Origin of the sequence: Paracoccus hibiscisoli (assembly GCF_005048265.1) — a bacterium.
Lineage (GTDB): Bacteria > Pseudomonadota > Alphaproteobacteria > Rhodobacterales > Rhodobacteraceae > Paracoccus > Paracoccus hibiscisoli.
The window spans coordinates 111,273-224,411 of sequence record NZ_SUNH01000004.1 but is presented as its reverse complement, the minus strand read 5'-3'; the positions used below and the strand labels follow the sequence as shown (position 1 = coordinate 224,411).

105 protein-coding genes (2 of these 105 running past the window's edge) are annotated in these 113,139 nt (G+C 68.7%); 47 read left to right on the top strand and 58 right to left on the bottom strand.

The annotated features are described in order from the left end of the window. The 3 genes in view from pgeF to lgt are tightly spaced (each overlapping or abutting the next) and all read right to left on the bottom strand, a layout consistent with a single transcriptional unit that may run on beyond the window. A protein-coding gene (gene pgeF, locus FA740_RS02695; RefSeq protein ID WP_136855235.1) for a peptidoglycan editing factor PgeF crosses the window boundary here: on the bottom strand, positions 1–686 show its 5' portion. The gene continues 79 nt to the left of window position 1, outside the view; 686 of the gene's 765 nt are visible here — the first part of the coding sequence; it begins with the start codon at positions 684–686; its stop codon lies off the left edge, out of view. Continuing rightward, positions 670–1,728: a class I SAM-dependent methyltransferase gene (locus tag FA740_RS02690; RefSeq protein WP_136855234.1), complete on the bottom strand. Its 1,059-nt coding sequence runs from the start codon at positions 1,726–1,728 to the stop codon at positions 670–672. The genes pgeF and FA740_RS02690 overlap by 17 nt, the downstream gene beginning before the upstream one ends. Further along, entirely contained in the window at positions 1,725–2,606 is an 882-nt protein-coding gene (gene lgt / locus FA740_RS02685; protein ID WP_136855233.1) for a prolipoprotein diacylglyceryl transferase, read from the bottom strand. Before lgt ends, FA740_RS02690 begins: the two co-directional genes overlap by 4 nt. A 118-nt stretch (positions 2,607–2,724) precedes the next feature. Between lgt and FA740_RS02680 the strand changes: the two genes are divergently transcribed. Next, on the top strand, positions 2,725–2,982 hold the full coding sequence (locus FA740_RS02680; RefSeq protein WP_136855232.1) for an accessory factor UbiK family protein: 258 nt from the start codon (positions 2,725–2,727) through the stop codon (positions 2,980–2,982). Here the strand turns inward: FA740_RS02680 and FA740_RS02675 are convergent. Then, positions 2,973–3,284 (bottom strand): DUF6476 family protein, encoded by a 312-nt coding sequence (locus FA740_RS02675; protein ID WP_136855231.1) that lies wholly within the window; start codon positions 3,282–3,284, stop codon positions 2,973–2,975. The genes FA740_RS02680 and FA740_RS02675 overlap by 10 nt on opposite strands. On the opposite strand from FA740_RS02675, the gene FA740_RS02670 reads away from it, so the two are divergent. From FA740_RS02670 to FA740_RS02660, 3 genes are all read left to right on the top strand, one after another. After that, the gene (locus FA740_RS02670; protein WP_136855230.1) at positions 3,283–4,305 is read left to right on the top strand and encodes an RluA family pseudouridine synthase; all 1,023 of its coding nucleotides are present in this window, start codon (positions 3,283–3,285) and stop codon (positions 4,303–4,305) included. The two genes, FA740_RS02675 and FA740_RS02670, sit on opposite strands and share 2 nt — an antisense overlap. Positions 4,306–4,415: 110 nt before the next feature. After that, positions 4,416–5,324 carry an RNA polymerase sigma factor RpoH gene (gene rpoH, locus FA740_RS02665; RefSeq protein ID WP_136855229.1) on the top strand — a complete coding sequence of 303 codons (909 nt, stop codon included), beginning with the start codon at positions 4,416–4,418 and terminating at the stop codon, positions 5,322–5,324. Between the two features lie 81 nt (positions 5,325–5,405). Continuing rightward, positions 5,406–6,428, top strand: a complete 1,023-nt coding sequence (locus tag FA740_RS02660; protein ID WP_136855228.1) for a hypothetical protein — start codon at positions 5,406–5,408, stop codon at positions 6,426–6,428. A 3-nt stretch (positions 6,429–6,431) separates the two neighbouring features. Here FA740_RS02660 and FA740_RS02655 read toward each other — a convergent pair whose 3' ends face one another. Then, positions 6,432–7,193: an NAD kinase gene (locus FA740_RS02655; RefSeq protein ID WP_136855227.1), complete on the bottom strand. Its 762-nt coding sequence runs from the start codon at positions 7,191–7,193 to the stop codon at positions 6,432–6,434. Between the two features lie 180 nt (positions 7,194–7,373). Between FA740_RS02655 and glyA the strand changes: the two genes are divergently transcribed. Next, positions 7,374–8,669 (top strand): serine hydroxymethyltransferase, encoded by a 1,296-nt coding sequence (gene glyA, locus FA740_RS02650; protein WP_136855226.1) that lies wholly within the window; start codon positions 7,374–7,376, stop codon positions 8,667–8,669. A 159-nt stretch (positions 8,670–8,828) separates the two neighbouring features. On the opposite strand, the gene FA740_RS02645 is transcribed toward glyA, so the two are convergent. From FA740_RS02645 to FA740_RS02620, 6 genes are read right to left on the bottom strand one after another with little or no spacing between them, the layout of a single operon-like run. Beyond that, a complete protein-coding gene (locus FA740_RS02645; RefSeq protein ID WP_136855225.1) occupies positions 8,829–9,617 on the bottom strand; it encodes a crotonase/enoyl-CoA hydratase family protein in 789 nt (262 codons plus the stop codon). Continuing rightward, positions 9,610–10,473 carry a hydroxymethylglutaryl-CoA lyase gene (locus FA740_RS02640; RefSeq protein WP_136855224.1) on the bottom strand — a complete coding sequence of 288 codons (864 nt, stop codon included), beginning with the start codon at positions 10,471–10,473 and terminating at the stop codon, positions 9,610–9,612. The genes FA740_RS02645 and FA740_RS02640 overlap by 8 nt, the downstream gene beginning before the upstream one ends. Next, complete coding sequence (locus tag FA740_RS02635; protein WP_136855223.1) at positions 10,466–12,391, bottom strand: acetyl/propionyl/methylcrotonyl-CoA carboxylase subunit alpha; 1,926 nt, start codon at positions 12,389–12,391, stop codon at positions 10,466–10,468. Before FA740_RS02635 ends, FA740_RS02640 begins: the two co-directional genes overlap by 8 nt. A 10-nt stretch (positions 12,392–12,401) precedes the next feature. Further along, on the bottom strand, positions 12,402–14,006 hold the full coding sequence (locus FA740_RS02630; RefSeq protein WP_136855222.1) for a carboxyl transferase domain-containing protein: 1,605 nt from the start codon (positions 14,004–14,006) through the stop codon (positions 12,402–12,404). A gap of 28 nt (positions 14,007–14,034) precedes the next feature. Then, positions 14,035–14,517 (bottom strand): lysozyme inhibitor LprI family protein, encoded by a 483-nt coding sequence (locus tag FA740_RS02625; protein WP_211243630.1) that lies wholly within the window; start codon positions 14,515–14,517, stop codon positions 14,035–14,037. Next, positions 14,517–15,677: an isovaleryl-CoA dehydrogenase gene (locus tag FA740_RS02620; protein WP_136855220.1), complete on the bottom strand. Its 1,161-nt coding sequence runs from the start codon at positions 15,675–15,677 to the stop codon at positions 14,517–14,519. The genes FA740_RS02625 and FA740_RS02620 overlap by 1 nt, the downstream gene beginning before the upstream one ends. Before the next feature lie 165 nt (positions 15,678–15,842). Between FA740_RS02620 and FA740_RS02615 the strand changes: the two genes are divergently transcribed. After that, positions 15,843–16,382 carry a histidine phosphatase family protein gene (locus tag FA740_RS02615; protein WP_136855219.1) on the top strand — a complete coding sequence of 180 codons (540 nt, stop codon included), beginning with the start codon at positions 15,843–15,845 and terminating at the stop codon, positions 16,380–16,382. Positions 16,383–16,386: 4 nt separating this feature from the next. Then, complete coding sequence (gene cbiB, locus FA740_RS02610; protein WP_136855218.1) at positions 16,387–17,298, top strand: adenosylcobinamide-phosphate synthase CbiB; 912 nt, start codon at positions 16,387–16,389, stop codon at positions 17,296–17,298. Here cbiB and FA740_RS02605 read toward each other — a convergent pair. The 5 genes from FA740_RS02605 to FA740_RS02585 all read right to left on the bottom strand — a co-directional run bounded on the left by FA740_RS02605 (position 17,295) and on the right by FA740_RS02585 (position 25,549). Beyond that, on the bottom strand, positions 17,295–18,071 hold the full coding sequence (locus FA740_RS02605) for a transglutaminase-like domain-containing protein (protein ID WP_136855217.1): 777 nt from the start codon (positions 18,069–18,071) through the stop codon (positions 17,295–17,297). The genes cbiB and FA740_RS02605 overlap by 4 nt on opposite strands. A 114-nt stretch (positions 18,072–18,185) precedes the next feature. Further along, on the bottom strand, positions 18,186–19,259 hold the full coding sequence (locus tag FA740_RS02600; protein WP_136855216.1) for a sensor histidine kinase: 1,074 nt from the start codon (positions 19,257–19,259) through the stop codon (positions 18,186–18,188). A gap of 118 nt (positions 19,260–19,377) precedes the next feature. Continuing rightward, positions 19,378–20,601, bottom strand: a complete 1,224-nt coding sequence (locus FA740_RS02595) for an AGE family epimerase/isomerase (RefSeq protein ID WP_136855215.1) — start codon at positions 20,599–20,601, stop codon at positions 19,378–19,380. Positions 20,602–20,610: 9 nt separating this feature from the next. After that, positions 20,611–22,902 (bottom strand): Tex family protein, encoded by a 2,292-nt coding sequence (locus tag FA740_RS02590; protein ID WP_136855214.1) that lies wholly within the window; start codon positions 22,900–22,902, stop codon positions 20,611–20,613. Between the two features lie 37 nt (positions 22,903–22,939). Continuing rightward, positions 22,940–25,549: a cation:proton antiporter gene (locus FA740_RS02585; RefSeq protein WP_136855213.1), complete on the bottom strand. Its 2,610-nt coding sequence runs from the start codon at positions 25,547–25,549 to the stop codon at positions 22,940–22,942. Between the two features lie 214 nt (positions 25,550–25,763). Between FA740_RS02585 and FA740_RS02580 the strand changes: the two genes are divergently transcribed. Further along, on the top strand, positions 25,764–26,831 hold the full coding sequence (locus tag FA740_RS02580) for an alkene reductase (protein WP_136855212.1): 1,068 nt from the start codon (positions 25,764–25,766) through the stop codon (positions 26,829–26,831). 39 nt (positions 26,832–26,870) lie between these two features. On the opposite strand, the gene FA740_RS02575 is transcribed toward FA740_RS02580, so the two are convergent. Genes FA740_RS02575 through FA740_RS02565 form a run of 3 tightly spaced genes read right to left on the bottom strand, consistent with a single transcriptional unit; the run spans position 26,871 to position 29,943 of the window. Beyond that, positions 26,871–27,908 (bottom strand): ABC transporter substrate-binding protein, encoded by a 1,038-nt coding sequence (locus tag FA740_RS02575; protein ID WP_136855211.1) that lies wholly within the window; start codon positions 27,906–27,908, stop codon positions 26,871–26,873. Next, the gene (locus FA740_RS02570) at positions 27,878–29,281 is read right to left on the bottom strand and encodes a sensor histidine kinase (RefSeq protein WP_136855210.1); all 1,404 of its coding nucleotides are present in this window, start codon (positions 29,279–29,281) and stop codon (positions 27,878–27,880) included. The genes FA740_RS02575 and FA740_RS02570 overlap by 31 nt, the downstream gene beginning before the upstream one ends. Further along, complete coding sequence (locus tag FA740_RS02565; RefSeq protein WP_136855209.1) at positions 29,278–29,943, bottom strand: response regulator transcription factor; 666 nt, start codon at positions 29,941–29,943, stop codon at positions 29,278–29,280. The genes FA740_RS02570 and FA740_RS02565 overlap by 4 nt, the downstream gene beginning before the upstream one ends. A 104-nt stretch (positions 29,944–30,047) precedes the next feature. Between FA740_RS02565 and FA740_RS02560 the strand changes: the two genes are divergently transcribed. From FA740_RS02560 to FA740_RS02535, 6 genes are read left to right on the top strand one after another with little or no spacing between them, the layout of a single operon-like run. Then, positions 30,048–31,007: a Bug family tripartite tricarboxylate transporter substrate binding protein gene (locus FA740_RS02560; RefSeq protein WP_136855208.1), complete on the top strand. Its 960-nt coding sequence runs from the start codon at positions 30,048–30,050 to the stop codon at positions 31,005–31,007. A gap of 29 nt (positions 31,008–31,036) precedes the next feature. Beyond that, positions 31,037–31,447, top strand: coding sequence for a tripartite tricarboxylate transporter TctB family protein (locus tag FA740_RS02555; RefSeq protein ID WP_211243629.1), 411 nt, complete (start codon positions 31,037–31,039; stop codon positions 31,445–31,447). A 4-nt stretch (positions 31,448–31,451) separates the two neighbouring features. Beyond that, on the top strand, positions 31,452–32,981 hold the full coding sequence (locus FA740_RS02550; RefSeq protein WP_136855206.1) for a tripartite tricarboxylate transporter permease: 1,530 nt from the start codon (positions 31,452–31,454) through the stop codon (positions 32,979–32,981). Position 32,982: 1 nt separating this feature from the next. Continuing rightward, the gene (locus tag FA740_RS02545) at positions 32,983–34,332 is read left to right on the top strand and encodes an acyclic terpene utilization AtuA family protein (RefSeq protein ID WP_136855205.1); all 1,350 of its coding nucleotides are present in this window, start codon (positions 32,983–32,985) and stop codon (positions 34,330–34,332) included. After that, complete coding sequence (locus FA740_RS02540; RefSeq protein ID WP_136855204.1) at positions 34,329–34,631, top strand: DUF4387 domain-containing protein; 303 nt, start codon at positions 34,329–34,331, stop codon at positions 34,629–34,631. The genes FA740_RS02545 and FA740_RS02540 overlap by 4 nt, the downstream gene beginning before the upstream one ends. Before the next feature lie 49 nt (positions 34,632–34,680). Then, entirely contained in the window at positions 34,681–35,643 is a 963-nt protein-coding gene (locus FA740_RS02535) for an AbrB family transcriptional regulator (RefSeq protein ID WP_136855272.1), read from the top strand. A 3-nt stretch (positions 35,644–35,646) separates the two neighbouring features. On the opposite strand, the gene FA740_RS02530 is transcribed toward FA740_RS02535, so the two are convergent. After that, the gene (locus FA740_RS02530) at positions 35,647–36,513 is read right to left on the bottom strand and encodes a LysR family transcriptional regulator (protein WP_136855203.1); all 867 of its coding nucleotides are present in this window, start codon (positions 36,511–36,513) and stop codon (positions 35,647–35,649) included. Positions 36,514–36,618: 105 nt separating this feature from the next. Between FA740_RS02530 and FA740_RS02525 the strand changes: the two genes are divergently transcribed. Both FA740_RS02525 and FA740_RS02520 read left to right on the top strand, forming a co-directional pair. Next, a complete protein-coding gene (locus FA740_RS02525) occupies positions 36,619–38,133 on the top strand; it encodes a proton-conducting transporter transmembrane domain-containing protein (protein WP_136855202.1) in 1,515 nt (504 codons plus the stop codon). Between the two features lie 24 nt (positions 38,134–38,157). Next, positions 38,158–40,506, top strand: a complete 2,349-nt coding sequence (locus FA740_RS02520) for a YbcC family protein (protein WP_136855201.1) — start codon at positions 38,158–38,160, stop codon at positions 40,504–40,506. A 4-nt stretch (positions 40,507–40,510) separates the two neighbouring features. Here FA740_RS02520 and FA740_RS02515 read toward each other — a convergent pair whose 3' ends face one another. The 6 genes from FA740_RS02515 to rsmI all read right to left on the bottom strand — a co-directional run bounded on the left by FA740_RS02515 (position 40,511) and on the right by rsmI (position 45,933). Then, positions 40,511–41,236, bottom strand: a complete 726-nt coding sequence (locus tag FA740_RS02515) for a COG3904 family protein (RefSeq protein WP_136855200.1) — start codon at positions 41,234–41,236, stop codon at positions 40,511–40,513. An 11-nt stretch (positions 41,237–41,247) separates the two neighbouring features. Continuing rightward, positions 41,248–42,534, bottom strand: coding sequence for a hypothetical protein (locus FA740_RS02510; protein ID WP_136855199.1), 1,287 nt, complete (start codon positions 42,532–42,534; stop codon positions 41,248–41,250). Between the two features lie 83 nt (positions 42,535–42,617). Further along, positions 42,618–43,415: a Crp/Fnr family transcriptional regulator gene (locus FA740_RS02505; RefSeq protein ID WP_136855198.1), complete on the bottom strand. Its 798-nt coding sequence runs from the start codon at positions 43,413–43,415 to the stop codon at positions 42,618–42,620. Positions 43,416–43,625: 210 nt separating this feature from the next. Continuing rightward, the gene (gene gshB / locus FA740_RS02500) at positions 43,626–44,576 is read right to left on the bottom strand and encodes a glutathione synthase (RefSeq protein WP_136855197.1); all 951 of its coding nucleotides are present in this window, start codon (positions 44,574–44,576) and stop codon (positions 43,626–43,628) included. A gap of 60 nt (positions 44,577–44,636) precedes the next feature. Continuing rightward, positions 44,637–44,999, bottom strand: a complete 363-nt coding sequence (locus FA740_RS02495; protein WP_136855196.1) for a YraN family protein — start codon at positions 44,997–44,999, stop codon at positions 44,637–44,639. A 10-nt stretch (positions 45,000–45,009) separates the two neighbouring features. Beyond that, positions 45,010–45,933 (bottom strand): 16S rRNA (cytidine(1402)-2'-O)-methyltransferase, encoded by a 924-nt coding sequence (rsmI, locus tag FA740_RS02490; protein ID WP_136855195.1) that lies wholly within the window; start codon positions 45,931–45,933, stop codon positions 45,010–45,012. A 180-nt stretch (positions 45,934–46,113) separates the two neighbouring features. Between rsmI and FA740_RS02485 the strand changes: the two genes are divergently transcribed. The 3 genes from FA740_RS02485 to murJ are packed head-to-tail and all read left to right on the top strand — an operon-like array spanning position 46,114 to position 51,588. Further along, complete coding sequence (locus FA740_RS02485; protein WP_246053421.1) at positions 46,114–47,253, top strand: penicillin-binding protein activator; 1,140 nt, start codon at positions 46,114–46,116, stop codon at positions 47,251–47,253. A 22-nt stretch (positions 47,254–47,275) separates the two neighbouring features. Beyond that, on the top strand, positions 47,276–50,059 hold the full coding sequence (locus FA740_RS02480; RefSeq protein ID WP_136855193.1) for a [protein-PII] uridylyltransferase: 2,784 nt from the start codon (positions 47,276–47,278) through the stop codon (positions 50,057–50,059). Beyond that, positions 50,056–51,588 carry a murein biosynthesis integral membrane protein MurJ gene (gene murJ, locus FA740_RS02475; protein ID WP_136855192.1) on the top strand — a complete coding sequence of 511 codons (1,533 nt, stop codon included), beginning with the start codon at positions 50,056–50,058 and terminating at the stop codon, positions 51,586–51,588. The genes FA740_RS02480 and murJ overlap by 4 nt, the downstream gene beginning before the upstream one ends. On the opposite strand, the gene FA740_RS02470 is transcribed toward murJ, so the two are convergent. Next, the gene (locus tag FA740_RS02470) at positions 51,585–52,286 is read right to left on the bottom strand and encodes a rhomboid family intramembrane serine protease (RefSeq protein WP_136855191.1); all 702 of its coding nucleotides are present in this window, start codon (positions 52,284–52,286) and stop codon (positions 51,585–51,587) included. The two genes, murJ and FA740_RS02470, sit on opposite strands and share 4 nt — an antisense overlap. A 90-nt stretch (positions 52,287–52,376) precedes the next feature. On the opposite strand from FA740_RS02470, the gene trpS reads away from it, so the two are divergent. The 6 genes from trpS to FA740_RS02440 all read left to right on the top strand — a co-directional run bounded on the left by trpS (position 52,377) and on the right by FA740_RS02440 (position 65,142). Next, positions 52,377–53,411 carry a tryptophan--tRNA ligase gene (trpS, locus tag FA740_RS02465; protein WP_136855190.1) on the top strand — a complete coding sequence of 345 codons (1,035 nt, stop codon included), beginning with the start codon at positions 52,377–52,379 and terminating at the stop codon, positions 53,409–53,411. Between the two features lie 390 nt (positions 53,412–53,801). Beyond that, on the top strand, positions 53,802–55,157 hold the full coding sequence (locus FA740_RS02460; protein ID WP_136855189.1) for a Hint domain-containing protein: 1,356 nt from the start codon (positions 53,802–53,804) through the stop codon (positions 55,155–55,157). Between the two features lie 65 nt (positions 55,158–55,222). Then, positions 55,223–55,735 carry a GNAT family N-acetyltransferase gene (locus tag FA740_RS02455; RefSeq protein ID WP_136855188.1) on the top strand — a complete coding sequence of 171 codons (513 nt, stop codon included), beginning with the start codon at positions 55,223–55,225 and terminating at the stop codon, positions 55,733–55,735. 49 nt (positions 55,736–55,784) lie between these two features. Next, positions 55,785–62,681 carry a type I polyketide synthase gene (locus FA740_RS02450; RefSeq protein ID WP_136855187.1) on the top strand — a complete coding sequence of 2,299 codons (6,897 nt, stop codon included), beginning with the start codon at positions 55,785–55,787 and terminating at the stop codon, positions 62,679–62,681. Further along, entirely contained in the window at positions 62,678–63,910 is a 1,233-nt protein-coding gene (locus FA740_RS02445) for a peptide deformylase (protein ID WP_136855186.1), read from the top strand. The genes FA740_RS02450 and FA740_RS02445 overlap by 4 nt, the downstream gene beginning before the upstream one ends. After that, entirely contained in the window at positions 63,907–65,142 is a 1,236-nt protein-coding gene (locus tag FA740_RS02440) for a glycosyltransferase family 4 protein (protein WP_136855185.1), read from the top strand. The genes FA740_RS02445 and FA740_RS02440 overlap by 4 nt, the downstream gene beginning before the upstream one ends. Positions 65,143–65,169: 27 nt before the next feature. On the opposite strand, the gene FA740_RS02435 is transcribed toward FA740_RS02440, so the two are convergent. The 3 genes from FA740_RS02435 to FA740_RS02425 form a co-directional block, all read right to left on the bottom strand. Beyond that, positions 65,170–66,156: a GGDEF domain-containing protein gene (locus tag FA740_RS02435; protein WP_136855184.1), complete on the bottom strand. Its 987-nt coding sequence runs from the start codon at positions 66,154–66,156 to the stop codon at positions 65,170–65,172. Continuing rightward, the gene (locus tag FA740_RS02430; RefSeq protein ID WP_136855183.1) at positions 66,153–66,722 is read right to left on the bottom strand and encodes a heme NO-binding domain-containing protein; all 570 of its coding nucleotides are present in this window, start codon (positions 66,720–66,722) and stop codon (positions 66,153–66,155) included. Before FA740_RS02430 ends, FA740_RS02435 begins: the two co-directional genes overlap by 4 nt. 68 nt (positions 66,723–66,790) lie before the next feature. Then, a complete protein-coding gene (locus FA740_RS02425) occupies positions 66,791–67,081 on the bottom strand; it encodes a DUF3572 family protein (RefSeq protein WP_169306197.1) in 291 nt (96 codons plus the stop codon). A 107-nt stretch (positions 67,082–67,188) separates the two neighbouring features. Here FA740_RS02425 and FA740_RS02420 point away from each other — a divergent pair, with 107 nt between their 5' ends. The 3 genes from FA740_RS02420 (at position 67,189) to FA740_RS02410 (ending at position 69,725) form a co-directional block, all read left to right on the top strand. Next, complete coding sequence (locus FA740_RS02420; protein WP_136855181.1) at positions 67,189–68,577, top strand: diguanylate cyclase; 1,389 nt, start codon at positions 67,189–67,191, stop codon at positions 68,575–68,577. A gap of 69 nt (positions 68,578–68,646) precedes the next feature. After that, positions 68,647–69,057 carry a DUF983 domain-containing protein gene (locus FA740_RS02415; protein WP_136855180.1) on the top strand — a complete coding sequence of 137 codons (411 nt, stop codon included), beginning with the start codon at positions 68,647–68,649 and terminating at the stop codon, positions 69,055–69,057. After that, on the top strand, positions 69,054–69,725 hold the full coding sequence (locus FA740_RS02410) for an NUDIX hydrolase (RefSeq protein ID WP_136855179.1): 672 nt from the start codon (positions 69,054–69,056) through the stop codon (positions 69,723–69,725). Before FA740_RS02415 ends, FA740_RS02410 begins: the two co-directional genes overlap by 4 nt. Positions 69,726–69,731: 6 nt before the next feature. Here the strand turns inward: FA740_RS02410 and FA740_RS02405 are convergent, their stop codons facing one another. From FA740_RS02405 to FA740_RS02370, 8 genes are all read right to left on the bottom strand, one after another. Continuing rightward, positions 69,732–70,502: an enoyl-CoA hydratase-related protein gene (locus FA740_RS02405; protein WP_136855178.1), complete on the bottom strand. Its 771-nt coding sequence runs from the start codon at positions 70,500–70,502 to the stop codon at positions 69,732–69,734. A 63-nt stretch (positions 70,503–70,565) separates the two neighbouring features. After that, the gene (locus tag FA740_RS02400; RefSeq protein ID WP_136855177.1) at positions 70,566–71,027 is read right to left on the bottom strand and encodes a cytochrome c-type biogenesis protein; all 462 of its coding nucleotides are present in this window, start codon (positions 71,025–71,027) and stop codon (positions 70,566–70,568) included. Continuing rightward, complete coding sequence (locus tag FA740_RS02395) at positions 71,024–72,988, bottom strand: heme lyase CcmF/NrfE family subunit (RefSeq protein WP_136855176.1); 1,965 nt, start codon at positions 72,986–72,988, stop codon at positions 71,024–71,026. The genes FA740_RS02400 and FA740_RS02395 overlap by 4 nt, the downstream gene beginning before the upstream one ends. Positions 72,989–73,088: 100 nt before the next feature. Continuing rightward, on the bottom strand, positions 73,089–73,628 hold the full coding sequence (locus tag FA740_RS02390; protein ID WP_136855175.1) for a holin family protein: 540 nt from the start codon (positions 73,626–73,628) through the stop codon (positions 73,089–73,091). Continuing rightward, positions 73,619–74,230, bottom strand: coding sequence for a holin-associated N-acetylmuramidase (locus tag FA740_RS02385; RefSeq protein ID WP_136855174.1), 612 nt, complete (start codon positions 74,228–74,230; stop codon positions 73,619–73,621). Before FA740_RS02385 ends, FA740_RS02390 begins: the two co-directional genes overlap by 10 nt. 95 nt (positions 74,231–74,325) lie before the next feature. Next, on the bottom strand, positions 74,326–74,775 hold the full coding sequence (gene ccmE / locus FA740_RS02380) for a cytochrome c maturation protein CcmE (RefSeq protein WP_136855271.1): 450 nt from the start codon (positions 74,773–74,775) through the stop codon (positions 74,326–74,328). Positions 74,776–74,796: 21 nt separating this feature from the next. Further along, complete coding sequence (locus tag FA740_RS02375) at positions 74,797–75,609, bottom strand: glutamate racemase (protein WP_136855173.1); 813 nt, start codon at positions 75,607–75,609, stop codon at positions 74,797–74,799. 67 nt (positions 75,610–75,676) lie between these two features. Then, positions 75,677–79,066, bottom strand: a complete 3,390-nt coding sequence (locus FA740_RS02370) for an indolepyruvate ferredoxin oxidoreductase family protein (protein ID WP_136855172.1) — start codon at positions 79,064–79,066, stop codon at positions 75,677–75,679. Between the two features lie 161 nt (positions 79,067–79,227). Between FA740_RS02370 and FA740_RS02365 the strand changes: the two genes are divergently transcribed. The 5 genes from FA740_RS02365 to FA740_RS02345 all read left to right on the top strand — a co-directional run bounded on the left by FA740_RS02365 (position 79,228) and on the right by FA740_RS02345 (position 84,728). Next, a complete protein-coding gene (locus tag FA740_RS02365; protein WP_136855171.1) occupies positions 79,228–80,133 on the top strand; it encodes a LysR family transcriptional regulator in 906 nt (301 codons plus the stop codon). 314 nt (positions 80,134–80,447) lie between these two features. After that, complete coding sequence (purL, locus tag FA740_RS02360; protein WP_136855170.1) at positions 80,448–82,628, top strand: phosphoribosylformylglycinamidine synthase subunit PurL; 2,181 nt, start codon at positions 80,448–80,450, stop codon at positions 82,626–82,628. Beyond that, complete coding sequence (locus tag FA740_RS02355) at positions 82,625–83,767, top strand: bifunctional 2-C-methyl-D-erythritol 4-phosphate cytidylyltransferase/2-C-methyl-D-erythritol 2,4-cyclodiphosphate synthase (protein ID WP_136855169.1); 1,143 nt, start codon at positions 82,625–82,627, stop codon at positions 83,765–83,767. Before purL ends, FA740_RS02355 begins: the two co-directional genes overlap by 4 nt. Then, positions 83,764–84,261, top strand: a complete 498-nt coding sequence (locus tag FA740_RS02350) for a phosphatidylglycerophosphatase A family protein (protein WP_136855168.1) — start codon at positions 83,764–83,766, stop codon at positions 84,259–84,261. The genes FA740_RS02355 and FA740_RS02350 overlap by 4 nt, the downstream gene beginning before the upstream one ends. Then, positions 84,258–84,728 carry a CinA family protein gene (locus FA740_RS02345; RefSeq protein WP_136855167.1) on the top strand — a complete coding sequence of 157 codons (471 nt, stop codon included), beginning with the start codon at positions 84,258–84,260 and terminating at the stop codon, positions 84,726–84,728. The genes FA740_RS02350 and FA740_RS02345 overlap by 4 nt, the downstream gene beginning before the upstream one ends. Here the strand turns inward: FA740_RS02345 and FA740_RS02340 are convergent. From FA740_RS02340 to FA740_RS02290, 11 genes are all read right to left on the bottom strand, one after another. Then, entirely contained in the window at positions 84,725–85,765 is a 1,041-nt protein-coding gene (locus FA740_RS02340) for a threonine aldolase family protein (RefSeq protein WP_136855166.1), read from the bottom strand. The two genes, FA740_RS02345 and FA740_RS02340, sit on opposite strands and share 4 nt — an antisense overlap. Further along, on the bottom strand, positions 85,762–86,202 hold the full coding sequence (locus FA740_RS02335) for a YcgN family cysteine cluster protein (RefSeq protein WP_136855165.1): 441 nt from the start codon (positions 86,200–86,202) through the stop codon (positions 85,762–85,764). Before FA740_RS02335 ends, FA740_RS02340 begins: the two co-directional genes overlap by 4 nt. Then, entirely contained in the window at positions 86,202–87,131 is a 930-nt protein-coding gene (locus FA740_RS02330) for a bifunctional riboflavin kinase/FAD synthetase (protein WP_136855164.1), read from the bottom strand. The genes FA740_RS02335 and FA740_RS02330 overlap by 1 nt, the downstream gene beginning before the upstream one ends. 32 nt (positions 87,132–87,163) lie before the next feature. Beyond that, positions 87,164–87,607, bottom strand: a complete 444-nt coding sequence (locus FA740_RS02325; protein ID WP_136855163.1) for a MaoC family dehydratase — start codon at positions 87,605–87,607, stop codon at positions 87,164–87,166. Between the two features lie 176 nt (positions 87,608–87,783). Continuing rightward, entirely contained in the window at positions 87,784–88,653 is an 870-nt protein-coding gene (locus tag FA740_RS02320; protein ID WP_136855162.1) for a TIGR01459 family HAD-type hydrolase, read from the bottom strand. Then, positions 88,653–89,570, bottom strand: coding sequence for a manganese-dependent inorganic pyrophosphatase (locus FA740_RS02315; RefSeq protein WP_136855161.1), 918 nt, complete (start codon positions 89,568–89,570; stop codon positions 88,653–88,655). The genes FA740_RS02320 and FA740_RS02315 overlap by 1 nt, the downstream gene beginning before the upstream one ends. A 136-nt stretch (positions 89,571–89,706) precedes the next feature. Then, positions 89,707–90,216 (bottom strand): CarD family transcriptional regulator, encoded by a 510-nt coding sequence (locus FA740_RS02310; RefSeq protein WP_136855160.1) that lies wholly within the window; start codon positions 90,214–90,216, stop codon positions 89,707–89,709. 291 nt (positions 90,217–90,507) lie between these two features. After that, a complete protein-coding gene (fdxA, locus tag FA740_RS02305; protein ID WP_136855159.1) occupies positions 90,508–90,846 on the bottom strand; it encodes a ferredoxin FdxA in 339 nt (112 codons plus the stop codon). Between the two features lie 31 nt (positions 90,847–90,877). Next, on the bottom strand, positions 90,878–91,180 hold the full coding sequence (locus tag FA740_RS02300) for an RNA-binding S4 domain-containing protein (RefSeq protein WP_136855158.1): 303 nt from the start codon (positions 91,178–91,180) through the stop codon (positions 90,878–90,880). Between the two features lies 1 nt (position 91,181). Continuing rightward, positions 91,182–94,142, bottom strand: a complete 2,961-nt coding sequence (locus FA740_RS02295) for a helicase-related protein (RefSeq protein WP_136855270.1) — start codon at positions 94,140–94,142, stop codon at positions 91,182–91,184. A gap of 9 nt (positions 94,143–94,151) precedes the next feature. Further along, positions 94,152–94,646: a tetratricopeptide repeat protein gene (locus tag FA740_RS02290; protein WP_246053417.1), complete on the bottom strand. Its 495-nt coding sequence runs from the start codon at positions 94,644–94,646 to the stop codon at positions 94,152–94,154. 148 nt (positions 94,647–94,794) lie between these two features. On the opposite strand from FA740_RS02290, the gene FA740_RS02285 reads away from it, so the two are divergent. Together FA740_RS02285 and FA740_RS02280 are read left to right on the top strand one after the other, a co-directional pair. Then, entirely contained in the window at positions 94,795–95,079 is a 285-nt protein-coding gene (locus tag FA740_RS02285) for an SCP2 sterol-binding domain-containing protein (protein WP_136855157.1), read from the top strand. Positions 95,080–95,084: 5 nt separating this feature from the next. Then, positions 95,085–96,023: an alpha/beta fold hydrolase gene (locus tag FA740_RS02280; RefSeq protein WP_136855156.1), complete on the top strand. Its 939-nt coding sequence runs from the start codon at positions 95,085–95,087 to the stop codon at positions 96,021–96,023. 3 nt (positions 96,024–96,026) lie between these two features. On the opposite strand, the gene FA740_RS02275 is transcribed toward FA740_RS02280, so the two are convergent. From FA740_RS02275 to alr, 6 genes are all read right to left on the bottom strand, one after another. Next, positions 96,027–96,956 (bottom strand): CBS domain-containing protein, encoded by a 930-nt coding sequence (locus FA740_RS02275; RefSeq protein ID WP_136855155.1) that lies wholly within the window; start codon positions 96,954–96,956, stop codon positions 96,027–96,029. Beyond that, on the bottom strand, positions 96,953–97,450 hold the full coding sequence (gene ybeY / locus FA740_RS02270) for an rRNA maturation RNase YbeY (protein ID WP_246053415.1): 498 nt from the start codon (positions 97,448–97,450) through the stop codon (positions 96,953–96,955). Before ybeY ends, FA740_RS02275 begins: the two co-directional genes overlap by 4 nt. Continuing rightward, on the bottom strand, positions 97,443–98,519 hold the full coding sequence (locus FA740_RS02265; RefSeq protein WP_136855154.1) for a PhoH family protein: 1,077 nt from the start codon (positions 98,517–98,519) through the stop codon (positions 97,443–97,445). Before FA740_RS02265 ends, ybeY begins: the two co-directional genes overlap by 8 nt. A gap of 132 nt (positions 98,520–98,651) precedes the next feature. Further along, positions 98,652–99,377: an ABC transporter ATP-binding protein gene (locus FA740_RS02260; RefSeq protein ID WP_136855153.1), complete on the bottom strand. Its 726-nt coding sequence runs from the start codon at positions 99,375–99,377 to the stop codon at positions 98,652–98,654. Then, positions 99,374–100,138, bottom strand: a complete 765-nt coding sequence (locus FA740_RS02255) for an MlaE family ABC transporter permease (protein ID WP_136855152.1) — start codon at positions 100,136–100,138, stop codon at positions 99,374–99,376. Before FA740_RS02255 ends, FA740_RS02260 begins: the two co-directional genes overlap by 4 nt. Next, complete coding sequence (alr, locus tag FA740_RS02250; RefSeq protein WP_136855151.1) at positions 100,135–101,151, bottom strand: alanine racemase; 1,017 nt, start codon at positions 101,149–101,151, stop codon at positions 100,135–100,137. The genes FA740_RS02255 and alr overlap by 4 nt, the downstream gene beginning before the upstream one ends. Before the next feature lie 173 nt (positions 101,152–101,324). Between alr and FA740_RS02245 the strand changes: the two genes are divergently transcribed. The 7 genes from FA740_RS02245 to FA740_RS02220 all read left to right on the top strand — a co-directional run bounded on the left by FA740_RS02245 (position 101,325) and on the right by FA740_RS02220 (position 106,881). Next, complete coding sequence (locus FA740_RS02245; RefSeq protein ID WP_136855150.1) at positions 101,325–102,857, top strand: acyl-CoA carboxylase subunit beta; 1,533 nt, start codon at positions 101,325–101,327, stop codon at positions 102,855–102,857. Positions 102,858–103,062: 205 nt separating this feature from the next. Continuing rightward, the gene (locus tag FA740_RS19580) at positions 103,063–103,215 is read left to right on the top strand and encodes a hypothetical protein (RefSeq protein ID WP_169306194.1); all 153 of its coding nucleotides are present in this window, start codon (positions 103,063–103,065) and stop codon (positions 103,213–103,215) included. A gap of 87 nt (positions 103,216–103,302) precedes the next feature. Further along, complete coding sequence (locus FA740_RS02240) at positions 103,303–103,716, top strand: hypothetical protein (RefSeq protein WP_136855149.1); 414 nt, start codon at positions 103,303–103,305, stop codon at positions 103,714–103,716. A 127-nt stretch (positions 103,717–103,843) separates the two neighbouring features. Continuing rightward, positions 103,844–104,086, top strand: coding sequence for a hypothetical protein (locus FA740_RS02235; RefSeq protein WP_136855148.1), 243 nt, complete (start codon positions 103,844–103,846; stop codon positions 104,084–104,086). Between the two features lie 78 nt (positions 104,087–104,164). Continuing rightward, positions 104,165–104,377: a hypothetical protein gene (locus FA740_RS02230; protein ID WP_136855147.1), complete on the top strand. Its 213-nt coding sequence runs from the start codon at positions 104,165–104,167 to the stop codon at positions 104,375–104,377. 99 nt (positions 104,378–104,476) lie between these two features. Continuing rightward, positions 104,477–106,522 carry an acetyl-CoA carboxylase biotin carboxylase subunit gene (locus FA740_RS02225; protein ID WP_136855146.1) on the top strand — a complete coding sequence of 682 codons (2,046 nt, stop codon included), beginning with the start codon at positions 104,477–104,479 and terminating at the stop codon, positions 106,520–106,522. Next, positions 106,519–106,881, top strand: a complete 363-nt coding sequence (locus tag FA740_RS02220) for a hypothetical protein (RefSeq protein WP_136855145.1) — start codon at positions 106,519–106,521, stop codon at positions 106,879–106,881. Before FA740_RS02225 ends, FA740_RS02220 begins: the two co-directional genes overlap by 4 nt. Positions 106,882–106,888: 7 nt before the next feature. On the opposite strand, the gene FA740_RS02215 is transcribed toward FA740_RS02220, so the two are convergent. Next, on the bottom strand, positions 106,889–107,290 hold the full coding sequence (locus tag FA740_RS02215) for a DUF4174 domain-containing protein (RefSeq protein ID WP_246053413.1): 402 nt from the start codon (positions 107,288–107,290) through the stop codon (positions 106,889–106,891). Positions 107,291–107,340: 50 nt separating this feature from the next. Between FA740_RS02215 and FA740_RS02210 the strand changes: the two genes are divergently transcribed. Then, positions 107,341–108,018, top strand: a complete 678-nt coding sequence (locus tag FA740_RS02210) for a hypothetical protein (RefSeq protein WP_136855144.1) — start codon at positions 107,341–107,343, stop codon at positions 108,016–108,018. Here the strand turns inward: FA740_RS02210 and FA740_RS02205 are convergent. Both FA740_RS02205 and FA740_RS02200 read right to left on the bottom strand, forming a co-directional pair. Further along, entirely contained in the window at positions 107,984–108,184 is a 201-nt protein-coding gene (locus FA740_RS02205) for a hypothetical protein (RefSeq protein WP_136855143.1), read from the bottom strand. The genes FA740_RS02210 and FA740_RS02205 overlap by 35 nt on opposite strands. 93 nt (positions 108,185–108,277) lie before the next feature. Next, positions 108,278–108,832, bottom strand: coding sequence for a DUF4174 domain-containing protein (locus FA740_RS02200; RefSeq protein ID WP_136855142.1), 555 nt, complete (start codon positions 108,830–108,832; stop codon positions 108,278–108,280). Between the two features lie 57 nt (positions 108,833–108,889). Between FA740_RS02200 and scpA the strand changes: the two genes are divergently transcribed. The 4 genes from scpA to FA740_RS02180 form a co-directional block, all read left to right on the top strand. Continuing rightward, on the top strand, positions 108,890–111,022 hold the full coding sequence (scpA, locus tag FA740_RS02195; RefSeq protein WP_136855141.1) for a methylmalonyl-CoA mutase: 2,133 nt from the start codon (positions 108,890–108,892) through the stop codon (positions 111,020–111,022). Positions 111,023–111,148: 126 nt separating this feature from the next. Then, the gene (locus FA740_RS02190; RefSeq protein ID WP_136855140.1) at positions 111,149–111,973 is read left to right on the top strand and encodes a glycosyl transferase; all 825 of its coding nucleotides are present in this window, start codon (positions 111,149–111,151) and stop codon (positions 111,971–111,973) included. 7 nt (positions 111,974–111,980) lie between these two features. Further along, positions 111,981–112,421, top strand: a complete 441-nt coding sequence (locus tag FA740_RS02185; protein WP_136855139.1) for a methyltransferase family protein — start codon at positions 111,981–111,983, stop codon at positions 112,419–112,421. Between the two features lie 74 nt (positions 112,422–112,495). Next, on the top strand, positions 112,496–113,139 hold the beginning of the coding sequence (locus tag FA740_RS02180) for a homoserine dehydrogenase (protein ID WP_136855138.1). Its footprint extends 646 nt past the window's final position; the window shows 644 of its 1,290 coding nt (coding positions 1–644); its start codon is at positions 112,496–112,498; its stop codon lies beyond the right edge, outside the window.

Genomic DNA, 113,139 nt, shown 5'->3' with positions numbered 1-113,139 from the left:
GCCGGGTCGGAATAGGTGCAATGGCGCGACCACTCGGCCTCGACGCCCGCGTCGCGCAGCCGCATCAACCCATAGCCCGGCAGATCGAACATCGGCCGCCCCGCCGGACCGCCGGCGAAAAACCGTTCGTTGTCAACGTCATCCGACAGGAACTCATCCATGAATTCGGGGCTGACCTCATAGGCGCGCTGGCTGATGCTGGGTCCGATCACGGCCCGGATCTGCCCCGCACCCAGGTCGCGCATGGCCGCGACCGTGGCCTCGATCACCCCGGCCAGCGCCCCGCGCCAGCCCGCGTGACAGGCGCCAACCACGCCTGCCTCGGGGTCGGCCAGCAGCACCGGCTGACAATCGGCGGTCAGCACCGCCACCGCCACGTCGCGCCGCGCGGTGACGATGCCGTCCGCCTTGATTTCCTTGACCTTTTCGATGTCATCCCCGGCCCGCAGCGTGACGACATCGGCGGAATGCACCTGCTTGACCGTCGCCAGCAGACCGGCGGTGACGCCCATCGCCCCGGCCACCCGGGCGCGGTTGACCAGCACCATCTCGCTCTGGTCGCTGGAGCGGCGGCCGCAGTTCAGCCCGGCGAACAGCCCGGACGAGGCTCCGCCCTTTCGCGTGAAAAATCCGTGCCTTACATCGGACAGCAGCGGGTGGTTCAGGATTTCAAGCGTGGTCTGCATGGGCCTCCAGCGGGACAAATCCGGGCACGGGCGGCGCGCCGCGGGGCCAGATGGCGATGGCCTTGAACAGGTGACCCATTTCCGCCGGGTCGGTCAAGCGCCGAAGCGCGGCCATCGCGCCCGCATCGCCCGCCTGCGCCAATCGCTGCGCCCGCGCCTCGATCCCAAGCGCGCAGAGCCAGTCGCCCTGCCGCACCGGCCGCGACACGACCGAGCCCCCACGCAAAGCCGCCGCCGCCAGCGCCGCGAAATCGACATGCGCCGTCAGATCGGCCAGTCCGGGCTGGGCAAAGGGGTCCTCGGGCGCGTGATTGCGCAGGGCCTGGAAGGTGTCACCATAGCCGTTCCAACCACCGTAATCGACGATGATCGCCGCCCCGCCCTGCACCGCGATCCTCCGCGCCAGCGCCTCGGCAAAGACCGCGCCTTCGGAGCACTCTTCGATGATGTCGCCGGGCTGGCCGGGGCGGTTCATGGGAACGACGGGGCCAAGACCGATCCGCAGCGCCTCCCCCTGCAGCCCGACCAGACGCTCGCGCCAGCCCTCAGGCGTCATCTGATACTGGCGGATCGGCAAGGCGTCGATGAACTCGTTTGCAATCAGGAACAGGGGGTTGTCCTGTAGATCCTCGATGGATTCGATATGCCGCACATGGCCTAGGCGGTCCCGCTGGACTTGGCGCAGATGGGGTGACGCCTCGATCAGCGCGACGCGGGCCGCATCGTGCAGGCCCGGCACGCGCGCCGCGGCGCGCAGCATGTCGGCCATCAGCGTGCCGCGCCCCGGCCCAGGCTCGACCAGGTGGAACGGGGTGGGCGCACCCTGGTCCAGCCAGGCCTGCGCCAAAGCCAGGCCGCAGATCTCTCCGAACATTTGATGGATCTCGGGCGCGGTGGTGAAATCGCCCGCCGCGCCAAAGGGATCGCGGGTGGCATAATAGCCGTGGCGGCTGTCCATCAGGCAGAGGCGCATGTATTCGGCCAGGCTGATCGGGCCGCCCGCGCGGATGCGCGCGGCGATCACACCGGCCAGCGGGGTCATGCCGACAGCGGCGCGCGTGCCCGCGCCCGCCAGATCAGCGCCAGCCCGATCAGCACCATCGGCAGCGACAGCGCTTGGCCCATGGTCAGCCCGATGACCGGGCCGCCCAGCACATGCCCAAGCGGGTTTTCGGGGGTGATGAACTGCGCATCGGCGACCCGGAACAATTCGACGAACATGCGGGCAAGGCCATATCCCGCAAGGAAAATCCCGAAGGCCAGCCCCGGACGTCGCAAGCCCCCTGCCCGGACCACCGCCCAGAGGATCAGGCCCAGGAGCAGCCCCTCCAGCCCGGCCTCATAGAGCTGGCTGGGGTGACGCGCGCAGGCGCCCACGACGCCCGGACAGTCCTGCGCGGCCTGGCCCGGAAAGATCACGCCCCAGGGCAGGTCGGTCGGGCGGCCCCACAGCTCGGCGTTGATGAAGTTGGCCAGCCGCCCGAACAGGATGCCGATGGGCGCCACGACCGCCATCGCGTCGGCCAGCCGCAGAACCGGCACGCCCTGCCGCCGCGCCCAGGCCCAGGTCGCCACGATGACGCCCGCGAAACCGCCGTGAAAGCTCATCCCGCCCTGCCAGACCTGCAGGATCTGCGCCGGATTCGCCAGGTAATAGGCGGGCTCGTAGAACAGCACGAAGCCCAAGCGTCCGCCCAGGATCACCCCCAGGATCACCCAGGTCAGCAGGTCATCCACCCGGTCGGGCGTGGTTGGCGGCGTGCCGCCCCACAGCGCGGGCCTGCGCATCATCGCCACGATCAGCCGCCATCCCAGGATCAGACCGGCCAGGTAGGCCAGCGCATACCAGCGCAGCGACAGGGAGAAACCGCCTAGGCTGATCGTGAAGATCTCGGGGGAAATGTCGGGAAAGGGGATCATGGGGCCTCGGGGCTGCGTTTTGTCGCGCACGCTAGTCGCCAAAGCCGCAGTGTCAACATTGAACCCGGACGCGCCCCGGACCATATAGGACGCAACGCAAGACAAGGAACGCCACCAGATGACCACGCAGAACCGTTTCTTCGACGACATGTCCAAGCTGATGACGAATGCCATGGGCGTGGCCCAGGGCGCCCGCACCGAGGCCGAGACCGCCATGAAGGGCTGGATCGACCGCTGGCTGGCCGATCGCGACTTCGTCACCCGCGAGGAATTCGAGGCCGTGCGCGAGATGGCGATCAAGGCCCGCACCGAGAATGCCGAGCTGAAGGCCCGGCTGGATGCGATGGATGCGGGGCGCGACCAGCCTCAGGGCTGAAGCGCCATCTGCCCCACCAGCGCCCCCGCGCGGTCATAGACCAGCACCCGGTCATCGGTCGTCAGCACGACGATGCGGTTCTGGGCAAAGGTCACCGCGCGGGACTGCACTCCCTGCGGCAGCGTGATCGCCGCGGGCAGTTCGGGCAGCACCGGCTGGTTCAGGCGCATCCACAGCATTGCCACCACCGCCACCATTCCCAGTCCCATGACCAGCGTCAGCCCGGTGACCAGCGTTTTCAGAAAGCGCAGCTCCGGTACGGCTTTCGCCGCCACCTTCCAGTCGGTATCATCCTGCGCCATGTCGATCCTTTCCGTGACCATCCCGGCCAATCCGCCTGACCGACTTGATAAGGCGCTTGCGATGGCGGTGCCAGTGGATGCGGCCCTGTCGCGGTCCCGCCTGGCGCGTCTGATCGCCGAAGGCGCCGTGACCGGCCCCGACGGCCCCGCCCGCGACGGCAAGGCCCGCGTGGCCGAGGGGCAGGAATACCACATCGCCCTGGCGCCCCCCGAACCGGTCGAGACGCGCCCCGAGGCGATCCCTCTGGTCATCGCGCATGAGGATGATGACCTGATCGTGATCGACAAGCCCGCGGGCATGGTCGTTCATCCGGCTCCGGGCAGCCCGTCGGGCACGCTGGTCAACGCGCTCTTGGCGCATTGCGGCGATTCGCTGTCGGGCATCGGCGGGGAAAAGCGCCCCGGCATCGTGCATCGCATCGACAAGGACACCTCGGGGCTGCTGGTCGTGGCGAAATCAGACCGCGCCCATCACGGTCTGGCCGCCCAGTTCGAGGCGCATACCGCCAACCGCCGCTATCTGGCGCTGGCGCATGGGGTGATCGACGCGGCCGACCCGCGCCTGCGCGGCACGCCGGGGGTCAGCTTTGAGGACGGGCTGGTCCTGCGTATCGCCACGCATCTGGCCCGCCACCCAAGCGACCGGCAGAAGCAGGCCGTCTATGCCGACAAGGGCCGTCATGCGGTCACCCGCGCCCGTCTGCTGGAACGGTTCGGCACGCCGCCCGCCGCCATGCTGGTCGAATGCCGGCTGGAAACGGGGCGCACCCATCAGATCCGCGTGCACATGGCGCATTGCGGGCTGGGGCTGATCGGCGATCAGACCTATGGCGGGTCGCGCCGCGCCTCGGCCCGCGCCTTGGGTGTCGTGGCCGAGGCCGTGCAGGCCTTTCCCCGCCAGGCGCTGCATGCGGCGCATCTGGGCTTTGTGCATCCGGTCACGGGCGTGGCCATGGGGTTCGACAGCCCGCTGCCCCCGGACATGCAGGCCCTGCTAGATGGGTTGCGCGCCGCCTCTTGACGCAAACGTGACGGGTTCCCACATAGCGAGGTTCCCCCGGATGCGGCATCCTGTCCCGGAACCACGCTGTCGGGGGCTGCGTTACCGGATCTCTGCGAAAGGCGAACATCATGGCGACTTATGGAAATCTTCCCGCCCCCAGCCCGGAACAGGGTCTGAACCGCTATCTGCAAGAGATCCGCAAGTTCCCGCTGCTGGAACCTGAAGAAGAATACATGCTGGCCAAGGCCTGGGTGGACCACGAGGACAGCGAGGCGGCCCACAAGATGGTCACCAGCCACCTGCGTCTGGCCGCCAAGATCGCGATGGGATATCGCGGCTACGGGCTGCCCCAGGCAGAGGTCATCAGCGAGGCCAATGTGGGTCTGATGCAGGCCGTCAAGCGGTTCGACCCGGAACGCGGCTTCCGTCTGGCGACCTATGCGATGTGGTGGATCCGCGCCTCGATCCAGGAATACATCCTGCGGTCGTGGTCCCTGGTCAAGATGGGCACCACCAGCGCCCAGAAAAAGTTGTTCTTCAATCTGCGCAAGGCCAAGTCCAAGATCGGCGCGCTGGAAGAGGGTGATCTGCGCCCAGAGAACGTCGCCCAGATCGCGACTGAGCTGAACGTGACCGAGAAAGAGGTCGTCGACATGAATCGCCGCCTGTCGGGGGGCGATGCGTCGCTGAACGCGCAGGTCGGATCGGGTGACGGCGAATCTTCGGCCCAGTGGCAGGATTGGCTGGAGGATACCGACGCCAATCAGGCCGAGGCCTATGCCGAATCCGAGGAGCTGCACACCCGCCGCCGCATGCTGGTCGATGCGATGGATGCGCTGAACGACCGCGAAAAGGACATCCTGATGGAGCGGCGGCTGCGCGACGATCCGATGACGCTGGAGGATCTGTCGGCTCGCTACAGCGTGTCGCGCGAACGCATCCGCCAGATCGAGGTCCGCGCCTTCGAAAAGCTGCAGGACCGGATGCGCGTCCTGGCCCGCGACAAGGGCATGCGGATCGCCGAAACCCTCGACTGACCGGCGCGCATCGCATTGACGCAATGCGGTGCGGCGCTATGGTCTGGCAGATTGCCGAAACGACCCCGGACCGCACCGCCCATGACAGCCCTGACCGAATTCCAGCGCCTCGAAGCGCAGGGCAGCTGGCGCGAGACGCCGGATGCGCGCCTGCGCGAGGTGATCGTGTCCGTGGGCGAGGCGACGCTGACGTTGATGGACCCGAAATCCGACCGGCCCCTGTCGCATTGGTCGCTGCCAGCAGTGGCGCGGCTGAACCCGGGGCGGCTGCCCGCGCTGTATACCCCCCATGCCGGTGCCGCCGACGAGACGGTCGAGATCGACGATCCCCTGATGATCGAGGCGATCGAGCGCGTCCAGCGCGCCATTGCCAGCCACCGTGCGGTGCCGGGGCGGTTGCGCGGCATGCTGATGGCGCTTGGCGTGCTGGCGATGCTGGGCGGGCTGGTTCTGTGGCTGCCCGATGCGCTGATCCGGCATGCGGCGCGCATCGCCCCCCCCGCGCAGGCCCGCACCATCGGTCTGGCCGTGCTGAGCGACCTGGAGCGCAGCGCGGGCATGGTCTGTCGCCGCACATCGGGGCAGCAGGTGCTGAACTGGATATCGCCGGGCCTGCTGGGTTCTGATGCCTTGGTGCAGGTGGTGCCCGGGCCGCTGAACGGGGCACGGCGGCTGCCGGGCGATCTGTATGTGCTGGGGGCGGACCTGCTGACGGCAACTCCGGGCCCCGAGGCTTCGGCCGGGCACCTGATTGCGGCGTCGATGGCCGAAACCGGCCGCGAGACCACGCTGAATGCACTGCGCCATGCCGGGCTGATGGCCTCGCTGCGGCTGATGACGCTTGGGACGCTGCCCCGTGCCGCGATGGAGGGCTATGGCGAGGCGCCGCTGACCGAGGAGGCGCCGCGCCCCGATCTGGCCGCCCTGCCCCCGGCCTTTGCCGAACGCGGCCTCTCCACCGAGCCCTATGCCCGCAGCCTGGACCCCACCGGCGCGACCGTGCTGCCGCTGATCGAGGCTGACCCGATCCGCGCGGGCGCGGCCCCCGCCCGCCTGCTGACGGACGAGCAATGGCTGGCCCTGCAGCAGATCTGCGCGGGCTGAGCGTCAGACGAACTGTTCGCGCAGCAGCCGTTCGTCCAGCCCGTGCCCCGGATCGAACAGCAGCCGGTGGCGGATGTCATCCGCGCTGCGGATATGAACCCGTGTCACATGGCGCACCGAGCGGCTGTCGGCATCGGCCATGACGGGGCGGCGTTCGGGGTTCAGCACCTCGACCAGGACCTCGGCCCCCTTGGGCAGCAGGGCGCCGCGCCAGCGACGGGGGCGGAAGGGCGCGATGGCGGTCAGGGCCAGCACCTCGGAATTGATCGGCAGAATCGGGCCATGCGCCGAATAGTTGTAGGCCGTGGACCCCGCGGGCGTAGCGACCAGCGCGCCGTCGCAGACCAGCTCCTCCATGCGCAGGCGGCCATCGACATGGATGCGCAGCTTGGCGGCCTGCGGGCCCTCGCGCAGCAGGCTGACCTCGTTGATGGCCAGGGCCTCGTGGCAGGTGCCGTCGGCGCAGGTGGCGCGCATGCGCAGCGGGTTGATGACCGTCAGTTCCGCCGCATCCAACCGCGCGGGCAGGTCATCGGCGCCATAGACGTTCATCAGGAACCCCACGGTGCCGCGATTCATGCCATAGACCGGCAGCCCCCGCCCCTGCGTCGCATGCAGCGTCTGCAGCATGAAGCCGTCGCCGCCCAGGGCCACGACCACCTCTGCACGCTCCAGCGGCGTCTGGCCGTATCGCGCGGTCAGCGCCGCCAGCGCCGCCTGCGCGGGTTCGGCATGGCTGGCGGTGAAATGCATGTTGGACGTCATCGGCCGTCTGTCCCCCTGATCGACCCGCACCTTCACGCGGCCCCGCGCCGATGACAAGCCCCGCCGTTTGGCAGGTCGCAACCGCATCGGGCCGGGTCGTTTTGTCACTTTCCGCAGGGCCGACGTTGCGTTAGAACCGGCCAACCTCAGCCGACCCAGCCACAAAAGGACGCGAGACCGATGAACGCACCCACCCGCGACAACGGCTTCTTCACCGAAACCCTGGCCAGCCGTGATCCCGAAATCGCCAAGGCCGTCACCCAGGAACTGGGTCGCCAGCGCGACGAGATCGAGCTGATCGCCTCCGAGAACATCGTCAGCCGCGCCGTGATGGAGGCGCAGGGCTCGGTCCTGACCAACAAATATGCCGAAGGCTATCCGGGCAAGCGCTATTACGGCGGCTGCCAGTATGTCGACATTGCCGAGACCCTGGCGATCGAGCGCGCCAAGGAGCTGTTCGGCTGCGAATATGCCAACGTCCAGGCCAACAGCGGCAGCCAGATGAACCAGGCCGTGTTCCTGGCGCTGCTGCAGCCGGGCGACACCTTCATGGGCCTGGACCTGAATTCGGGCGGCCATCTGACCCACGGATCGCCCGTCAACATGTCGGGCAAATGGTTCAACGTCGTCAGCTATGGCGTGGACGCCCAGACCCACCAGTTGGACATGGAGGCGATCGCCGCCAGCGCCCGCCAGCACAAGCCCAAGCTGATCATCGCGGGCGGCACCGCCTATAGCCGCAGCTGGGACTGGGCTGCCTTCCGCAAGATCGCCGATGAGGTCGGGGCCTGGCTGCTGGTCGACATGTCCCACATCTCGGGTCTGGTGGCGGGCGGTGCGCATGCCTCGCCCATTCCCCACGCCCATGTCGTGACCACCACCACGCACAAATCGCTGCGCGGCCCGCGCGGGGGCATGATCCTGACCAATGACGCGGATCTGGCGAAGAAGATGAACAGCGCGATCTTTCCCGGTCTGCAGGGCGGTCCGCTGATGCATGTGATCGCCGCCAAGGCCGTGGCCTTTGGCGAGGCGCTGCGCCCCGAGTTCAAGACCTATGCCCATCAGGTCGTCAAGAACGCCGCCGCCATGGCGGATGAGCTGATGAAGGGCGGCATCGACATAGTGTCGGGCGGCACCGACAACCACCTGTGTCTGGCCGACCTGCGCCCCAAGGGCGTGACCGGCAAGGCCACCGAGGCCGCCCTGGGTCGCGCCCACATCACCTGCAACAAGAACGGCGTGCCGTTCGACCCCGAGAAGCCCTTTGTCACCTCGGGCATCCGTCTGGGTGCGCCCGCCGGCACCACCCGCGGTTTCGGCGAGACCGAGTTCCGCCAGATCTCGCGCTGGATCGTCGAGGTCGTGGACGGGCTGGCGGCCCATGGCGAGGAGGGCAATGCCGAGGTCGAGGCCAAGATCCGCGCCGAGGTGGCCGAGCTGTGCGCCCGTTTCCCGCTGTATCAGGGCATGTGATCTGCCCTGTGTGATCTGAACCGGAGAGGAGGCCCGTCGCTGGTGCAGCGGCGGGCCTTTTTCATTCGGATGTTTGCCTTGGTGGCAAGGGCGGATGGGGGCCAGCCCCCGCCGCGCGTTCCGCGCGGCCCCCCGGGATATTTGCGTGAAGAAGAAGCCTCAGGCGTGGGATTGCCAGCGCGGTTTGCGCTTGTCGAAAAAGGCGGCGATGCCTTCGGGGGCCTCAGTGCCCTGCCAGACGGCGACCAGGCGGTCGATGCTGTCCTCGATCACGTCCTGATCGATGCGGGGGCCGAGGGCGCGGCATTGCGCCTTGGCGGCGGCGACGGCACCGGGGGCGGCCTGGAGGAAGGGGGCGACCTGAGCCTCGATTGCGGCATCCAGCGCGTCGGGCGCGACGGTGGCGGCGGCCAGGTTCAGGGCCACGGCCTCGGAGGCGTCGAAGAGGCGGGCCGAGAAGAAGACGCGCCGCGCCGCGGGTTCGCCCATCCGCGCCACCACATAGGGGCCGATGGTCGCGGGGATCAGGCCGAGGCGCACCTCGGTCAGGCCGAATGTCGCGGAGGATGCGGCGATGGCGATGTCGCTGACGGCCATCATCCCGACGCCGCCGCCAAAGGCGTTGCCCTGGACACGTGCGATCAGCGGCTTGGGCAGCAGGTTCAGCGCCGACAGCATCCCGGCCAGTGCGCGCGCGCCCTCGCGGCGGGTGGCATCATCCGCGGCCATCTGCTGGCGCATCCAGCCCAGATCGCCGCCCGCGCAGAAGCTGGACCCTTGGGCCGCCAGCACCACGACGCGCACCGCAGGGTCGGCGCCCAGATCGGCGGCGGCCTGGGTCAACTCGTCCATCATCTGGCGCGACAGGGCGTTATGCTTGTCCGGGCGGGCCAGCCACAGGGTGGCCACGCCGCGCGCGTCAGTGTCGATGCGGATCGTCTCAGGCATGGGGGGCCTCTCTCAGGGCGCGGGCCATGTCGGCGGCGCGGGTGATGATCGCCATGTCCAGGCCATGGGCCAAGCCGCGCGCTGTCAGATGGGCGGCCAGGGATTCCGTGGCGACATTGCCCGCCGCACCCGGCGCGTAGGGGCAACCGCCCAAGCCCCCGACGGCGGCGTCAAAGACCCGCAGCCCGCGCGCCAGGCTGGCATCGACATTGGCCAGCGCGCGCCCGGCGGTGTCGTGATAGTGCCCGGCCAGCCGGTCGGGGGGCAGTTCGTCAAGGACGGCGGTCAGCATGGCGTCGATGGTCTCGGGGCGGCCGTGGCCGATGGTGTCACCCAGGCTGATCTGGTCGCAGCCCATGTCGCGCAGGGCTGCGGACACGCGGGCCACGGCGGCCGGCGGCGTCGGCCCATCGAAGGGACAGTCGGTCACCACGCTGACATAACCGCGCAGCGCCACCCCGTCAGCCCGTGCCTGCGCCGCCACTGGCGCCAACCGCGCCAGCGCGTCGTCGACGGAGGCGTTGAGGTTCGCCCGGCTGAAGCCTTCCGAGGCGCTGGCGAACACCGCGACCATGTCCGCGCCCGCCGCCCGCGCCGCCTGATAGCCGCGCAGGTTCGGGGTCAGCACCGCATAGCGGGTGCCCGCGCGGCGGGTGATGCCCGCCATGACCTGCGCCGCATCGGCCATCTGCGGCACCCAGGCCGGGGGGACGAAGCTGGTCACCTCGATATGGGCGAACCCCGCCTGGCTGAGCAGGTCGACCAGCGCGATCTTGTCCGCTGTGGGGATCAGGCGTTTCTCGTTCTGCAGCCCGTCGCGGGGGCCCATCTCGAAGATCTCGACATGCTCAGTCATCGGTGGCCTCGAGGCGGATAAGGGGGGCGCCGGCCTCGACCTGGTCGCCGGGGCGGGCCAGGACCTCGGCCACGGTGCCGTCGCGCAGGGCGGTCAGGCTGTGCTCCATCTTCATCGCCTCCAGCACGGCCAGACGGTCGCCGGCCTTGACCTGCTGGCCCGCCTCCACATGGACCGAGCGCACCAGACCGGGCATCGGAGAGCGGGTCAGCCCATCGCTGCCCTCATCCGCGCCGCGGCGGGCCAGAGGGTCCAGCGGGGTCAGATGCACCGTGCCGCCGCCAAAGACGCTGACGCCTGCCGGGTGCGTCACGATGCGTTCGCGGCACAGATCGCCATCGACCCACCAGCGCCCGCCCTGCCAGCGGACCTGATGCGCACGCTCTAGCGTGACGCGGGCCGCGCCGGGGCCCTGGACCTCCAGCACCGCCTGCCCGCCGTCCCACGCGATGGTGCGGCGCAGCGGCTGCCACAGCGTCGCGCCGCCCTGCACCTCCGGATCAGCCAGCCCCGCCAGCCCGATCACGGCCAGCACGCGCGCCCGGTCCTGGGCGCCCGCATCGGCGACCAGCGCGTCCAGATCGCGCCCGATCAGGCCGGTATCGACATCGCCCCGGCGAAAGCCCGCATGGCGCGTCAGCGCGATCAGGAAATCGAGGTTGGTGACCGAGCCTGCGACCTCGGTATCGACCAGCGCCTGCTCCAGCGCCCGCAGCGCGATGGCGCGCGTCGCCCCATAGGTCACGACCTTGGCGATCATCGGGTCGTACCAAGGGCTGATCGTGTCGCCGGGGCGCACGCCGGTCTCGATCCGGGCATGGTCCGGGAAGCGCAGATGCGCCAGACGCCCGGTCGCGGGCAGGAACCCGGCGGGCACGTCCTCAGCGTAAAGCCGCGCCTCGAAGGCGTGGCCGGTGACCGTGATCTCGTCCTGCCGGGCGGGCAGCGATTCGCCGCTGGCCACGCGCAGTTGCCATTCTACCAGGTCGATGCCGGTGATCGCCTCGGTCACCGGATGTTCCACCTGCAGGCGGGTGTTCATCTCCATGAACCAGAACCCGTCGGGGCGCAGGCCACCGGCGCCGTCCACGATGAACTCGATGGTGCCCGCCCCGGCATAGCCGATGGCCTCGGCAGCGCGGACGGCGGCGTCGCCCATAGCGCGGCGGACCTCGGGCGTCATGCCGGGGGCCGGGGCCTCCTCGATCACCTTCTGATGGCGGCGCTGAAGGGAACAGTCACGCTCATACAAATGCACGGCGCGGGTGCCGTCGCCGAACACCTGAACCTCGATATGGCGGGGCTGCAGGATGTATTTCTCGATCAGCACGGCGGGGTTGCCGAAGGCGCCCTGCGCCTCGGACCGGGCGCTGTCCAGCGCGTCGCGGAACTGGGCCGGGTCGTCGACGCGCCGCATCCCCTTGCCGCCGCCGCCCGCCACGGCCTTGATCAGCACCGGATAGCCAATCTGCGCGGCCTGCGCGGCCAGATGATCGGGGTCCTGCTCCGCGCCGTGATAGCCGGGCACGACCGGCACGCCCGCCTGCTCCATCAGCGCCTTGGCCGCGTCCTTGAGGCCCATCGCCCGGATCGCCGCCGCCGACGGCCCGATGAAGACCAGCCCCGCCGCCACCACCGCATCCACGAAATCCGGGTTCTCGGACAGAAAGCCATAGCCGGGGTGGATCGCCTGCGCGCCGGTGGCCTGCGCCGCCGCGATGATCGCATCACCCCGCAGATAGCTGTCCGCGGGCGCGGGGCCGCCCAGATGCACGGCCTGATCGGCCATCTGCACGTGGCGCGCGGCCCGGTCGGCGTCGGAATAGACCGCCACCGTCGCCACGCCCAAGCGGCGGCAGGTGTCGATGACGCGGCAGGCGATTTCGCCCCGGTTGGCGATCAGGATCTTGTCGAACATGGCGTTCCCCTCACATCCGGAACAGGCCGAAACGCGTCGGCTCGATGGGCGCATTCAGGCTGGCGCGCAGCGACAGGGCCAGCACCTCGCGCGATTTGCGCGGGTCGATGATCCCGTCATCCCACAGCCGCGCCGAGGCATAGAGGGGGTGGGACTGCCGGTCGAACATCTCGACCGTGGGGCGCTTGAACGCGGCCTCGTCCTCTGCGGACCAGGTGCCGCCCTGCCGTTCGATCCCGTCGCGGCGCACGGTGGCCAGCACGCCCGCCGCCTGTTCGCCGCCCATGACGCTGATGCGGCTGTTGGGCCAGGTCCACAGGAAACGGGGCGAATAGGCGCGCCCCGCCATGCCGTAATTGCCTGCGCCAAAGCTGCCGCCGACCAGCATGGTGATCTTGGGCACGTTGGTGGTGGCGACGGCGGTCACCATCTTGGCGCCGTGCCGCGCGATGCCTTCGTTCTCGTATTTGCGGCCGACCATGAAGCCGGTAATGTTCTGCAGGAACACCAGCGGGATGTTGCGGGCGCTGCACAGCTCGATGAAATGGGCGCCCTTCTGCGCGGCCTCGCTGAACAGGACGCCATTGTTGGCGACGATGCCCACCGGGCAGCCCTCGACATGGGCGAAGCCCGTCACCAGCGTCTCGCCAAAGCGGGCCTTGAACTCGTCAAAGCGGCTGCCGTCGACGATGCGCGCGATGACCTCGCGGATGTCATAGGGGGTGCGCAGGTCGGCGGGCACCACGCCGAACAGCTCGTCCGGGTCATAGGCGGGGGGTTCGGGCGACTGCCAGACGACCGTGTCGGGGCGGCGGCGGTTCAGATGGCCGACCGCGCGGCGCGCCATGGCCAGCGCATGGGCGTCATCCTCGGCCAGATAGTCGGCCACACCCGACAGGCGGGTATGCACGTCGCCGCCGCCCAGATCCTCGGTGGTCACGACCTCTCCGGTGGCGGCCTTGACCAGCGGCGGGCCCGCCAGAAAGATCGTGCCCTGCCCGCGCACGATGATGGTCACGTCCGACATGGCCGGCACATAGGCACCGCCCGCCGTGCAGGAGCCCATCACCACGGCGATCTGCGGGATGCCCTTGGCGCTCATCCGCGCCTGGTTGAAGAAGATGCGCCCGAAATGGTCGCGGTCGGGGAACACCTCGTCCTGGTTGGGCAGGTTCGCGCCGCCGCTATCGACCAGATAGATGCAGGGCAGGCCGCATTCCTCGGCGATCTCCTGCGCGCGCAGGTGTTTCTTGACCGTCATCGGGTAATAGGTGCCGCCCTTGACCGTCGCGTCATTGGCCACGACCATCACGTCCTGACCCTCCACGCGCCCCACCCCGGCGATCACCCCGGCGCAGGGCGCTGCCCCGTCATAGAGGCCATGCGCCGCCACCGCGCCGATCTCCAGGAACGGGCTGCCGGGGTCCAGCAGGTTCGCCACGCGTTCGCGCGGGGGCATCTTGCCCCGGCTGACGTGACGCTCGACCGCCTTGGGGCCGCCCCCGGCGGCGGCCAGGTCGGCGGCATCGCGGACCGTCTGCAACAGCGCCAGATGGGCTGCGCGGTTGGCGCGGAACTGATCCGAGGTCGGCAGCGCGGCGGAGGTCAGTTTCATGCGGTCGTCTCCCGACAATGTCGTTCAGTCAGCGGCCTTCGCGCAGATAGCCGTCCAGATAAGTCGCCTGACGCGCGGTCAGGTTCAGCGCGCATTGCGCGGCGGCGGGCCCTGCCCCGGTGCCGCCACCCCACCGCGTCGCCTCATAGGTGCAGGCGGCGTCGCGATAGGCGATCCAGGCGCGCTGCATGTCGCGCAGCGCGGGCGCCTGCGGGGCGGCGGCGCTGCCCAGACCCTCCAGCTCGGCATCGGCCGCCTTGGCGCGGGTCATCACCTGCTGATAGCGGTCGTTCAGGCGCGCGTCCCACCAGTCGCGTTCCGCGCCCAGGCAGAACCCCATGCCGACGGTGCTGGACCCGTCCTCACCCTCCATGCAGGCATTGGCGGCCAGGCCCGCGCAGTCGTCACCGCCCCCCTCCACGCAAGCCAGCAGTGGGGCGGGGTCAAAAGCCGCGGGTTCCTGCGCGGCGACCGGGGCCGCAAGCAGGATCAAGGCCAGCGCGGCCCGCATCAGACCAGCCCCATCAGCTCTCGCCCGATCAGCATGCGGCGGATCTCGCTGGTGCCGGCGCCGATCTCCATCAGCTTGGCGTCGCGGAACAGGCGGCTGACGACGCTGTCGTTCAGGAACCCGGCCCCGCCCATCGCCTGCACGGCCTGATGCGCCTGCACCATCGCCTGTTCGCTGGCGTAAAGGACCGCGCCCGCCGCGTCCTGACGCGTGACGGTCCCCTTGTCGCAGGCCCGCGCGACCTCATAGACATAGGCGCGGGCGGTGTTCAGGGCCACATACATGTCGGCCATCTTGCCCTGCATCAGCTGGAACGAGCCCACCGGCTGGCCGAACTGCTTTCGTTCGGCCATGTAGGGCATGACCTGATCCAGGCAGGCCGCCATGATACCGGTGCCGATGCCGGACAGGACCACCCTCTCGTAATCCAGACCCGACATCAGCACCCGAACGCCCCGACCCTCCTCGCCCAGGACGTTCCCGAACGGGATCTCGACATTGTCAAAGATCAACTCGCCCGTATTTGATCCGCGCATCCCCAGCTTGTCGAAATGCGGGCTGGTCGAGAACCCCGCCATGCCGCGTTCGACGATGAAGGCCGTGATGCCCTTCGACCCGGCCTCCGGGTCGGTCTTGGCATAGACCACCAGAACCTGCGCGTCGGGCGCATTGGTGATCCAGTATTTGCTGCCGTTCAGCACATAGCGGTCGTTCTTCTTCTCGGCCCGCAGCTTCATGCTGACAACATCGCTGCCCGCGCTTTCCTCGGACATGGCCAGCGCGCCCACGGCCTTGCCGCTGCACAGGTCGGGCAGGTATTTCGCGCGCTGCGCATCCGTGCCGTTCAGCTTGATCTGGTTCACGCAGAGGTTCGAATGCGCACCATAGGACAGGCTGATCGAGGCGCTGGCCCGCGCGATCTCCTCGGTCGCGATGACATGCGCCAGATAGCCCATGCCCGCGCCGCCGAACTCCTCCGGGACGGTGATGCCCAGCAGGCCCAGCTCGCCCATCTCGGTCCAAAGCGCGTTGGGAAAGGCGTTGCTGCGGTCGGTCTCGGCGGCCAGGGGGGCCACGCGGTCCTGCGCCCACCGATGCACCATCTCGCGCAGCGCGTTCACATCCTCGCCCAGATCGAATTCCATGCCTCGTGTGAACATCGCGATCCCCCTCCCCGGTTTATTGAACGCTTGTTCATTTCCATAGCGCAGCCGACCGCGCTCCGTCAACCAGGCTGCGCGCGATGCGACGACGCGTCAAGCATCAGCGCTTGCCCCCCGCGCGCCATCGGGCCAAAGGAGGACCCGACCAGACGGAGCGGACCCATGCGCCTGACCATCCTGCGCCATGCACCCAGCCTTGCCGGCGGCCTGATGGCGGGCCGCCGCGACGTGCCCGCCGATTGCAGCGACGCCGCCGCCATCGCCCGCCAACGCGCCCGCCTGACGCCGGGGCAGGTGATCGCCAGCCCGGCGCTGCGCTGTCGTCAGACGGCGGCGGCCTTGGATCTGACGCCCGACCGGCTGGAGGCGGCGCTGTGGGAGCAGGACCTGGGCGCGTGGGAGGGGACGGACCCCGCCCTGCTGCCCGATCTGGGCCCCCTGCCCCCGCAGGCGCTGGCCCGCCACCGCCCGCCCGGCGGAGAGAGCTTTGACGACATGGCGGCCCGCGTCATTCCGGTGCTGAACACGCTGGACGGCGATACGGTGATCGTCGCCCATGCGGGCACGGTGCGTGCGGCGCTGTCGATGGTGGTGGGGGCGGCGGCGCTGTCCTTTTCGGTCGCGCCCCTGTCGATCACGGTGCTGCGGCGCGCGGGCGATGCCTGGGCCGTCGAGGCCGTCAACCTGCGCGCCGGGGACTGAGGCCATGGCGATGATCGCGGCCATCGCGCTGATCCTGGACGCGCTGATCGGCTGGCCCGATGCGGTTTATCGCCGGATCGGGCATCCGGTCACCTGGGCCGGGCGGCTGATCGCGGCGCTGGACCGGGGCCTGAACCGGGGCCGCGCGCGGCGGGCCAAAGGCGCGCTGACCGTGATCATCGTCGTGCTGGCCGCGATGATCCCGGCGGCGCTGATCCAGGCGTGGCTGGGGCCGTGGGTGGCGGCCGTGCTGGCCTGGCCGCTAGTCGCGGCGCGGTCGCTGGACCAGCATCTGCGCGCGGTGGCGGTGCCGCTGGCTGCGGGCGATCTGGCGGGCGCGCGGGCGGCGACGGCGATGATCGTGGGGCGCGACGTCACGCAGGCAGACACGCCCGCCCTGGCCCGCGCCAGCCTGGAGAGCCTGGCCGAGAACAGCAGCGACGGCGTCATCGCGCCGCTGTTCTGGGCGGCGGTCGGCGGGCTGCCGGGCATCGCGGCCTACAAGGCGATCAACACGATGGATTCGATGATCGGCCACCGCACCCCGCGCCACGAGGCCTTCGGCATGGTCGCCGCGCGGCTGGACGATGTGGCGAACCTGATCCCCGCGCGGCTGACGGCGGGGCTGATCGCGCTGGCCGCGGGGCGGCGCGGGATGGCGGCGCTGCGGGTGGCGTGGCGCGATGCCGGGTCGCACCGGTCCCCCAACGCGGGCTGGCCCGAGGGGGCGATGGCGGGCGCCCTGGGCATTCGCCTGTCCGGCCCCCGCACCTATGGCGACCGCGTCGCGGCCGAGCCCTGGCTGAACGGCACCGCCCCTGATCCGGGGGCCGCCGATCTGGCGCGGGGCATCGCGCTGATCCGGCGGGCCACGGTGCTGGCGGGGCTGCTGCTTATCCTGGGCGCGCTGGCCTAGAGGGCAGTGACCTCGACGCTCTGCGTGCGCAGATCCGCGACCGAAGTCGTGGTCAGGAACGCCACATCCGCCGCATCGCGCCCCACCGCGACCAGCGCCATCTGGTCGGCATGGGCCATGCCGGTCGGATCGACCAGGTACCACTCTCCGCCCAGATAGACCTGAACCACGGCGTGGAAATCCTGCGGCTGGACCTCGGGGGCATAGACGCTGGCGATGCGCGCGGGGATCTGCTGCGCGCGGCACAGCGCGATCAGCAGATGCGCGTAATCGCGGCAGACGCCGCGCCGGTCCAGGAACGTGTCGGCCGCAGTGGTGTTGGCGTCGCTGGCCCCCGAGACATAGTCCAGGTTGCGCTCGACCCAGTCCCGCATGGCGGCGACCAGCGATCCGCCGGTCAGCCCCTCGAACCGCGAGCCGGTGAAATGGCCGAACCGCTCGGCCTGGCAATAGCGCGACGGCAGCAGATAGCGCAGGGCGTCGCCGGGCATGTCCTCGACCGCGACGGCCTCCAGCGCGTCCAGGTTCGGGCGGGTGCGGGTCACGTGAACCTCGGCCGAATAACGGCAGGTCAGCCGTTCCTCCAGGAACATCACGATGCGCTCGCCGATGCCCTCCTCGGCGGGCACGCGGGCCATCTTTTGCGGCTGGCCCAGGTCGATCGTGGCGCGATTCAGGATCTGGCCGTGCACGCCGGCCGCCTCGATCAGCAGCAGCGCGGGTCCGGGCTGTTCCAGCGCATAGTCAAGCGTCACGTCGATCTTCATCCGCATCGGCGGCTCCTGTTCAGGGAAAGGGGGTGGGGGCAGGCACAGGCAAGGCGCGCAGCGGTGGACGCCCGCGTTCGGGATGTCAATCGTCGAAAGGGCCGGACGGTTCCCGCGCGGTCAGGATGCCGCAGCGGTATCCAGCCGCAGGGTGACGCGAAACTCGGCACCGCCCTGTTCGGCGGGGCCGTGATGCAGCGCGCCGCCCATCTGCTGGGCATAGACGCGACAGATCTGCATGCCCAGGCCGCGCGACCGTTCGGGGTCGAAATCGGGGGGCAGGCCCGGCCCGTCATCGGCCAGCGCCATGGACAGCATGCCGCCCAGCTGCGTCAGGCCCAGCCACAGGCCCGGACGCCCCGGCGGGCGCGCATGCTTGACCGCGTTGCCGATCAGTTCGGCCAGGATCTGGCCGATGGCGGCGGCCTGGGCGGGCATCACGCGCAGATCGGGCGGCAGGCGGTCGTCCAGCGCGATGGGCGCGTTCAGCGCCTGCGCCAGATCGGTGGCCAGCGCGGCGATATAGTCGCGCAGGCTGACATCGCCGCTGGCCGGGTCCAGGTGCAGCTGGTCATGCACCCGCGCCAGGGTCGAGATGCGGTTGGCGGCATCGGTCAGCTGCGCCTCGGCCGGGCCGCCGGCATGCAGGCGCGACTGCATGCGCAGCAGGCCGATCACGGCGGCAAAGCTGTTCTTGACCCGGTGGTCGATCTCTCCCATCAGGATGGTCTGGCGGGCGATGGCCTCATCCTTGCGGGCGACCTCTCGCTCCAGCTGCAGGCGGCTCTCGACCATCTCGGTCACGTCGCGCGACGAGGCCAGAATGCGCCGCACCGCGCCGCCGTCATCCGCGACCGGGGACACCGTGACCTGCCACCAGCGCGGGGTGCCCTTGGCGGTCGGGCAGAACGCCTCGAACCGCGACACGCGCCCCGCGCGGGCGGCCTGCATCGCGTCGATCAGCCGGGCCTCGGCCTCGGCAGGCCACAGCGCTGGCCAGGGGCTGCGTTCGACCGCGATGAAATCGTCGATCTCCATGGCGCAGAGGCCGTTGCCGTTCATGAAGATCACCCGTCCCTCAAGATCCAGCAGCTTGATGCAATCCGGCGAGGCATCCAGAATCGACAGGGCAAATCCCCCTTCCGCCCCGGCAAGAAGGTCAAGCGCGCGCAGATTGGGATCGATTGAGGACATCGTGGACTGTGAACCTTGAACTGAACAGACCTGTCAAATCAGGCATTTCGACCGAGGCACTCCGGATGTCCCGCCCGGCCCCGCCTCGTCAAGCGCGTTCGCGCCTCGTAAACAAAGGTTAATCAGCCGTGCCATTCCTTTTCAAGGGTTTCGTGGCGGCCAGGGCCTGCGCCGCCCGCGACAATCCCGGGACCAGCGGCAGCAGATCGGCCTGGATCGCGTGATAGATGTCGGGCTTGCCCACGAACTGCCGGGCATCGGGCGTGCCGTCAGGGGCCAGTTCGGGGAACCAGCCGCCGTGCCTATGGTCGATCAGCGCGCTTTGGGCAAAGTCCCACAGGCGGCGATACCACAGGGCGTCCTGCGGCTGCGGGTCCAGCTTGATCAGGGCGGCCAGCGCGCCGATCGCCTCGGTCACCGGCCACCAGTAGCGGGCGGCGTTGTCCACGCGACCCTCGCGCAGGGTATAGGCCAGCCCGCCACCCGGCAGCCAGGCATCGGCCAGCGCCGTCTCGACCAGCGCGCGGGCATGCGCGGGGGCGTCCGCGCCGGGCCGACCGGCCAGGTCCCACCATTGCAGCAGCAGGCGCGCCATCTCGAAGCTGTGGCCGGGCGTGGTGCCCGCGGGGCGGAACATCGGGTTGCCCGCATAGGCGTGGTCGGGCTGCCAGCGGTCGTCGTAATGTTCCGGGATGCGCCAGCCGTGGCGCGCGGCCTGCCCCGCAATGAAGAACTCCAGGATGCGGCCCGCGCGGTCCAGCGGGCGGGCGTCGCCCGTCGCCTCGTGCTGGGCCAGCAGCGCCTCGACCCCGTGCATGTTGGCGTTCATGCCGCGATAGGTCGAGAACACCCGCCAGTCGCGGGTGAATTCGTCGCGGAACAGGCCCGCGTCGTCGTCCCAGTAATGACGGTCCAGCACCTGCGTGATGTCGGCCAGCAGGCGATCCGCATCCGGGTGCCCGGCCATCTTGGCGCTGGAGGCCGCCAGCAGCACGAAGACATGCCCATAGGCCAGCTTGGGTCCCTCCACCGGCGCGGTGCCGTCCAGCGCCCAGAGATAGCCGCCGTGATCCGGGTCGCGATGCGCGCGCCACAGCCAGTCCATGCCCTGATCCACGATCCCCGCGCGGTCCGGCCGCCCGGCCATCTGAGCCAGCGCATAGGAATGGACCAGCCGCGTGGTCGTGTGCAGCTCCTGCACCGTGCCCGGCAGGGGTGTGCCGTCCAGGTCCAGCACATGAAACCCGCCCGCCGCCCGGATGCTGGCGTCAAAGAAATCCAGCGCGTGATGCGCGTCGCGGATCAGAAGGGCGCGGTGATCGGGGTCGTCCAGCGGGGTCATTACGCGCTCCTATCGCTTGCGCAGCGCATCGGCCAGGGCCGAGCCAAAGGCGCCCGCCCCCTTGGGCGCGGCCTGGGCGGCACGGGGCGCGGGCTTTGCCGGTTCGCGCGCGGGGCGGTCGGTGGGGGCGTTGTCCTTGCGCATGGTCAGGCCGATGCGCTTGCGGGGGGCGTCGACCTCGGTCACGCGGACGCGGACGACGTCGCCGGCCTTGACCACCTCATGCGGGTCCTTAACAAACCGGTCGGCCAGCTGGCTGACATGGACCAGCCCGTCCTGATGCACCCCGATATCGACGAAGGCGCCAAAGGCCGCGACGTTGGTGACCGTCCCCTCCAGCGACATGCCGGGGCGCAGATCCTTGATATCCTCGACCCCCTCGGCAAAGCTGGCGGTGACGAAACCGGGGCGGGGGTCGCGGCCGGGTTTCTCCAGCTCGGCCAGGATGTCGCGCACGGTGGGCAGGCCGAAATCCTCGGTGACGAAATCCCGGGCGTTCACGGCCTTGAGCGCCTGCGCATCCCCCATCAGCGACCGCAGATCGCGCCCGCAGGCGGCCACGATCTTGCGCGCGACGCCATAGGCCTCGGGGTGGACAGCCGATGCGTCCAGCGGCTCGGGCCCCTGCACGCGTAGGAAACCGGCGCATTGCTGGAACGCCTTGGGGCCCAGGCCAGCCACCTTCTTCAGCGCCGCGCGCGACGGGAACGCGCCCTGCGCATCGCGATGCGCGACGATGGCCTGCGCCAGCGACGGTCCCAGCCCCGCGACATGCGCCAGAAGCGGCGCGGAGGCCGTGTTCAGATCGACGCCCACGGCGTTCACGGCATCCTCGACCACGGCCTCCAGCGACTTGGCCAGCTGGCGCTGGTCGACGTCGTGCTGATACTGCCCCACGCCGATAGATTGCGGCGGCACCTTGACCAGTTCGGCCAGCGGGTCCTGCAACCGCCGCGCGATGCTGACCGCACCGCGCAAGCTGACGTCCAGCCCCGGAAACTCCTTCGCCGCCAGTTCGGAGGCGGAATAGACCGATGCCCCGGCCTCGGACACGATCACCTTGGTGGGCGCCTTGACGCCCTTGGGCAGGCGTTTCAGCTCTTCGGCGACCAGACGCTCGCTCTCGCGGCTGGCGGTGCCGTTGCCGATGGCGATCAGGTCCACGCCATGTTTCGCGATCAGCGCCAGCAGCGTGGCCTCGGCCCCGCGCAGATCGTTCTTGGGCTGGAACGGATAGATGGTGGCGGTGTCCAGCAGCTTGCCGGTGCCGTCCACGACCGCGATCTTGCACCCCGTGCGGATGCCGGGGTCCAACCCCAGGGTCGCGCGCGGGCCCGCGGGTGCCGCCAGCAACAGGTCGCGCAGGTTGCGGGCAAAGACCTGGATCGCCTCGGCATGGGCGCGGGCGCGCAATTCGGTCAGCAGGTCGATATACATCGTGTTCGACAGCCGCACCCGCCAGGCCCAGCCCGCGACCCCGCGCAGCCAGTCGGCGCCCGGCCCCTGCCCCACCGCGCCCAGACCCCGCGCCACGATCCCCTCGGCCCGCGCGGTGCCGGTCTCGGGTTCGGGGGCGATCTCGATGGTCACGACCTCCTCCTTGGCGGCGCGCAGGATGGCCAGAGCGCGGTGGCCGGGAATGCCCGACCAGCCCTCGGAATGGGCGAAATAGTCGCTGAACTTGGCGCCCGCCTCCTCCTTGCCGGGGACCACGCGGGCGCTGATGCGGGCCTCGCGGCGCATGAAGTCGCGCAGGGGGCCCAAGACTTCGGCGTTCTCCGACAGCTCCTCGACCAGGATGTCGCGGGCGCCGTCCAGGGCGGCCTTGGGGCTGTCCACGGCCTCGGACAGATAGGCCGGGGCGAGCGCGGCCGGATCGCGCGACGGATCGGCCTGGATGGCACGCAACAGCGGCTCCAGCCCGTTCTCGCGCGCGATCATCGCCTTGGTCCGGCGTTTCGGCTTGAAGGGCAGATAGATGTCCTCCAGCGCGGCCTTGGTCTCGGCCGTGCCGATGGCGCGGGCCAGATCGTCGGTCAGCTTGCCCTGGTCGCGGATCGACCCCAGGATCGAGGCCCGCCGCGCCTCCATCTCGCGCAGATAGGACAGGCGTTCGGCCAGGGTGCGCAGCTGGGTGTCATCCAGGCCGCCCGTGACCTCCTTGCGATAGCGCGCGACAAAGGGGACGGTCGCGCCCCCGTCCAGCAGGTCGGCGGCAGCGGTCACCTGCGCGCGGTTCGCCCCGATCTCAGTCGCGATCTGGCGGGCAATGCGGGTGGCGGTCTGGGCGGGAATGTCCATGGCAGGGGGCCTTGTGGTCGGGGTCGTCAGCGTGGGTTTAGCGGCTTGCGACGGAATCGCCAAGCGGCGCGGGGTCGGCGGGCATCGGCGGCGCTGCCGGCGGCGTCGGCGGGGTGCGCTGCTCGGGCGGCGCGTCCTGCGCCAGTTCGGGCATGCGCAGCACCTCTCCGGCGACCACCTTGCCCACGACGCTGTCCCGCACCGCACGGCGCAGCGCGGCGGACCGTTTCAGCAGGCGGCGAAAACCCGCCTCGTCCAGCACCAGCAGCGTGGTCGGCGTGATCGCGCGCACCTCCGCCTTGCGGATACGGCGGGTCAGAACGCCCATCTGCCCGAACATCTCTCCGCGGCCAAGCCGCGTGGTCTGGCCCGCGACCTCCTGTTCCACCGCGCCCGAAGCCACGAAGAACACCGACCGCGCGGGCGTGTCCTTGCGGGTGATCACATGGCCCGCATTGACATAGCGGGTGCGGATCTCGCGGCCCAAGCGCTTCAGCTCGGCATCGTCCAGATCGCCGAACAGCGGGAATTGCCGAACCACCTGGTTCTTGCGCAGCGCCAGGTCCAGCGTGGGGCGGCTTTCGGTCTGCTGGCGACGGCGGCGGATGTCGTCCATCAGCTGGATGTGAACCTCGGCACCGATCAGCCCGTCATCGCGCAGGGCGTTGTATTCGCGCTCCTCCAGACGCAGGGCGGTGCGGCGGATAAAGCGGCGCTCCAACTCCTCGGCATAGCCGGGGAATTGCAGGCGCAGGCCCGACAGCGCGGTCTCGACCGCCTCGATGCGGCGCTGCAGCAGCTCGTGCAGCAGCTCGGCCACGCGACGGCCGTGGATGCGGCGGATGCGCCGGTCGATGAAACCGTGCAGGTCGCGCAGGATCAGCCGCTTGCCCAGCAGCATCTCGAACCGGTCGGCGGTCATGCGGCCCAACGGTCCCGCGATGCCCAGCCTGTTTCGCAGGAAGGCCGCGAACCGGAACGCCGGCCCATAGCGCAGGCTGGAGCGCGCCGCCCGCTGATAGCCCGTGCGCCCGCCCTGACGCGCGCCCTCGATCAGGCGATCGGCGTCGAACAGCGCCTGCTCCGACAGCCGCGCCGAGATCGCGCGTTCGCGGAACCGCTGGACGATCACCTCACGCTCATGCGCGGCCAGGGCGATCAGGCCCAGGGTGATGCGGTCGCGGTCCAGGATCTGGGCATTGTCGTCGGCCTCGGCGGCCTCGACCGCGCTGTCCAGGCGGGCGGCGAAACGCTTGGCCTCGGATCGGACGGTCTCTCGGGTCAGGTCGTAATTCTCGGTGACCGAGGCCACACCCTCGCGCACCGTCTGCAGCGCGACGGCGACCACCTGATTGGACAGCGCCCGGTCCAGCGGCGACAGCTTGTCCAGGCCCAGCAGGCCGATGACCCATCGCAGCGTGGTGCCCTGCACGATCAGCGTGAACAGCGCAAAGCCCGTGGCCAAGATGCCCACGACGCGCTTGGTCTCGACCGGGACGCGCAGGTTTTCGGTGACCGCCAGCGCCAGCGCCAGCGTGACCGCGCCGCGCAGCCCCCCCCACATGATCGCCATGCGATAGGGGCGCTGGATCTTGGGCGACAGGCGCATGCTGGTCAGCAGGGGCAGCAGCAGAAACAGGATCAGCGCGCGGGCGACAAAGGCCGCGATCACCACGACCCCGATCAGATAGAGGTCGTTCAGCCGCACCTCGCCCAGCAGGCGCGGGATCAGCAGCGCCGCCAGGATAAAGATCAGCGCCCCCGCCCAATGCGCAAGCAGGCCCCAGACCTCGCGCAGGTTCACCCAGAAGGCGGGCGTCAGGCGACCCGGCCCCATCAGGTTCAGCGTCAGGCCCGCGACCACCACGGCGATCACGCCCGACGCGCCCAGCAACTGTTCGGCCCCGATATAGGCCAGATAGGGCACCGCGACCGAGACCGAAATCTGCGCCGTCTCGAACCGTCCGAACAGGCCCATCAGCATCAGCGCGACCCGCGCGACCACCCAACCGGCGGCGACACCGCCGACGATCAGGCCGGGGAACTGGCCCAGGGCCTCGGCCAGGCTGGGGTTCGGGACGCCCAGCATGACATAGGAAAGGAACAGCCCGAACAGCGCGATGGCGGCGGCGTCGTTCAGCAGGCTTTCGCCCTCGACGATGCGCGACAGGCGTTTGGGGGCCGACAGGCTGCGAAAGATGGTGACCACGGCGGAGGGGTCGGTGGTGGACACGATCGCGCCGATCAGCAGGCCCACCATCAGCGGCACCCCCGCCCAGTACAGCGCATAGCCGATGGTCAGCGTCGCCGCGACCACCGCGACCACCGCCAGCGTCATGATGGGCACCCAGTCATCCATCATCCTGCGAATGTTCATCTCCAGCGTGGCCTGAAAGATCAGCGTCGGCAGGAACACATAGAGGAACACGCTGGAGCGGATGGGCAGCGACAGGATGCTTTCGGCCACCGGGTTCAGCGTATCGGTCAGATCGGTGCGCAGCAGGAACAGCGCGCCGCCGCCGATCATGATGCCCACAGCCGCCAGCATCACGCTGAAGGGCAGCGACAGCCGTGCCGCCAGCGGCTCCGCCGCCGCGATCAGCAGGAACAGCACGGCGGTGAAGGTGGTCAGCAACATGATATCCATGTGTTTCTGGATAGTCGCGGAACCGCTCACATGGAAGATGCCGCCGCATGGCCGGGGGGCTTTTTCGCATCGGTGACGGCGTTGTGACGACGCGGCAGGCGGTCTTGAAATCGGGTGGCGGCGCGCACAGTTGCTGCCGGGCGGGGCGATGGTCCCGCGCAGAAATTCCCGGGCCGCAAGGCCCCACAAGCAAGATCAAGGAAAGGAGGACGCGATGTCCTCGATGTTCGAACCGCTGACCCTGGGGGCGGTGACGCTGCGCAACCGGATCGTGATGGCGCCCCTGACGCGGTCGCGCGCGGGCGATGCGCGCGTGCCCAACGACCTGATGGTCGAGTATTACAGCCAGCGCGCCGGCGCCGGCCTGATCCTGTCCGAGGCGACCAGCATCATGCCCATGGGCGTGGGCTATGAGGCGACGCCCGGCATCTGGAACGACGACCAGATCGCGGGCTGGTCCAAGGTGACGCGCGCGGTGCACGAGCGTGGCGGTCTGATCTATCTGCAGCTGTGGCATGTGGGCCGCATCTCGGACCCCGAACTGCTGGGCGGGCAGCTGCCCGTGGCGCCGTCCTCGATCCAGCCGGACGGGCATGTCAGCCTGCTGCGCCCCAAGCGCGCCTATGTGACGCCCCGCGCCCTGACCACCGAGGAGATCCCCGGCATCGTCGACGCCTATCGCCAGGCGGCCGAGAATGCGCGCCATGCGGGCTTTGACGGGGTCGAGATCCACGCCGCCAACGGCTATCTGATCGACCAGTTCCTGCAGGAGCGCAGCAACACCCGCCAGGACCAGTATGGCGGCAGCATCGAGAACCGCGTCCGGTTCCTGAACGAGATCACCGATGCGGTGACAGGCGTCTGGGGCGCAGACCGGGTGGGCGTGCATCTGGCGCCGCGCGGCGACAGCCATGACATGGGCGACAGCGACCCGCGCGCCCTGTTCACGCAGGTGGCCCGCGACATGCGCGCGCGCGGCGTGGCCTTCCTGTGCCTGCGCGAGCATATCGGCCCCGACAGCCTGCTGGACGCGATCCGCGACGCCTTTGGCGGCCCGGTCATCGCAAACGAGGGTCTGACCCGCGAAAGTGCCGCCGCCCTGCTGGCCGAGGGCCGGGCCGATGCCGTGGCGTTCGGGCGCGACTTCATCGCGACGCCGGACCTGCCCGAGCGGTTCCGCCGCGGGCTGGCCCTGAACGAACAGGACCCGTCGACCTTTTATGCGGGCGGCGCGCAGGGCTATGTCGATTACCCCACCGCCGACCGGATGGCCGCGGAATAGCATGACCACAGGGCCCCGGCGCGATCCGGGGCCCTTGCTTCACCGCGCGGGCGGGGTGCTGGGCTGGATCAGCGCGGCCTGCCATTCGGCCAGCAATCCGCCGCGCCGCAGCCTGTCGGAATAGACCAGCAGCCCCGCATCCAGCCGGATTGGCCGCAGGCTGGGCGCGGTTGCGGCGCTGCGGGTCAGCGACACGCCGCTGGCGGCCTCGATCAGCGCCTGCGCCGGGGGCGACAGCAGATAGGACAGCAGCAGCCGCCCCCCCGCCGGATCGGGCGCGTCCACCGGCAGAAAGGCCGAACGCACGATGGCCAGGGTGTAATCCTCATCCGCGATCTGGATCAGGTCGGGATCGTCGGGGCGATAGCGCGCGGCATAGCTGGCCACCACGTTATAGACCACCGACAGCCGCCCCGCGCGCAGATCGTCGATCATGTCGCCCGAACAGCAGTACAGCTGCGCGTTCAGCCGCCCCATCACCTCGGCCAGGCGCCAGAACCCGTCTGACACCTGATCGTCCTGCGCCAGAAGGAAATACCCCACCCCCGCGATGCGCGGATCATAGGTCGCCACGCGCCCCTGGAACCGCGCCGGATTGGCCCGCAGCGCCGCGATCAGGTCGCGCCGGGTGCGCGGGACCGGAATGTCGACAAAGGCCTGGCGGGAGGCCAGCGTCACCACCGGCTCCAGCGCGATCCCCCACAGCTGGTCGCGCCAGCGTGCCCAGGGCGGCAGGTCCGGCGCATGGGGCGCGGCCGAAGCGGCATAGCCGTCATTGACCAGCCGCATCTGCAGGTCCATCGCCGATGAGATGACCATGTCGAACCGCGCCCCTTCCTGCGCGATGGCCTGCTGGATCTGGGTCGAGGATGCCTGCACATAGCGGATCGCATGGCCGGGATGGCGGGCCGCGAAATCGGCCAGGACCGGGGCAAAGGCCTGGGTGTCGGTGGTGGACAGCACCTGGATGACCGCGCCGTCGGGCGGGCCGAACAGACGCTCGGCCTCGATCTCGAAGCTGCGGGCGGGGGCCAGGCCCGCCAGGATCAGGCCAGCGGCAAGGACAAGACGGCGCATGTTCCCCCCGTGTCGCGTGGTGTCAGCCGGAACCGGCCGCGATGGGCGGCGGCGACCTCGGCTACGATGGTCAGGCCCAGGCCCGACCCGGCCACGTCGCCCACATTGGCCCCCCGGTGGAAGCGGTCCAGCAGGCGGCTTGGGTCGCCCTGCAGCCCGCGTCCCTCATCGGCCAGGGTCAGCACGGCCTCGCGGCCCTGATGCGCCAGATCCAGCGTGATGCGGCCATCGGCGTCGGAATATTTCACCGCATTGTCCAGGATGTTGCGCAGCGCGATCTCCAGCATGCGTTCATCTGCGACCACCGGACAGGCGCTGTCCAGCCCCCGCGCGACGATCGTGATGTCGCGCATCTCGGCCAGGGGGCGGATGGCGCGCAGGACCGATCCGGTCAGCACCGACAGATCGACCGGCCCCGCGTCGAACTGGTCGCTGCGATACATCACCATCGCATGGTCCAGGATCTGGCTGGCCGAGCGGCTGCTTTCGTTGATGGCGCGGACCATGCGGCGCAGGCGGGCGCGGGTGGCGGGGTCGGTCGTCTCGGACAGGGCCAGCTCGGCCTCGGTGCGGACCAGCGACAGGGGCGTGCGGATGCGGTGCGCGGCCTCGAAGATGAAGGTCTCGGCCAGCTCCAGCGCGGCGCGCAGGCGCGCGATCAGCCCGTTCAGCGCGCGCAGCAGCGGAGCCAGTTCGCGGGGCGCGGGGTGGCGGACGGGCGACAGGTCGCGGGGCCCGCGCGCCGAGACCACCTCGGCCAGCCGCTGGACCGGCGCCAGCACCGCCTGCGCCGCCAACAGCGCGACCGGCAGCGCCAGCGCCAGAAAGGCCAGCGCCACCCAGGTCGCGCCAAGCGCGGTCTCGCGCGCGATGGCGGCCTGGCCCTGGCGGGTCTGGCCCAGGCTGACCGTGACCTGCGACAGCCGCTGGTCGATCAGCATCGGCCGCGCGACCGAGGCCAGCCGCAGCGCCGCCCCCTGATAGTCGGCCCGCCAGAAGACCGGCGCCACCCCGTCGGGCACATCGGGCGGCGGCGGCAGCCCTTCGTATCCGGTGACGACCTGCCCGCCGACCGTGACGGCATAAAAGATCCGTTCGTCCCCCATCGCGCCCAGCATGGAAAAGGTCGCATAGGGCAGATCCATCTCCAGCCCCTCGTCCACGCTGCGGATGCCCTCGGCGATGGCGGTGACGGCGGCACCCAGCACCGCGTCCTGCGACGCGCGCGAGGCGCGTTCGGCCACCCAGCCCACCGTCAGGAACAGCCCCGCCACCAGCAGCGCCGACAGGACCAGGAACTGCCAGACCAGCCGTCGCCTCAGCGACCGCAGGCGCGCCGGTTCCAGCCAGCGGCGCAGCGCGCGCGGCGTCATTCGGGGATCAGCCGATAGCCGACGCCGCGCAGCGTCTCCAGCCGCGCGCCCGACCCCTCCAGCTTGCGGCGCAGGCGGCCGACATAGACCTCGATCGCGTTGTCGCTGACCTCCTCGTCGAACGAGAACAGCCGGTCGATCAGATGCGCCTTGGAATAGGCCTGACCGGGCCGCGACAGCAGGATCTCCAGCAGGCGCAGCTCGCGGGCGCGCAGCTCTCGGGTCTCGGGGCCGACGGTCACGGTGGCCGCCAGCGCATCGAAGACGAAGCCCGCGAAATGGCGCCGACTGTCCGCCGCCCCCGCATGACGGCGCAGCACGGCCCGGCAGCGCGCCTGCAATTCGCCGAAATCGAAGGGCTTGGTGATGTAATCATCGGCACCCTGATCCAGCGTCCCGACCCGGTCGCTGACCGAGGCGCTGGCCGTCATCATGATCACCGGGGTGTCCCGCCGCGCTGCCCGTTCCCGCACCAGGAAATCGCGCCCATCCCCATCGGGCAAGGAAATATCCAGCAGGATCAGATCGTAAGGGACGCTTTCCAGAAAGTGTCGCGCATCGGCCAGGGTGGCGGCATGGTCCACCCCATGCCCCTCCATCGCCAGCCGCGAGGCGACGGCGCGGGCCAGATCCTCGCTGTCTTCGACCAGAAGAAAACGCATCCGCTGAACTTTCGGGCATTGAGTGACAGGTTCGTGTCAGCTTTTCACCAAATGGTGGACCCCGCAAGCCCGCGACCAATGCGGGACATGTCTGGGAGGACACCATGAAAATCTGGACCCGTGCAGCCGCTGCTGCGCTGCTGATGACCGTTGCCATTCCGGCCAGCGCCGCCGAATGCATCGCACCCGCCAACCCCGGCGGTGGCTGGGACTTTACCTGCCGCCAGATCGGCCGGATCATGACCGAACTGGGGTTGGTGCCCAACATGGTGCAGGTCACCAACCTGGCCGGTGCCGGCGGCGGCGTGGCCTATACCCAGGTCGTCAGCAAGCGCAGCAGCGACCCCGAGGTCTTTGTCGCGGCATCGTCGTCCACGACCACCCGTCTGGCCCAGAACGCCTTTGCGGGCGCCACGGCCGACCAGGTGCGGTGGGTCGGCTCGATCGGCGGCGATCCCGGCGTGATCGTCGTGGCGCAGGACAGCCCGTTCCAGACGCTGAACGACCTGGTCGAGGCGGTGAAGGCCGATCCGGCCAGCGTGGCCTTTGCGGGCGGATCCGCGGTCGGCGGCTATGACCACCTCAAGGTGCTGATGCTGCTGAACGAGGCCGGGTTCGATGACATGCGCGCCATCAAGTATATCGGCCTGGACGGCGGCGCGGATGCCATCACCCAGACCGTCGGCGGCTTTGCCCAGGCCATGACGGGCGATCTGTCCGAGATCACCGGCTTTATCCGTTCGGGCGACGTGCGCCCCATCGCGGTGCTGTCCGAGGAGCGCGTGGCCGGTTTCGACAACGTGCCCACCGCCAAGGAGCAGGGCATCGACAGCGTCTCGATGAACTGGCGCGGCGTCTATGTCCCCAAGGACATCAGCGACGAAGACTATGACAAATGGGTCGACATGCTGCGCCAGGTCGGCGAATCCGAGCAGTGGCAGGCCGTGATGGCCGAGAACGGCCTGGAATCCTACGCCCTCTTCGGCGACGAGTTCGAAGCCTTCGTCAACCAGAGCATCGCGGACGTCCAGGACATCTCGCGCGAGATCGGTCTGGTGCAATGACACGGGGCGACCGTTTCTTCGGAGCGTTCATGCTGATCGTCGCACTGGGGTATATCCTCAGTGCGCGCGGCATCCAGACCAGCTTCATGTCCGACCCGGTCGGGCCGCGGGTGTTCCCCTATCTGGTGGCGGCGGTCGTCATCCTGTGTTCGCTGGTGATGATCCTGCGCCCCGACCCCGACGAGGACTGGCCCGCAGGCCCGATGGTCCTGCAGCTGGGCATCGCGCTGGTGGTGCTGATGGGCTATTCGCAGGCGATCTCTCCGCTTGGGTTCCTGATCCCGACGGCGATCGTTGCGGGCATCCTCAGCTGGCAGATCGGCGGCAATCCGGTTCGTTCGGCGATCACGGGCCTGGGCCTGTCGGTGGGTTTGTTCGTGCTTTTCCGCGTCATCCTGGGACTGGGCCTGCGTGGCCTTCCCGCCGGAATGGGGTTCTAAGATCATGGAAACACTGGCCAATCTGGCGATGGGTTTCTCCATCGCCCTGACGCCCTATACGCTGATGCTGGCGATCATCGGCTGCTTCGTGGGCACGATCATCGGGGCGCTGCCCGGCCTTGGGCCATCCAACGGCGTGGCGCTGCTGATCCCGATCAGCTTCTCGATGGGGCTGGACGCGATCTCGGCGCTGGTGCTGCTGACCTCGGTCTATTACGGCGCGATGTATGGCGGGCGGATCAGCTCGATCCTGCTCAACATCCCGGGCGACGAGCCGGCGATGATGACCACCCTGGACGGCTATCCCATGGCGAAACAGGGCAAAGCCTCCGAGGCGCTGGTCGTGTCGGGCGTGGCCTCGTTCGTGGGCGCCATGCTGGCCACGATCGGCCTGATGATCTTTGCGCCCTATCTGGCGCGGGTCGCCTATCAGTTCGGCCCGGCGGAATATTTCGCGCTCTACATGCTGGCCTTCTGCACCCTGGGCGGGATCGGATCGTCGAACCAGGCCAAGGCCGCGATGGCCGCCGCCATCGGTCTGGGCATCGCCATGATCGGCCTGGACAAGACCACCGGCATGCCGCGCTTCACCTTTGGTGAACTGCACCTGATGGACGGGGTCGACTTCCTGGTCGCCATCGTCGGCCTGTTCGCGGTGGCCGAGGTGTTCCACTTCATCGAAAGCCACGGCAAGGACAGCGCCATCGGCGTCAAGCTGGGCAAGATCCTGGTCCCCTGGCGGATGCTGAAACAGACCAGCGGCGCGATGCTGCGCGGCACGGGCATCGGCTTTGTCGCGGGCGTCCTGCCTGGCGCGGGCGCGTCCCTGGGATCGTTCCTGGCCTACATGGCCGAGAAATCGGTCGCCAAGGGCGCCGACAAGGCCAGCTTTGGCAAGGGCAACCCCAAGGGCGTCGCCGCCCCCGAGGCGGGCAACAACGCCGCCGCCGGCGGTGCGCTGGTGCCCATGCTGACGCTTGGCGTGCCGGGTTCAGGCACCACGGCGGTCCTGCTGGCGCTGCTGCTGACGCTGAACATCACGCCGGGGCCGCTGCTGTTCGCGGAACGCCCCGAGGTGGTGTGGTCGCTGATCGCGTCGCTGCTGATCGCCAACGTGGTCCTGCTGCTGATGAACGTCCCGATGGTCAAGGTCTTCGTCAAGATCCTGTCGGTGCCGGCCTGGGTGCTGCTGCCGGGCGTCACGATGATCGCCTTTGTGGGCATCTATTCGCTGACCGGGTCCAGCTTTGACATGCTGCTGATGGTGGCTTTCGGGGTGCTGGGCTATGTCATGCGCAAGCTGGGCATTCCCACGGTTCCGGTGATCCTGGGCATCCTGCTGGGCAACGCGATGGAGGACAACCTGCGCCGCGCCATGGTGCTGTCCAACGGCGACTGGTGGTATCTGTTGTCCTCGCCCATCGCTATCGGCTTGTGGATCGCGGCAATTGTCGGTTTTGTCGCCCCGATCTTTCTGCGCCGAATCCTGAAGAAGCCTGCGGTCCCCCACGACCCGACCCTGAACGAGGATTGACATGACCACACGCGTTCTGGTGCCCTCGGGCGTTCTGGGCCTGGGCTTTGACCAGGCAGCACTGGAACGCGGCGTGGCCCTGTCACCCGACATTATCTGCATCGACGGAGGGTCCACTGACAGTGGGCCCTTCAGCCTTGGCGCGGGACAGTCGAAATACTCCCGCGCGGCAACGAAATCGGAATGGCGCAGCCTGATGCAGGCGCGCGCCCAGGCCGGTGTGCCGCTGGTCATCGGCACGGCGGGCACCTGCGGCACCGACAGCACGGTCGACTGGATGTATGACATCACCGTCGAACTGGCGCAGGAGCTGGGCCAGAGCCTGCGCATCGCCCGCCTGTACTCGCAGCAGCCCACTGCCCGCGTGGCCGAGGCGCTGAAGGCCGGGCGCATCGCCCCCCTGCCCCCCGCGCCCGAGATCCGGCTGGACGACCTGACCAACATCGTGGCCCTGGCGGGCGCCGAACAGATCCAGGCCGCGCTGGCCACCGGCGCCGATATCGTCATTGCGGGCCGCACGACCGACACCGCCACCATCGCGGCGCTGCCCCTGTCGCGCGGCGATGCGGCAGGCGGCGTCTGGCACGGCGCCAAGATCGCGGAATGCGGGGCGCTGTGTTCGACCAACCCGACCTCGGGCGTGATCATGGTCGATTTCGACCAGACGGGCTTTACCGTCGAGCCGCTGGCCGATGGCGCACGCTGCACGCCGCATTCGGTCTCCGCGCATATGCTGTATGAGAATTCCGATCCGTTCCGGCTTTATGAACCGGGCGGGTATCTGGACGTGACCGGGGCGCGATACGCTGCGCTGGACGACCGCCGCGTGCGGGTCGAGGGGTCGTCCTGGGTGCCCGGCCCCTATACGGTCAAGCTGGAGGGCGCGCGCATCGCGGGCTATCAGACCACCATCCTGGCAATCCTGCGCAACACGCATTACGCGCAGAACGCGCAGGCCTGGGTGGACCGCCTGACCGGCTTTCTGCAGGCAGAGATCACCACGCGCATGAGCCTTGACCCCGCCGATTATGGGCTGGAGTTCCGCCTGATCGGCGTGAACGGCGCGCTTGGCCCGCTGGAGAACCGCACCGGCACCCCGGTCGAGGTCGGCGTCCTGGGCATCGTCACCGCGCGGACCCAGGCCGAGGCCGCCGAGATCGGCAAGCTGATCAACCCCTTCGTGCTGCATTACCCGCTGACCGACGATGAGGAACTGCCGACCTTCGCCTTCCCCTATTCGCCCGCCACGACCGATCGCGGGCCGCTGTACGAATTCGCGCTGAACCATGTGATGGCGCTGGATGATCCCATGTCTGCCTTCCGCCTGACCGTGACCGAGGTGACCCCATGACGACGCTTGGCGATCTGGTGCTCAAGGTGCGGTCCAAGAATGCCGGGCCGTTCTGGGTGACCATCGACGTGTTCTGCGACGATCCGGCCGTCTATGACCGCCTGACCCGCAATCTGTCCACCGACCGCGTCGCGGCGCTGTATCGCACCGCGCCCGACACGCTGAAGCGCTTCGACATTCCCGATCTGCGGGTGATCAAGTTCAGCCTGCCCCGCCCGGTCATCCAAGGGTCGGCCAGCGACCGCGACATGCACGGCGCGCAATACGCGGCCCTTCTAGAAGAGCTTGCGATTGACTAGACGCCTGACCTCCTTCGGCGCGGCCCTTGTGGGCGCGCTGGTGTTTCTGATGCTGGGCCTGCCGCTGCCCTGGCTGCTGGGACCGATGCTGGCCTGCCTGGCCGTCGCGCTGTGCGGCGTGCGGATGCAGGGCGCTGGCCAGTTCGGCGTGTTCATGCGGACCTTTCTGGGCGTCGCCGTGGGCGCCTCGATCACGCCCGAGGTCCTGACCGGCCTGCCCGCCATCGCAGGCTCACTGGCCATCGTGCCGGTCTTCATCGCGGTGATCGCGCTGGTCGGCTATCCGCTGTTCCGGCGGGGCTTCGGCTTTGACCACCCGACCGCCTGGTATGCCGCCATGCCCGGCGGGCTGCAGGACATGCTGGTCTTTGGAGAGGAGGCCGGAGGCGACATCCGCGCCCTGTCGCTGATCCACGCGACCCGCGTGCTGGTCATCGTGACGGTCGCGCCGCTGATCATGACCTTCTATTGGTCGGTGGACCTCTCACAGCCTCCGGGCGCGCCGATCTCGTCTGTGGCCTGGGACCAGATCGCGCTGATGGTGGCCGCGGGTTTTCTGGGCTGGAAGGTCGCCGAACGCGTCGGCCTGTTCGGCGCCTCGATCCTGGGGCCGATGATCCTGACCGCGGCACTGTCGCTGACCGGCATCATCCAGACCCGCCCCCCGGCCGAGATCATCCAGGCCGCGCAGTTCTTCATCGGCATTGCGGTGGGCGTGAAATATGTGGGCATCACGGGGCGCGAGCTGCGCATCGACGTGACGGCGGGGTTGCTCTATTCGCTGGTCCTGGCTGTCATCAGCCTGATCTTCCTTGAGGTGGTCTATCTGCTGGGGCTGGCCCCGGCGCTGGACGCATTCCTGGCCTTCCTGCCCGGCGGCCAGGCCGAGATGGTGGTCATCGCCATCATCGCCGGGGCCGATCTGGCCTATGTGGTCAGCCACCACATCCTGCGGATCGTGCTGGTGATTCTGCTGGCCCCATTGGCCGCGCGCCTGCTGGGGCGGCGCTGAGGCTCAGGCCTCGGGCGCCAGCAGCGCGGCCAGCAGCGGGTTCGGGAACCGCCGCTGCTGGGTGACGGCAAAGAACGTCTCGGTCAGACTGTCCAACCGCGCGGCCTCGGTCAGCAGGCCCGATTGCAGTTCGTCCTGCACCACGATAGGCGGAATCACGGCCAGCCCCGCCCCCTCGCGCGCCAGCAGGCGCAGCATGGCCATGTCATCGGCCTCGGCCGCGATGCCGGGCACCACCGACAGCCGCGCCAGCAGCGCATCGAACCCCGCCCGCAGCGCCGTGTCCCGCACCGGCAGCACCAGCGGCACCGCCCCCAGCAGATCGCGCAGCCCCATCCCGGGCGGCACCAGATCGCTGCGCCCGATCAGGCCGACGGGCTGTTCGGCCAGCCGATGCACCAGCCAGGGGCTGACCGCATCGCGGGCGGGCGCATGATTGGTCAGCACCACGTCCAGCGCCATCGCCTCCAGCCCGCGCAGCAGATCGGCCTGCGCGCCGGATCGCAGCACCACCTCGACATCCGCGCGCCCGATCAGCGGGCGCAGGAACTGCATCTGAAAGTTCCGCGACAGCGTGGCCAGCGCCCCCACCCGCAGTGCCCGGCGCGCGCGCCCCGTCTCGCGCAGCGTGGCGGCCAGGTCATCGGCGGTGCGAAAGATCGTCTCGGCATGATCCAGCGCGATGCGCCCGGCCTCGGTCAGGACCAGGCCGCGGCCCTGGCGGTCGAACAGGTCGTGCCCCAACGCGGCCTCCAGCGTGCGCAGCTGCGTGGACAGCGCCGATTGCGACAGGTTGAGCGTTCGCGCCGCCCCGGTCAGCGTGCCATCCATCGCGACGGCGCGGAACAGGCGCAGGTGGTGCAGGTTCATGATTCATCCATCAAACCGAACGTTTGATCCTAAAATATGTAATTTTTGAAAGTCACGCCACAGGGTATCGCTGCCGGTGACCGAAATTCGCCCCAAGGTGTGCCGATGCTGTTCCCCCTGTCGTTTCTGGCCCCACCGCTGTTGCTGGCCGCCAGCCTGATCCTGCGCCGCAAATCCCCCCCCGTGCTGGCCGAGGCCGCCGCCCTGGCTGCCCTGGCCCTGATGGCCGGGGGGCTGGTGCAGCTGATCCTGACCGGGCCCGCGCGGCTGGATCTGGCCGCCGGGCTGTCGCTGCGGCTGGACGCGGTGGGGGTGACCATGGGGCTGCTGGTGGGCTTCGTGGGCTGGGTCGTGCTGCGCTATTCCCGGACCTATCTGCGGGCCGAGCCAGGACAGCCTGCGGCGCTGTCGGGCATTCTGGCCTGTCTAGCGGCGGTCATGGTGATCGTGCAGGCGGGCAGCCTGATCCTGATGACGGCGGGCTTTGCCGCTGCGGGCGTGATCCTGCGCCAGCTGCTGCTGTTTCGCGCCGACCGGCCAGCCGCGCGGCGGGCGGCGGGCAAATTCGCGCGGGTCTGGGCGGCAGGCGATCTGGCTGCGCTGGCGGCCTGCGCGGTGATCTGGCGCGCGATCGGCACGACCGACCTCGGCGCGATCGCCGCAGGGGCCGATCAGCTGCCCGCCATCGCGGCGGCGCTGCTGGTGCTGGCGGCGGCCCTGAAGACGGCGGCCTTTCCGCTGCATGGCTGGCTGACCGAGGTGATGGAGGCGCCGACCCCCGTCTCGGCCCTGCTGCATGCGGGCATCGTGAACGGGGGCGGGCTACTGCTGATCCGCACCGCCGATCTGGTCCAGGCCAGCCCCGCGGCGATGGCGGCGCTGGTCATGCTGGGCGGGTTCACCGCGCTGTTCGGCGCGGCGGTCATGCTGACGCAAAGCGCGGTCAAGACGGCGCTGGCCTGGTCCACTGTGGCGCAGATGGGGTTCCTGCTGCTGCAATGCGGGCTGGGGCTCTGGGCGCTGGCGATGCTGCATATCGTGGCCCATTCGCTGTACAAGGCGCATGCCTTCCTGTCCTCGGGCCAGGCGGTCGAGGATGTGGCCCGCAACCGCAGGCCCGGCCCCGTCGCCGTGCCGGGGGCCTGGGCCGTGGCCCGCGCCTTTGGCCTGGCGCTGCTGATCTATGCCGGCGTGGCGCTGGTGTTCCAGCAGCTGGGCGCGCCGAAATCGGCGCAGGGGCTGGCGCTTGGGGCGCTCCTGATCCTGGGCGTGGCCTATCTGATCGCGCAGGGCCTGGCCGATGCGGCGCCCGTGGCGCTGACCCGGCGCACGGGGCTGGCCTCGCTGGCCAGCGCGGTGGGCTATTTCGGCTTTCACCTGGGCGCGGGCCTCGCTTGGGGCGGGCAGCTGCCGCAGCCGCCGGTGCCCGGCGCGCTGGAATGGGCGCTGATCGTGCTGGCGCTGATCTCCTTCGGGCTGGTGGCGGTGGCGCAGGCGCTGTTCCCGCTCTGGGCCTGGCACCCGGCGGCGGCGGCGCTGCGGGTGCACCTGGCCAACGGCCTCTATCTGAACGCGCTGTTCGACCGTTTGGCGGGCGGCTTTCGCACCGCCCGGTCCTGACCCCCTTTCGCATCCGAGGTTGCCATGTTCCTGAACCATCCCGCCATCACCCCCGACCTGGACGCGGCCCTGCTGGACGCGGCCATGGCCGCCGCCCGCGCCATCCCCCCGGCCTTTCCGCTGGAGGCGACGGTCGCCGTGAACCCCTTTCTGGGCCAGACCGCCGAGGATCTGCCCACCGCCCAGGCCCGCCTGTCGCGCGTCGCGGGCATCGCGCTGACGCAGCCCCGCGCGGCGCTGGCGGCCCAGGTGGCCGACGGATCGATCACCGATGATGACTTGGCCTGCGCGCTGCTGGCAAGCCCGCATGCGCTGAAACCCGTCGATCTGGCGATGCTCAAGGCGCGGATGTACGCCCCCGCGCCTGCGCCCCGCGCCCTGCCCACGGTGGCCGATCTGGCCGCCGCGCGGACGGGCATCGACTGGCCCGCGCTGATCGCGCGCTGCACGGGGCTGTGGGCGGCGGGCCGGTTCGATCAGGGCCAGGCGCTGTGGACGCCCGCGCCGGGGCTGGACTGCTTTCGCGCTTGGCGGGACTGGGCGGTCCATGACCTGACGCCGGAAATCGCGAGTCTGCGCGGCTTTTGCGCCAATGTCGCGGCCAGCCCCGACACCGCCGAACGCGCCATCCTGCGCGCGCTGCACGACCTGTCGCTGACGCCCGAAGGCGTGACCACCGCCTGCCACCGGCTGCTGATCGACCTGGGCGGATGGGCGCAACACGCCCGCTATCTGGCCTGGCAGGCACAGATGGCGGGCGGGCAGGACCGCACGCTGACCGACCTGCTGGCGATCCGGCTGATCTGGGATCAGGCGCTGCTGGGGCATCAGCCCGACCTGGCCACCGAATGGCAGGCCATCGCCCGCGCCCATGCCGAGCCGGTTGAGCCCACCCCCGACGACGTACTGGACGCCATCCTGCAGGATGCGGCTGAACGCGCGCATCTGCGGCGGCTGACGGCGGGCCTGTCCCCGGCCGCGCCCGCGCCTGCGCGGCCTGCGGTGCAGGCGGCCTTCTGCATCGACGTGCGGTCCGAGGTGCTGCGCCGGGCGCTGGAATCGCAGGGACCGGGGATCGAGACGATCGGCTTTGCGGGCTTTTTCGGCCTGCCCGTGGCGCATCACGGCCCGGCCTCGACCCTGGCCGAGGCGCATCTGCCGGTGCTGCTGAACGCGGGGCTGACCGCCTCCAGCCAGGGCACCCCGGAGGCCGAGCAGACCGCCCGCATCGCCGCCCGCGCCACTCGGGCCTGGGGCCGGTTCCGGCAGGCGGCGGTGTCGTCCTTTGCCTTCATCGAGGCGGCGGGGCCGCTTTATGGCGCCAAGCTGCTGAAGGGCGCCTTGGGCCAGGGGCATGCGGCCAAGCCGGACCCGCGCCCGGTGCTGTCCCCAGATCCGGGGCCGCAGGCGCGGGCCGATCTGGCGGCGGGCATCCTGCGGGCGATGGGCCTGACCCAGGGCTTTGCGCGGCTGGTCCTGCTGGTCGGGCATGGCGCACAGGTGACGAACAACCCCCATGCCAGCGCCTATCACTGCGGGGCCTGCGGGGGGCGCAGCGGCGCGGTCTCGGCCCGGCTGCTGGCGGGGCTGCTGAACAGGGCGGACACGCGGGCCGGGCTGGCCGAACGGGGCCTGCCTATTCCCGAGGACACCGTTTTCGTGGCGGGCCTGCATGACACCACCACCGACCAAGTGACGCTGTTCGCGGACGACCCGGCGCCGGGCCATGCGGATGACCTGGACCAGGCGCGGCACTGGCTGGATCAGGCAGGCGCCCTGGCGCGGGCCGAACGCAGCCCCCGCCTGCCCGGCGCGCGCCCCGCCACCGTCGCCGCCCGCGCGCATGACTGGGCCGAGACGCGGCCCGAATGGGGGCTGGCGGGCTGCGCGGCCTTCATCGCCGCGCCGCGGTCCGTCACGCGGGGGCTGGACCTGCAGGGGCGCGCCTTTCTGCACAGCTATGACCGCGCGCGTGACCCCGATCACGGCGTGCTGGAGTTGATCCTGACCGCGCCGGTGGTCGTGGCCAGCTGGATCAGCCTGCAATATTACGGATCGACCCTAGCGCCGGGGGTGTTCGGGGGCGGCGACAAGCTGATCCACAATGTCACCGGCGGCATCGGCGTGGTCGAGGGGAACGGCGGCACCCTGCGCGCGGGCCTGCCCTGGCAGGCGGTCCATGACGGCACGCGGCCCGTCCATGACGCGCTGCGCCTGTCGGTGCTGATCGACGCCGACCCCGCCGCGATGGGCGCGATCCTGGCGCGGCATCCCGATCTCAGGGCGCTGTTCGACAATGGCTGGCTGAGCCTGTCGGCGCTGGAAGGCCCGCGCGTGGTGGCGCGCTATCGCCCGGGGGGCGACTGGCGCTAGGGCCTCAGCTCTCGGCCGGGGTGGTCAGGCGCAGATCGGCCATCTGCTCGGGCTCCAGCACGTTGATCTCGGCCGGGGGGGTGCGCAGGGCCAGCGGCATCAGGCGCAGGTCGACGCCCATCTGCACCAGGTAATCCATCACCCCGGCCTGCGCACGCTGCAGGTCGCTGACCGCCATGAAGGCGGGCAGGATGGTGTTCTGGCCGAAATAATGCTGGTGCACGCCGACCACACCGCCCGGCGCAACCTGCCGGTCGGTGCCCCCCGCCAGGATATAGGGGCAGGCCGACAGGCAGACCGCCCCGTCGCCCACCCGCGTGGCCCAGCCCGCGCCCCGGATCGTGCGCCCGATGGCCAGCGCGTCGGACACCGACCCGCCGGAACTGTCCAGCGCCACCCGCGTGGCCTCAGGGCGGGTGCGGTCCAGCCATTCGACAAAGCGGTCGGCATCGCCCGGCGCGATCTGGCCGGTCACGGTGATCGTGCCGTCGGCCTGGTCGAACTCCAGCGCCTCGGGCATGGGGCGCATGGCGGGCGCGCCGGGCTGCGACGGGTCCGACGGGCGCAGGTCGGGGCGATAGGGCCGCACGCTTGGCCCCTGCGACGGCGGCGCATAAAGGCCAGGCGCCGCAGCCCCCGGCGCGCGCCACAGATCCAGCCCCACGATCGCGCCCCCCAGCAGCACCTGAGAGATCAGCACCGCCCGCACCGCCCGGGCCGGGGATGACACCAGCCGCACCGCTAGACCTCACGCCGGTCAGGATCGGGATCGGCGGGGCGCGGGGGCGGCTGATGGGACAGCGCATCCACCTGGCGCAGCAGGTCCGAGGCCGCCAGCGCCGCGCGCAGTTCGCCCACCGTCATGCGGTCGTCGCTGTGCCCCTCTCCGCGCCCGGTGCGGATGGCGGCCTGGACCACCATGATGATGAAGACCAGGACCGCCGGCAGCAGGTCGATGGAAATCGCCCCCGCCCAGGCCGGCACGAAATTCCCCGCATAGGCGATGACCGCATCCGCCGCCGACATGGGCGTATAGAGGGCGTCGTCCGCATCGGGCAGCGCCATCACCTCGGCCGCGGCCTGGGCCAGGGTCTGGGCGCGCTGTTCGACCAGGGTCAGGACGGCGTTGATGGTGCTGGACTGGCCCGCCCGCGTGGCCTCGGTCGCGCCGTCCAGTTCGGGCAGGACCACGGCGTCGGACAGGTCCTGCGCCGCGCGCCCGACCAGCGGCGCGGGGTTCAGCTGGCGCAGCTGGGTGATCAGGCCTGCCAGCTCGACCGCGTCGCCCGAGAAACGCACCGTCCGGTCGGCCAGCGGCCCCGGTTCGACCGAGGTGCCACGCATGCGCGACAGGATGGTGTTGCCCTGCGCAAAGGTCTGCTCGATGGGCGCCTCGGCGCCCAGCAGCTGATCCTCCAGCGCCTGCAGCTCGGCCCCCTTCTGGGTCAGGACGCGAAAGACCGCGCCGCGCCCGGAGAACCCCGACAGGGTGCCGCCCGCCTCCTGCTCGGAGAGGTCCGAGAAACTCTGCCGGACGCGGGCCACGTCGCGCGACAGGGACTGGCCCGCCACCGCATTGGCATGCGCCCGCTCCAGCGAGGTCTGATAGCTTTGGACGGTGGCGGCCATGTGGGTCTCGACCGCCGCCGTCCCCGCCAGTGCCGCGGCGTTCAGCCAGGACGACATGGCGATGATCGCCACCGAGCCAAGCGCCATGGTCAGCATCAGCCCGACGCGCGACGCGGCCCCCCGCACCGCCGGCAACAGCCGCAGCAGATAGGACCAGAAGACAAAGATGCCCACCGACACCGCAATGGAATAGGCCAGCGCCGCAAAGGTCGTCCACAGGCCCGGATCGTCCAGCAGCGTGCGCACGCCCAGATAGGTATAGATGCCCGACGCCGCAGACAGCACGCCAAGCGCGGTCGAGGTAAAGCTGTCCAGCCAGTCCAGATGCCGCTCCAGCTCTCGGGCATAGCGGTCGCCCGCGCGGTCGGAAACGGGGGGCGAAAGGGGGTCTTGGGCCATGCGGTCTCCGGTGGCGCTGTGGGGCTGGGGCACAGATAACCGCAGATCGCGCGGTTTCTCAGCCCCTTGCGCGCCCGGCGCGGTCACGCTTTCGGCATATGCTCCGTCGGCGGGACGACGATCGGACCGGCGGAGAATCCGTCCTCCAGCACGATCTGCTCTCCTCCGGGGCGGGTGCCCTGCAGGCGGGCGCGGTTCAGCACGCAGATCTCTCCGCGGCCCATCTCGACGGTGCCCTCATGGCGCAGTTGCGACAGGGTCTTGTTCACCGTCTGGCGCGAACACCCCGCAAAGCCCGCCAGTTCGGACTGGCTGAGGCGGATGCACGGCTCCTCAAGGCTGGTCATGGACAGCAGGTGCATGCGGATGCGGTCCTCGGCCCCGTAGAACATGGCGACGGAGTGCTGGCGGTTGTCGCGGGTCAGGCGGTCGTGAAAGATCCCGGCGAAATTGCGCAGCAGCAGGTCGGCAGGGACATGGCGCAGGATCAGCGCCGCGTCGAACAGCATCACCGTGGTGTCGGCCAGGGTGGTGCAGCTGGCCGCGCAAGCCCGGCCGGAGAACTGCTCGACTTCGCCCAGGACCTCTCCGGGGCTGGCCAGATGGGCCAGGACGCGGTTTCCATTGATGTCCAGATAGCTGACCTCGATCCGGCCCGCCAGGATCAGATAGCCCCAATCGGCAGGCTCTCCCTGGCGCAGGATATGCTTGGGGCGGCGCAGATGCTGGATGCGCGTCTCCGACAGCATGGCGGTCAGCCCGTCATCGGAGATGCCGCGGATCAGCGAGGGGTCAAGACGCCGGATGGTCGCCGCCCAATCCTGCGCGGACTGCCCGGCGCGCAGCCTTGGTCCCTCGCCTCCGGTAATCTGGCCTCGCATGTGTTGATCGCCCGAATGACCCCGTCACCCGACTATAGCGGGCAGAGTGTCAACAAACAGTCAATAAACATGCAAAAGGCCCCCGGGAATGGAGGGCGCGAACCGAAAGCGCCTCAACTGGTGACACGGAACACAAACCGCGCCCCCGATCCGCAAGTCTGACCTTTAACCGAATCACGGGGCGGCGGTGTCGTGCAGACGACACTGCCGTCAGGCGCGGGCCGCGATGCGACGCTCGATCGCCTCCCAGATGGCCTCGGCGGCATTGATGCCGTCGAACCGCTCCAGCTCCTGGATGCCGGTGGGGGATGTCACGTTGATCTCGGTCAGCCAGCCGTCGATGACGTCGATGCCAGTGAAGATCAGGCCCTTTTCGCGCAGCACGGGGGCGATGCGGGTGCAGATCTCGTATTCGCGCTCGGTCAGGCCGATCTTTTCGGCGCGACCGCCGACATGCATGTTGGACCGGGCCTCACCCTCCTGCGGGACGCGGTTGATGGCGCCCACGGGTTCGCCGTCGACCAGGATGATGCGCTTGTCGCCCTTGACCACAGCGGGCAGGTATTTCTGCGCGATCATCGGTTCACGGTTGATGCCCGCGAAGGTTTCCAGCAGCGCCGACAGGTTCGGATCGCCGGGTTTCAGGTGGAACACCCCCGCCCCGCCATTGCCATAGAGCGGCTTGACGATGATCTCTCCGTGCCGCGCCCGGAACGCCTTGAAGGCGGCGGGGTCGCGGGCGATCATGGTGGGCGGCGTCAGGTCGGGAAAATCCAGCACCATCAGCTTTTCGGGACAGTTCCTGACCCAGAACGGGTCATTGACCACCAGCGTCTGGGGATGCACCCGGTCCAGCAGATGCGTCGAGGTGACGTAGCCCATGTCGAAGGGCGGGTCCTGGCGCAGCCAGATCACGTCGAAATCGCCGGCCTCGACCTCGGTCCAGTCGCCGAAGGTGACGTGGTCGCCCTCGGCGCGGCGCAGGGTGACCGGGCGGCCGCGCACGACGATGCGACCCTCGTCATAGCGCAGCTGATCGACGGTGTACTGGAACAGCCGGTGGCCGCGGGCCTCGGCCTCCAGCCCGATGCGGAACGTGCTGTCGGCGTGGATCGAGACATCCTCGATCGGGTCCATCTGCAAGGCTACGTAAAGGCTCATGGGGCCCTCCTGAATTTCGGTGATGTTGTGACCCGCCGCAGGGCCGGATGCAAGCCTGCGTCAGAGCTCGCCAAAGGCGTTGGGGATCAGGTCGACGCGGCCCGTGGCATCGACCAGCGCCACGTCGAAACGCATGGCGACCTCTCCGATGCCGTGCCGGTCGCAGTATTCCAGCGCGGCCTGGGTGATCCGGCGCATCTGCGCGGGCAGCAGGTGCAGGGCGGCGTCTGCATGGCTGCGCGAGGCCTTGACCTCGACAAAGACCAGATCGGGGCCGTCCTGCACGATCAGGTCGATCTCGGTCCCCTGCCCGCGCCAGCGCGTGGCCAGCATCTGCGCGCCACGCTGAAGGTACAGGCGCAGGACGGCCTCTTCGGCCATGCGGCCGGACAGGTCGGCGGTGCGGCCCCGGCGCGTGCGCATGCCGCCCGGTTCAGTCACGATCCGCCAGTCCAAGCGCCAGCTGATAGACGTCGCGGCGCGGCAGGCCCAGCTCCTGCGCGGCCTCGCGGGCGGCGTCCTTGACGGACATGGTGCGCATGTGCGCGGTCAGGACGGTGCGCACGCGGTCCTCATCCATCTCGACCGGGGACGGACGGTCCAGCACCATCACCACCTCGCCCTTCAGCGTGGCCATGCGCGGGTCGGCGGACAGATCGGCGGCGGTGCCGCGGATGACCTCCTCGAACTTCTTGGTCAGCTCGCGCGCGATGACGGTGATGCGGGCGGGGTCGATCAGCGCCAGATCCTCCAGCGTGCGGGACACGCGGCGCGGGCTTTCGAACAGGATCAGCGTCGAATCGACCGCCATCCAGCGGCGCAGCCAGGTCTGGCGCGCGGATTGCGTGGGCGGCGGAAAGCCCAGGAACAGGAACCGGTCGCTTGGCAGCCCGGCCAGCGACAGCGCCGCCAGCGCGGAGGACGGCCCCGGCAGCGCATGGACGCGCGCCCCGGCCTCTGCCGCGTCCAGCGCCAGACGATAGCCCGGATCGGCCACCAGCGGCGTGCCGGCGTCAGAGCAATAGGCCACGCTGGCCCCCTCGGACAGCGCGGCCAGCAGGGCGGGCCGCGCCCGGTCGCCGTTGTGGTCGTGATAGGACAGGATGCGCCGCCCGCGCAGCGGCACGCCGTGGATGTCCAGCAGGTGGCGCAGCACGCGCGTATCCTCGGCCGCCAGCATGTCGGCGCTGTTCAGCACGTCCAGCGCGCGCAGCGTGATGTCGCGCGCGGCCCCGATGGGCGTCGCCACCAGATAGAGGCCCGGATCCAGCCGCGCGGCCTCGATATGCGCGCTCAGGCGGCGGGCGGGTTCGGCGTCCTGGGGGGCAGTTCTGGGGGTCTCGCGGCGGTCGGTCATCCTGCCTCCGTTGCGCGCCTGTCAGAGGCCGGCGCTGATTGCCAATCGCGGGCGCAGCGCCTAGGCTGCGGCCATCCGCGCGCGTCATAACATATTGCAGGGAAGTTTCACATGTCCGCCTCCGCCACAAGCCGGCCTGGCTCGGGTCTGCGCCGTGCCATCCTGAAAACCGCGACAGTCGTGTCCGCCCTGTTCCTGGCCGCCTGCGACCCTGTCGGCGGGTCCAGCCAGGCCTCGGGCCCCGAGATCGGACCGCTGATCGACCCGTCCCAGCCCGTGCGCGTGGCCCTGCTGGCGCCTGCGGGGACCGGGTCGCAGGACCTGGAATGGCTGGCGCGCAGCCTCAAGAACGCCGCCCGCATGGCCGCGACGGATGCGCAGGGCGCGGCGATCGACCTGCGCATCTATGACAGCGGCGCATCCACGGAAAGCGCGGTGGCCCAGGCCAATGCCGCCGCCGATGCGGGCGCGCAGATCATCCTGGGGCCGCTGTTCGCGGAAGGCGCCAACGCCGTGGGCAACGCGATGATGGCGCGCAACATCAACGTGCTGACCTTCTCCAACAACACCCAGGTCGCGGGCGGCAACGTCTTTATTCTGGGCAACAGCTTTGAGAACATCGCCGACCGGCTGGTGGGCTATGGCATGACCCAGGGCAAGCGCAACCTGATGGTCGTGGCCGAAAACGACATCGCGGGCCAACTGGGAGGCCGCGCGATCGAGACCGCCATCGCCCGCAACGGCGCGCGTCTGGCGGGGCGGGTCGACCATCCGGTCTCGGTCTCCGGGATCAACGGCGTCGTCCCCCGCATTGCCGAGGCCGCACAGACGGGTCGCGTGGATGCGGTGTTCATGACCGCCAACAACCAGGCCGTGCTGCCCTATATGACAGAACAGCTGGCCGCGGCCGGGGTCCGGTCCCCGGGCGTGCAGATGATGGGGCTGACGCGGTGGGATCAACCCGCCGACCGCCTGCGGCTGCCGCAGTTGGCCGAGGGGTGGTTCGCCATCCCCGACCAGACCCTGCAGCGCCAGTTCGAGGCACGCTATGCCCAGACCCACGGAGAGGCGCCCCACCAGCTGGCCTCGCTGGCCTATGACGGGGTGGCCGCCATCGCGTCGCTGGCGCGCAACGGCCAACGCAACGCGCTGACCACCACGGGCCTGACGCAGCGCGCCGGGTTCCAGGGCGTCGGCGGCGTGTTCCGCCTGCAGCGCGACGGGACCATCCAACGCGGCCTGGCGGTGGGCACCATCCGCGGTGGCCAGCTGGTCGTCGTCGACCCCGCGCCGCGCACCGCGCGCGGCCTGGGGTCGTGACCGGGGCCGGATCGCACAGCCGATGACACCTGCCGCGACAACCGCCACGCAGACCGGGCCCGGCCCGGCCCGCACCGATCTGGACATCGACCAGCTGCTGGCCCGCCTGGACCGGCAGCTGGCCGACACCACCGACCCCCGCCAGATCCGGGCGCAGACGGTGGCGATGCTGACCCTGACCCGGTCGGTCACCATGGCCGCGATCGAGACCGCCTTTGCCACCCATCCCCGCGCAGCGCGCGAGACGGTGCGCGCCATCGCCATGCTGACCGACGCGCTGGTCACGGCGGTCCACCACGTCGCCACCACGCGCCTGCATCCGCAGCAATCGGCATCCGACACGCAGCGGCTGGCGGTGCTGGCCGTCGGCGGCTATGGCCGGGCCGAGATGGCGCCCGCCTCCGATGTGGACCTGCTGTTCCTGGTGCCGTGGAAGATCACCGCCTGGACCGAGAGCGTCGTTGAATCGATGCTGTACATGATGTGGGATCTGAAGCTGAAGATCGGCCATTCGATCCGCAGCATCGACGACTGCCTGCGCCTTGGCGGCGCCGACATCACGATCCGCACCTCTCTGGTGGAACACCGGCTGGTCACGGGCCACGCGCCCCTGGCGCAGGAGCTGGGCGACCGCCTGTGGTCGGAGCTGTTTGCGGGCACCATCCCCGAATTCATCGAGGCCAAGCTGGAGGAACGCGCCGCCCGCCACACCCGCCAGGGCGGCCAGCGCTATGTCCTGGAGCCCAACGTCAAGGAGGGCAAGGGCGGCCTGCGCGACCTGCAGACCCTGTACTGGATCGCGAAATACATCCACCGTGTCGACCGGGCCGTGGAACTGGTCGATCTGGGCGTCTTCACCCGCGACGAGCATCTGGCCTTTTGGCAGGCCGAGGATTTCCTGTGGGCGGTGCGCAGCCATCTGCATCTGATCGCGGGGCGGCCCTCCGACGTGCTGTCCTTTGACATGCAGGTCGAGGTCGCGCGCCGCATGGGGTATCACGACACCACCGCCCGCCGCGCGGTCGAGTATTTCATGCAGGACTATTTCCGCCACGCCACCCGCGTGGGCGAGCTAACCCGCGTGTTCCTGACCGAGCTGGAGACGCGGCACGTCCGCACCGCCCCGTTTCTGGGCCGCATCTTTCGCAGGCGGCGCAAGATGCGCCCCGGCTTTGTCGATCAGCAGGGCCGCCTGTCCTATGAATCCGAGGCCGCGTTCCTGGCCGACCCGCTGAACATCCTGCGCCTGTTCGAGGAGGCGCTGCGGACCGGCGTGCTGATCCATCCCGATGCCATGCGCACCGTCGCCGCGAACCTGGCGCTGATCGACGACAAGGTCCAGTCGGACCCCGAGGCGATCCGCATCTTCATGGACCTGCTGCTGCGGCACGGGAACCCGGAACGCGCGCTGCGCCGCATGAACGAGCTGGGCGTGCTGGCCGCCTTCATCCCGGAATTCGAGCCGGTCGTGGCGATGATGCAGTTCAACCTGTATCACCACTATACCGTCGACGAACATTCCATCCAATGCGTCGCCGCCCTGGCCGAGATCGAGCGCGGAGAGCATCCCGAGGACCTGCCGCTGTCCTCCGAGATCATCCAGGCGGGCGTGAACCGCCGCGTGCTGTATCTGGCGACCCTGCTGCATGACATCGGCAAGGGCCGCCCCGAGGATCATTCGATCCTGGGCGCGCGGATCGCCCGGCGCATCGCCACGCGCATGGGCTTTGCCCAGGACGACATCGACACGGTCGAATGGCTGGTGCGCCACCATCTGCTGATGTCCGACGTGGCGCAGAAACGCGACATCAGCGACCCGCGCACCCTGCGCGATTTCGCCAAGGCGGTGAAGACGCGCAAGCGTCTGGACATGCTGCTGGTGCTGACCGTCTGCGACATCCGCGGCGTGGGCCCCGGCACCTGGAACAACTGGAAGGCCATGCTGCTGCGCCAACTGCACCAGGAGACCGCCGCCGCGCTGGAGAACGGCCTGGAGGAGCTGAACCGCGACCGCCGCCAGACCGAGGCAAAACGCTCGCTGCGCCATCTGCTGATCGCCAAGGGCTGGGACGCGCGCAAGACCCGCGCCGAGCTTGGGCGCCATTACGACGCCTATTGGTCGGGCCTGCAGACGCAGACGCAGGCGGTGTTTGCCGACCTGCTGGCGGGTCTGGGCGCGGACGAGATCCGCATCGACCTGCGCGCCGATCCCGACCGCGACGCGACCCGGGCGGCCTTCGTGCTGTCGGACCATCCGGGCATCTTTTCGCGTCTAGCCGGGGCGCTGACGCTGACCGGGGCGAACGTGGTGGACGCGCGGACCTATACCACGCGGGACGGCTATGCGACGGCGGTGTTCTGGGTCCAGGACAGCGAAGGGCACCCCTTTGCCGAAGATCGCCTGCCCAAGCTGCGCCAGACCATCCTGCGCACCCTGGCCGGAGAGATCGTCGCGCGTGAGGCCTTTGCCAGCCGCGACAAACCCAAGAAGCGCAACCGGGAGTTCCGCTTTCCGACCCATATCACCTTCGACAATGAAGGCAGCGACATCTATACCATCATCGAGGTCGATACCCGCGACCGCCCCGGCCTGCTGTATGACCTGACGCGGACGCTGGCGGCGAACCACATCCAGATTGTCAGCGCCGTGATTGCGACCTATGGGGCGCAGGTGGTCGACAGTTTCTACGTCAAGGACATGTTCGGCCTGAAGTTGCACAGCCCCGCGAAACGCGACGGGCTGGAAAAGAAACTGCGCGTGGCGATTGCCGATGGCGTGAAAAGGGCCGAGGCCGAGCAGGCATGAAGACATCCGGACTGGTGCGCGGCTTCCTTTCTGTGGGGCTGTGGACGCTGATTTCCCGCGCATCGGGTTTCGTGCGCGACATCCTGATGGCCGCCTGGCTGGGCACGGGCGCCGTGGCCGAGGCGTTCCTGATCGCGCTGTCGCTGCCCAACATGTTCCGCCGGTTCTTTGCCGAGGGCGCGTTCAACACCGCCTTCATTCCGATGTTCTCCAAGAAACTGCAGGACCCTGACGACGCGCAGCGGTTCGCGCGCGAGGCGTTCTCGGGGCTGTTCCTGACGGTGCTGGCGCTGTCGGCGGTGGCGATGATCTTCATGCCCGGGCTGGTCTGGCTGATGGCGTCGGGGTTCGCGGGGGACGAGCGGTTCGACCTGGCCGTGACCTATGGGCGGATCACCTTTCCCTATATCCTGCTGATTTCGATGGCCTCGATGATCTCGGGCGTGCTGAACGCGAACGGGCGGTTCACGGTGGCTGCCGCCGCCCCGGTGCTGCTGAACGTGCTGTTCATCGGGGCGATGATGTTGGGACGTTGGCAGGGCTGGGACCTGGGCCTGACCCTGGCCTGGGCCACCCCGGTCACGGGCATCGCCCAGCTGGCGCTGGTCTGGTGGGACGCGCGGCGGACCGGCTATACCTTCTGGCCGCGCCGCCCGCGCCTGACGCCCGATATGCGCCGCCTGATCGCGGTGGCCCTTCCCGCGGCATTCGCGGGCGGCGTGGTGCAGATCAACCTGCTGGTCGGCCGCCAGGTCGGATCGCGGTTCGAGGGGGCGATCGCCTGGCTGTCCTATTCCGACCGGCTGTACCAGCTGCCCCTGGGCGTGGTCGGCGCGGCGGTCGCGGTCGTCCTGCTGCCCGAACTGGCCCGCCGCATCCGCGCCGAGGATCACGCGGGCGGCCAGTCCGCCTATTCCCGCGCGACCGAATTCGGGCTGTTCCTGACCCTGCCCGCCGCCTTTGCCATCGCCGTCATCGCGCAGCCGATGGTCGCGACGCTGTTCGAACGTGGCGCCTTTACCGCCTATGACACACAGCAGACGGCGGCGGCGCTGACCGTCTATGCCCTGGGCCTGCCCGCCTTCGTGCTGCAAAAGATCCTGCAGCCGCTGTACTTCGCGCGTGAGGACACGAAAACGCCGTTCCGGTTCGCGGTGATCTCGATGGTGGTCAATGCGGTCGCGGCCTTCGGGCTGATGCCGTTCATCGGGTTCCTGGCGGCGGCGCTTGGCACCACCATCGCCGCCTGGATCATGGTGGCGCAGCTGTGGTGGGGCACCCGTGCGATGGGCCAGGCGGCGCGCGCCGATGCCCGCCTGCGCCGCGCGTTCCCACGCATCCTGCTGGCATCCATTCTGATGGCCGGGGCGCTGTGGCTGACCCGCGGCTGGCTGGAGGTCGCGGGCACCGGGCGCGGGGTGGCGCTTGCCACCCTGGTGTTTGGCGGCGCGGCGCTTTACTTCGCGCTGGCCTTCGTCATCGGCGGCTATCGCCTGTCCGAGCTGAAATCGGCGGTCCGGCGCGGTTAACGCTGCCGGATCTGCGCCAGCGCGCGGGGGATGCCGCCATCGACCAGCGCGAAGGACAGCGCAAACCCCACGCCAAAGCCCGCGATCTCGGCGATCCAGCCCAGGCCCGCGCCGCCGAACAGCAACCCGAAGACCAGCTGGAACATGAGCAGCATCCCGATCAGCACAAAGGCCCGCATGCGGTTGGCGTTGATCGCCGCCAACCGCGTCCACAGCAGGAAGGTGAAGGCCCCCACCAGCCCATAGACCGCCGGATAGCCGCCGATCAGCGGCGCGGGCCGCGCGTCCATCGCCTGGATGATCGCCGCATAGACCACAGCCCCGCCGATGGCCGACCCGAAGAACAGCGCCAGCACCGCCCAAGGCCGAAAATTCTGGGCGACCATGTTGCCCAGGGCCAGGGTAAAGATCACCACGAACAGCGCATGCATGAAGGACACATGCACCAGGCTGAAGGACAGCGCGCGATACATCTGGTCCCAATCGACCGCGCCCAGGGTCCAGATGCGATGTGCCAGTTCCGGCGGAAAGGCGGTCAGCCCGATCGCGGACAGGCGCAGGCCGATGCCCTGGGCACCGCCGATCAGACCCGCGCCCCCCAGGGCAAAGATCGCCTCGGAGGCGATCACGGGCAGCGCCAGCAGCCAGATCACGGGCGGCAGCGGGTTCAGCGGGGATTCGGTCAGGCCGGGGCGCATGGGGGTTCCTTGGGGTTGGAAAGGCTTGGGTTGCGAAGGCACGGACCAACCGCTAAGCCAGCGGGCAGCAAATTCCAAGGCAGGCCGCACATGTCCGACCCGATCAACGCCCCGTTCCACCCGCGCATCTTCTCCGGGATCCAGCCCTCGGGCGGGCTGACGCTCGGGAACTATCTGGGCGCGCTCAAGCGGTTCGCGGCCCTTCAGGGACCGGATGCCGAGACGATCTATTGCATCGTCGACCTGCACGCGATCACCGTCTGGCAGGACCCTCAGGTGCTGCGCGCCCGCACGCGCGAGGCGGCGGCGGCCTTCATGGCATCGGGCGTGGACCCCGCGCAGTCGATCCTGTTCAACCAGTCGCAGGTCAGCGCCCATGCCGAGATGGCCTGGCTGTTCAACACGGTGGCCCGCGTCGGCTGGATGTACCGGATGACCCAGTTCAAGGACAAGGCCGGCAAGAATGCGGAAAACGTCAGCCTGGGCCTTCTGGCCTATCCGGCGCTGATGGCGGCCGACATCCTGACCTATCAGGCGACCGCCGTGCCTGTGGGCGAGGATCAGAAGCAGCACCTGGAGCTGACCCGCGACATCGCGGCCAAGTTCAACCATGATTACGGGGTCAATCATTTCCCGATCACCGAACCGCTGATCGAAGGCGTGGCCACCCGCGTCATGTCCCTGCGCGACGGGTCCAGGAAGATGTCGAAATCCGATCCGTCGGATGCCAGCCGGATCAACCTGACCGACGATGCCGACACCATCGCGCAAAAGATCCGCAAGGCCCGGACCGACGCGGACCCCCTGCCCGGCCAGATGGACGGCCTCAAGGACCGCCCCGAGGCCCGCAACCTGGTCAACATCTATGCCGCCCTGACGGACGAGACCCCCGACCAGGTCCTGGCCCGCTTTGAGGGTCAGGGCTTTGGCGCCTTCAAGCCCGCCCTGGCCGAGGTCGCGGTCGAGGCGCTGTCGCCCATCACCCGCCGCATGGCCGAATTCATGGCCGACCCCGCCCAGATCGACGCCATCCTGGCCGACGGATCGGATCGCGCGGCGGCGGTGGCGATGCCCATTCTGGAACGCACCAAAGAGATCATGGGCCTGCTGCGTACCCGCGCCTGACCCAGCCCTGCCACGGCGACGCGCCCCCGGCACCGGTGCCGGGGGTGGGTGTCCGCGTGGGCGCAATGCTGGTGTCCGGAAGCTTCACAAAGACGAGTTAACGTGGCTTTACAAAATTTGCCGAATTTTCAGGATCGGCAGGTAGTGCCTGCCCGCCTATCCGGCGCGTCTCAGCAGTTCGACCGCCGTGATCTGCGCGAATACGCACAATGAGTGCCAAAGTTATGCGGTTTCTTATGGATTTCAACTAGAACATGTGCATTTCCCGGCCTCACTGCGCCTGTCGCCGCCCACTCGGGCAGTTAACTTTTCATTGACAAATTCCGCGGTTGCGGGACAACGCTAGACCAAGAAAGTCACCATCAGCATTTTTTTAAGAGGAGCGCCATCATGGCGAACATCAATGGCGGCAGCGGCAACGATGGCGCAACCGTCGTTCAGGGGACCGACGCCAACGGCACACCCCTCACCGTTCGCGCCGTCACCGTCACCAATACGCCGGGCGTTAATTTAAGCGGCACGAACTCTGGTTCGTCGCGGTCCGAATTCGACGTGAACATGGGTTCTGGCAACGACACGCTGGTCGGCCAGAACATGGTCTGGGTCGATGAGCGTTCGCGCCCCGACATCCGGTTCGACGAGATTTCGATGGGTTTGGGCAACGACTCGGTCAGCCTGTTCCGCAGCGCCTTCCGCTCCATCGACATGGGCTCGGGCAACGACACGCTGGTTCTGGAACTGTCCGGTGGCCGCAGTGTCAACATGGGTACGGGCAATGACGAGGTCCGCCTCGGCGGCAACCCCGACGCCACCGTCTCTGACGCGGAATTGGCCCAGAAGGCCGGCCAGCCCACGCTCGCGCTGGATGGCGGAAACGGCATCGACACGCTGAACCTGCAGGGTTCGTGGACGCTGACGCTGTCGTCGGGCAATGTCACGATGGACACCAATGGCGACGGCGTCTCCGATCGCATCACCAACGTCTATTCGAACAGCGATGTCCGCTTCATCATCGGCTACCCCACAGTTCTCAGCGGCGCTGTGGATTTCGGCACCGCGACCCTGGCCAATGGGACGACCATCCCGAACCGCGTGCTGTTTTCGAACTTCGAGCTGATCAACGCCGTCTGCTTCACCGCGGGCACGCTGGTGGACACGCCAAAAGGTCAGGTCGCCATCGAGACGCTGCGCGAAGGCGACCTGGTGATAACACGCAACGGTCCCAAGGCCCTGTCGTGGATCGGCAAGCGCACCCTGGATTCGATCGACCTGGCCGGCAACCCCAAGCTGCTGCCCGTGCGCGTCCCCGCGGGCGCTTTTGGCAACGGCCTGCCGACCCGTGATGTCAGCTTCTCGCCGCAGCACCGCGTCGTGATCCGCTCATCCATCGCGGAACGCATGTTCGGCAGCAGCGAAGTGCTGGTCTCGGTCAAGCAGCTGGTGGGCGTGAACGGCATCGACGTGGATGGTGACGTCCGCAGCGTGCAGTATTTCCACCTGATGTTCCAAGATCACCAGATCCTGTCGGTCGAAGGCATCGAGGCCGAGAGCCTGTATCCGGGCAAGCAGGCGATCAGCTTCCTGACTCAGGACCAGCTGACCGAACTGCGCGCGATCTTCCCGAACTTCGACGCGCTGGTCGAGGCCGACGCGCCGGCTGCCTCTGCGATCCCCTTCCTGAAGGGTCGCGAAAGCCGCACGCTGGCCGCGCGTCACGCCAAGAACGACCGCCCGCTTTACGCGTAGAATTCCTTACGGCCTTTTGGAAAGCCCACTTTGCTGAAATCAGCAGCGTGGGCTAACTTATGGACATGAGCATAGAAACAACCCTCCCCCCTTCGGTTCTGAAAAAGATCGACATCCAGTTCGGCAAGGACGTGGCCGATCTGGAAAAGATCCTGCCGCTGGCCCGCCAGCTGCACAAGGAGAGCATCTTTTCCGATATGCCCTTCGACCAGCCGCAGCTGGAAAAGGTCGTGAACCACCTGAAGGACGAGACCGGATATCACGGCGCCGTCTATGTGGAATACGAAGGCGAGGCCGTGGCCTTTGCCTGTTTCTATTTCGCGCCGATGCTGAGCAGCAAGAAGACCTGGGTGACGGTGATGCACACGGTCTATATCCGCAGCGACATCCGCTCGACCGAGATCGGCAGCTATGTCTGGCAACGGATCATGCTGGCCGTGCGCGGCTGGTCGGCGCCACGGGGGTCCAAGGGCATCATGTTCAACGTCGTGTCGGGCGTGGCCATCCAGGAAACCGACATGGTGCTACGCGCGAATGGCGCGACCCATCTGGGCGGCAATTACTTCATGCGGCTGTGACGCGACCCGCGCCGATCCCTTCACGCGCAGTCCCGGATGAGCCAGCATCATGACCCAATCCCTTCCGCAGGCCGCGTCGCCTGACACCGCAAACCCCGTGATCTGCGGCTTGGGTTGCCGCGTACCCGGGGCTCGCGGACCGGCGCGGATGTGGGAGGTTCTGTCCCAGGGACGCTGCACCATCGGGACGCTGCGCACGCAGAATTTCGACCCCGGGCTGTATCTGGACCCGATCCAGACCCGGCGGGGTAAGACCTATTCGCTGGCCTCTGGTCAGGTGGATGACGTCTATGCCTTTGACGCCGGGTTCTTTGGCATCAGCCCGCGCGAGGCCGGGGCGATAGACCCTCAGCAACGGATGATTCTGCAGGCGGTGTGGGAGGCCATCGCCGATGCAGGTCTGTCGCCCCGCGACCTGGCCGGGCCACGGACCGGGGTGTTCGTCGGCTCCAGCATCGTTGAGAACCTGTCGCTGTATTACGCGGACACGGCGCGCTCTGGCTCCAGCTTTTCGCTTGGCAACACGCTGTGCATCATCGCGAACCGGGTGTCGTCCTTTTTCGATTTCGGCGGGCCCAGCTATGTGCTGGATGCCGCTTGCGCCTCGTCTCTCTATGCGCTGCATCAGGCGTCCGAGGCGATCCGCACCGGCCAGATCGACACGGCCATCGTCGGCGGCGTACATGCGCTGCTGACGCCGGGCGGGTTCGTCGGCTTTTCACAGGCGCGGATGATGTCGCCCACCGGCCTCTGCCGCACCTTCGACGCCGATGCCGACGGCTATGTCCGGTCCGAGGCCTGCGTGGCCGTCGTGCTGCAGCATCCCGACGTGGCGGACCGGATGATGTCCCGGCGCCGCGCAAGCCTGGTGTCGACCGGGGTGAACACCGACGGCGCGTCGTCGCAGCTGACGGTGCCCTCCTCCGCCCGCCAGGAGGCGCTGCTGGACGACGTGCTGATCCGCAGCGGCTTCGACCCGGACGACCTGTCCTTCTACGAGGCGCATGGCACCGGCACGCAGGTGGGCGACCCGGTCGAGGCGCGATCCATCGGCGGGGCCATCGGGCAGCTGCGCCGAGACCCGCTGCTGATCGGGTCGGCCAAGACCAATTTCGGCCATGCCGAACCCGCTGCAGGCCTTGTGGGCCTGGCCAAGACGCTGCTGGCCTTTGAACACCGCGCGCTGCCCGCCTCGCTGCATTTCACCACGCCCAATCCGAATATCGATTTTGAAGGGCTGAACCTGTCGGTCAACACGCAGCTGCACCCGCTGGAGGGCGGGCGGTTGGTGGCGGGGCTGAACTCGTTCGGCTTTGGCGGCACGAATGTCGCGGCGATGCTGTGCGACGATGCGCCCGCCACGCCCCGCATCCATCCGGTGACGCTGCCGAGGACGGCGGAGCAGCCTTGGCTGATGATCTCGGCCGCATCGGAAGGCTCCTTGGAGCGGCTGGCGCAGGCTTGGTCCGATCTGCTGCGCGACACCGACCCGCAGGCGCGCCCGGCGCTGGCGGCGGCCGCTGCCGCCCGGATGGCGCTGCCGCATCGCCTCGCCTTGCCGCTGGACGATGACGCCGCCGACCGGCTGACCGATCCGGGCAACGGCGCGGTGCTGCGCGACGTGGCCGGTTTGGCGGGGGCGCGGGGCGTCCTGGCCTTTCCGGGCAATGGTGCACAGGTGCCCGGCATGGGGGTCGCGCCCTATCGCGACGATCCGGTGTTCCGCGCGGCCTTCGACGCGGTCGCACAGGCCATGGACGGCGCGGGGGTGCCGGATCTGGTCGCGCTGATGCACGCCCCCGACCTGCAGGACCGGCTGGCCAGCCCGCTGGTCGCCCAACCCCTGCTGTTCGGATTCCAGGTCGCGCAGGCGCGCAGCCTGCTGGCCGCCGGTCTGGATTGCGACGCGGTCATCGGCCATTCGGTCGGTGAGATCGCGGCCCTGCATGTCGCGGGCTGCTTTGATCTGGACGCCGCGGCACGGATCATCGTCACCCGGTCGCAGGCCTTCGAATCGCTGCGCGGTCAGGGCACCATGGCCGTCGTCGCGGCGACTGAGGCCGATGTGGCCCGGGCCATCGCCGGGCTGGACGTGCCCGATCTGGCCATCGCGGCGGTGAACAGCCCGCGCTCGGTGACCGTGGCCGGCCCGTCCGAGGCGATTGCGCGGCTGGCGCGGGTGACCGTCGCGGGCAAGCGCCTGCCCATCGTGCGCCTCAAGATCGGGATCCCCTATCACTCGCCCCTGGTCCAGCCGCTTCGGGACCGGTTCATGGCCGATCTGGCGGGGCTGCGCCTGTCCGCGCCGCGGATGCGGGTCGGCGCCTCGGCCCTGGGCCGGGTGATGCGGGGCGCGGAATGCACGCTGGATTACCTGTGGCGCAATGCCCGCGAGCCGGTCCGCTTTGCCGATGCGCTGCAGGCCCTGGCCGCCGACGGCCCCTGCCACGTGGTGGAGGTGACGCCCACGCCGGTCCTGCAGGGCAATGTCCGCGACATCGCCCGCTATGGCGGCGCCGCGCTGGATCATTTCATGCCGCAGCAGCCCGAGGATGGCGCCGATCCGCGCCTGCAGGCCGCGCGGGCCTGGGTGGCGGGCGTGCCGGTCCGGGCCGATGCCCTGGGTGGCCCCCGCACCGGCCCCGACCCGGCCCTGCCCGATTATCCGTGGGACGAGCAGGATCACCGGACCCAGCTGACCCCCGACGGGCTGGATGCCTGGGGAGAGACCGGCGCTCGCCGCCTGACCGGTCGCCGCGCCGAGACCGAGGGCACCTGCTGGACCTCCGACATCACGCCCACGCATCCGGCCTGGGTGGCCGATCACAAGGTCGGCGGCAATATCGTTCTGGCCGGTTCCACCCTGGTCGAGATGGCCTTGGGGGCCGCTGCCGATCTGTGGCCCGACCAGCCGCTGCAGCTGGTCCATTTCGACATCCTGACCCCCGCTCTGATCGAGGGGGACGGCATCCGCCTGCGCACCGAGATCGACCGCGCGACCGGTGCGGTGACGCTGTCGATGCGCCCGCGGCTGACGGCCTCCAGCTGGCTGACGGTGGCGCGGGGGGTGGTGCGTCGCGGCCTGGCCTGCCAGCCGCCGCGTCCGCCCGCGCGGCGCGGCACCGCGCTGGAACCCGACGACCTGTACGATTTCCTAACCGCACGGGGGCTGGATTACGGCCCGGCCTTCCGGCGCATGTCCTCGGTCCGGGCGCTGCGTCCGGGCGTGGTCGCGGTTGACCTGTCGGCCCCGGTGGCCGCCCGGCGCTTCGTGCTGGACCCGACGGCGCTGGATGCGGCCTTTCACGGCCTGGCCGCCATCGCCCAGGATCTGCTGGAGCGCGATCGCCCCGGCGCGCGCGACCTGGCGGCCCGGATGCGCGACGGCGCGATCATGCTGCCCACGCGGATGGGCCACCTGCACCTGCTGCGCCCCGAAGGCGTCCCGGTCCAGGCCCAGGTCACCGTGACCCGACAGCGCCGCCGGTCCCTGCTGGCGCGGATCGCGCTTTTCGACGATCAGGGGCAGGTCGTGGCCCTGGTCGATGATGCCGAATTCACCATGATCCGCCTGGACGCCGCCACGCGCATCGCGCCCGTGCGGCTGACCGACCGGCGCGTCAGGCTGCGCCTGCCGGGCCAGGCCGTGCGCCTGCCGCGTGGTTGGAGCGATCCCGCGCGCCTGATCGCGCGGCTGGCGCCCGCGGGCGATGCTGGTCCGGGTCCACTTGGCGCGGCGCTGCTGCGGGTGGCGCGCGACCCCGAGGCGCTGGCCGATGCGCTGGCGCAGCATCCGGCACTGGCCGATGATCTGCGCGCAGTGATGATCGCGGCACAGGGCGCCGCGCCGCGGGACACCGCGCTCTACGGTGTGGTGCGGCGGGCGCTGTGGGGCCGGGCGGAGGCGCTGCTGTCCGACCTGTTGCGGCGCTGGCCTTCGGATCAGCGGCGCGCGCTGCTGATCGTGGGCCTGCCCGATCTGGCGGTGCTGCGCGCCCTGGCCTGCGATCCGCGGCTGGACGGCGTGCGCGTCACCGCCGCGACCGAGGCCGATCTGAGCCTGCTGACCCAGGTCCTGCCGCCCGACCTGATGCCGCTGGTGACCCCCGATCCGGTTGCGCAAGACTGCGATCTGATGCTGGTCGTCGGCCCGCGCCCCGCGCAGGCGATGCTGGCGGCCCTACCCCCCGGCGGTCTGGTCCTGGCGCTGGATGCCGAGGGCGTGCTGCCCTCGCTGGCCGATCCGGCCGATCCGGCCGGGGCGGACTGGCCCCACGCGATGCTGGATCAGGGCGGCATTCCGCTGCGCCTGGCCGCCTGGCGACAGCCCGACACCGGCGTGGTCGAGGCCCCGCCCCTGCCCGCCCTGCTGCCCATCGGCCCGATCGAGGACAGCGATCTGGCCGCCTGTCTTGCGGGCGACGCACCCGCCAAGCCTGCCCTGCGGGTAATGACGCTGCTGCACCGTCCCGGAGCAGCCGTTGCCGACGCGCTGGTGGCCACGATGATGGCCCTGAAGCCGGTGATGGGCGCCGAAGGCGCGCCGGTCCTGCTGATCGCCACAGACCCGCAGCAGGATGCGGATTTTGCGATCCTCGCGGCCGGGCTGCGCTCGATCATGGTCACGGCGCAGAACGAATATGGCGCCGGGGTGATCCGGCTGCTGACCCTGTCGGGGCCCCTGCCCGACCGCGCGGGGCTGGCCGCGCTGATCGCCGCCACCGCCGGGCAGACCGCCGCGCATGTGGGACCGGACGGGCTGTGGGCCTATCGGGTCGAGCCGGGGCCTGCGCGTCCCGATGCCGCCCCGGCCCTGCATCTGGCGCAGCGTGATCCGGGACGGCTGGACAGCCTGTCCTGGCAGCCCGCACGCCGCACCGCCCCCCGGCACGGCGAGGTTGAGGTCGAGGTTTTGGCCACCGGCCTGAACTTTCGCGACGTGATGTCGGCACGCGGATTGCTGTCCGAACGCATCCTGGATGCCGGGGCATCGGGCGCGGGAATGGGCATGGAATATGCTGGAATCGTCCGCCGCACGGGCGCGGGCAGCGACCTGACGCCCGGAACGACGGTGATGGGCTTTGGCCAGTCGGCCTTTGCCACGCATCTGGTGGTGCCCGCGGCCTCGGTCTCGGCCCTGCCTGCGGGAGTCGATCCGGTCGCGGCGGCTGGCCTGCCCGTGGCCTTCGTCACCGCGTGGGAGGCCCTGTGCAACCTGGCCGCCCTGCAACCCGGAGAGGTCGTGCTGATTCATGGCGGCGCGGGCGGGGTGGGCCTTGCCGCGATCCAGATCGCGCGGATGGCGGGCGCCCGCGTCCTGGCCACCGCCGGCACCCCGGAGAAACGCGCCCTGGCCCGCGCACAGGGCGCCGAGGCGGCGTTCAACAGCCGTGATCTGTCCTTTGTCCAGGGCGTGCAGCAGGCCACTGCCGGGCGCGGCGTCGATGTCGTCCTGAACAGCCTGTCGGGCGAGGCGATGCAGCGGTCGGTCGAATGCCTGGCGCCCTTTGGCCGCTTTGTCGAGCTGGGCAAGCGCGACTATCTGGAGGGCACGCAGCTGGACCTGCGCCCCTTTGCGCGCAACCTGACCTATTTCGGGATGGACCTGGACCAGCGCCTGGCCGCCGACCCCGACCGCGTGGCGCGGATCATGGAACAGATCGCGGCTGGCTTTGCCCAGGGGCATCTGCGCCCGATCCCGGTGACGCCCTTCCCCGCGCAGATGACCGAACAGGCGTTCCGCCACATGCTGGCCGCGCGTCATACCGGCAAGATCGCCATCATTCCGCCGCGCCCGCAGGCGCAGCGCACCGGTCGGCAGGTCCGCGGTGCCTGGGTCATTCTGGGCGGCACGGGCGGGCTGGGCCTGCAGCTGGCGCGCTGGCTGCTGGCCCAGGGGGCGGGGCATGTGCACCTGCTGTCGCGCTCAGGCGAGCTGAGGCTGGGCGCGGGCCGCATCGGTCGGTGGGCGCGGGCGGAGCCGCGGCTGTCGGTCCATGCGGTCGACGGTACCGACCCGGCGGCGATGGAGGCGTTTCTGCAGGCGCTGGCCCAGCAGGGACAGCGCATCGGCGGCGTCATCCATGCCGCGATGGTGCTGCGCGACCGTCTGATCCGCGACCTTGACCCGGTCGAGGCGCGCCAGGTGGTCGACGCCAAGCTGGCCGTGGCGCAGGTGCTGGCCGGGCTGCTGCGCGGCGGGCAGATGACGCCCGACCATGTGGTCTTTTTCTCGTCCATCGCGGCCTATCTGGGCAATCCGGGGCAGGTGAGCTACAGCGCCGCGAATTGCGCCATCGCGCAACTGGGGCGGCAGCTGCGCGACCAGGGGCACCCGGTGCGTACCCTGGGCTGGGGCGCGATCAGCGATGCGGGCTATCTGACGCGCAATGCCGCCGTGGCGCTGCAGCTGTCCAAGATGGACGGCGTGGGCTTCCTCAGCAGCCATGATCTGCTGGCCGAACTGGGCTCTGCGCTGCGCGCACCCCGGATCGACGATCACGTGCTGGCGCCGATCCAATGGGCGCGGCTGGCGCCGCTGCTGCCTGGCCTGCGCGGGTCGGTGTTCACGGCGCTGGTGCCACCGCTCAGCGGGGGCGGGACCGATGACGGCCAGCTGGCCGAGACGCTGCGCCGGCTGGACTGGCCCGCAGCCTTGGCCCTGGTCGAGGGAGAGCTGCGCACCATCCTGTCGGGCATCATGCGCCTGCCGCCCGACCAGTTCGATCCGAACCGCCCCTTCAACCGCTATGGCATCGATTCGCTGATGGCGATGGAGCTGCGGCTGGAGATCGAGCGCCGGTTCGGTGCCATGATCACCAGCTTTTCGGTGACCGAAGACATGACCGCGGCCCGCTTGGCCGCCGTCATGGTGGACCGCATCAAGTCCGAAGAGCAGGCCGATACCGGGCCAGCCGCCACCCCCTCGCCCGAGGAGACCGCATGACCACGCCCCTGCTGATGTTCAACGACCCGCGTCTGGGGCTGCGTCCGAACGAGGCGCGCTCCGACGACGTGTTGACTCGGGTTGCGCTGCGCATCCTGGACGACGCGCTGGCGGCGGACGGCGACCGGGTGCTGTCCGCCCCCGCCATCGGCATACCGGTCCGCGCGCTGGCGATGCGGCAGGGCGCGGATGTCATCCACCTGCTGAACCCGTCCCTGAGCAGCCTGTCGGACGTGGTCCTGAACCGGGGCGAAACCTCGCCGCAGACAGGGCCGATGCGTCGAAATACCTGGCGTGCGCGCACGGTGACGCTGTCCGGCTGGCAGGCGGGCGGCCTGCCCTTCAGCCGGGTGCTGGAAGGGCCGCTGGCGATTGGCGCGCAGCAGGCGATCGACCTGCTGGACAATCAGCAGTCCTTTTCCTGGATCACGCCCTTTCACCGCAGCTGGGCCGTGACCACCAACGCCACCGCCCGCGCGCGTGCAGAGGGCATCAATCGCGGCCTGCATCCGACCGATGGCGGGACCGGTCCGCTTCGCGCGCTGGACGACCGCCGGGTCGCGGTCCATGGCGATGACGGGCAGGCCCTGTGCGTGCTGGACAGCCTGGACCCGTCACTGCCGATCGAGGCTGCCGACCGACAGATTCTGGCGGTGATGTTCGCCGCATCGGCGATGCGCCACGTGCTGGTCCTGGCGCCCGAGCAATTCGGCGTGGCGGTCGCGGCACTGGCGCTGGTGCCCGGACTGACGGTGCACCATGAGACCGGGGGCTGGCCGCTTGGCGCCGTGGCGGCCCTGGACCTGGGGCGCGCCCATACCACGGCCCGGTTGGCCGACCCGATACCGGCCGAGGGGGCGGCCGGGCCGCGCTTCGACGCAATCGTCCTGCGCGGCGACGCCGCCTGGCTGCAAGGGCCCGATGCCCGGACGGCCATGCGCCGTGCGGCGCGCCGCCTTTCGGGGGATGGCGGGGTCATGATGGTGCGATGCGCCACCCCCCTGCCGGAGGTGGAGGACCTTCTGCAGGCCAGTTTCCCGGTGCTGTACCTGGTGGATGATGGCGCGGGCCAGGCGCTTTATGTCGCCGCAAAGGCACGTCTGGACCTGGCCGCGGCCCGTGCCCGGCTGTTGAGCATCGTCAATCAGACCGATCACCCTGCGCTGTGGCCTGCCGGTGCGATGGGCTGGCAGCTGATCACTAAGTCCGGCGACAGGATCGCCCAATGACGGCACGCATCCCGGCCAGCGCGCCGCGTATCCTGTTCATCCACCTGTCCGGCGCGGGGCAGTTCCAGTTCCTGGGGGCATGGCTGGCGGCGCAGGGCTGGGACGTCACCTTCCTGCATGGCGGGGTCGATACCGCCACGACGACGGAGGGGATCCGCACACGCCGTTTCCGTCTGCGCGACAGCACGATTCCCGATGGCGATTTTCGTCATATCCTGGACCATGCGGCTCAGAACTGCCGTGGCGCGACAGAGATGATGTTCCAGATGCGCCACACCGAGGGCTACATGCCCGATATCGTAATGGCCCATGCGGGTTGGGGCGTGGGCCTGGGGGTCAAGCTGGTCTGGCCCGATTGCCGCTATATCGCCTATCACGAGTGGTATTACACCGACCGGAACTGGGACAAGGGCCGGGCCGAAAAGCCGGTGGATGTCCAGACGCTGATCGCGGACCGGATGCGGAACCTGCCGATCACCGGCGAATTCGATCTGGCGGATGCCAACTGGTGCCCGACCCGGTTCCAGGCCAGCCGCTTTCCGCCCGCGCTGCGGCGCCAGATCACGGTGATGTCCGACGGCGTGGACTGCGCGCTGCATCGGCCCGATGCGGGGGCCGGGATCGATTTCGGCTGGCTTCGGCTGCCCGCCGGCCGGCCTGTCATCACCTATGCGACGCGCGGGATGGAACCGTTGCGCGGCTTTCCCCAATTCCTCCGCGCCATTCAGGTCCTGCAGCAGCAGCGGCAGGATTTCGATACCGTGATCCTGGCCAATGACAGTGTCTCCTATGGCGCCCGATTGCCGCGCGGCGACAGCTGGTGGATGCGGATGATGGATACGCTGGACCTGGATCACCGCCGCATCCACGTGAACGCCATGCGCCCGCGCGAGGAATATGTCCGCACGCTGCAGGCCTCGACGGCGCATGTGTATTTCACCGAACCCTTCGTGACCTCCTGGTCCCTGTCCGAGGCGCTTGCGATGGGCTGTCTGGTGGTGGGGTCGAACACCGCGCCGGTGCGCGAGCAGGTCGAGGACCTGGAAAACGGCCTGATCGTCGACATGGACGACGCCGAAGAGGTCGCCGACGCCCTGTCATGGGTGCTGGACAACCCCGATCAGGCGCAGGCGCTGCGGCAGGCCGCCCGGCAGGGCATTCTGTCGGACCACGATGCCGCCACCGTCTTTCCGCAAAAAGAGGCGCTGCTGCGCGCCATGATCGCTGGTTGATCCGATCACGGCCATCGACCGCATCCCCTACAGGATAGTGACACGCCCGCGCCCCGAGCCCTTCGACATGTAAAGCGCCCGGTCCGCCTGCGCCAGGACATCATCGGCCCGCGCAGACCCGCCAGGTGTCCAGATGACCACGCCCATGCTGGCCGAAACGGACAGTCCCACCAGCTCCGGCGGGGACAGCGCGTTGATCGCGGCGATGATACGCTCGGACAGGGTCTGCAGGGCCGGGCGCGATGTCATGCCACGCAGGATCAGCACGAACTCGTCACCTCCGATCCTGGCGGCGGTGTCGGCCTTGCGCACGTGCGACCGCAGAACCCCACCGACCGAACGCAGCAGGTCGTCACCCGCCTGATGGCCCAGCTGGTCATTGACCTGCTTGAAATGGTCCAGATCCAGATGGACCAGGGCAAAGGGCTGGGGCGCATCGTCGGGCAGATCGACCGAACGCAATGACAGGGACAGGGCGATCTCCAGGCCGCGGCGGTTGTGCAGCCCGGTCAGCGGATCGGTCTGGGCCTGGAGTAAGGCAACCTCCCGCGATTGCGCCAGCTGGTCGTTGAAGCGCGACAGCTCGGTCAGGACGCCGCGATTGGCCTCGTGGAGGAACAGCAGCTCCATCGCCAGTTCGGACGGCGCAAAGTCGTCATCGGTCAGGCCCGCCGACTGAATCGCCTTGTGCAGGCCGATGCCGAACCCCAGGTTCAGCAGGATCGATCCATCCTCGGCCCGCACGCCGTGGCCACGCAGAACCAGGTCCGGCGCATCCGTCAGCCGCAGGAACAGGCGGGTGCGCTGATCGACCGCGCTGCCGATCGCCGACAGAACGCAGCTGCCCGGCTGTTCCCGTGTGGGCATCAGCCGCGCGGACAGGCCCTCCGACATGTCGGGCAGCAGCTTGGCCAGTGTGGGGCCGATGGACAGCACCGCGCCGTCCCGGGCCAGCCACAGATGCATCGGCAAGAGCTGCGCCAGCGCAGAGGCGCCAAGAACCGGGCCGCTCAAGACAGAACCTGATCGGACAGCAGATCACTCTGCAGGCAGAACATCCGACCTTCGGCGAATTGCTCATCCCAGATGTCGATGCGGATCGCGGAGCCGTCGGCGGCGATCAGGCATAGGGCGCCGTAATCGTCGGCCATGCCCCGAATCAGGCCGACCAGCAGATGCTGCCACGCCTCGTCCGGCTCCAGCATGGACAGGCAGACCGACTGATCCGTCGCCTCGACCTGCAAACGAGGGACGATCAGGTCCGGCAGGACCAGATGGGCGCGGCCCGGCAGCTCATCCAAGCGCAGCAGGAAATCCCTGAAATCGCGTCCGGAGAACCGGAGCAGCCGGCGGATCGGCTCGATCCGGGTCATCCATCCGCCCATATCCTCGAACATCTCGGCGCGCGGCTTGGCCAGGCGGAAGGCCGCACGGTCCAGCCCGGCCGTGGCAAAGCCCGCGCCCGCGGGCGCGAGGCGTCCGACCGACACCGCCGCCTCGTCGGTGATGGCCTGGACCATCACCTCTCCGTAGGTCGAACGTAGAAATTCCTCTATCGCGCGATTGACCAGACTGTTCATGCCCACCTCGATTCGAGACCAGCCTAGCGTCCAGTCGTAAACAAACCGGTAATCCGCGACAAAAAGCCCTAGTCGGCCTCCCAGCCATAGCTGCCGGGGCCCGACAGCGCGGTGCGTGCCGCCATGATGTCCTGCGGACGCAGATGAAGGGCTTGCGCAAAGCTCAGGATGCGATCATCGTCCTCCACCAGAAAATCCAGCAGGAACAGGGCAACCTCGGGTCGGGTGGCCATGTCGCGCAGGTCTTCGGGACGCAATCCGGCTTGGTCCATGAAGCGGGCCAGATCCTGCGGACGGTCGACCAGTTCGATCAGCACGCGCGTCGAGAGGTCGGCGGCCTGAGGGACGGAATACGCCATGTCTCTTGTCTTTTCCCGATTTCGTGAAGGCATGCTGCCCGGAAACTCTTTGTTAAGCATTTTAGACGAGATTGAAATGAAGATGTCAGGATTCTCTGGATAGATCGATGACGGCACGTATCATGGTTGCAGATGGGGTTTCGACAGCGCGGATCACGCTCAAGGTCCGGCTGGCTGCCGTGCGCTATGACGTGGTGGCGGTGGGGTCGGCCGCGCAGCTGATGTCGCAGCTGGACGCGGTCATCCCCGACCTGATCATCCTGGGCGGCGGGTTTCCCGACGGCTCGGCGCTGGATGTCTGCACGATGCTGTCAAGCGACCGGCGCCTGTCAGAGGTTCCGGTGCTGATGCTGGCGTGCTCGGACCAGCGCCTCGCCGCGCTGCAGGCTGGCGCGACCGCGACGCTGGAGCCCGATGTCGACGATCAGATGCTGATGGCGCGCATCCGCAACATCCTGCGCCAGTCCGACGCCTCTCAGGAGACGCAGATGGGCATGGCCGAGGCACAGGCCGGGTTCGACCATGGCGACCGCCCCTTGATCGTGCTGATCGCGGACAATCCAGCGCGCGCGCAACGGTGGCGGCAGATGCTGTCCGAACGGATGGCCTGCCGCTTTGCCATCCGTGATCCGGATGAGGCGCTTGGCGCGGCCTCGGCGGGGCGGACGGCGGATCTGTACCTGATCGCGGCCGATATCCGTGAACGCGGTGACGGACTGCGGCTGCTGTCAGAGTTGCGATCTCGGCCAGGGTCGCGCGATGCAGGCTTTGTCATGGCGATCGGTCCGGACCGGGCCGACCTGACAGCCATTGCCCTGGATCTGGGGGCGGGCGACGTGATGCCCGACAGTCTGGCCACGGCATCGGCCGCGCAGGCCGCGGCCATGTCGCTGCAGATGCTGCTGTCGCGCAAGTCGCGCAGCGATCAGCGCCGGGCCGAGGTCCAGCGCCATATGCTGTGGGCGATGACCGATCCGCTGACGGGGCTGTACAACCGCCGCTATGCCCTGCCAAAGCTGGCCGAGATCGCCCGCGAGGCCGCCATGACCGATCGCGGATTTGCGGTTCTTGCCATCGACCTAGACCATTTCAAGGCGGTCAACGACAGCCACGGCCACACCGCCGGAGACGCCGTCCTGGCCGAGGTGGCCCACCGCCTGCGCGACGCCGTCGGCCCCGAGGGTCTGGCCGCGCGCATGGGCGGCGAGGAGTTTCTGGCCGTCGTGCCCGATTGCACCCCGACCCGCGCCGCGGATCTGGCCGAAACGCTGCGCCTGGCGGTGCAGGCCCGCCCGATCGCCCTCCCCGGTCTGTCCGGTGGGGGCACCGTGGGGGTCACCGCGTCGGTGGGCATGGCTTTGGTGGTCCCGGTTCAGGACGTCTGGCCCGACCAGATGGCGCGCATCGCGCTGGAGCGGGCCGACCGCGCCTTGCTGGCCGCCAAGGCCGGGGGGCGCAATCGCGTCGTCTGCGCACAGCCCGAACGTGCGGCATAGGCGGCCCTTTCCAGCGGTCCCGCATGCGCCTAGAGTCGCGGGATACGCTGCCCGCAAAGGACCACGCCCATGACCCCTGCCACCCGGCACGACCCCGATCTGCCCGCCGAACGGCCCACCGGTCAGGCGATGCTGCGCGGCGCGCGCGGACGCTGCCCAGCCTGTGGCGAGGGGCGGCTGTTCACCCGCTATCTGAAGGTCGCGGATGATTGCCCGGATTGTCACGAGGCGCTGCACCATCAGCGGGCCGATGACGGGCCGGCCTATCTGACGATCCTGATCGTGTCGCATCTGGGTGCGCCGATCCTGCTGGCCTCGTTCATCGCGTGGCGGCCCAGTGCGATGACCATGATCCTGTCCTTCGGGCTGGGTGCCATTGTTCTGTCGCTGGCCATGCTGCCGGTGATCAAAGGGGGCATGGTCGGCCTGCAATGGGCCCGCCGGATGCACGGCTTCGGGGACGAAGGCGCGCACGCATGAGCGATGCCATCCGCGATGCCGCGACGGTATTGGTCCTGCGTCGCGATGCGGCAGGACCGTCGGTCCTGATGGGGATGCGGGGGGCGTCGGCGGCGTTCATGCCGTCGAAATACGTCTTTCCCGGCGGTGCGGTCGATGCGGCGGATGCCGATGTCGCGCTGGCGCGCCCCCTGGCGTCGCGCTGTCACGACCGCCTGATGGATGAGGGCGGCCCCACGCCCGACACCATCGCCGCCGCCGCCCTGCGCGAACTGGCCGAAGAGACAGGCCTTCTGATCGGCCGCCCCGGCGGTCCGCCCTGCCCCTGGCCGGGACACGCCGCAGCGGGTCTGACCCCCGATGCCGCGCCGCTGGTCTATCTGTTCCGGGCGATCACCCCGCCGGGACGACCCCGCCGGTTCGATGCGCATTTCTTTGTCGCCGATGCGGCCAGCATCGCGGGCGATCCCGACGATTTCAGTGCCGCCTGCGACGAGCTGTCCCATCTGCATTGGGTGCCCCTGGCCCAGGCCCGCGCGTTGGACCTGCCCTTCATCACCGAGGTTGTCCTGGCCGAACTGTCGGACCTGATCCGCGATCTGCCGCCCGATCAGCCCCTGCCCACGCCCGCGACGGTGCCGTTCTTTGACAATCGCGGGACTGCGCCGGTCTTTCGCCAGATCGCCTGACGCGGCCTAGCGCCCGGTAAAGACCGCCGGGCGCTTCTGCAGGAAGGCCGCGACCCCTTCGGCGAAATCGGCGCTGCGCCCGGCCTGACCCTGCAGCCGCGCCTCCAGCGCCAGCTGCGCGGTCAGGTCATTCCCCGATGAGGCCGCCAGCGCCTCGCGGATCGCCAGAAAGGCACCGGTCGGGCCCTTGGCCAAGGTCTGCGCCCGCGCGGCGACGCCTGCGGCAAAGGTGTCGTCCGGCAGCGCCTGCCAGATCAGCCCCCAGTCTGCCGCCTGTGCGGCGCTGACGGGTTCAGCGAACAGCATCATTCCCATGGCGCGCGCAGTTCCCACCGCGCGGGGCACGATCCAGGTGCCGCCCGCATCGGGGATCAGCCCGATCCGCGTGAAGGCCTGGATAAAGCTCGCGCCCTCAGCGGCGATCACCACATCGGCGGCCAGCGCCAGGTTCGCGCCCGCCCCCGCCGCGACCCCGTTCACGGCGGCGATCACCGGCACCGGACAGCGCGTGACGGCGGCCAGCATCGGCTCGTATTCGTCGCGCAGCGTGCGCTCCAGATCGAGGGCCGCGCCGGCATCGGTCAGATCCTGGCCCGAACAGAAGGCCCGGCCCGCGCCGGTCATCACCACGGCCCGCACACTGGCATCCAGCGTGGTCAGGGCCTGCGTGATTTCAGCGCGCATGAGGCTGTTCAGCGCGTTCATCACCGCGGGGCGGTTCAGGGTCAGCGTGGCGACCCCGTCATCGACCGCGAACAGGATGGTCTGGAAACTCATGCAATCCTCCCTTTTTCCGGGGATCATGCAGGAAAACGCCGCTGGCGAAAGCGCGACCCCGCGTCAGGAGCGCATGATCTCATCCAGGCGCTTGCGTTCGGCGGCGTCCAGGGCCCGGACCTCGGGGGCGGGACGGTTGCGCCCGCGCAGAAAGCCCCAGGCCGTCAGCGCCGCGATCAGCGCCATCAGGGGGGCGGCGAACCACAGGATCAGGTTGGCGCCGGTCTGACGCGGCTCGAACAGGACGAACTCTCCGAAGCGGTCGGCGACGGCGTCGATCACCTGATCGTTGCTGTCGCCCTCGACCAGCCGCTCGCGCACATAAAGGCGCAGATCCCGGCTGATGGGCGCGTTGGATTCGTCGATGTTCTCGCCCTGACAGACCGGACAGCGCAGCTTTTGCGAGATCTCGCGCGCGCGGGTCTCCAGCGCGGTGTCGGGCAACACCTCATCGGGCTGGACCGCCAGCGCAGGCGTCAGAGACAGGGCCAGGATCAGGGCCGCGCGTGATGCAACGCCCCTCATTCCGCAGGCACCGGTTCGCGCCGTGCCGGTCGGGCAGCACCCGCCGCCACGCGATAGCGCCGGTCGGTCAGGCTGATCAGCCCGCCAAGCGCCATCAGTATCGACCCGCCCCAGATCCAGTTGGCAAAGGGTTTGACATAGGTGCGCACCGCCCAGCCCCCGCCCGGCTGTTCGTCGCCCAGCACGACATAGAGGTCGCGCCAGAAGCCGTAGTCAATCGCGGCCTCGGTCGTGGGCATGCCCTGCACGGGATAGACGCGCTTTTCCGGGCGCAGGGTGGCCACGGGGCGGCCATCGCGGCTGGCCTCGATCACCGCCTGCTGGGCGTAGAAGTTCGGCCCGTCGGCCCGCACGACCTCGCGCAGCACCAGGTCATAGCTGCCGACGCGGAAGGGCTGGTGGATCTCGGTCACGCGGACATCCTCGACCTGCCAGGCCTGGATCAGGGCTACGGCGATGAAGGTGATGCCCAGGCCCGCATGGGCCACGGCCTTGCCCCAATCGGCGCGCGGCAGGCGCAGCAGGCGCGCGGCGCCCGAATTGCCGGTCCGCTGCCACAGATCGGCCAGCGCGCCGAACACCAGCCACGACCCCAGTCCGGCCCCGATCACCGCCAGCGCCGAATGGCCGGTCGAGACGGCAAAGACCAACGTCATGATCGCGCCCGTCAGGATCAGCGGGCCGAGCAGCGGTCGCAGGCTGCGCGCCATACTGCCGCGTTTCCACGGCATGATCGACCCGATGGGCAGGGCCAGCGCCAGCACCACCATGAAGGGCGTGAAGGCCTGGTTGAAGAAGGGCGGGCCCACGGACAGCACCCGGCCCCAGACCATCTCGGCGATTAGCGGCCACATCGTGCCGATGAAGACCACGAAGCAGGACACCGCCAGCAGCGCGTTGTTCAAGACCAGCGCCCCTTCGCGGGATACGGGGGAGAAGACACCCTTGGCGATCATCGTGGGCGCCCGCACCGCGTAGAGGGTCAGCGCCCCGCCGGTGAAGAAGACCAGGATCGCCAGGATGAAGATGCCGCGTTCCGGGTCGTTGGCAAAGCTGTGGACCGAGGTGATCAGCCCTGACCGCACGATGAATGTCCCGATCAGCGAAAAGCCAAAGGCCATGATCGCCAGAAGGATCGTCCAGCTTTTCAGCGCCTCGCGCTTTTCGACGACGATGGCGGAATGCAGCAGCGCCGCGGCCAGCAGCCAGGGCATGAAGCTGGCGTTCTCGACCGGGTCCCAGAACCAGAAGCCGCCCCAGCCCAGCTCGTAATAGGCCCACCACGAGCCGAGCGCGATGCCGATGGTCAGGAACACCCAGGCCGCCAGCGTCCAGGGCCGCACCCACCGCGCCCAGGCCGCGTCCACGCGGCCCTCGATCAGGGCGGCGACGGCAAAGCTGAACGCCATCGAGAGGCCGACATAGCCGAGGTACAGAAACGGCGGGTGAAAGGCCAGGCCGGGGTCCTGCAGCAGGGGGTTCAGGTCGCGCCCGTCGAAGGGCGGATTCCCCATGCGCCAGAAGGGGTTGGAGGTGAAGATGATGAAGGCGTAGAAGGCCACCGTGACCGAGGCCTGCACCCCCAGAACCCGCGCCCGCAGGCTGGGCGGCAGGTTGCCGCCGAACAGCGCCGCCGCCGCGCCGAACAGCGCCAGGATCAGCACCCAGAGCAGCATCGAGCCCTCATGGTTGCCCCAGACACCGCTGATCTTGTAGATCAGCGGCTTGGCGGTGTGAGAGTTCTCATAGACCAGCCGGACCGAGAAATCGGACGTGACGAAGGCCACGGTCAGCGCGGCAAAGCTGATGGCCATCAGCACCAGTTGCGCCAGGGCTGCGGGGCGGGCGCTGTCCATCCAGCCGTGCCAGCCCTTGGCCGCGCCGATCATCGGCACCGTCATCTGATAGATCCCGACCATGAAGGCCAGGATCAGGGCGAAATGGCCTAGTTCAGCGATCATTTGCGGGCATCCTCCGTTGCCCACAGCATAGGGTCGGGACGAAGGCGGGAAAAGCCCCCCCTTCGTCCCGATCCATCAGTTTCGCGTGCAGGGATGCGGCCTATTCGCGCAGCGTCGCCAGCCAGTCGCGCAGCGCGGCGTTATCGGCGAAATCATCATCGGGCCGCGCGACCGGGGCCGCGACCGGCGCGGGGGTGGTGCCGGGAACGATGGTGGTCTCCTCCGTCACGCGGGCGGGCCAGACGCGGTGGCGGAAATGATGCGCCTCGCGGGCGCCGAAATAGAACCCCACGATCGCCCCCAGAAGCCACCACAGCGGCTCGGGGACGCGCTGGAGACCGTCCATGCGGATGGCAAAGCCCACCGGCTCTGCCATCGCATAGATGAACAGACCCATCGTTCCCAAGGCCAGCAGCGGCCGCGGCAGGCGGTTCAGGGCGTTCACGAAGCCGTCGAACCAACCCTGGCGCGGCACCATGAACTCCTGCCCGTGCTGGCCGATGGCGCGGGCATAGGCCTCCTCGTCCAGCTCCATCCGGCGGGTGGCGTTCTGGGTAAAGACCTCGGCCATGCCGGTCGCGGCGCTGCCAAGCGCGGTGATGGAGGGCGCAACCCCCAGAAAGCGGTCGATCAGGCCCATTTCGACGTCCTCGTGCGGTGTTCGGCATCGGTCAGGTGATAGCGCGGGGCGACGAACTCCTCGGCGCGGGTGATCCAGCCGCCCTTGCCGCCGGCCTTGGTGCGGGCGAACTTGCGACTGGCGGGACGCTGATCGGCCAGCGCGTAATAGTAATTTCGCCGCGCGATGCCATAGGCATCCGCCAGATGCAGCGGCGCGGCCTGGGCGGCATCCGTCACGGCGGCAATGGTGCGCGGCCCCACCACACCGTCATCGGTGGCGCGAAACCCCATGCGCGTCACCAGCCGCTGCAGGATCTTGACCGCATTGGCGCCCGCATTGACATACATGTCAAAGACGCTGGCCTGCAGCGGGCCGGGCAGCTCGGCCAGGCGCGGCTTGCGGAAATAATGCTCGACAAAGATCTGCTCGGCCTGGGCGCGGGTCAGGGCGCGTACGTCGGCGGCGTCGATGCGCCCGTCGCGGTTCAGGTCCATCCCCAGGGCGCGCATCGTGCCGATGGTCACCCCGTAATTGGTGGCCCCGCCCGGATCGTCCGGGTCGTTCACATAACCGCCCTCGCGGGCGACGATCTCTCGGGCTATCTGTTCGACGCTTGGCATGGCATCCCCCTTTTCGTCGCGCGACCGGGGTCCGGCCGCATCGGGGGATGCTGGAGCGGGCGGGTTAACCTGTCGTTAACCCTGCGCGCGTTGCGTCAGGTGCCGGGCTCCTGATAGACGCCCGTGGCCTTGAGCGTCTCGACCACCTCGCGCGGCATATAGGTCTCGTCATGCTTGGCCAGGATCTCGCGCGCCTCGAAGCGGCCATCGCGATACCAGCCCTTGGCGATGGTGCCCTGCCCCTCGCTGAACAGGTCCGGGCGCGGAGAGCCGCCGACATAGGCGACGGGTATCTCGACCGCGCCATCGGTGATCACGAAGTCAAAGGCGACGCCCGTGCCGTTCACGATCGAGCCCTCCTTGACCAGCCCGCCCAGCTGAAAGAACTCGTCCGGTTCCGGCGCCGCCTCGCTGACCTGACTGGGAGAGCGATAGAGGTTGATCCCGTCGCTCATGGCATAACCGATCAGCCCCGTGGCAACCGTCAGCGTCACGGCGGCAGCCGCGATGATCTGGATGCGGCGCTGTTTCTTGAGGGATTTCATGCCGGCCATGGGGTTCTCCTGTCAGGCGGCCTGGAACGCGATCGCGCGGCGCAGGAACTGCGTGGCCTTGCCGCCGACCCGGACCGGATCGCCGGTGGTCAGATATTTCGTCTCGGTGCCGGACCCCAGGAATTCGGGGCGGCGCGTCAGGTAGTCGGCCAGGCTCTCGGCGACCAGCCCCGCCTGGCTGAACACCTTGACCTGGGGGCCCAGGGCGCGCTGGAACGCCTCCTCCATCAGCGGATAATGGGTGCAGCCCAGCACGGCGGCCTCGGGGTGGGGCATGCGCCGCTTGAGGGCCTCGACATGGCTGGTGACCAGCGCCTCGGCCAGCTGCTCGTCGCCCATCTCGATGGCATCGACGACGCCCGCGCAGGGCTGGGCCTCGACATCGACGCCCACGGCGCGGAAGGCCAGCTCGCGCTGGAACGCCCGGCTGGCGACGGTCGCGGGGGTCGCGAACAGGGCCACGTTGTTCACGGCCACGCGGCGGGGCGGCGAATTGTCGCCCCAGTTCCGCTCGGTCAGCGCCTCGATCATCGGCACAAAGACGCCCAGGACGCGCTTGTCCGCGGGCAGCCAAGTCTCCTGCATGCGCTTCAATGCGGCGGCGCTGGCGGTGTTGCAGGCCAGGATCACCAGATCGCAGCCCTCGGCCCACAGCCGCTCGACGCCCTGGCAGGTCAGATCAAAGATGTCGTCGGCAGTGCGCACGCCGTAGGGCGCGTGCGCATTGTCGCCCAGATAGACCAGCGGCAGGTCGGGCAGACGCGCGGCAATGGCGCGGTGGACGGTCAGACCGCCCAGTCCCGAATCAAACACCCCTACCGCCATGGTCAGACCTCCCGCTCCGCGTGGCGCCCTTCATAAGGGGCCAGGCGGGATTTGGAAATGATCCAGATCATTCAGCGGCTTCACGGATGGGTGCGTGACCGGCACGCAGCTGGGCCCACAGCTCGGCTCGACGCTCGGCCGCCTGATCGGCCGCCTTGTCCTTGACCGGGCCATAGCCGCGCACGCCCAGGGGCAGCTCGGCCAGCTCGATCGCGACCGGCATCATCGCGTCGGTGACGGTCGCGAACAGCTGCGCCATGTCAGCCTCGTATTCGCGGATCATGGCACGCTCGCGGCGGCGTTCGGCGCTGTAGCCAAAGGGGTCCAGCGGCGTTCCCCGCAGCCCCTTCATCGCGGCCAGCACCCGGAAGGCGCGCAGCATCCAAGGGCCGAACGCGCGCTTGCGGGGACGGCCATTGGCATCCGTGCCGGTCAGCATCGGCGGCGCAAGATGCAGCGACAGGCGGACATCGCCCTCCCACCGGGCGGCGACCTGTTCGGCGGTGGTCAGATGCAGCCGGGCGACCTCGTATTCGTCCTTATAGGCCAATAGCTTGTAATAGCTTCTTGCGACACTGTCGCGCAGGGCCGCGGGCGCCGCATCGACCAGCTTGCGATAGCGTTTGGCCAGCCGCCGACCCTGATAGCCGACCAGCCGCTCGGCGCGATAGGCCACCGGATCGACCGGCAGCGCGGTGACCTCTGCCGGCTTGCGCACCTGATCGGGAAAGGCCACGGCCCACCGGCCGATCTGGAAGGCGCGCTGGTTCGCCTCGACCTGGGCGCCGTTCAGGCGGATCGCCTCCATGATCGCGTCATGGGACAGCGGGATCAGCCCCTGCTGCCAGCAGCCCCCCAGGACCAGCATGTTCGAATAGATCGAATCCCCCAGCATCCGCAGCGCCAGGTCATTGGCATCCAGAAACGTCACCCGGTCGCCCAACCGCGCCTGCAGCGACAGGCGCAGGCGGTCCGACGGCACCTGGAAATCGCGAAAGCGGGTGAAATCGCCGGTGATGATCTCGTGGTCGTTCACCACGGCCCCGGTGCGGCCCTGCGTCATCAGGCCCACGGTCTTGGCCCCCGCCGTCACGACCAGATCGCCGCCGATGACGCAATCGGCCTCGCCCACGGCCACGCGGATGGCGCTGATATCACCGGGCCGCTCGGCCAGGCGCAGGTGGATATGCACCGCGCCGCCCTTCTGGGCCAGGCCCGCCATCTCCATCATGCCCGCGCCCTTGCCGTCCATATGCGCGGCCTGGGCCAGCACCGCGCCGATGGTCACAACGCCCGTGCCGCCGACCCCCGTCATGACGATGTTATGCGTTCCGTTGATCACCGGCAGCGCTGGCAGCGGCAGGTCGGGCAGATCGAATGCTTCGGCCTTGGGTTTGCGCAGCTTGCCGCCCTTGACCGAGACAAAGCTGGGGCAGAAGCCGTTCACGCAGCTGAAATCCTTGTTGCAGCTGGACTGGTCGATCTGGCGCTTGCGGCCCAGCTCGGTGTCCAGCGGCACGATCGACACGCAGTTCGATTGAACCGAACAATCGCCGCAGCCCTCGCAGACCTCGGGGTTGATCCAGATGCGACGGTCGGGGTCGGGGAACTGGCCCTTTTTCCGGCGCCGACGCTTCTCGGCCGCGCAGGTCTGGACGTACAGGATCGCGCTGACGCCCGGCACCGTCTCCAGATCGCGCTGGACGGTCATCATCGCCGCACGCTCCTCGAACCGCAGGCCCTTGGGGAACTGGGCCTGATCGACGTCCTCCTTTTCGTCATGGACCACGACGACCGTTCCGACGCCCATCGCGACCAGCTCGCGGGCGATCTGGGGCGCGGTCAGGCCGCCTTCGTTAGGCTGCCCACCGGTCATCGCGACAGCGTCGTTATAGAGGATCTTGTAGGTGATGTTCGTCCCCGCAGCCAGCGCCGCCCGGATCGCCAAAGACCCCGAATGATTATAGGTTCCGTCGCCAAGATTTTGAAACACATGATTTCTGGTGCTGAACGGCGCCTCGCCAATCCAGTTGGCACCCTCTCCGCCCATATGGGTGAAGCCCTCGGTTTCGCGGCCCATCCACTGCACCATGTAATGGCACCCGATCCCGGCATAGGCGCGGCTGCCCTCAGGCAGCCTGGTCGAGCTGTTATGCGGGCAGCCCGAACAGAACCACGGCGTGCGGGTCGCAATCTCGGGGGCGTTGTCGTTGCGGCGCACTTCGTTCAGACGCTCCAGCCCGGCGCGCAAGCGCTCGGTCCCGCGCCCCTCCTCGATCAGGATGCCGCCGATCTTCTGCGCGATCATCACCGGGTCCAGGGCATAGCGGACGGGGAACAGCTCCTCACCGGTGCGGTCATGCTTCCAGCCATGGACGCGGCGGCCGTGACGGTTGTCAAAGATCGCCTCCTTCAACTGGACCTCGATCAGCTTGCGCTTTTCCTCGACGCAGATGATCAGCTCCAGGTTCTCGGACCATTCCTGGATCGACTTCATGTCCATCGGCCAGGTCTGCCCGACCTTGTAGGTGGTCAGACCCAACCGCTCGGCCTCGGCCTCATCGATGCCCAGCAGCGACAGGGCATGGACCAGGTCCAGCCAGTTTTTCCCCGCCGCGACAAATCCGATCCGCGCCCCCATCTTGCCCCAGACCTTGCGGTCGATGCGGTTCGCGCGGCTGAACGCCTCGGCCGCCCACCGCTTGTGGTCGATCATCCGCGCCTCCTGCGCGACGGGCGTGTCGCCAAGGCGGATGTTCAGCCCGCCCTCGGGCAGCACCCGGTCAGGCGTCACGAAGCGCAGACGGAACGGATCGCCGTCGACGACCGATGTCGCCTCGACCGTGTCCTTCATCGTCTTGAGTCCCGTCCAGACCCCCGCATAGCGCGACAGCGCGAACCCATACAGGCCGTAATCCAGGATCTCCTGCACCCCTGCAGGCGACAGCACGGGGATATAGGCATCGATCATCGCCCAGTCCGACTGATGCAGCACGGTCGAGCTTTCGCCCGTGTGATCGTCGCCCATCGCCATCACGACGCCGCCGTGGCGCGATGATCCGGCCATGTTGCCGTGCCGCATCACGTCGCCCGACCGGTCAACGCCCGGCCCTTTGCCATACCACAGCGCAAAGACGCCGTCATGGCGCCCCTCGCCGCGCAGCTCGGCCTGCTGGCTGCCCCAGATGGCGGTGGCGGCCAGATCCTCGTTCAGACCCGGCTGGAACAGCACCTGGGCCGCGGCCAGCCGCTTGACCTCGCGGGTCATCTGCAGATCCACGCTGCCCAAGGGCGATCCGCGATAGCCGGTGACAAGCCCCGCCGTATCCAGTCCCGCCGCTTTGTCGCGTGCCGATTGCATCAGCATCAGCCGCACCAGTGCCTGCGTTCCGTTCAACAGCACGTGTTTCTTCGACAGATCGAACCGATCCGCCAATGAGAATTCCTGCTTGCTCATCACCCTCTCCTCCCATGCCCAAAGGCCTCCGCGGGTATTATAGGTCAGAATTGCTGACCGACGAAGCGGAAATTCTTTCCTTGACGTGACCTTGCCGGAATCGCAGGGGCAGGTTAGGTCTGCAAAAAGCGCATGGCTGTCATGACAGGATTGTAACCGGGATGGACTGGGACAAGCTCAGAATCTTTCACGCGGTGGCCGATGCCGGCAGCCTGACGCATGCGGGTGACACCCTGCATCTGTCGCAATCGGCCGTCAGCCGCCAGATCCGCGCGCTGGAGGAGGCGCTTGGGACGACGCTGTTCCATCGCCACGCCCGCGGCCTGATTCTGACCGAGCAGGGCGAATTGCTGTTCGAAGCGACATCGTCCATGTCGCGCAAGCTGGACGGCGCCTCGGCCCGTATCCGCGACAGCGAGGAAAACGTGTTTGGCGAACTGAAGGTCACCGCCACCGTCGGTTTCGGGACGCTGTGGCTGGCCCCGCGCCTGGTCAAGCTGTACGAGAAGTTCCCCGACCTGCGCATCGACCTGCTGCTGGAGGAGCGCGTGCTGGACCTGCCCATGCGCGAGGCCGACGTCGCCATCCGCATGAAGGAGCCCAGCCAATCCGACCTGATCCGTCGGCGGCTGCTGAACATCCGCATGCGCCTTTATGCCAGCCCCGACTATATCGCGGCGCGCGGCAACCCCGAGACGCTGGCCGATCTGGCCAACCACCGGCTGATCTGCCAAAAGCCCGACCAGCCGCAGGTGGCCGCCGGCGCACGCCTGGTGCAGGAGCTGATGGCTCAGAATGTCGGATCGACGCTGACGGTGAACAACTATTTTGGCGTGCTGCAGGCGGTTCTGGCCAATCTGGGCATCGGCGTCCTGCCGGATTACCTGACGGCGGACCACCCGTCGCTGGTCCGCGTCTTTCCCGACGTCGAATCGGGCGAAGTGCCGGTGTTCCTAGCCTATCCCGAGGAACTGCGCCAGACCCGGCGGGTCGCGGTGTTCCGCGATTTCGTCCTGGAGGAAATCCAGGCCTATCGCCGCCATCAAAGCGAAGCCGGACAGGCCTGACCTGCTCAAGATTTGGGCAAAACGTGATGCCCGCATGGCAAAATGCAGCCTATGCGTGTAGCCATTACGTCACTGCATGGCCGCTATGCTGCGTCTGCAGCCCCAAATGTCTTGAAGCGTTCACACTCTGCACATAGATCGGGCGAAGAAGGCGATGTTGAGCGTAATCGCTTATCACCTTCTACCTCCCTGTTGGACTTGAGCCGGGCCTCGTGCCCGGCTTTTTTTTGTCCCGCGCCCTGTCGCTGCGGCCTTTCCATGCGCGCCGCCAGCGCCTAAAAGGCGCGTGATTTCATGCGCAGGAAGGCTTGATCATGCTCGAACCCCAGGTCACCCCCGAACTGATCGCCGCGCACGGGCTCAAGCCCGACGAATACCAGCGCATCCTGGAGATCATCGGCCGCGAACCGACCTTCACCGAGCTGGGCATCTTCAGCGCCATGTGGAACGAGCATTGCTCGTACAAGTCGTCCAAGAAATGGCTGCGCACCCTGCCGACCGAGGGCCCCCAGGTCATCTGCGGCCCCGGAGAGAACGCGGGCGTGGTCGATATCGGCGACGGCCAGGCCGTGGTCTTCAAGATGGAGAGCCACAACCACCCCAGCTATATCGAACCCCATCAGGGCGCCGCGACCGGCGTGGGCGGCATCCTGCGCGACGTGTTCACCATGGGCGCGCGCCCGATCGCCGCGATGGACGCGCTATCCTTTGGCCGCACGGATCACCCCAAGACGCCGCACCTGGTCAAGGGCGTGGTCGAGGGCATCGGCGCCTATGGCAACGCCTTCGGCGTCCCGAACGTGGGCGGAGAGGTCCGTTTCCACCCCAGCTATGACGGCAACTGCCTGGTCAACGCCTTTGCGGCGGGTCTGGCCAATGCCGACAAGATTTTCTATTCGGCCGCGTCTGGCGTGGGGATGCCGGTCGTCTATCTGGGCGCCAAGACCGGCCGCGACGGCGTCGGCGGCGCGACCATGGCCAGCGCGGAATTCGACGACACGATCGAGGACAAGCGTCCCACCGTCCAGGTTGGCGACCCCTTCACCGAGAAATGCCTGCTGGAGGCCTGCCTGGAGCTGATGGCCTCGGGGAGCGTCATCTCGATCCAGGACATGGGGGCTGCGGGCCTGACCTGTTCGGCGGTGGAAATGGGTGACAAGGGCGGTCTGGGGATCAAGCTGATCCTGGACCACGTGCCGCAGCGCGAAACCAACATGACCGCCTATGAGATGATGCTGTCGGAATCCCAGGAGCGGATGCTGATGGTGCTGAAGCCCGACATGGAATCCGTGGCCCGCGCGATCTTCCAGAAATGGGACCTGGATTTCGCCATCGTGGGCGAGACGATCCCCGAGGACCGGTTCCTGATCCTGCACGGAAACGCGGTCATGGCCGACCTGCCGCTGTCCAAGCTGTCCTCCAGCGCGCCGGAATACGACCGCCCCTGGGTCGCGACCCCGCCTGCCGCCCCTGCCCCTGCGCTGCCCGCCATCGCCCCCATCGCGGCCCTGCGCGCGCTGATCGGCAGCCCGAATCACGCCCACAAGGCCTGGGTCTGGGAACAGTATGACACCCAGGTCGGCGCCGACACGATCCGCCGTCCCGGCATGGGCGCAGGCGTGGTGCGCGTGCACGGCACCCGCAAGGCGCTGGCCTTCACCAGCGACGTGAACCCCCGTTACGTCAAGGCGAACCCCGTTCAGGGCGGTCGTCAGGCCGTGGCCGAGGCTTGGCGCAACCTGACCGCCGTGGGCGCCCTGCCCCTGGCCACGACCGACAACCTGAACTTTGGCAACCCGGAAAAGCCCGAGATCATGGGCCAGTTGGTCGGTGCCATCCAGGGCATCGGAGAGGCCTGCCGCGCGCTGGATTTCCCGATCGTGTCGGGCAACGTCTCGCTGTACAACGAGACCGACGGCAAGGGTATCCTGCCCACCCCCACCATCGGCGGCGTCGGTCTGATCGCGGATCTGGACGACATCATCGCGGGCCTGCCGGCCGAGGGTGACCTGGCGCTGGTCATCGGCACCACGCAGGGCCATCTGGAGCAATCCGCACTGGCCTTCGACGCCTTCGGCATCGAGGCGGGCGACGCGCCGCATGTCGATCTGGAGGCCGAACGCAAGCATGGCGACTTCCTGCGCGCGCAGCGGGCGCATCTGTCCTCGGCGACCGACCTGTCGGATGGCGGGCTGGCCCTGGCCGCCTTCGAGATGGCCGAGGCCGCGGGCCTGGGCGTCACGCTGGACAGCGCCGACATCGCGCAACTGTTCGGAGAGGATCAGGCCCGCTATCTGGTCGCCTGCACCCCCGATGCGGCGGCGGCGCTGACCAAGGCCGCGCAGGCGGCGGGCGTGCCCATCGCCACCGTCGGCCGCTTTGGCGGCACGGCGGTCAATCTGGGCGGCGACAGCGCGCCCCTAACTGACCTGTCCACCCTGTACCGGACGGCCTTTGCCGCGGCGATCAAGGGCGACATGCCCGACCACGCATGATCCGCGCCCCGCGCGGCTTTGCGGCGCTGATCACCGCCGCCGGGCGCGGCACGCGCGCGGGTGGCGGCACGCCGAAACAGTGGCGCGACCTGGCCGGGCAGCCGGTTCTGGACCGCACCCTGGCGGCCTTTGTCGGGTTCGACCGCGTGGTTCTGGTCGTGCATCCCGATGACATGGGCCAGGCCATCGACCGCTATGCCGGGGCCGTCACCATCGTTGCGGGCGCGCAGACCCGCGCCGCCAGCGTGCGCGCGGGCCTTGAGGCGCTGGAGGGTCAGGTCAGCCACGTCCTGATCCATGACGGCGCGCGCCCGCTGGTCCCCGATGCGGTGATCCGGGGCGTGATCGACGCGCTGCAGGCGGGCGCGGATGCCGCGGCCCCCGCCTTGCCCGTCTCGGACGCGCTGTGGCGCGGCGCGGAGGGTCGCGTGACCGCCACCGCCCCGCGCGACGGGCTGTTCCGGGCGCAGACGCCGCAGGGCTTTGCCCTGACCAGGATCCTTGCCGCGCATCGCCAGCACTCGTCCGCTGCCGCCGATGACGTGGAACTGGCCCTCAGCTCCGGGATGGAGGTTGCGATCACCCCCGGTTCCGAGGACAATCTGAAGATCACCTTCCCCGCCGATTTCGCGCGGGCCGAACGCAGTCTGGGGACCGACATGGATATCCGCCTTGGCAATGGCTATGACGTGCACGCCTTTGGGCCGGGCGACCATGTGACGCTGTGCGGCATCCGCGTGCCGCATGATGCGGGCCTGATGGGCCATTCGGACGCCGATGTGGGCATGCACGCGCTGACCGACGCGATCTATGGCGCGCTTGCGCAGGGCGATATCGGGCGGCACTTTCCGCCCTCGGACCCGCAATGGAAGGGCGCGGACAGCGCGATCTTTCTGGCCCATGCGGCGGGGATGGCCCGCGACAAGGGCTTCCGCATCGGCAATGCCGACGTGACCCTGATCTGCGAGGCGCCCAAGATCGGCCCCCACGCCCTGGACATGGCCCATCGCCTGTCCGAAATCATGGGCCTGGACGCCGCACGCATCAGCGTCAAGGCCACGACCAGCGAACGGCTTGGCTTTACCGGACGGCGCGAGGGCATCGCCGCCATCGCCACCGCCACCCTGATCAAGGAATGACCATGGACCGTATGCTGGCCACCTGGTTCTATTCCGGTCTGTTGCGCCCCGCCCCCGGCACCTGGGGATCGGCGGTCGCGGTCGCGATGGGGCTGATCCTGCACCGCATCGGGCATTTCCCGCTGCTCGCGCTGGCCACGGGGCTGGTGATCCTGCTGGGGTTCTGGGTCGTGCCGCGATACACCGCCGGGATGGACGACCCCGACCGCAGCGAGATCGTCATCGACGAGGTCGCAGGCCAGTGGCTGGCCCTGATGGCGCCCTCCCTCGGGTTCTGGCATGCGGGTCTGCCCGCCGACAGCTTTCCCTGGCCGGGCTGGGTCGCGGCGTTCCTGTTCTTTCGCCTGTTCGACATCTGGAAGCCTTGGCTGGTCGGCCGGGCCGACCGTCGCCATGACGCGGCGGGGGTGATGCTGGACGACCTCTGGGCCGGGATCTTTGCCGCCATCGCCACGATGGCCGCCGCGGCCTTGGCGCATGGGGTGCTGATGTGACCGCCGCGGCAGAGGTGCTGGCCGCAGCCCGTGCCCGTGGCATCCGCATCGCCACCGCCGAAAGCTGCACTGGCGGGCTGATCGCCGGCGCCCTGACCGAGGTGCCGGGCTCCTCCGACGCCTTCGACCGGGGCTTTGTGACCTATTCCAACGCGGCCAAGGTGCAGATGCTGGATATCCGCCCCGACACGCTGGAGGCGCATGGCGCCGTCAGCGAACAGATCGCCGCCCAGATGGCCGAGGGCGCGCTGCGCCATTCCGAGGCGGGCATCGCCGTATCGGTGACCGGCATCGCCGGGCCAGGCGGGTCCGAGCACAAGCCCGAAGGCCGCGTCTGCTTTGGCATCAGCCAGCCCTTTGGCACGCGCACCCAGACCGTCGAATTCGGGGCGATCGGTCGCCACCGGGTCCGCGCCGCGACTGTAGAGCACGCGCTGCAGCTGCTGGCGGACGCGCTGCGCGCCTAGCCGCGCAGGATCGCGGCCAGCCCCGCCACATCCGCATCGGGCGTATCCCAGGCACAGACCAGCCGCACGGGCACCGGGTCCAGACCCTCGGCGGATTTGTCGGGCCACAGGTAATACAGCGCGCCCGCCGCCTGCGCGCGATCATGCGCCGCCTTGGGGATCGCGGCAAAGATGGCGTTCGACTGGACCGCCTGCAACAGCTGTCCGCCGCCCTCGGTCACGGCCTGCGCCAGCATCTGCGCCTTGGCATTGGCGCGCGCAGCCAGGTCCAGCCACAGCCCGTCGGTCGCCAGCGCCAGCATCTGCGCGGACAGATAGCGGTTCTTGGACAGGACATGGCCCGACTGCTTGCGGCGATAATCGAACCCCTCGGCGCGGGCGGGGTCGAAAAACACCATCGCCTCGGCCCCCATCGCGCCGTTCTTGGTGCCGCCCAGGCACAGCGCGTCCACGCCCGCCCGCCAGGTCAGATCAGCCGCCGAACAGCCAAGGGTCGCCACCGCATTGGCAAAGCGCGCCCCGTCCATGTGCAGCGGAAGGCCCGCCTCATGGGCCACCCGCGCCAGGGCTGCGACCTCATCAGGGGTATAGACGGTGCCCCATTCCGTGGCGTTGGTGATCGAGACAAGCGCGTTCAGACCGCCGTTCAGCCCCGCGCCCGCACCGACATGGACGGCCTGCGCCAGAGTGTCGGGGGTCAGCTTGCCGCCCTGCCCCGGCAGGGTGATCAGCTTGGCGCCATGGGAAAAGAACTCGGGCGCGGCGCATTCGCTGGTCTCGATATGGGCGTCCTGATGGCAATAAATGCGCCCCCAGGACGGCGCCAGCTGCGCGCAGACCAGCGCATTGGCCGCCGTGCCCGTGGCCACGAACCGCACCACGGCGTCGGGCGCCTCCAGCAGATCGCGGATCGCGGCCTCGGCGCGGGCGGTCACCGGGTCGGCGCCATAGCCCATCACCGCACCGGAATTGGCCTCTGACAGGACGGCCAGAACGGCAGGATGGGCGGAATAGGCGTTGTCCGATGCAAAATTCACGACAGATCCTCGATGATGTGGTCTTCCCAATCGTCCTCGGTCACGGTCAGCTCGCTGATGGTCCAGCCGCGGACACTGACCCCCGCCTGATGGACCGTCTCGGTCGAGCCCGAAATCAGGTGGTGCCAGTCATACAGCGGCCGCCCCTCGTGGCGCAGCCGATAGGCGCAGGTCGCGGGCAGCCACCAGGCGACCTCGGTGATCTTGGCGGGGGTCAGCACGACGCAATCGGGGACATAGTCGTGGCGGTTGTGATAGCTGCTGCAGCGGCAGGCATCGCCGTCCAGCAGCTTGCAGGCGACGCGGGTAAAGGCCAGCTCGTTCGTGTCCTCGAACTCGATCTTGTTCAGGCAGCACTTGCCGCAGCCGTCGCACAGCGCCTCCCACTCGTCGCGGGCCAGCTGAGGCAAAGGCAGCTCCCAGAACCGATCGCGCATCAGCGGCCCGACAGCAGGCGGCGCGCATCGGCGCCATCCTGCTCCATCTGCGCGATCAGCGCGGGCAGCCCGTCGAACCGCGCCTCGTCGCGCAGGAAATCGACCAGCGCCACGGACAGGTGCTGACCATACAGATCGCCCGAATAATCGAACAGATTGACCTCCAGATTGGGCGTGTTGACCCCGAACATCGGGCGCACCCCAAGGGATGCGACCCCCTGGCACGGCCCCCGGTCAGGCCCGGTCAGGATGTCGACAAGCACCGCATAGACCCCAAGCCGCGGCAGGTGCAGCCCGTCCATCGCCATGTTGGCGGTGGGCCAGCCCAGCTCGCGGCCCCGCTTTTCGCCGTGGATCACCTCGCCCTCGATGCGGTGCCAATGGCCCAGCATCCGCTGCGCGCCATGCGTGTCGCCCTGCGCCAGCGCCGCCCGGATCGCGGTTGAGCTGTATTCCCCCTCATCCGCGCCGACCAGCGGCACGATGGTTACGCCGAACCCCAGGGTGCGGCCCAGATCGGTCAGCGTCTGCGCGGTCCCGGCGCGGTTCTGGCCAAAGCAGAAATCGGCGCCCACGGTGACATGGGCGATGCCCAGACCCTCGGCCAGCACCTCGCGGGCAAAGGCCTCGGGCGTCAGCCCCGCCAGCACCGGGCCGAAGGGCAGCTCATAAAGCTGCTGCACGCCAAGACGCGCCAGACGGTTCGCCCGCGCCTCGGAATTCATCAGCCGAAAGGGCGGCGCATCGGGGGCGAAATATTCGCGCGGATGCGGCTCGAAGGTCAGGATGCCCAGGGGCGCGTCGCAGGCCGCGCGGGCCGTGTCGATGACCGCCCGATGCCCCTTGTGGACGCCGTCGAAATTTCCCATGGCCACCGAGGCGCCACGCGCGTCACTCGGCAATCCGGTCCAGTCGCGATGGATCTGCACTGCGCCCCCAACGGGACGCGCCGGGCGCCCCTTCAGTCGAACTTGCGGCTTGGGGCCAGCACGACCGCCTCGCCTTTCAGAACGACCGTATCGCCGACGAGGCACCGGGTTGCAAGCGTGACCCGCCGTTTCGCGTGGTCGATATCCTGAACCGTGACCTCGGCGCGGACCCTGTCACCGGGGCGCACGGGGGCCATGAACTTCAGCGTCTGGCCCAGATAGACCGTGCCGTGGCCCGGCAGCTGTTCGCCGATCACGGCGGAAATCAGCCCGGCGGTCAGCATCCCATGGGCGATGCGCCCTTCAAAGATGGTGTCATTGGCATAGGCCTCGTCCAGATGCACCGGGTTGCGGTCGGTCGAAACCTCGGCGAACAGTTCGATATCGCGGTCGGTGACCTGTTTGTGCAGATGGCGGGTCATGCCGATCTCCAGATCCTCGATGACGATCGTGCCGCGCGCGAAATTGTCCAGCATGTCGGAGCCCATCCGTCCTACCGTTCCCTGTTCCATTGCTGCATAGCAGCATGGCATCACCATGGCAATATTATTTCAACATTCCGCGATTCAATGATCTTTTATTCCGTCTCCCGAAAACGAAAAACGCCCGCAGGCTGACCTGCGGGCGTGGGTCTCCGGCGATGCGCTGGCGTTCAGCGCAGGCGCCCGATGGCATAGGTCGGCACGCGCCCTTCGGCCATCAGCCAGTTGGACAGCGCCGGGGCCTCGGGGTTTTCGACATCGGCGCCGAACAGATCCGCCGCAAGGCCGCCGGTGACAAAGATGCTGTCGATGCCCTGCGCCTCGGCCCCGGCGATGTCGGTCGCGATCCCATCGCCCACGGCCAGATAGCGGGCATCCGCGCCCAGACCCATCAGCGCCCGCGCACGGTCATAGATGGGCGCGTGGGGCTTGCCGAAATACAGCGTCCGGCCGCCAAGCGTCTCATAGAACTGTGCCAGCGCGCCCGCGCAATAGATGCGGGTGTCGCCCATATCCACGACGATGTCCGGGTTCGCGCACAGCATCGTCAGGCCGCGCGCAATCGCGTCCTGAAACCGGTCACGGTAATCCTCAGGCGTCTCGTTGATCTCGTCGAAGGGGCCGGAGGCGACGATGCCCTCGGCCTCGGCCAGATCGACGCGGGTGACCGGATCGGCGCCCCGATGGGCCTGTGGAATATCGGCGAAGAAGCCCAGATCCTTCTCCAACCCGATATGCCACACGCGCCGCCCGACCACGCCCGCGAACATCGCATCCTGCGCGGCGTCGCCCGAACTGACGACCAGATCCCAGGCATCGCGCGGCACGCCCATGCGGTCCAGCTGCGCCACGACATACTGGTTCGGGCGCGGCGCGTTGGTCATCAGGCAGACCTTGCCCCCCTGCGCGCGAAACGCCTGCAGGGCTGCGACGGCGGCGGGAAAGGGCTGCCGGCCATTGTGCAGACAGCCCCACAGGTCGCAGAACAGCGCATCATAGCCGGCCGAAACCTCGGCCAGCGAAGCGATGATGCGGGTCATCAGACGGCCAGGACCGGGATGATCTGCTTCTTGCGGCTCATGACGCCGGGCAGGACCACGGTGTCGCCGGTGACGGTCACGCCAAAGCTGCGCTCGGCCACGGACTTGACATAGTCGTTGGGCACCAGCAGCGTCGCCTGCTCGTTCAGGATGTCGACGATGAACAGCAGCACCTGATCGGCACCGTCGGCGGCGGCCACGCCGGGCATCGCGGCCATCAGCGCGTCCTTGCGGTCCAGCAGGACCTGCGGCGCGGTCGTCTCCAGGACCGAGACGCGCAGCTGCTTGCCGCCCAGCTCGTATTCCTTGCTGTCCATGGTCAGCAGGGCCGCGTCGCTGAAGGCGCTGACATCGGATTTCGCGGCGAACATCTCGGTGGCGAAATCGGCGATGGTCACGCCCAGATCGGCGGCCAGCTTTTCGGCCACGGCGCGGTCATGCGGGGTCGTGGTCGGGCTGCGGAATTCCAGCGTGTCGGACAGGATGCAGGTCAGCATCGCGCCCTTGATGCCCTCGGGGGCGCGGGCGATGTCCTCGCCCATCAGGTCGTGCATGATGGTGGCGGTGCAGGCCAGCGGGCGGATGGTGATGTTGATCGGCGCGCGGGTCTTGATGCCGCCGGCCAGCAGGTGGTGGTCGATGATCTCGATCACCTCGGCCTGGTCCAGGCTGGCGGGCAGCTCGGCCGGGTTGTTGGTGTCGACGATGACGCAGCGGTCGTCGGCGGTCACGTCGGTGATGATGCGCGGCTTGGTCAGGCTCCAGCGGTCCAGCATCCACAGCGCCTCGGTGTTCGGCTCGCCCTGCAGGACGGCCTCGGCGGGGGTCTGGCGGATCTCGTTCAGATACCACGCCCAGATGATGGGAGAGCCGGTGGAATCCGTGTCCGGAGAGGTATGGCCGAAGACCTTGATCATGATGCGCCTCGAATGCTGCAATGGATGGGGCCTTATAGGCAGGCGGCCCGGCGTTGTCCACGTTCGGCATATCGGGGCGGGATGCGAAAAGGGGCGCCCCGCAGGACGCCCCCCTAGCCATGGCGATGGACCTGGATCAGGCCGCGCGGCTCATCAGCACGTCGCCCACGCGCTTTTGCGCGCCGCCCTCGTCTAGGCCACCGACGGCGGCCACTTCGCGGGTCAGACGGTCCAGCGCGGCCTCATAAAGCTGACGCTCGGAATAGGACTGCTCACGCTGGTCGTCGCAGCGGTGCAGGTCGCGCACGACCTCGGCGATGGACAGCAGGTCGCCCGAATGGATCTTCTGCTCGTATTCCTGGGCCCGGCGCGACCACATCGCACGCTTGACGCGGGCCTTGCCCTTCAGCGTCTCCAGCGCGCGGTCGATCAGGTCGGGGGTGGACAGGCTGCGCATGCCGATCTCGCTGGCGCGGGCGGTGGGCACGCGCAGGGTCATCTTGTCCTTGTCGAAGGAGATCACGAACATCTCCAGCCGCAGTCCCGCGACCTCCTGTTCGTCGATCGAGACGATGCGACCGACGCCATGCGCCGGATAGACGACAAAATCATCGGGACGGAATTCGTTCTTCTTGGCTTTCGACATCTGGTTTCCTCTGACATGCGCCCGAAAGACGGACACAAAGGGCCGCAGGGGGGCCAGGCCACCCTCGGTCCATTTTCGATCATGTATGTCTGTTCCCGCCAGGCAGAGGGCGAAAACGCGGCAGTCTGGGGCGCATCAGGGCGGGCAAACGACCCGCAGCGGGACGCGCGACATAGGGGACTATAACACAAAAATGACACGGAAAAAAGCGATGGCTTTCCTCCGTGCGTTTTTCCCGTCGGGCCGTCATATCAAGGGTTTGGCGCGGCAGACCCCGTCAGGCCATCCGAATCAGTCGCCCGCCCCCGGCGCCTCCGAGAAATACTTGTCCAGCTTGTCCGGCTGACCGTCCATCTCGCTCGCGGTGGGCAGCGGGTCCTTCTTGCGGGTGATCACCGGCCAGAGTTCCGAATACTTGCGGTTGAATTCGACCCAGGTCTCCATCGCGGGTTCGGTATCCGGGCGGATCGCGTCGGCGGGGCATTCAGGCTCGCAGACGCCGCAATCGATACATTCGTCGGGATGGATGACCAGCGTGTTCTCACCCTCGTAGAAGCAGTCCACGGGGCACACCTCGACGCAATCGGTGTATTTGCACATGATGCAGTTGTCAGTCACGACATAGGTCATCTGGGCGCTCTTGTCTGGGCTTGTCGACCTGTCACCTAGACAGTTCGGCCGGATCAATCAACCCGTCGCGATCTTCGTGATACAACAGCTGCGCCTCGGGGGCCGGGCCGCGGCGGTCCGCGAACCCCTGCACATGCAGCACCCGGACCTGACGGTTGGCCGAGACGGTCAGCACGTCGCCAACCCTGACAGCCCGCCCCGGCTTGCGGCAGGGCTGCCCGTTCACGCGGATGCCGCCCGCCTCGACGCGGGCGGCAGCCAGGCCGCGGGTCTTGAAGATCCGCGCGTAAAACAGCCACTTGTCCAGCCGCAGCCCTTCGGCAGCGTCGGTCAACTCAGCTCTTGTCCTTCAGCTGCGCCAGGATCGCGAAGGGGCTGTCGGGATCGGCCTTCTTCTCGGGGCGCGACGAGAACGTCTTGGGACCCTGATGGGCGGGCTTGCCGCCGGGCTTCTTGGGCCCGCCGAACTTGCCGCCGGGCTTGCCCTGACGGTCGCGACGCTCTCCCTGCGGCGCATCGCCACGCGGGTGGTCGCCGGCGGGTGCGGCGCCATCACGGGCCTGACCGTCACGGGCCTGACCCTCACGCGGGGCACCATCGCGGCGCGGGCCGCGGCGCTCACCCTGAGGACGGTCGCCTTGCGGACGCTCGCCCTGGGAGCGACGGTTGCCGCGCGGCTTGGGCGCCCATTTGAAGGTGTAATAGACCTCGACCTCGGGGGCTGCGACCTCCTCGGGCTGCGCGGCCTCGTCGGGCTGCGCGACGGCCTCAGGCTCGGCCACCGGCTCTGCCGCACGCTTTTCGGCCTGCTCGGCCTCCCATTTCGCGCGGGTCTCGGCGGCCAGCACCGATTCCTCTTCGGTCAGGGGCGCGTCCGAGGGCTCGCCCTCGGGGGCCGGGACCACCGCGACCGGCTCGGAGGTCTTGACCTTGGGACGCTCGGCCCGCTCGGCCGAATAGCCCAGGCCCTGCATCAGCCCCGAGAACTGCTCCAGCGTCATGCCGGTGATCGACAGCATGTCGGGATTGGCCTCAAAGCCGCCGCGCGTGTCCTGCGCGCGCAGCAGATCGGCCAGCCGCTCCAGCATGTCGATGCGGATCGCGCGGTCTCCGGCCGGGCGATAGCCCGACAGCGCATAGACCTGATCGGGCACGACCGGCAGATGCGGGATGGTGACCAGACCCGGCGGCGGGCTTTCGGGGAATTCCGACAGACCCTCGTGCAGCGACCACAGCACCAGACGCAGGCGCGTCGGCGCGGGTTTCAGCAGCGCGGGCAGGAAGATGGTGAACTGACCAAAGCGGACGCCATGCTTGCGCAGTGCGCCACGTGCCTCCTGGTCCAGCTCCTTGACCTCGGAGGCGATGCCGTCACGCGACAGGATGCCAAGCGACTCGACCATGCGGAACGCGAAACCGCGCGCCAGACCGGTCAGCGCCTCGTCCTTCTGCAGGGTCAGCAGCGGCTCATACAGGGCGGCAATCTTGCGGTCGATGAAATGCTGGGCGCGACGGCGGACCTTGTCGGCGATCTCGGGGCCGGCCTCCTCGTCGACGAACACCTCGACGCCGGGATGCAGCGCGTCAGGCCCCTTGACCAGCTTGCCCACGGCCTGGTTGCCCCACATCAGGCCGCCCTGCTCGGTATAGTCCATCTCGGTGTCAGGCGCGTTGTAGAAGCGGTCGGCGCGCAGATGGAATTCGGGTTTCAGCGCGTCATAGCTGGCGCGCGACAGCATCCGCGCCTCGTCCGCCGATGCGGTCTGGTCGGGGCGAAAGCGGAAGCCCTCCAGACGGCCGGCGAATTCGCCCTCGACCGTCACTTCGCCCTTGTCGTTCACTTCGGCCACGAGGCTCTCCTTCTGCTTGAGCCGGCGCAGCAGCACGGATGTGCGCCGGTCCACAAATCGTTGGGTCAGGGCCGCGTGCAGCGCGTCCGACAGGCGGTCTTCTACAGCGCGCGTCTCTCCGCGCCAATGCTTTTCGTCCGCCACCCAGCCCGTTCTTTGCGCGACATAGGTCCAGGTGCGGATATAGGCCAGCCGCTTGGAGATCGCGTCGATATCCCCCGCCGTCCGGTCGATGCGTTCGATGGCGCGCGCCAGCCAGTCCGCCGGGATATGCCCATCCTGCAGAAAGCCAAAGATCCGCGCCAGCAGCGTCGCATGCTCCATTGCGGAAATGCCCCGGAAATCAGGCACCCGGCACACGTCCCACAAGAGGCGAACATCCTTGCCGCCCTGCACGCGGTCCTTGATCTCGGGCATCTCACGCAGGATTTTCAGCGTCGCCACGTCATCCGCCTCGCGCCCCCGGATCAGCAATTCGTGGCCAGGGGCTGCCTCCAGGCTTTCGACCAAGCGGTCCATGCTGCCGAATTCCAGACGACCGTTGCGCCAGATCAACCGGCTGATCGGCTGAAAGCGGTGGTTTTCCAGCGCGTCGATCAGACCGGGGTCCAGCGGCTCGGCCTCTCCGGTGACGCCGAAGGTGCCGGATTCGGTGTGCCGCCCGGCCCGGCCTGCGATCTGGCCCATCTCATGCGGGAACAGCGAGCGGACGCGCTTGCCGTCGAACTTGTGCGTGGCGCTGAAGGCCACGTGCTTGATGTCCAGGTTCAGGCCCATGCCGATGGCGTCAGTGGCGACCAGGTAGTCGACCTCGCCGTTCTGATACATCTCGACCTGGGCGTTGCGGGTGCGGGGCGACAGGGCGCCCATCACGACCGCGCAGCCGCCCTTCTGCCGCCGGATCAGCTCGGCCATGGCATAGACGTCGTCGACGCTGAAGCCGACGATGGCGCTGCGCGCGGGCATGCGCGACAGCTTTTTCGACCCCGCCCAGGTCAGGGTCGAGAACCGCTCGCGCCGCTCGAACTGGGTTTCGGGGACCAGGGCCGCGATGGCCGGGCGCATGGTGCCGCTGCCCAGGAACAGCGTCTCCAGCGTGCCGCGCATATGCAGCAGGCGGTCGGTGAAGACATGGCCCCGCTGCGGATCGGCGCACAGCTGGATCTCGTCGATGGCCACGAAATCGGTGGCGATGTCGGGCATCGCCTCGGTGGTGGCGACCCAGTACTGGACGCGGTCGGGGATGATCCGCTCCTCTCCGGTGACCAGCGCCACGACGGAGGGGCCGCGCGCCGCGACGATCCGGTCATAGACCTCGCGCGCCAGCAGGCGCAGCGGCAGGCCGATGACACCCGATCGGTGGTTCAGCATCCGCTGGATGGCAGTGTGGGTCTTGCCGGTATTGGTCGGCCCCAGAATGGCGGTGATCCGCCCGCGCGTGCTCATGGTCATGCCCTAGATATCGGTGCCGGTGCGCCTGCGTTCCAGACGGGCCTGACCGTCGATCGCCTCTTGCTGGTGGGGGTGGATGGCCAGGCTGGCGCGATAGGCGGCCAGGGCGCGGTCATCCTCGCCCATCTCCTCCAGCATCGCGCCCAGTTGCGTCAGCGCCGCGAAATGGCGCGGCTCCAGCGACAGCGCGCGGCGGATATCCTCCAGCGCGGGGCCGAACTGTCCGTCCATCGCATAGGCCGCGGCCCGCGCCTGAAAGCCTGCCGCGAAATCGGGCGCATGGTCGGTCAGCGCGGTCAGATGGCCGATGGCGCCCGCCAGGTCGCCCTGGTCCAGCGCGGTTTCTCCGCGACGCAGCAGCAGGTCCATCGCCGGGGACCCCGACCGCGACCATTCGCGCAGGATGTCGCTTTCGGCGATGCGCCAGCCCTCGCCCTCGGGGTTGGCCAGGCGGGCGAAGGCGTCGTCCAGCCCCTGCCCTGCCGCGTAGCCCGGCATGACGCTTGCCAAAACGAGGAAAATCGTCAGAAGGTTGTGACGCAATGCCGTGACGGCAGAGTGGAAAATCAGGCGGATCGCGTTCATAGGGATGGTGTAACCCGGCCCGCCGGTCGGGCGCCAGACAAAGCGCATCAGGAGACGTGAAATGAGCGAAGTCGTGACCAAGGCCGTCGAGAAGCTGAGCGAGAAGATCGACAGCTTCGACAGCACCGCCAAGTTCGTGATCAAGGACGAAGGCGCGATCATGATCGACGAATCCGGCGTGCGCGCCGGCGACGACGAGGCCGAAGTGACCCTGACCGCCAGCCGCGAGACCTTCGAGGGCATCATGAACGGCGACGTGAACCCGGCCACCGCCTTCATGATGGGCAAGCTGAAGATCGACGGCAACATGGGCGTGGCCATGCAGCTGGGTCAGAAACTGTCCTGAGCCGCATGCAGGAGGCCCCGTTCCATCAGCTGCCCGACGACCGGTCGCAGCCCGCCCGCGCCTTTTGGGCGCGGGCGGATGACGGGGTCCGCCTGCGCGTCGCGCATTGGTCGGCCGAGGGCGGGCGCGGCAGCGTGCTGCTGTTCCCCGGCCGCACCGAATACATCGAGAAATACGCCCCCGTCGCCCATCGCCTGATGGCCGAGGGTTATGACGTGCTGTGCATCGACTGGCGCGGCCAAGGCATGTCGGACCGGCTGCAGCCGAATCCGCGCCCCGGCCATATCCGCGATTTTGCCGATTATCAGCGCGACGTGGTCGAGATGCTGGTCGCGGCACGCGACCTGGACCTGCCCCGCCCCTGGCACCTGCTGGCTCATTCGATGGGCGGCTGCATCGGGCTGGCCGCGCTGGAAGGCGGCCTGCCGGTCCAGAGCGCGGTGTTCTCGGCGCCGATGTGGGGCATCAACCTGCGCCGGGTGCAGCAGGGGCTGGCCATTGGCATCGCCTATCTGGCCGGGCGCGTGGGGCGCGGCGGGTTCACCGCCCCCGGCAGCGGAGGCGCGGCCACGACCTATCCGCTGGACGAGAGCTTCAACGCCAACCTGCTGACGCGCAACGGTGACGAATGGGCGCGCCTGGTGCGCGAGGCCGTGGCCTGGCCCGACCTGACCATCGGCGGCGCGACCTTCGACTGGGTCAGCCGCGCGCTGAACGAATGCGCGCGGCTGTCGCGCATCGCCTCGCCTGAGGTGCCGATGCTGGTGTCGCTCGGGTCCGAGGAAAGGGTCGTCTCGCCGCAGGCCATCCGCGACCGCGCTGCGCGCTGGCCGCAATCGGAACTGCTGGAGATCCCCGGCGCCCGCCACGAGATCCTGATGGAGACCGACCCCCTGAGGGAGCGGTTCTACGAGGCGATGCTGGCGCGTTTCGACGCCAGCTGACCGTCACGCGGCGTCGGTCTTGCGATCCGAGGGGGTCGCAATGCTGGGCATGCGCAGGCGGATCCGCTTGAGCCGGCGCGGATCGGCATCGACCACCTCGAACTCGGCACCCGACGGATGGGCGATGACCTCGCCGCGCAGCGGCACGCGCCCCGCCAGCATGAAGATCAGGCCGCCAAGCGTGTCGACATCCTCGTCATCCTCGCCCGCCAGACGCAGGCCGGTCTCGGCCTCGACGGCATCGACGGGGGCGCGGGCCTGGACCAGCCACTGGCCGGTCTTTTCATGGACCCACAGGCCGCCCTCATCCTCGTCATGCTCGTCCTCGATCTCGCCGATGACCTGCTCGATCAGATCCTCGATGGTGACAAGCCCGTCGACGCCGCCATATTCGTCGATGACCAGCGCCATGTGGATGCGCTTGGTCTGCATCTGCTGCAGCAGCACCCCGATGGGCATGGAGGGCGGCACATAGAGCAACGGACGCAGCATCGGGCGCAGCGTGAACTTGCCGCCCGCGCCGAACCCGTGCTTCAGCGCCAGATCCTTGAGGTGGATCAGCCCAAGCGGGCTGTCCAGCGTGCCGCGAAACACCGGCATGCGCGAGAATCCGTGTTCGCGGAACATCTCGACCAAATCCTCCAGCGACAGGTTCACCGGCGCGGCCACGATCTCGACCTTGGGGATGGCCACGTCATCGACGCGCATCCGGCGCAGGTTGCCCAGGCCGGGGGTGCCGACGACATGGCGGTCCTGACCGTCCTCATCCGAACCGGCCTCCGACCCCGTCAGGGCCGACAGCACGCGACCGAAGAAGCCCTTTCCGTTTCCAGCCTCGCGGCCCTCTCCTCCACCACCGTCCACGGCGATCGCCGGGGTCTCCTCGACGTGAGGGTCAGGGGCCGTGGCGGATAATCGGCTGTCGGAATTCATCGGTCTTTCTCCTGGTAGGGGTCGGGAATGCCAAGGGCGGACAGGACGGTGCGTTCGACCGCCTCCATCCGCTCGGCATCGGGATCGGTCTGGTGGTCATAGCCCAGCAGATGCAGCGTGGCATGGACCAGCAGGTGCTGGACGTGGTGATCCATCGGCTTGCCTTGGGCGCGGGCCTCGGCCAGACAGGTGTCATAGGCGATGGCAATGTCGCCCAGTTCCTCCTCGTCGGGCAGCTCGGGCATGGCGCCGGGGGCGTGGGGCAGATGCTCGACCGAGGGCCAGGACAGCACGTTGGTCGCGCGCGGCTTGCCGCGGAAATCGGCGTTCAGCGCGGCGATGCGGGCATCGTCGCAGCCCATGATGACGACCTCTCCGGTCAGGTCGTGATGGTCCAGCGCGGCCTGGACGGCGCGGGCCGCCAGGTCCTCAAGACCGGCGGCCTGCCATCGGTCATCCTCGATGACGCAATCGACGGTGATCTCGTCAGGCATCGTTTCTGAACGCGCGGCGCGGGACATACTGGCCGCGCGGCTCCTCTGTTTCGCCGCGGGCAAGGGCGGCATTGTCCTCGATCTCATACGCCTTGATGATGCGCGCGACAAGCGGGTGGCGCACGACGTCATCGGCGGTGAAATAGCTGAAGCTGATGCCCTTGACGTCCTTGAGGATCTTTTCGGCGTCCATCAGCCCCGACATCATCCCGCGCGGCAGGTCGATCTGGGTGCGATCGCCCGTGATGACCATGCGCGAGCCTTCGCCAAGTCGGGTCAGGAACATCTTCATCTGCATGCTGGTGGCGTTCTGCGCCTCGTCCAGCACCACGAAGGCGCGCGACAGGGTGCGCCCGCGCATGAAGGCCAGCGGCGCGATCTCGATGCGCTTTTCCTCCATCAGCTTCTGCATCTGCTTGCCGGGCAGGAAATCGTTCAGCGCGTCATACAGCGGCTGCATGTAAGGATCGACCTTCTCCTTCATGTCGCCGGGCAGAAAGCCCAACCGTTCGCCCGCCTCGACCGCGGGGCGCGACAGGATGATCTTGTCGACATGCCCGCCGATCAGCATGGTCACGCCCACGGCCACCGCCAGATAGGTCTTGCCCGTGCCCGCAGGCCCGATGCCGAATGCCAGCTCGTTCTGGAACAGCGACCGGACATAGGCCTTTTGCGCATCCGTGCGCGGCTCGACCGATTTCTTGCGGGTGCGCAGCTCGTAATTGCCCTGGGCGAACATCTCCAGCTGTTCGGCGGGGGTGACGTCGGCTGCGGGCTCAACGCCCATGCGCAACGCGGCCTCGACCTCATCGGGGCCGACGGGGCGGTGCTGTTCCAGCCGCGCATAGAGGCCCTGCAGCAGGGTCGCGGCCTCGGCCTGGGCCTCAGGGCCGCCGACCACGGCGATCTGGTTGCCGCGGCGCAGGATATGAACGCCAAGCGCCTCCTCGATCCGGGCCAGATGGCGGTCGTTGGGACCGCACAGGTCGATCAGCAACCGGTTGTCGGGAAATTCCAGCAGGGTTTCGGCCGAAGGTGCGGTGACGGGTGGCGTCGGGGTCAGGCCCAAATGTCTCTCCTGGTCAGAGGGGTATGATCATGGTGGCAAGCGCGTCGGATTCGCACAAGTTGATGTTGGTCAGCTTTCGGGCGGACCTGCCCCTGTTTGTGGCAGAACGGCGGCACCGGCGCAAAGGTTGCATCACGACGCGGCATCCGGCCCCCCATGCAGGGGCACCCTGCCCAGAAAAGCGGCCAGCGCGGGCGCGCGATCCATGTCGCGGACCGGCCCGTCATGCGCGATCCGCCCCTGCGCCAGCAGCGCCACGCGGTCGCCGATGATGCGGCAACTGTCCATGTCATGGGTGATGGTGATGGCGGTGGCCCCGGTCTCGGTCACGATGCCGCGGATCAGCGCGTCGATGGCCCGCGCGCGGATCGGGTCCAGCCCGGTGGTGGGCTCGTCGAAGAAAATCACCGCCGGATCATCGGCGATGGCGCGGGCCAGGCCCACGCGCTTCGCCATGCCGCCGGACAACTCTGCCGGCATCAGGTCGGCCACCTCCGGCCCCAGCCCCACGCGCGCCAGCTTGTCCAGCGCGATGGCGCGGGCGCGGCGGTCGTCCATGCGCTGGCGCAGCCGGAACGCCACGTTCTGCCAGACCGTCAGGCTGTCGAACAGTGCGGCGCCCTGAAACAGCATCCCGAACTGCGCCATGAACCGCCGCCGGTCCAGCGGTGCGCCCTGCCACAGCACCTGGCCCGCATCGGGCGCCGCTAGCCCCAGGATGCAGCGCAGCAGCACCGATTTGCCTGTGCCGGACTGGCCGATGACGCACAGGCTCTCTCCCTGCGCGACGCTGAGGTCGATCCCGTCCAAAACGGGCTTGTCGCCAAAGGACTTGGTCAGGCCGCGCAGCGTGATCATTCGAAAAACAGCCCCGTCAGAACGAAATTGGCCGCCAGGATCCCCACGGCGGCGGCGACGACCGCATTGGTCACCGCGCGGCCCACGCCCGCGGCGCCGCGTCCCGCGCGCATCCCGAACCAGCAGCCCGACAGCGTAACCACCAGCCCAAAGACCGCGCCCTTGATCAGCCCCGAGGTGACGTCCCAGGCCTCCAGATAGGCCCAGCTGTTGGCGATATAGCTGGCCGAATTGAAGCCGAGAGAGGTCGTTCCCACCAGCCAGCCGCCCATGATGCCGATGATGTCGCCCACCGCGACCAGCACCGGCACGCACAGCATCCCCGCCCACAGGCGCGGCGTGACCAGCCAGCGCATTGGATCGGCCGACAGCGTGACCAGCGCGTCGATCTGTTCGGTGACGCGCATGGTGCCGATCTCGGCCGCGATGGCGCTGGCGACGCGCGCCGCAACCATCAGCCCGCCCAGGACCGGGCCCAGCTCGCGCACCATGCCGATGGCCACGATGGCGGGCACCACGTCGCTGGCCTGGAACCGCGCGCCGCCCGAATGGATCTGCAGCGCCAGCGCCGCGCCGGTGAACAGCGCCGTCAGCCCCACGACCGGCAGCGACAGCCAGCCGATCTGGACCAGCTGGCGCGCGATGGCCGCCCCGCTTCCCGGCCCCAGCCCCGCCAGACCGCGCAGCGCGAACAGCGCCACCGCCCCGATGGCGCGGGTCGCAGCAAGGGCGGGCCGTCCGATCGCGCGGATGGGGGTCACAGATAGGTCCGGTCGTAGCGCAGCCCCAAAGAGGTCAGCACCTCATATCCGATGGTTCCGGCGATATCGGCCAGCCGGTCGATGGGCTGATGCGGCCCGATCAGCGTCAGCCGGTCGGGAACCGTCGCCAGCGCGGTCACGTCCACGGTGATCAGATCCATCGACACGCGCCCGACGATGGGACAGGCCATATCGCCCGCGAACAGATGTGCGCCCTTGCCCGACAGCGACCGCAGGATGCCGTCGGCATAGCCCGCATCGACCGTGGCGATGCGGCAGTCGCGCGGCGCGTGCCAGCTGGCGCCATAGCCGACCATCTCTCCGGCGCGGACGTCGCGGGTCTGGATCACGCGCAGGGACAGCGTGACCACCCCCCGCGCATCGGCAAAGGGCTGCCCGCCATAGAGGCCCACGCCCGGGCGCACGATGTCGAAATGATAATCCGGCCCCAGCAGAGTGCCCCCCGTCGCCGCCAGCGATCGCAGCACGCCGCAGCCATCGGTCATCGCGCGAAAGGCCGCCAGCTGCGCGGCATTGGCGGGGTGGTCGGGTTCATCGGCGCAGGCCAGGTGCGACATGATGAAGGCGGGACCGGCGGCCAGCGCCTCGGTGCGGATGGCGGCCCATTCGGCGGCCTCCATCCCAAGGCGGTTCATGCCGCTGTCCAGCTGGATTGCAAAGGGTTGGCCGGGCCGCATGGCGCGGTCGCGAAAGAACTGCTCGGGGCTGTTCAGGACCGGGGTCAGGCCGGTCAGGTCAGCACCCGCCATATGCCCCGACAGCACGTTGATGCGCGCGTCAGGCGGCAGCAGCGGGCGGATGGCCCGCCCCTCCTGCACCAGGGCCACGAAGAAGTCGCGCACGCCCGCGCGGTACAGCGCCGGGGCGACTGTGGCGGCGCCCAGGCCATAGGCGTCCGCCTTGACCACGGCTGCCGCGCGGGCGGTCGGGGCTTGGGCGGCCAGCGCCGCGTGATTGGCCAGGATGGCCGCGATGTCGATCTGCAATCCCATCCGGGTGGCTTGCCCCTGCTTTGGCCCGCCGTCAAGGGGCGGCTGCAGGACGGAATTTGCAAGGTTGCAGTTCGCAACGCGCGACGCCCGCATTCTTTGCAAATTTACCCGAAACTGCTTTGCGGCGCGGGCGGCTCAGTCTACCGTCCGGGAAAGCGACAGGGAGGCCCGCCATGAAGGATATTCTGCAACAGCTGGAGGAACGGCGACAGCAGGCCCGGCTTGGCGGGGGGCAGCGGCGCATCGACGCGCAGCACGCCCGCGGCAAGCTGACCGCCCGCGAGCGGGTCGAACTGCTGCTGGATGAGGACAGCTTCGAGGAATTCGACATGTTCGTCGCCCATCGCAGCACCGATTTCGGCATGCAGGACGACCGCCCCTACGGCGATGGTGTCGTGACGGGCTGGGGCACGATCAACGGGCGCATGGTCTATGTGTTCAGCCAGGACTTTACCGTCTTTGGCGGGTCGCTGTCCGAAACCCACGCCCAGAAGATCTGCAAGATCATGGACATGGCCATGCAGAACGGTGCCCCCGTGATCGGGCTGAACGATTCGGGCGGCGCGCGCATCCAGGAGGGCGTGGCCAGCCTTGCGGGCTATGCCGACGTGTTCCAGCGCAACATCATGGCATCCGGCGTGGTCCCGCAGATCAGCGTAATCATGGGCCCCTGCGCGGGCGGCGCGGTCTATTCGCCGGCGATGACCGATTTCATCTTCATGGTGCGCGACACCTCCTACATGTTCGTGACCGGTCCCGACGTGGTCAAGACGGTCACGAACGAGGTCGTGACTGCCGAACAGCTGGGCGGTGCGTCCACGCATACCAGGAAATCGTCGGTGGCCGACGGCGCGTTCCAGGATGATGTCGAGGCGCTGTCGGAAATTCGCCGCCTGTTCGATTTCCTGCCGCTGAACAATCGCGAAAAGGCGCCGACGCGGCCCTTCTTCGACGATCCGGCGCGGATCGAGCCCAGCCTGGACACGCTGATCCCCGACAACCCGAACCAGCCCTATGACATGAAGGAGCTGATCCAGAAGGTCGCGGATGAGGGTGATTTCTACGAGATCCAGAAGGATTTCGCGGGCAACATCATCGTGGGCTTCATCCGGATCGAGGGGCAGACAGTCGGCGTCGTGGCCAACCAGCCGATGGTGCTGGCGGGGTGCCTGGACATCGACAGCTCGCGCAAGGCGGCGCGCTTTGTGCGCTTCTGCGACGCGTTCGAGATCCCGATCCTGACCCTGGTGGACGTGCCGGGTTTCCTGCCCGGCACCGGCCAGGAATATGGCGGCGTCATCAAGCATGGCGCGAAGCTGCTGTTCGCCTATGGCGAGGCGACCGTGCCCAAGGTCACGGTCATCACCCGCAAGGCCTATGGCGGGGCCTATGACGTGATGGCATCCAAGCATCTGCGCGGCGATTTCAACTATGCCTGGCCCACCGCCGAAATCGCGGTGATGGGCGCCAAGGGCGCGGTCGAGATCCTGTATCGCAACGAATTGGGCGATGCGGACAAGATCGCGGCGCGCACCAAGGACTATGAGGACCGCTTTGCCAACCCCTTCGTGGCCGCCGAAAAGGGCTTCATCGACGAGGTGATCCAGCCGCGCAGCACGCGCCGCCGGGTGGCGCGTGCTTTTGCGTCGCTGCGCGGCAAGCGCCTGACGAACCCGTGGAAAAAACACGACAACATTCCGCTGTGACGGACAGGGACGGGCGCAGGGTGCACAAGATCGTGAATGATGCAGCAGGGCCACAGGGGGGCGGCGCTTTGGCGTCCGCGACCGCGCGTCCCTGTCTGATCGGGCGGCCTGCGGCTATCATCGCGCGCAGGCCGGCCACCCAACAAGCCGACCACACCCCGAGCAGCCGGGCCCATTGCCGCCCGCCCTACAGGAGACTGTCCTCATGTCGAAAAAGATCATCCTCGGCCTCGTCCTGGTTTCGGCTTTCGCCGCCTGCCAGCGCCAGCAGCCCAACGACGTGTTCGTGCCGACCGCGCCCGCCGGCGCCATGGCCAACCCCGTCACGACCGAACCGGTCTATCGCGGCAAGTTCTGATCCACATCTTGTGATCATCGCGCGCGGGCGGGCCGCCCGCCCGCGCGCAGCGGTCCGTCCCGCGCGCCCCAGCACAGGGGCTACGCCATGCTGAAGCATCGCGGCTTTCCCGGGCGCCTGCCCGGCACCGATTTCCAATTCGTGATCCGTCGCGAGAATCGCAAGAAGGGCGCCACGCCCATCACGCGACGCGAACGGTTCAAGGACCGCCGGCCCGCCGACAAGCGCGCCGATGCGGGTTTCCTGTCCGCGCTGATCGCGAATTTCGGCGACGAACCCTTTCCGCGCGGCAACCTTGACGCTGGACGCCTGTCCTGGCTGATCGGCCGCGAGGTCGTGGCGGTGGGCGAATTCGATCCCGCCGATTACGACCAGCTGCTGCGCGTCGACATGACCGCAGCCGAGGCTGCCTTCCCCGAACTGTTCGCGACCGATGCCGCCCCGGCCTTTGACTGGGACGACACGGATGCGTGGGACGATGACGAGGCGGACGACGACTGATGGGCGATTTGGCGCTGAACCCCTTGATGTCACACGCATGTCAGTTTGACGCGGGGTGCAGCCATGCGATAACCCGTCACCACCTCCAACCGGCCCGCAGCGGGCCCATCAATACAGGCTTCATATCATGCAGAACCTCTTCACCCTCCGCGTCGCCGGTCTGGCATTCGTCGCAGCCGGTCTGGCCGCCTGCGCACCCGGCTATCAGGGCGGCGGCATCTCGCCGGACGCACAGCGTGCTGCAGGCGGCGCCGTCGCCGGTGCGGTCGTTGCCCGCGCCCTCAATGAAGACATCGCGACCGGTGCAGCCATCGGTGCCGTCGGCGGCGCGCTGTGCGACGACGCGGGCGTCTGCCAGCGCCGCTACTGATCGCGGCTGCGGCCGTCGTGAAACGATCCGGCGGGATGCGCGTTGCGCTCCTGCCACCATAACCAGGGAACTCTCATCATGCCGAAATTCTTTGCCGTCGCAGCCCTTGTCGGCGCAACCGCCGTTGCAGGCTGCACCCAGGGCATCAACCCCACCGACACCGACCGCGCGCTCATCGGCGCTGGCGTCGGCGCGACCGCAGCCTCGGTCAGCGGCGGCAACGTCATCCGCGGCGCGGCCATCGGCGGTGCTGCTGGCGCGCTGTGCAACGACTTCCAGCTGTGCCAGTAACAGCCTGATCGGCGCGCCCGTCGCGCCATCTCTCTGCCAGGCCGTCCCGAGCGTCATGCTCCGGGCGGCCTTTTCACACGCCGTTCTGGGGGGGAGCCCATGTTCAAGAAGATCCTGATCGCCAACCGGGGCGAGATCGCCTGCCGTGTCATCAAGACCGCGCGCCGCATGGGCATCGCGACGGTCGCTGTCTACTCCGATGCCGATCGCAACGCGCTGCACGTCAAGATGGCGGATGAGGCGGTCCATATCGGCCCCTCTCCGGCCAACCAGTCCTATATCGTGATCGACCGCATCATGGACGCCGTCCGCCAGACCGGCGCCGAGGCCGTCCATCCCGGCTATGGCTTCCTGTCCGAGAACCGGCTGTTCGCGCAGGCGCTGGAGGCCGAGGGCGTCGTCTTCATCGGGCCCCCCTCGGGCGCGATCGAGGCGATGGGCGACAAGATCACCTCCAAGAAGCTGGCGCAGGAGGCAGGCGTCAGCACCGTGCCCGGCCATATGGGGCTGATCGCGGATGCGAACGAGGCCGCCGCGATCAGCGCGCAGATCGGCTATCCGGTGATGATCAAGGCCAGCGCGGGCGGCGGCGGCAAGGGCATGCGGATCGCCTGGAATGACGACGAGGCGCGCGAGGGGTTCGAATCGTCGAAATCCGAGGCCGCCAACAGCTTTGGCGACGACCGGATCTTCATCGAGAAATTCGTGACCCAGCCCCGCCATATCGAGATCCAGGTGCTGGCCGACCAGCACGGCGGCGCGGTCTATCTGCACGAGCGCGAATGCTCGATCCAGCGCCGCAACCAGAAGGTCATCGAGGAGGCGCCCTCGCCCTTCCTGGACGAGGCCACGCGCGCCGCGATGGGCAGCCAGGCCGTGGCCTTGGCCAAGGCGGTGGGCTATACCAGCGCGGGTACGGTCGAATTCATCGTGGACGGGGCGCGCAACTTCTATTTCCTTGAGATGAACACCCGCCTGCAGGTCGAGCATCCGGTGACCGAGCTGATCACCGGCGTCGATCTGGTCGAACAGATGATCCGCGTCGCCGCCGGAGAGCCGCTGCCCTTTGCGCAGGAGGATCTCAAGATCACCGGTTGGGCGATGGAAAGCCGGCTGTACGCCGAGGACCCCTATCGCGGCTTTCTGCCGTCGATCGGGCGGCTGACGCGCTATCGTCCCCCGGTCGAGGTGGCGGCGGGGCCGATGCTGACGGGGGGCAAATGGCTGGCCCATGGCGCGCCCACCGGGGCGGCGGCGGTCCGCAACGATACCGGCGTCTATGAGGGCGGCGAGATCAGCATGTTCTATGACCCCATGATCGCCAAACTGTGCACCTGGGCGCCGACGCGCGCTGAGGCGATCGAGGCGATGCGCACCGCGCTGGACGGGTTCGAGGTCGAGGGGATCGGCCACAACCTGCCCTTCCTGTCGGCGGTGATGGACCATCCGAAATTCGTGTCGGGCGACATCACCACCGCCTTCATCGCCGAGGAATATCCCGACGGGTTCCAGGGTGCGACCCTGCCCGAGGATGACCTGCTGCGCCTGGCCGCCGCCGCCGCCGCCATGCACCGCGTGGCCGAGATCCGCCGCGCCCGGATCAGCGGTCGCCTGGACAATCACGAACGCCATGTCGGCGAGACCTGGGTGGTCTTTGCCGGCGGCCATGACTGGCCCGTGCAGATCAGCGCCGATCGCGACGGCGCCGATGTCGCCATCGCCGGCCGCACCCTGCGGGTCGAGGGCGACTGGCGCCCCGGACAGTCGCTGGCCCGGCTGGACGTCGACGGCCGCCCGCTGGTCCTCAAGGTCGACAAGATCCCGGCGGGCCTGCGGCTGCGGATGCGCGGCGCCGACCTGAAGGTGCATGTGCGCCGCCCCCGCGCCGCAGAGCTGGCGCGGCTGATGCCCGAAAAGCTGCCGCCCGACACGTCGAAATTCCTGCTGTGTCCGATGCCCGGCCTGATCGTCAAGGTCAACGTGGCGGCGGGCGACGAGGTGCAGGAGGGTCAGGCCCTGGCCACGGTCGAGGCCATGAAGATGGAGAACATCCTGCGCGCCGAACGTCGCGGCGTGGTCAAATCCGTCAATGCGGCGGCGGGCGAAAGCCTCAAGGTCGATGACGTGATCATGGAGTTCGAATGATCCGCACCCTGCCCGCCTGGCTGCTGGCCACCCTGATCGCCCTGACCGGGGCGGCGGGCGTGCTGGCGGTGGCGGGCGGGACGACCGTTCCCCTGGGCGGGACGGATCTGCCGCTGGCCTATGTCCTGCCGCCGCTGGTGGGGCTGGCGCTGTTCCAGCTGGTGTTCGGCACGCTGGCCGGGCGCTGGCGGGGCCTGCGATACTGGCTGATCGCGCTGCCGCTGTCGGCGGTGATCTGGGGCGGGGCGCTGGTGCTGATGCTGGACGGTCGCCTGACGGTGGATCAGGCGCTGGCCGCGGCGGTGGCGGGGCATCTGGCGGCGGGGCTGGCGGCGCTGACCGCCGGGTCGCGGCGATGACCGGGGCTCAGCGTGCCTCGCGGCGGCGCATCGGCATGCTGTCGATCAGCGCGATGATCCGGTCGGCGGTGACGGGGTCGGACTGGTCCAGCTTGACCCCGCCATCCTTGCCGATCAGCAGCACCCGGAACCCCGCGCCCGCGTCCAGCGCGTCGGCCCCCGGACCGTCGGTCAGCAGCACCACATCGCGGTCGGCCAGGGCCGCGGCCTGCGCCTGCAGCGCGGCGATCTGGTCCCGGACCTGCGCCTGCGGGCCCAGCACCAGAACCGGGCGCGCCTGCCAGCGAAGCGCGCGCAGCGTGTCGCCCTCCGCCGGTGTCACGGTCAGCGCGGTCGCGCCACGCGCGGCATCGGCGGGGGCCATCACGGGCCACAGGGCCATCACGGCAGTCAGGCACAGGCGGGTCATCGGCGATCTCCTTGTCATGACAGGACGCGCGGGGCGCACGGCAGGTTCCCATGGCCCCGCTTGACGCCCATCTCAGCCCGCAATTGCAGCAGGCGGTCGTCACCGGCCTGTTCGTCGCTATCGGCTGGATCGTGGTCGCGGCCCAGACCCGCCGCCGCGACGCCGCCCTGCGCCGCGCGCGCGAGACGGACCTGCAACGCGCCCTGCTGGCCGAGATCCGTGCCCATGTCTTTGCGCTGGAACAGCAGACCCCGACACCAGAGGACGCGGCCCTGCTGATCGCGCGCATGGCCACGGGCGATTTCGTCCCCACCCTGCCCCAGCATGCGAATGACCGCATCTTTGGCGCGGTGATCGCCGATATCCATATCCTGCCCGCGCCGATCATCGACCCGATCGTGCTGTATTACCGGCTGCTGTCGATCATGGGTGCGCTGGCCACGGACCTGCGCCGCATCGCGCGCAACGATCCGCCGCGCGCCGCGCAGATGATGGCCGATTACCTGTCGCTGATGGAGGAGACCCGCGATACCGGCATCCAGGCCATTCGCGTGCTGACCGAAAGCCTGCAGGGCGGCGCCGAGGCTGTGAACCGGATGCTGGATGCGGATGAGACGGCGTCAGCGGCGCAGATGGCGCAGCGCCTGCCTGCGGAACTGGCGCAGATGCGCGACCGTCTGGCCGCGCGCGATGTCAGTAGCCGATCTTCGGACCGGAGAGACCGGTGATGGGCCGCAATCCGATGGCGCGCACGATCTCGTTGGCGCGGCTGACGGCGGTGGGCTTTGGCTTGGCCTCGGGGCGGGCGGCACCGATATCGGCGCGGCGCGGGGCTGCCGGGGAATGGGATGGCGCTGCGGATGCGGCGCTGCGGTCTGTACGCGATGTGGCCATGATCCTGTCCTCTCAAGCACCGGACACCCTGCCCGATGCTGTCCATGATATAGGGAACGCGCCGCAAATCCACAAGTTTCGCGGGTGCCCGGCCTATCGCAGCAGGCTGCCGCGCCCGACCTCCTGGCGGCGCAGCGGCAGCCGGTCGATGGCGCGCCCGATCTCGCGCACGTCCCAGGGGCTGGGGCGGCGGATCTTGACCTGTCCGTCCTTGTCGATCACCAACAGCGAAAAGCCCTGGGGCCGCAGCTGCTGTCGCCAGAGGCTGTTCGCGGCAGGATCGCTGTCGATCACCACGACCACGTCGCGCCCCGCCAGGGCCGCGGCGCCACTGCGCAGGGATTCGACCTGGCGCAGGAAGGACGGATCGTCGGGCGTGTCGGCAAAGACCACCACCGGCCGCTGCGTCCACAGGAACGCATCCGGCCGCACCTCACTCGCGTCCAGGATCTGCATCGCGGCGCCGGGACGCACCGCGTCAGTCTCTGGTTGGTTGGGCGCGGGTTGCTGGCTCTGGACCGGTGGCAGGCGGGCGGAACTGCCCTGCGACCGGGTGTCGCGCACGTCCTCCGCATCGGGTGCGGGCGCGTCGCGCGCCGGGCCCATGGCGGCAAGCGCCATCACGAAAATCATAAATTTCAACTTCATCGGCACCTCGTCATGCTTTGAATATAGGGCAGGACGGGCCGCAGGAAAGGATGGATCATGACAAAACCCACACTGCAGGAATGGCGCAAGCTGGCCGAGACGGAACTGAAGGGCCGTGACCCCGACAGCCTGACCTGGGACACGCTGGAGGGGATCGCCGTCAAGCCGCTCTATACTGCCGCCGATCTGGAGGGCATGGGGCATCTGGACGGCCTGCCCGGCATCGCGCCCTTTACCCGCGGCCCGCGCGCCACGATGTATGCGGGCCGCCCCTGGACGATCCGGCAATATGCGGGCTTTTCCACGGCCGAGGCGTCGAACGCCTTTTACCGCAAGGCGCTGGATGCGGGACAGCAGGGCGTGTCGGTGGCCTTCGATCTGGCGACCCATCGCGGCTATGACAGCGACCATCCCCGCGTCGAGGGCGATGTCGGCAAGGCCGGCGTGGCCATCGATTCGGTCGAGGACATGAAGATCCTGTTCGACGGCATCCCCCTGGACCGCGTGTCGGTGTCGATGACCATGAACGGCGCGGTCATCCCGATCCTGGCGAATTTCATCGTCACCGGAGAGGAGCAGGGCCATTCGCGCAAGGTGCTGTCGGGGACCATCCAGAACGACATCCTCAAGGAGTTCATGGTCCGCAACACCTATATCTATCCGCCCGAACCCAGCATGCGGATCATCGCGGACATCATCCAGTACACCTCCGATGAGATGCCCAAGTTCAACTCGATCTCGATCTCGGGCTATCACATGCAGGAGGCGGGCGCGAACCTCGTGCAAGAGCTGGCCTACACCCTGGCCGACGGGCGCGAATACGTGCGCGCCGCCATCGCCGCCGGGATGGACGTGGACGCCTTTGCGGGGCGGCTGTCGTTCTTTTTCGCCATCGGCATGAATTTCTTCATGGAGATCGCGAAACTGCGGGCCGCCCGCCTGCTGTGGCACCGGATCATGACCGAATTCGCGCCGAAAAAGGCGGGCAGCCTGATGCTGCGCACGCATTGCCAGACCTCGGGCGTCAGCCTGCAGGAGCAGGACCCCTACAACAACGTCATCCGCACCGCCTATGAGGCGATGTCGGCGGCCCTGGGCGGCACGCAATCGCTGCACACGAACGCGCTGGACGAGGCGATCGCCCTGCCCACGGAATTCAGCGCCCGCATTGCCAGGAACACTCAGCTGATCCTGCAGGAGGAGACGGGCATCACCAACGTGATCGACCCGCTGGCCGGCAGCTATTACATCGAGAGCCTGACGGCGGAGCTGGCCGACAAGGCCTGGGCGCTGATCGAGGAGGTCGAGGAGATGGGCGGCATGACCAAGGCCGTGGCCTCGGGCATGCCCAAGCTGCGCATCGAGGAGACGGCGGCGCGCCGCCAGGCCCTGATCGACCGGGGCGAGGACGTGATCGTCGGCGTGAACAAGTACCGCAAGGCGACCGAGGACCCGATCGACATCCTGGACATCGACAACGTCGCCGTCCGCAAGAGCCAGATCGAGCGGCTGGAGCACATCCTCGGCCAGCGCGACGAGGCGGTCGTGACCGCCACCCTGGCCGAGATCACCCGGCGCGCCCGCGAAGGGGGCAACCTGCTGGAGGCCGCGGTCGAGGCCGCGCGCGCCCGCGCATCGGTCGGAGAGATCAGCACCGCGATGGAGGAGGTGTTCGGCCGCCACCGCGCCGAGGTTCGCACCCTGGCCGGGGTCTATGGCGCGGCCTATGAGGGCGACGAGGGGTTCGCGCAGATCCAGCGCGACGTCGAGGCCTTTGCCGAGGAGGAGGGCCGCCGCCCCCGCATGCTGGTCGTCAAGATGGGTCAGGACGGTCATGACCGCGGCGCCAAGGTGATCGCCACGGCCTTCGCCGATATCGGGTTCGACGTCGATGTGGGCCCGCTGTTCCAGACGCCCGAGGAGGCGGCGCAGGACGCGGTGGACAACGATGTCCACGTGATCGGCATCTCCAGCCAGGCGGCGGGGCACAAGACGCTGGCGCCGAAACTAATCGAGGCGCTGAAGGCGGCGGGCGCGGGTGACATCCTGGTCATCTGCGGCGGGGTCATTCCCCAGCAGGATTACGATTTCCTGCGCCGCGCCGGGGTCAAGGCGATCTTTGGCCCGGGCACCAACATCCCCTCGGCGGCGGCGGACATCCTGGCGCTGATCCGCGCCACGCGCCCCTGAGGATTGCGTCCCGCGACGGCGGGGGGCCAGCCCCCCGCACCCCCCGCCGTCAGCGCCCGTCGCAGGCCGGGCTTGCCCAGCAGGGCGGGCTGTGAAACCCTGCGCGCAAAGCGGATGGGAACAGCGATGAACGACGGGCGCAACGGATCGATCAAGCAGATCATCTGCATCAAGTGGGGCACCAAGTTCGGGCCGGAATACGTCAACCGCCTGCATGCGATGGTCGCCCGCAACATCACGCCGCCGTTTCGTCTGTATTGCTTTACCGATGACGGCACCGGGCTGCATCCTGACGTGGCCGTCCGGCCCCTGCCCGATTTCGCCTATCAGGCGCCGGTCAACACGCGCGGCAAATGGCCGAAATCGCGGCTGTGGGGCGATCTGGGCGACGTGACGGGGGTCGTGCTGTTCCTGGATCTGGACGTCATCGTCACCGGCGATCTGGATGCGTTCTTTGCGCATGGCGACCCGGACGACACCATCCTGGGGCTGAACCCCAACACGCCGTTCGAAAAGATGGGCCAGACCTCGGTCTATCGGATGCGGGTGGGCAAGCTGGCGCCGCTGCAGCAGATCTTTGCCGCCGATCCGCAGGGGGCGGCGGATACCTACAAATACGAACAGCGGTTCGTCACCCGCAATGCGCCCGGCGGGGTCCGGTTCTGGCCGCGCGGATGGCTGGCGCATTTTCGGTTCCACTGCGTGCCGACCTTCCCGACGAACTACTGGCGCGATCCGCGCATTCCGGCGGGCACGCGCATCGTGATGTTCCCCGGGAGCCTCAACCCGCCCGACGCCATCCTGGGGCGGTGGGATGAGGCCGATCAGGCCCGCCCGCCGCTGGCCCATCTGCGCGCGGCCTTTACCGGCGACCGCCGCGAAGGCTTCCTGAAGCATCTGCGTCATTACGTCCGCCCCACGCCCTGGGTCGCGGATCTGTGGCGCGAATGACGCCCGGATGCGCCTGACACCAGATCTGCCGCCGGTCTGGCTGGCGGGCTTTGCGGGCGTGGCCTGGCTGACAGGCCAGGTGCTGCCGCCGCTGGCCCTGCCCGCCTGGCCGGGATGGGTGCTGGTGGGCGCGGGCCTGCTGCTGGCGGGCTGGGCGGCGCTGACCATGGCGTGGGCGCGCACGACCGTCGATCCGCACGGCCAACCGTCAGCCCTGGTGGCGCACGGACCCTTCGCATGGTCGCGCAACCCGATCTATCTGGCCGACCTGCTGATCCTGCTGGGCCTGTGCCTGATGTGGAACGCATGGCCCGCCGCCCTGCCGTTGGCCTTGGCCTTTGCGCGCGTCATCGCGACCCGGTTTATCGCGCCCGAGGAACGCCGCCTGGCCGCCCTGTTTCCAGCCGAGTACCCCGCCTACGCCGCCCGCACGCGCCGCTGGATCTAGACGCGACCGCATCGCGCGTTGCAACAGGCGGCCCGGCGCGCTAACACCCGCGAAATCAAGGATGAGAGGCACTCATGTCGTCCCCCCTCCGCCTCGGCATTGCCGGGCTTGGCACCGTCGGGATCGGTGTCGTCAAGATCGTGCAGAAACACGCCGACCTGCTGGCGATGCGCTCGGGTCGGCCCGTGGCGATCACCGCGGTCAGCGCCCGCGACCGCATGAAGAACCGCGATGCGGACCTGTCGGGCTATCGGTGGGAAACCGACCCGATGGCCGTGGCCACCGCCGATGACGTCGACCTGTTCATCGAGCTGGTCGGCGGCGACGCAGGCATCGCCCGCGACAGCATCGAGGCCGCGCTGCGCTCGGGCAAGGATGTCGTGACCGCCAACAAGGCCCTGCTGGCCATGCACGGTCAGGACCTTGCGCAGCTGGCCGAAAGCCTGGGCCGCGTGATCCGCTTCGAGGCCGCCGTGGCGGGCGGCATTCCGGTCATCAAGTCGATGACCGAATCGCTGGCCGGCAACCGCATCACCCGGGTGATGGGCGTCATGAACGGCACCTGCAACTACATCCTGACCCGGATGGAAAGCGCGGGCCTGCCCTATGACGCCGTCTTCGAGGAGGCGCGCCAGCTGGGCTATCTGGAGGCGGACCCGACCCTGGACGTGGGCGGCATCGACGCGGGCCACAAGCTGGCGATCCTCTCCTCGATCGC

Coding starts and splice junctions, on each gene's coding strand:
- fdxA (WP_136855159.1), bottom strand. CDS start 90,846: ATGACCTATGTCGTGACTGACAACTGCATCATGTGCAAATACACCGAT.
- FA740_RS02595 (WP_136855215.1), bottom strand. CDS start 20,601: ATGACCCCGCTGGACGACCCCGATCACCGCGCCCTTCTGATCCGCGAC.
- FA740_RS02440 (WP_136855185.1), top strand. CDS start 63,907: ATGACGGCACGCATCCCGGCCAGCGCGCCGCGTATCCTGTTCATCCAC.
- FA740_RS02290 (WP_246053417.1), bottom strand. CDS start 94,646: ATGCCGGGCTACGCGGCAGGGCAGGGGCTGGACGACGCCTTCGCCCGC.
- FA740_RS02565 (WP_136855209.1), bottom strand. CDS start 29,943: ATGCGTTTTCTTCTGGTCGAAGACAGCGAGGATCTGGCCCGCGCCGTC.
- FA740_RS02620 (WP_136855220.1), bottom strand. CDS start 15,677: ATGTTCACACGAGGCATGGAATTCGATCTGGGCGAGGATGTGAACGCG.
- FA740_RS02680 (WP_136855232.1), top strand. CDS start 2,725: ATGACCACGCAGAACCGTTTCTTCGACGACATGTCCAAGCTGATGACG.
- FA740_RS02375 (WP_136855173.1), bottom strand. CDS start 75,609: ATGGCGGTAGGGGTGTTTGATTCGGGACTGGGCGGTCTGACCGTCCAC.
- FA740_RS02625 (WP_211243630.1), bottom strand. CDS start 14,517: ATGCGGGCCGCGCTGGCCTTGATCCTGCTTGCGGCCCCGGTCGCCGCG.
- FA740_RS02675 (WP_136855231.1), bottom strand. CDS start 3,284: ATGGCGCAGGATGATACCGACTGGAAGGTGGCGGCGAAAGCCGTACCG.
- FA740_RS02555 (WP_211243629.1), top strand. CDS start 31,037: ATGCTGATCGTCGCACTGGGGTATATCCTCAGTGCGCGCGGCATCCAG.
- FA740_RS02545 (WP_136855205.1), top strand. CDS start 32,983: ATGACCACACGCGTTCTGGTGCCCTCGGGCGTTCTGGGCCTGGGCTTT.
- scpA (WP_136855141.1), top strand. CDS start 108,890: ATGACAAAACCCACACTGCAGGAATGGCGCAAGCTGGCCGAGACGGAA.
- alr (WP_136855151.1), bottom strand. CDS start 101,151: ATGGGATTGCAGATCGACATCGCGGCCATCCTGGCCAATCACGCGGCG.
- FA740_RS02365 (WP_136855171.1), top strand. CDS start 79,228: ATGGACTGGGACAAGCTCAGAATCTTTCACGCGGTGGCCGATGCCGGC.
- FA740_RS02310 (WP_136855160.1), bottom strand. CDS start 90,216: ATGTCGAAAGCCAAGAAGAACGAATTCCGTCCCGATGATTTTGTCGTC.
- FA740_RS02335 (WP_136855165.1), bottom strand. CDS start 86,202: ATGCGCGATCGGTTCTGGGAGCTGCCTTTGCCTCAGCTGGCCCGCGAC.
- FA740_RS02315 (WP_136855161.1), bottom strand. CDS start 89,570: ATGATCAAGGTCTTCGGCCATACCTCTCCGGACACGGATTCCACCGGC.
- FA740_RS02190 (WP_136855140.1), top strand. CDS start 111,149: ATGAACGACGGGCGCAACGGATCGATCAAGCAGATCATCTGCATCAAG.
- FA740_RS02200 (WP_136855142.1), bottom strand. CDS start 108,832: ATGAAGTTGAAATTTATGATTTTCGTGATGGCGCTTGCCGCCATGGGC.
- FA740_RS02560 (WP_136855208.1), top strand. CDS start 30,048: ATGAAAATCTGGACCCGTGCAGCCGCTGCTGCGCTGCTGATGACCGTT.
- ybeY (WP_246053415.1), bottom strand. CDS start 97,450: ATGCCTGACGAGATCACCGTCGATTGCGTCATCGAGGATGACCGATGG.
- FA740_RS02495 (WP_136855196.1), bottom strand. CDS start 44,999: ATGCGCACGCGCCGGGGCCGCACCGCCGACCTGTCCGGCCGCATGGCC.
- FA740_RS02600 (WP_136855216.1), bottom strand. CDS start 19,259: ATGTCCTCAATCGATCCCAATCTGCGCGCGCTTGACCTTCTTGCCGGG.
- gshB (WP_136855197.1), bottom strand. CDS start 44,576: ATGAGCCTTTACGTAGCCTTGCAGATGGACCCGATCGAGGATGTCTCG.
- FA740_RS02425 (WP_169306197.1), bottom strand. CDS start 67,081: ATGGCGTATTCCGTCCCTCAGGCCGCCGACCTCTCGACGCGCGTGCTG.
- FA740_RS19580 (WP_169306194.1), top strand. CDS start 103,063: ATGTCGAAAAAGATCATCCTCGGCCTCGTCCTGGTTTCGGCTTTCGCC.
- FA740_RS02505 (WP_136855198.1), bottom strand. CDS start 43,415: ATGCGAGGCCAGATTACCGGAGGCGAGGGACCAAGGCTGCGCGCCGGG.
- FA740_RS02390 (WP_136855175.1), bottom strand. CDS start 73,628: ATGGGCCTGATCGACCGCTTTCTGGGGGTTGCGCCCTCCATCACCGCG.
- FA740_RS02185 (WP_136855139.1), top strand. CDS start 111,981: ATGCGCCTGACACCAGATCTGCCGCCGGTCTGGCTGGCGGGCTTTGCG.
- FA740_RS02570 (WP_136855210.1), bottom strand. CDS start 29,281: ATGACGCCGCGCGCGCTGCGCCGCTGGCTGGAACCGGCGCGCCTGCGG.
- FA740_RS02220 (WP_136855145.1), top strand. CDS start 106,519: ATGATCCGCACCCTGCCCGCCTGGCTGCTGGCCACCCTGATCGCCCTG.
- rpoH (WP_136855229.1), top strand. CDS start 4,416: ATGGCGACTTATGGAAATCTTCCCGCCCCCAGCCCGGAACAGGGTCTG.
- FA740_RS02420 (WP_136855181.1), top strand. CDS start 67,189: ATGACGGCACGTATCATGGTTGCAGATGGGGTTTCGACAGCGCGGATC.
- FA740_RS02415 (WP_136855180.1), top strand. CDS start 68,647: ATGACCCCTGCCACCCGGCACGACCCCGATCTGCCCGCCGAACGGCCC.
- FA740_RS02580 (WP_136855212.1), top strand. CDS start 25,764: ATGTCCTCGATGTTCGAACCGCTGACCCTGGGGGCGGTGACGCTGCGC.
- FA740_RS02235 (WP_136855148.1), top strand. CDS start 103,844: ATGCAGAACCTCTTCACCCTCCGCGTCGCCGGTCTGGCATTCGTCGCA.
- FA740_RS02230 (WP_136855147.1), top strand. CDS start 104,165: ATGCCGAAATTCTTTGCCGTCGCAGCCCTTGTCGGCGCAACCGCCGTT.
- FA740_RS02655 (WP_136855227.1), bottom strand. CDS start 7,193: ATGACGTCCAACATGCATTTCACCGCCAGCCATGCCGAACCCGCGCAG.
- FA740_RS02225 (WP_136855146.1), top strand. CDS start 104,477: ATGTTCAAGAAGATCCTGATCGCCAACCGGGGCGAGATCGCCTGCCGT.
- FA740_RS02480 (WP_136855193.1), top strand. CDS start 47,276: ATGACACCTGCCGCGACAACCGCCACGCAGACCGGGCCCGGCCCGGCC.
- FA740_RS02525 (WP_136855202.1), top strand. CDS start 36,619: ATGCTGTTCCCCCTGTCGTTTCTGGCCCCACCGCTGTTGCTGGCCGCC.
- lgt (WP_136855233.1), bottom strand. CDS start 2,606: ATGATCCCCTTTCCCGACATTTCCCCCGAGATCTTCACGATCAGCCTA.
- FA740_RS02350 (WP_136855168.1), top strand. CDS start 83,764: ATGACCATGGACCGTATGCTGGCCACCTGGTTCTATTCCGGTCTGTTG.
- FA740_RS02205 (WP_136855143.1), bottom strand. CDS start 108,184: ATGGCCACATCGCGTACAGACCGCAGCGCCGCATCCGCAGCGCCATCC.
- trpS (WP_136855190.1), top strand. CDS start 52,377: ATGTCCGACCCGATCAACGCCCCGTTCCACCCGCGCATCTTCTCCGGG.
- FA740_RS02295 (WP_136855270.1), bottom strand. CDS start 94,142: ATGAGCACGCGCGGGCGGATCACCGCCATTCTGGGGCCGACCAATACC.
- FA740_RS02640 (WP_136855224.1), bottom strand. CDS start 10,473: ATGACTGAGCATGTCGAGATCTTCGAGATGGGCCCCCGCGACGGGCTG.
- FA740_RS02320 (WP_136855162.1), bottom strand. CDS start 88,653: ATGACCCGCATCATCGCTTCGCTGGCCGAGGTTTCGGCCGGCTATGAT.
- FA740_RS02630 (WP_136855222.1), bottom strand. CDS start 14,006: ATGAAACTGACCTCCGCCGCGCTGCCGACCTCGGATCAGTTCCGCGCC.
- purL (WP_136855170.1), top strand. CDS start 80,448: ATGCTCGAACCCCAGGTCACCCCCGAACTGATCGCCGCGCACGGGCTC.
- FA740_RS02470 (WP_136855191.1), bottom strand. CDS start 52,286: ATGCGCCCCGGCCTGACCGAATCCCCGCTGAACCCGCTGCCGCCCGTG.
- FA740_RS02615 (WP_136855219.1), top strand. CDS start 15,843: ATGCGCCTGACCATCCTGCGCCATGCACCCAGCCTTGCCGGCGGCCTG.
- glyA (WP_136855226.1), top strand. CDS start 7,374: ATGAACGCACCCACCCGCGACAACGGCTTCTTCACCGAAACCCTGGCC.
- FA740_RS02690 (WP_136855234.1), bottom strand. CDS start 1,728: ATGACCCCGCTGGCCGGTGTGATCGCCGCGCGCATCCGCGCGGGCGGC.
- FA740_RS02405 (WP_136855178.1), bottom strand. CDS start 70,502: ATGAGTTTCCAGACCATCCTGTTCGCGGTCGATGACGGGGTCGCCACG.
- FA740_RS02395 (WP_136855176.1), bottom strand. CDS start 72,988: ATGATCGCTGAACTAGGCCATTTCGCCCTGATCCTGGCCTTCATGGTC.
- FA740_RS02520 (WP_136855201.1), top strand. CDS start 38,158: ATGTTCCTGAACCATCCCGCCATCACCCCCGACCTGGACGCGGCCCTG.
- FA740_RS02670 (WP_136855230.1), top strand. CDS start 3,283: ATGTCGATCCTTTCCGTGACCATCCCGGCCAATCCGCCTGACCGACTT.
- FA740_RS02575 (WP_136855211.1), bottom strand. CDS start 27,908: ATGCGCCGTCTTGTCCTTGCCGCTGGCCTGATCCTGGCGGGCCTGGCC.
- FA740_RS02635 (WP_136855223.1), bottom strand. CDS start 12,391: ATGTTCGACAAGATCCTGATCGCCAACCGGGGCGAAATCGCCTGCCGC.
- FA740_RS02280 (WP_136855156.1), top strand. CDS start 95,085: ATGCAGGAGGCCCCGTTCCATCAGCTGCCCGACGACCGGTCGCAGCCC.
- FA740_RS02285 (WP_136855157.1), top strand. CDS start 94,795: ATGAGCGAAGTCGTGACCAAGGCCGTCGAGAAGCTGAGCGAGAAGATC.
- FA740_RS02510 (WP_136855199.1), bottom strand. CDS start 42,534: ATGGCCCAAGACCCCCTTTCGCCCCCCGTTTCCGACCGCGCGGGCGAC.
- FA740_RS02550 (WP_136855206.1), top strand. CDS start 31,452: ATGGAAACACTGGCCAATCTGGCGATGGGTTTCTCCATCGCCCTGACG.
- FA740_RS02540 (WP_136855204.1), top strand. CDS start 34,329: ATGACGACGCTTGGCGATCTGGTGCTCAAGGTGCGGTCCAAGAATGCC.
- FA740_RS02210 (WP_136855144.1), top strand. CDS start 107,341: ATGGCCCCGCTTGACGCCCATCTCAGCCCGCAATTGCAGCAGGCGGTC.
- FA740_RS02325 (WP_136855163.1), bottom strand. CDS start 87,607: ATGCTGGACAATTTCGCGCGCGGCACGATCGTCATCGAGGATCTGGAG.
- FA740_RS02410 (WP_136855179.1), top strand. CDS start 69,054: ATGAGCGATGCCATCCGCGATGCCGCGACGGTATTGGTCCTGCGTCGC.
- FA740_RS02355 (WP_136855169.1), top strand. CDS start 82,625: ATGATCCGCGCCCCGCGCGGCTTTGCGGCGCTGATCACCGCCGCCGGG.
- FA740_RS02660 (WP_136855228.1), top strand. CDS start 5,406: ATGACAGCCCTGACCGAATTCCAGCGCCTCGAAGCGCAGGGCAGCTGG.
- FA740_RS02645 (WP_136855225.1), bottom strand. CDS start 9,617: ATGCCTGAGACGATCCGCATCGACACTGACGCGCGCGGCGTGGCCACC.
- FA740_RS02605 (WP_136855217.1), bottom strand. CDS start 18,071: ATGCGGATGAAGATCGACGTGACGCTTGACTATGCGCTGGAACAGCCC.
- FA740_RS02400 (WP_136855177.1), bottom strand. CDS start 71,027: ATGAGGGGCGTTGCATCACGCGCGGCCCTGATCCTGGCCCTGTCTCTG.
- FA740_RS02240 (WP_136855149.1), top strand. CDS start 103,303: ATGCTGAAGCATCGCGGCTTTCCCGGGCGCCTGCCCGGCACCGATTTC.
- rsmI (WP_136855195.1), bottom strand. CDS start 45,933: ATGACCGACCGCCGCGAGACCCCCAGAACTGCCCCCCAGGACGCCGAA.
- FA740_RS02530 (WP_136855203.1), bottom strand. CDS start 36,513: ATGAACCTGCACCACCTGCGCCTGTTCCGCGCCGTCGCGATGGATGGC.
- FA740_RS02275 (WP_136855155.1), bottom strand. CDS start 96,956: ATGAATTCCGACAGCCGATTATCCGCCACGGCCCCTGACCCTCACGTC.
- FA740_RS02430 (WP_136855183.1), bottom strand. CDS start 66,722: ATGAACAGTCTGGTCAATCGCGCGATAGAGGAATTTCTACGTTCGACC.
- FA740_RS02215 (WP_246053413.1), bottom strand. CDS start 107,290: ATGACCCGCCTGTGCCTGACTGCCGTGATGGCCCTGTGGCCCGTGATG.
- FA740_RS02260 (WP_136855153.1), bottom strand. CDS start 99,377: ATGATCACGCTGCGCGGCCTGACCAAGTCCTTTGGCGACAAGCCCGTT.
- FA740_RS02445 (WP_136855186.1), top strand. CDS start 62,678: ATGACCACGCCCCTGCTGATGTTCAACGACCCGCGTCTGGGGCTGCGT.
- cbiB (WP_136855218.1), top strand. CDS start 16,387: ATGGCGATGATCGCGGCCATCGCGCTGATCCTGGACGCGCTGATCGGC.
- murJ (WP_136855192.1), top strand. CDS start 50,056: ATGAAGACATCCGGACTGGTGCGCGGCTTCCTTTCTGTGGGGCTGTGG.
- FA740_RS02385 (WP_136855174.1), bottom strand. CDS start 74,230: ATGCCAAGCGTCGAACAGATAGCCCGAGAGATCGTCGCCCGCGAGGGC.
- ccmE (WP_136855271.1), bottom strand. CDS start 74,775: ATGAAATCCCTCAAGAAACAGCGCCGCATCCAGATCATCGCGGCTGCC.
- FA740_RS02460 (WP_136855189.1), top strand. CDS start 53,802: ATGGCGAACATCAATGGCGGCAGCGGCAACGATGGCGCAACCGTCGTT.
- FA740_RS02585 (WP_136855213.1), bottom strand. CDS start 25,549: ATGGATATCATGTTGCTGACCACCTTCACCGCCGTGCTGTTCCTGCTG.
- FA740_RS02455 (WP_136855188.1), top strand. CDS start 55,223: ATGAGCATAGAAACAACCCTCCCCCCTTCGGTTCTGAAAAAGATCGAC.
- FA740_RS02370 (WP_136855172.1), bottom strand. CDS start 79,066: ATGAGCAAGCAGGAATTCTCATTGGCGGATCGGTTCGATCTGTCGAAG.
- FA740_RS02535 (WP_136855272.1), top strand. CDS start 34,681: ATGCTGGGCCTGCCGCTGCCCTGGCTGCTGGGACCGATGCTGGCCTGC.
- FA740_RS02590 (WP_136855214.1), bottom strand. CDS start 22,902: ATGGACATTCCCGCCCAGACCGCCACCCGCATTGCCCGCCAGATCGCG.
- FA740_RS02245 (WP_136855150.1), top strand. CDS start 101,325: ATGAAGGATATTCTGCAACAGCTGGAGGAACGGCGACAGCAGGCCCGG.
- FA740_RS02450 (WP_136855187.1), top strand. CDS start 55,785: ATGACCCAATCCCTTCCGCAGGCCGCGTCGCCTGACACCGCAAACCCC.